The organism is Leucobacter sp. G161 (assembly GCF_001482305.1).
Taxonomy (GTDB): domain Bacteria; phylum Actinomycetota; class Actinomycetes; order Actinomycetales; family Microbacteriaceae; genus Leucobacter.
Genome location: NZ_LOHP01000043.1, coordinates 1 through 115,343 on the forward strand (window position 1 = coordinate 1; position 115,343 = coordinate 115,343).

Genomic DNA, 115,343 nt, shown 5'->3' on the forward strand with positions numbered 1-115,343 from the left:
TCAGAAACCGACCACACCATCGATGCCGCCCTCGGCGGGCCCACAGCAACCGATAACCTGGCATATTTGTGCCGCAGCCATCACGCGTTGAAAGGCAACTCGGACTGGACAGTGAAACAACTCCCAGGCGGGGTACTCGAATGGACGTCCCCGACGGGACGCATCTACATCGACCTGCCACCAGACCTCCTCCCAGAGCTACGGGCTTCACGGCCTACACCGAAACGCAAAGTGCAGTTCGAACCCGCGATCGAAGAACCCGCGATCGAAGAACCCGAACTCCATCCCTTCTAACTCGAGGCTTCGCGCCTGATGGCGGCGCGGCAGCATTAGGAGCTGATTGCGTCCTGGCGGGTCTTTCGCCGGCCCCGGGACGCCGACGTCGCGCCAAAGCATCGTGCACTTCAGAGCTTGCCACAGTGGTCCAGTGCTCATCGCGATCCAGCATCTATTCCGCCAGCCGCTAGGCTCTCAATTGCGAAGCGCCCCTGTGCAGGCTCTTCACTTTTGAAAGCGTAGCGACTTCCGGCATGGGTGAGGAATCGTGATGGGCGTAGCATTGCCCCACTCGCTACAAAGCAAGAACCGCTAGGCCCGACGAACGCGCCTGGGGCGCCGCGAAACGCACACAACCCGGGCCCATCTGCCCTGCACGGCAAGGGCGCGCAGCGCCCGCGGCAGCCCCGCGGCCCCTGCCCTGAGCGGACCCCTCCGCCAAAGGCGCCGTATCGAAGCCTTCTCCTCTCCACGGCCACCACATTCTCAAAGCAAAGGTATCCCTAGCTTGAATCGCTCACGAGACCTTCCCTCAGCGAAGTGATGAGTAGTTTGCAGCAAAAGGCTCCTGATCTCGCTGAGGGCATGGCGTGTCAGCGTTCCTACTCGCTGAGATCTACACCTTCAATTGTGAAGAACCCCGTTGCAGTCGGCCAGAGCATCCCGGGACCGACAAGACGGCCAGTGGGCTCACGCAGCCGAGAGCGGGCCGGCACGCTCAGGCCCGAATCGCAAAAGCCCCGGTTCCCAAAATCAGGAACCGGGGCTCGCACGCCAAGACTAGTCGGTGCCGGAATCGAACGCGGCTGCGAGGCCGAGCTCGTCGCCTTCTTCGCTGATGCCGGTCACGGCCTCAGCGATTTCTGCTGCGCCGCCCTTCTCCAGCTCGCCGACGAGGTCAGCAACCGCGCCGCCAACCATGCCCATCTGCGCATACTGTTCGAGGCGCGAACGCGAATCTGCGATGTCGAGGTTGCGCATGGTGAGCTGACCGATGCGATCCTCGGGACCGAAGGCAGCGCCGACGGTGCGCTCCATCGAGAGCTTCTCGGGGTGGTACGAGAGGTTGGGGCCCTCGGTGTTGAGAATCGTGTAGTCGTCGCCGCGACGCAGGCGCAGCGTGACCTCGCCCGTGATCGCCGAGCCAACCCAGCGCTGCAGCGACTCGCGCAGCATGAGCGACTGCGGGTCGAGCCAGCGGCCCTCGTACATGAGGCGTCCGAGCTTGCGGCCGTCGTTGTGGTAGCTCGCGAGCGTGTCCTCGTTGTGGATCGCGTTCACGAGGCGCTCGTAGGTGATGTGCAGCAGCGCCATGCCCGGGGCTTCGTAGATGCCACGCGACTTCGCTTCGATGATGCGGTTTTCGATCTGGTCGGAGACTCCGAGACCGTGGCGGCCACCGATCTTGTTCGCTTCGAACACGAGCGCTACGGGATCGTCGTACTCGACGCCGTTGATTGCGACGGGACGGCCGGCCTCAAAACGCACCGACACCTCCTCGGTTGCGACCTCAACGTCGTCGCGCCATGCGGCGACGCCCATGATGGGCTGGACGACGTCGAGCCCGGCGTTCAGGAATTCGAGGGTCTTCGCCTCGTGGGTTGCGCCCCAGATGTTCGCGTCGGTCGAGTACGCCTTCTCGGCGGAGTCGCGGTACGGGTAGCCGTGCTCAACGAGCCACTCGCTCATTTCGTGGCGGCCGCCCAGCTCGGTGACGAAGTCTGCGTCGAGCCACGGCTTGTAGATCCGCAGCGACGGGTTCGCCATGAGCCCGTAGCGGTAGAACCGCTCAATGTCGTTGCCCTTGTAGGTGGAGCCGTCGCCCCAAATGTCGACGCCGTCTTCCTTCATTGCGCGAACGAGCAGCGTGCCGGTCACGGCACGGCCGAGCGGCGTCGTGTTGAAGTAAGTCTTTCCGCCCGAGCGCACGTTGAACGCACCGGTCTGGAGAGCTACGAAGCCCTCCTCCACGAGGGGTCGCTTTGCGTCGACGTGACGGGCGATCTCCGCACCGTACTCCTTCGCGCGGTCTGCGACGCCGTCGATATCGGGCTCGTCGTACTGACCGATATCTGCGGTGTAGGTGCAGGGGATCGCGCCCTTTTCGCGCATCCACGCGACAGCACAGGAGGTATCGAGACCGCCAGAGAAGGCAATGCCGACGCGCTCGCCAACGGGGAGAGAAGAAAGAACCTTGGACATGCTCTCTATCCTATGGTCTCGCACGCCTGCGGCAGAACGCTTACGCCCCCGGAATCAGCCCGAGGGCAGTGACCTGGTCCCGCTCATCGAGGAGTTCACGCACCGAGGCGTCGATACGCTCCCGCGAGAACTGATCAATCTCGAGCCCCTCGACGACCTGCCAGGATCCTGCTTCCGCTCGCACGGGCACCGAGGCGATGAGCCCCTCCGGGATCCCGTACGCGCCCGTCGACGGCAGCGCGACCGAGGTGCGCGTCCCGTTCGTCCCGGTGAACCAGTCGCGCACGTGGTCGATGGCGGCGTTCGCCGCTGAGGCGACGGAGGATCCCCCGCGCACCTCAATAATCTCCGCACCGCGGTTCGCGACCCGGTCGATGTAGGCGCCGCGTCCCCATTCCTCGCCGACGACGTCGAGGGCAGGGCGGCCGGCGATGGTTGCGTGGCTGAGGTCGGGGTACTGGGTCGCCGAGTGGTTCCCCCAGATCGTGACGCCATCGATCTCATCAACCCGCGCACCAGCGTGCTCGGCGAGCAGACCGACGGCGCGATTGTGGTCGAGCCGGGTGAGCGCGGTGAAGCGCTCAGCAGGCACATCGGGTGCGTGCTGCTGCGCGATGAACGCGTTCGTGTTCGCGGGGTTGCCGACCACGAGCACCCGCACGTCGTCTGCCGCGTGGTCGTTGATCGCGCGGCCCTGCGGCCCAAAGATTGCGCCGTTCGCTGCGAGCAGGTCGCCGCGCTCCATGCCGGCGGTGCGGGGGCGGGAACCGACGAGCAGCGCAACGTTGGCGCCCTCGAATCCAATCTCGGGAGTCGTCGCGATGTCGACACTCGCGAGCAACGGGAACGCGCAGTCCACGAGTTCAAGTGCCGCGCCCTCAGCCGCTTTCACGCCCTGCGGAATCTCGAGGAGTCTGAGCGCGACTGGCTGATCAACTCCGAACAGCGCACCCGACGCGATGCGGAACAGCGCGGCGTAGCCGATCTGGCCGCCCGCTCCCGTGATAGTGACGGTGATGGGACCTGGACGATCCCCTGGTGCACTCAATACGTTCACAGCAGCTCCATTCGTGAGGCGTAGCTCGCTCACTCAGGCTACCTCGGCGAGATGAGCGCCGCTAGGCCGCGGCACACTCCGCGAGCACAGCGTCGGAGAACACCGGCCATGCTTCTGCCGACCACTCGCCAAAATTACGGTCGGCAAGCCCGACGCAGGCGATGCCCGCGATCGGGTCCACCCACAAAAAGGTGCCCGCCTGCCCGAAGTGCCCGAAGGTCTCGGGGCTGTTGCGCGAGCCAGTCCAGTGCGGCGTCTTGCCATCTCGAATCTCAAAGCCGAGCCCCCAGTCGTTCGGACGTTGCCGGCCGAAGCCGGGCAGCACGCCGTCGATGCCCGGGAAGACGACCTGCGTCGCCTGCGCGACCGTGTCTGGGTGCAGAATCTTGGGGTTCTGGATCTCAGCTGCGAAGCGTGACAGGTCAGCGGCGGTCGACACTCCGCCCGCCGCGGGGCTCCCGAGGAGCTTGGTCGATGTCATGCCGAGCGGCGCAAGCAGCCCCTCCCGCAGGTAGTCCTCGAACGGCATCTCAGCCCGCTCGGCGAAGGTCTCCGCGAGGGTATCGATGCCGATGTTCGAGTAGATGCGGCGCTGGCCGGGCCGGCCGCGCACCACGTCCTCCGAGAAGTCGAGGCCCGAAGCGTGGGCGAGCAGGTGACGGATCGTCGAGCCTTCAGGCCCTGCCGGGTCGTCAAGCTCGATCGCGCCCTCTTCGATCGCGAGCAGGATCGCGCTCGCGCTCAACAACTTCGTCACTGACGCGAGGGCGAACTGCCGGTCTTGGTCCCCGCGAGTGCCGAGGACACGGCCGTCGCGGGCAATCACCGCAACAGCCGCGTTGTCGACGGGCCAGGAATCAATCAGCTTGAGGCTTTCCATGCCTCCACGCTAGCGCGCTTCGCTTGCACGGGGGCAGGGAAATCCGCGTTCGAACTACCGCACGTCCATCTCGTGCGGGTTCGAGCCGAAGTTCTGCTGCGCGTCGAGAGCGTCGATCGCTGCCATCTCGGCGTCCGTGAGTGCGAAGTCGAAGATCTGCGCGTTTTCGATCATGCGCTCCTTGCGCACCGTCTTCGGGAACACGATCCGGCCCTGCTGGGCGTGCCAGCGGAGGATCACCTGCGCCGGGGTCTTGCCGTGCGCGGCGGCGGGCTCGGTGAGCTCCGGGCGCTCGAACAGGTCGGACTTGCCCTGCGCGAGCGGGCCCCACGCCTCAACACGGATCCCCTTCGCGGTGCAGTACTCGACGAGCTCGCGGCGCTGGTGCAGCGGGTGCAGCTCGATCTGGTTCACGGTCGGCACGACGCCGGTCTCGGAGATGATCTCTTCGAGGTCGGAGATCTCGAAGTTTGAGACGCCGATCGACGTCGCGCGACCCGACTCGTGGATCTTGCTGAGCGAGCGCCACGCGGTGAGCGCCTCGCCGAACATGGGCTGCGGCCAGTGCACGAGGTACAGGTCGACGCGATCGAGCCCGAGCTTGTCGAGGCTCTCCTGGAAAGCCTCCTCGCCGCGGGTTTGGTCGCTGTTCCAGAGCTTCGTCGTGACGAACAATTCGTCACGGGCCACACCGCTCGCGGCGATAGCGGCCCCCACCTCGGCCTCGTTGCGGTAGATCGCAGCGGTGTCGATGTGGCGGTAGCCTGCGGCGAGCGCGTCCTCGACGACGCGCTGCGCTTCGCCCGGGTCGACCTTGAAGACGCCGAGCCCGAGCTGCGGGATCTCCGTGCCGTCATGGAGGGTGATGTTCGGGATAGTGAGCTTGCTCATGTGCACTCCTTTGGGTCGAATCGCTCACAGTCTATGACTCGCGCGATAATGGGTGTTGTTATGTCGAATCCCCCGAAGGCCGAGAGCCTCACTCCGCGCATTGAGTTCCCCGCTGAGCTCCCCGTTTCGCAGATGCGCGACGAGATTCAGGCCGCGATCCGCGACAACCAGGTCGTCATCGTTGCGGGTGAGACGGGTTCGGGTAAGACGACGCAGCTGCCAAAGATCGCGCTCGCACTCGGCCGGGAGCGTATCGCGCACACGCAGCCGCGCAGGATCGCCGCCCGCACCATCGCCGAGCGCATCGCGGAGGAGACGGGCACCGAGCTCGGCGGCCTCGTCGGCTACCAGGTGCGGTTCACGGATCAGGCGTCGAAGGACACGAAGATCCGCCTGATGACTGACGGGATCCTGCTGAACGCGATCCACCGCGACCGCGATCTGAAGGCCTACGACACGATCATCATCGATGAGGCGCACGAGCGCTCGTTGAACATCGACTTCCTGCTCGGGTACCTGCAGACGCTGCTGCCGCGCCGCCCCGATCTGAAGGTCATCATCACCTCGGCGACGATCGACCCTGAGTCGTTCGCGAAGCACTTCGCCGACCATAAGACGGGTAAGCCGGCGCCGATCATCGAGGTGTCGGGCCGTACGTTCCCCGTCGAGGTGCGCTACCGGCCGCTCGTCGAGGAGCGCGAGGTCATCGACCCGAAGACCAAGCAGCCGAAGATCCGCAAGATTGAGCGCGACATGTTCGACGCGATCGGCGACGCGGTCGACGAGCTCGCGAAGGAGTCGCGTGGCGACGTGCTCGTATTCCTGTCGGGCGAGGCTGAGATTCGCGACGCGGCGGATGCGCTCTCGGGCCGCGTTCAGCGCGGCGGCCCCGCGAACCGCACCGAGATCCTCCCGCTCTACGGCAGGCTCTCGTCCGCCGAGCAGCACCGCGTCTTCGAGCGGCGCACGGGCGCGAACGCCGGTGCCCGCAGGATCGTGCTCGCGACGAACGTCGCGGAGACCTCGCTCACGGTACCCGGGATCCGCTACGTGATCGACGCCGGCACCGCGCGCATCTCGCGCTACTCGGCGCGCTCGAAGGTGCAGCGCCTCCCGATCGAGGCGATCTCGCAGGCGAGCGCGAACCAGCGCTCGGGCCGCTCGGGGCGTACGAGCGACGGCATCGCGATCAGGCTGTACAGCGAGGAAGACTTCGCGTCGCGCCCCGAGTTCACCGAGCCGGAGATCAGGCGCACGGGGCTCGCGAGCGTCATTCTCCAGATGCTGTCGCTCGGTCTCGGCGACATCGCGGCGTTCCCGTTCCTCACTCCCCCGGATCAGCGCGGCATTCGCGACGGGATCGGGCTACTCGAGGAGCTCGGCGCGGTGCGCCCGGTGAAGCGGGGCAAGCGCGGCGAGCGCGGCGAGCGCGGCAGCGAACGCGAGAAGGAGCGCGGCGGCGAACGCGGCAGCGACGCGCCTGGCAGCGCCGACAAGGCCGCGACCGGCGCAACCCACACGATCACGAAAACGGGCCGCGAGCTCGCCCGTCTCCCGATCGAGCCTCGCTTTGCGCGGATGGTCATCGAGGCACGCAGGCACGAGGTCGTGCCCGAGGTGCTCGCGATCGTTGCGGGTCTCACGATCCAGGACGTGCGCGAGCGGCCCGTCGCCGAGCGCGCGAAGGCCGACCAGTTCCACGCGCGCTTCAACGACCCGCTCGGCGACCTGATGACGCTCTTGAACCTCTGGAATCACGTGCAGAAGCAGCAGCGCGAGCTCTCGTCGAGCGCGTTCCGCAGGCTCTGCAAGGCCGAGTTCTTGAACTTCCTGCGCGTGCGCGAGTGGATGGATCTCGTCAGGCAGCTGTCGAAGGCGGCCGGAGTCAAGGGCCAGGTGCAGGAGGTCACCGGTGGATCGGCCGAGCTGATCCACCGCTCGGTGCTCGCCGGCCTCCTCTCGCAGCTCGGCTCCCGCGACGACCGGCAGGATCGGCGCGAGCCTTCCCGCGGCCGCGACGTCGCGGGCGCTGTGAAGCGGAAGCCGGCGCAGGAGTACCTCGGCTCCCGCGGCACCCGCTTCGTGCTGTACCCGGGGTCGGTGCTCGCGAAGAAGCCGCCCGAGGTCGTGATGAGCGTCGAGCTCGTCGAGACGAGCCGGCTGTTTGCCAGGTCGAACGCGGTCGTGGATCCCGAGTGGGCCGAGGAGCTCGCCGGCCCCCTCGCGAAGCGGCAGCTGTCTGAGCCGCGCTGGGAGCGGAAGCAGGGCGCTGCGGTCGCGACCGAGCGCGTCACGCTCTACGGCGTGCCGATCGTGACGGATCGCCGCGTGCAGCTCTCCCGCTTCGACCCCGTTGAGGCGCGCGACCTCTTCATCAGGCACGCGCTCGTCGACGGCGACTGGGACTCGCCGCAGGCGTTCGATCGCGCCAACCACCAGCTCAGGCGCGAGCTCGCGCAGCTCGAGGAACGCACGCGCCGCCGCGACATCCTCGACGGCGACGAGGCGGTGTTCGAGTTCTACGACGCCCGCATTCCGAAGGACGTCGCGAGCACCCGCGACTTCGAGGGGTGGTGGCGCAAGAAGCGCTCGGACGACCCGCAATACCTGCACATGCGACGCGATGACCTGCTCGAGGAAGAGACCGTTGAGGTCGACGAGCAGGAGTATCCGAGGCAGTGGCAGCACGGCGACCAGTCGCTGAAGCTCAAGTACCGCTTCGACCCGACGAGCGAGGACGACGGTGTGACCGTGAACGTGCCGCTGCCGCTGCTCCCCCGGCTCGCCAAGGGCGACTTCGAGAAGCTCGTGCCCGGCATGCGCGAGGAGCTCGTGACGGCGCTCATCAAGACGCTGCCGAAGGCGATCCGCAAACACGTCGTGCCCGCGGCCGACTGGGCGCGCACGCTGCTCGGCGTCGTGGGACCCAAGCTTGACGGCGCTGAGGCAACAGGGACCGATGCGTCGCTCACCCAGCTGCTCGCCGACGAGATCCGTCGCCGCACGAGCCAGCAGGTGACCCCGGGCGACTTCGATCCAACGCGGCTCCCCCACCACCTCACGCCCACGTTCCGCGTGATCGACGCGCGCGGCCGCACGGTCGGCGCCGGCAAGGACCTCGCCGAACTGCAGTCGACGCACAAGGAGCAGGCAACGAAGGGTGTCGCCAAGGTCGCGCAGGCGTCGCTGCCGAAGAGTGAGCTCGAACGCACCGGGGCAACCACCTGGGGGTTCGGCGACCTCCCGAAGCACGTCGATTCGAGCTACGCGAAGGGCCGCTCGGGCAGCGCCGGCGTGGTGCGGGCATACCCTGCGATCCTCGATCGCCGCACGAGCGTCGACCTCGTGCTCGTCGCCGACGAGGCCGAGCAGCGGCGAGTGTCACGGCGCGGGATCCGCCGCCTGCTTGTCCTGTCGAGCCCATCGCCCGCGAGCTACGTGCGCGAGCACCTCTCGAACCAGGAGAAGCTGCTGCTCGGCGCTGGGCCCTACCGCTCGCTCGACACCGCGATCGCCGATGTCTCGCTCGCGGTCGCCGACCGCGTGATCCGCCGTCACGCTCCCGACGGGCTCGTGTGGTTCGCCGCAGACTTCGAGCAGATCGCGAATGACTACGCGCGCAGCCTCATCGACGAAATCTACGGCACAATCGCGCTCACCGCGAAGGTGCTCGACAAGGCGCGCCTCGCGAAGAAGGCCATCGACCAGGCGAAGTCACTGCAGGTGCTCGGCCAGGTCGCCGACGCCGCGAAACAGCTCGACGGGCTCGTGTTCGACGGCTTCGTCTCTCGCACCGGGGCTGCGCAGCTCGAACGCCTCCCCGTGTACCTCGAGGCCCTCGCACACCGGATGCGCTCGCTCACCGACAACCCGGGCCGCGATCGCGCCTGGCAGAACGACGTGGATCGCGCGCTCGTGTTGTTCTCCGAGTCTGGCGGCACGATCCCGCTGCCGGTCGATCCGCCCGACCACATCGAGCGCGCCCGCTGGCTCATCGAGGAACTCCGCGTGAGCCTCTTCGCGCAGCAGCTGCGCGCGGCCGAAGCCGTGTCCCTCAAACGCATTCAGAAGGTGCTTGAGGGGTAGCGGTTCCGACCTACCCGCCCTGACCGGGTCGCGCCATCGAGGCGATGCCCACGTCGTGTGCGGTGCAGAGCGCATAGAGATCACTGAGGGCCGCGTCGACGGCTTCGCCGCCGGCGGGGTGTGCGAGAGCGGCATCCTTCAAGGCGTTGAGCGGCCGGGAGAACTCCGGGTCTGGTTCCGATTCGACGCCTGCGCTCCCCACGAAATAGGCGTACCCCTCAATGACGCTCCGGGTGACCTCGGCGAGTTGCTCGGGCGTCAAATCCACGGCTGTGGCGTCCGCTTCCGCGCGACTCGAGATACCTTCCAACGCACTCAGGCCACCACACACCCACGTCGCGGTGCCATCGGCCGGGTTCTCGGGCGCGATCGTGTCAGTCGCCGCGGCATCACTGCCGGCAGCGTCGGGGGTACAGCCCGCGACGGCGAGGCCGAATCCAGCGGCGAGAAGGAGAATCGCGCCCCCACGAATTGTCATGCGCCTCATGTACTGCAGCCCCTTCGCAACAGAGTCAGTCTGGTGCCGCTCACCATAGCATCGCGGTACTCCCGCGCCCCGTTTCAGCACTAGACTCGCCTGATGGGCATTTACCGTGAGCTGGCTCGCAACGAGGGCGTTTTCCGTATCCTTTTCTCGCAGCTGACGGCCCGATTCCCGTTTGGGATGCTCTCGATTATTGTGCTGCTGCACATGCAGGAGCAGTTCGGCGAGTACACCGCGGCTGGGGTCGTGCTCGCGACGCAGAGCATCGGTCAGGCGATCTCGGGGCCACTCTCGAGCCGTCTGATGGGTAAGTTTGGGATGCGCCGTGTGCTGTGGATCACGTCGGTCCTCTGCACCGGCTTTATCGTCGTGATCGCGTTTGTTCACCTGCCGCTCGCAGTGACCGCGCTGATCTCCTTCGCGATCGGTCTCGCAACTCCCCCAATCACGCCAGCGGTGCGCACCCTGTACCCGCGGCTCGTGCCTGGCAAGCAGATCTCGGCGCTGTTCTCGCTCGACGCCGCTGCGCAGGAGCTCATCTGGGTACTCGGACCCGTCGTGGCCGTGTTCATCGCAGCGCAGTTCGGCACGGCGATCGGCCTGACCGTTGCCGCAGCGTTTATGCTCGGTGGCGGCGCATGGTTCATTCTCAGCCGCCCCGTCGGAGTCGTCAAGATCCCGCCGTCGCGCGGCAGTCTCGGGGCCGTACTCAAGCGTCCCACCGTCGTCATCGCGACGATTATCGGCTTCTTCTTCGTTGCGTCGTTCGCCGCAATCGAGGCAGGGGTCGTCCGCGCATTCGCACCAGCGGGCGATGGCGGGCACAGCAGCATCGAATCAGGCATCGTCCTCGCGATCTTCGCGGCTGGCTCACTCGTCGGCGGTCTCTTCGTCGGCGGTCGCCCCCTGCGTCCGTGGTCGCTTGCGATTCGCATCGGCATCGTGCTCGCGGGCACGCTTGCCTGCCTCGTGAGCCTGAACATTTGGTGGCTCTCTCTCGTGCTGTTCATCGGCGGCCTGGGCACCGCGCCCACATTCGCCGGCATCTCCAGCATGATCGGTTCGACGATCAAGTTCTCGGAGACGGCGGAGGCCTTCGGATGGATTGGCACCGGGCAGCTCGTCGGCGTCGCAACGGGCTCCGCTGTGGCCGGCATCGCCATTGATGCGATGGGTGCGCAGGGGGCAATCATCGTCTCAGCGGGACTCATCACCGTCGCCGGCGTCATCGCGGCCTTCACGACCAAGTGGGTCCCCGACCTCAAGGGGCGAGACATCGAGCAGCCTCCCGAGACCGGCACCATCACGTTGCCGCTCCCCTAGCGCCGCCGTAACGATTCCGTATATTCTCGGCGGGTGTGCACGCGTCACAAGTATCTTGAACGCATGTCACTCCGCCGTTTCCTCTCAGCAGTAGCCGCGGCGCTGGTCGCACTGACGATCGCCGGCTGCTCGGCGACCGCCCCGGACGACGGCGGCAGCACGGGGCTGGTCGAGATCGCCCCCGAGCCATTCCCGCCGGGGGCAGCACAGCTCGACGTTTCCCCCGAGATCGCAGACGACAATCTGTTCGAGCCGGATCGCGGCGCGGCGTTGCCGGGAGCGGCGCAGGGCCGCACCATCCTGCGAAGCGCGAGCATTGAGCTCACCGTCACGTCCGCGCGAACATCCGCGGCCGACGCGGCGCAGATCGCGCAGGATCTCGGCGGCACGGTGGAGTCGCAGTCACTCGCAAGCGAGGGCACGAGGGCAGAGTTCGCCGATCTCACGCTCCGCGTTCCCGCGGAGCGGCTCGACGAGGCCGTCGCCGAACTCGCCAGCCTGGGCGACGTGCGAACTGAGAGCCGATCAGCGGACGATGTGACCGAGGCCACCGTCGACCTCGAGGCGCGGGTCGAAGCGCTCGCGGCATCGGTCGCCCGCCTGACCGAGCTCATGGCGGGCGCGGACACGACGAGCGAACTCATCGAAGCCGAGAGTGCGCTCTCGCAACGACAGCAGGAGCTTGACGGCCTCAACGCGCAGCTCGACTCGCTCAAGGGACAGGCAGAAATGGCGAGCGTGTGGGTGTCCCTCCGTGAATCGAGCGCATTGCCAGGGGGCGGGCCGCAAACCTTCTGGGATGCAATTCTTCTGGGTTTCTCCTCGATCGGCTCCTTCGCCGTTGGCCTCACTATCGCGCTCGGCGTGGCGCTTCCCTGGCTCGTTCTGGTTGCGCTAATTGCGTTGGCGATCATCGTCCCGATCCTGCGACGGAAGCGACGCGCCCGGACCGATTCATCCCCTGAGAAACCACTGGGTAGAAAACCTACGGATTCAGTCGCCTCGGACGATAGGCCCTAAGGATTCACGCAGAGAGATCCCTGCATACTGCCTGAAAGCGCAGTGCGTGGGGCGCTAGTGATCCTCACAGAGTTGTGAAAGACTAGCCTGAACCAGACACCGACGAAGTCACTAAGGAGTGAGTCAATTATGGGCATCTTCGCCGTTATCAACCCGGCTACGGGCGAGACCGTTGCCGAGTACCCCGACGCGACAGCAGCTGATATTGAAACTGCAGTAGCGTCGGCACAGCAGACCTACCAGGAGTGGTCGCGCAAGACCACCGTCGCCGAGCGCGCAGCGCTCGCCAAGCGCGCAGCGGAGCTCTTCGACGAGCGCAAGGACGAGCTCGGCGCGATCATCAACCGCGAAATGGGCAAGCCCCTCGACCAGTCGATCGGCGAGGCAGAGTTCTCGGGTCAGATCACCGCTGCGTTCGCAGACAACGCCGAGAAGTGGCTTGCCGACGAGCCTCTCGAGGTTGAAGACGGCCTGAAGACCTTCTTCCGCTTCCAGGGCACCGGCGTGATCCTCGGCATCATGCCGTGGAACTACCCGTACTACCAGGTCGCGCGCTTCGCAGTGCCGAACCTCATCCTCGGTAACACCATCGTGCTCAAGCACGCTGCGCAGTGCCCCGAGTCGGCGCTCGCACTCGAGCAGCTGTTCCTTGACGCAGGCTTCCCGAAGGGCGCCTACGTCAACGTGTTCGCTTCGCACGACCAGATCAGCGACATCATTGCTGACGACCGCGTCCAGGGCGTCTCGCTCACCGGCTCCGAGCGCGCAGGCGCAATCGTCGCCGAGCAGGCCGGCCGTCACCTCAAGAAGTGCGTCCTCGAGCTCGGTGGCTCGGACGTGTTCCTCGTGCTCGACACCGCAGACCTCGACCACGCGGTCGAGCACGCAGTTGGCGGCCGCATGGAGAACACCGGCCAGGCGTGCAACGGTTCCAAGCGCATCGTCGTCATGGACAAGTACTTCGACGAGTTCTCGGAGAAGTTCAAGGCAGCTATCGCTGGCCAGTCGTACGAGGCAGGCGACTTCGGTCCCATGTCTTCTGAGGCGGCAACGAAGAACCTCGCATCGCAGGTACAGGGCGCCATCGATCAGGGCGCAGAGGTGCTCGTGGGCGACAACGCTCCCGAGGGCAACTTCTACACCCCGTCGGTGATCACCAACATCACCCCCGCAATGGACGTCTACAGCCAGGAGCTGGTCGGCCCGGTTGCGCCGCTCTACAAGGTTTCGAGCGACGAGGAAGCGATCAACCTCGCAAACTCCTCGCCGTACGGTCTCGGCTCCGTCATCATCTGTGACGACCTCGACCGCGCCGAGCAGGTGGGCAACCAGCTCGACGTCGGCATGGTCTTCATCGGCGGCGCAGGCCTCGAGGGCGCAGACGTGCCCTTCGGCGGCGTGAAGAAGTCGGGCTACGGGCGCGAGCTCGGCAAGGTCGGCATGCTCGAGTTCTCGAACAAGAAGCTCTTCCGCTACTACGGCAGCTAATCGCTTCCGCAAATAGCTGAGGGGCTCGGATCCGTAAGGATCCGAGCCCCTCAACTATTCACGCGTCTGATGGCTTGGGCCTGAGGCCGCGTCGGCGCTACCGCCCGTCGGCGCTACCGCCCGTCGGCGCTAGCGGTCGAGCAGCCGCAGCTGCAGCATGGCCGCGAACCGATCGTCAGCGTCGTCGAGATCGATGCCGCTGATCTCGACCGCGCGTCGCAGGCGATAGCGGAAGGTGTTCGGGTGCACGAACAGCGTCGCCGCTGCCTGACCGACATCGCCGAAGTGATCGAACCAGGCCCGCAGCGTATCCACGAGGTGACCCTTCTGCTTGCTATCGTGCGCGAGTAGCTTGGGGACGGGGCCGGTGAACTCGTCTCCGCGCACCACCATGAGGTCCTTGAGCTCACGCATCAGCACGGCAGCGTGGACGTCAGCGAGGCGCGCGACGCGTGAGAGTGGCTTCGCCGTTCCGCCCTGCCCCGGTTCAAGCAGCGCTCGCAGGACGCGTCGCGTCGAGCTTCGCGATCGCGCGATCCCAGCAATATCGTTGGCGGGCGGTCCCACCGCGATCACGGCAGACATCCTGCCACCCACGCGGTCAAGGAAGTCCTCCATCGTGCGGACCGCGTGAGCTCCGCCAGGGTCATGCGGCTCGGGCAGGATGCCATACGCAGTATCGCCCAGCTGCGCGACAGCGGATCCCGGGCGCATCGCAGACAGGTGCACCGCGAGCGCGTCAGTGAACCGCTCGCGCTCTGCCATCAGCGCCTGGTCAGCGCCCTCCGTCGCAGCGTGGTCGGTGCCAGTGAGCACCGCCGCGACCACACACACCGACTGGCCAGCAAGGTTGAGCCTGGAGAGCGCCTCGCTCGCGCCCGAACCGCCCTCGAGTGCAGTGCTGAGCAGCTCGGCGCGCAGCCGCCGTTGCACGTCAGCGCCGGCACGCAGCCGCAACAGGTGGAGCGCGACAAGCTTGGCTGCGTCACGCAGGGTAACGGTGCGCTCGTGCGTGAGCGGCCCGTCCATGGCTGCCCAAATGGATCCCAGCACCTCGTCGCCAGCTCGGATCCCAATCGCGACGCGCTGCGTCGACCCGTCGTTTGCAGACACGACCGAATCAATAACACCCGAATCAATCACGACAGGGTCATCGCTCCGGTACAGGTGCCGAAACACGCCGCGTTCGGTGAGTCGTTCCGTGTAGCGTTCCGGGACCCGGCGACCGATGATCGTTTCCGCTCGCGCGCTATCCGCTTCTTCTTGCCTCCCTGAAAACGCAAGCACACGTGAGGATCGGTCCTCGATCGTGACAGGCGCATCGAGCAGCGAAGCAATCGCGTTCGCGACGGCGAAGAGATCACCCGAGGGGATCCCGCCGAGGGAGTCGACATGAGTGTCACCGACATCGTCTTCTGCGAGCAGCGTGCGGAGGAGGGCCGCGAGCTGCGTCCAGGTCGCACCGCGGGCGAGCCCGAGCACGACCACTCCGCGTTCGTCCGCTGCCTGGCGCACCTCGTCGGTTATTTCCACCGGCGAACGCACCACGACAGCTGCGACCGACTGATCCGGAAGCCCAGCAATGAGCTCAGCGAGCGCCTGGCTGCCGTGCACCCCAACCCCGAGCACGAAGGCGTGCTCGGGGTACAGGGGTTCATCGAACGGATCGAAGATCACGACTCCGCCAACGGGCTGCTGCTCGTCGGCACGGCCGTGCACCACCTCAAGGAGCGTGATCCCCAAATCGTCCAGGATTCGCGCGAAGCTGAACCGGGGAAAGCGGGGCTCGTGACGGTCACTCATGAAGGGAAGCATATCGCCCGCTCACTCGCTCTCCTCGGCTGCACGCGCCTAGACAGCAACCCACTCGACGCTCGTTGTGAACGCTTCGAGGAGTTCGGGAATCGGCGCGACGCCGAGCCCCGGACCCGTTGGAACCGTCAGGTGACCGTCTTCCATCACCCAGGGCTCGGTGATATCAGTCTCGTAGAACCGGCTGCTTGAAGAAACATCGCCTGGCAGCGTGAATCCGGGAAGCGAGGCGAGCGCAATGTTCGCTGCGCGGCCGATGCCGGATTCGAGCATGCCGCCACACCACACGGGCACGCCAGCGGCAACCGCGAGGTCGTGGATACGACGGGCCTCAAGGTAGCCGCCAACCCGGCCAGGCTTGATGTTGATGACGCTCGTTGCGCCGAGTCGGATCGCTGCGGCAGCAGTCTGCGCAGAGGTGATCGACTCGTCAAGACATATCGGAGTCTTCATCATTTTCGCGAGATCAGCGTGACCGACGATGTCCTCTTCTTCGAGGGGTTGCTCGATGAGCAACAGATCGAAGTCGTCGAGCTTCGCGAGATGGCGCGCATCGGCGAGCGTGTACGCGGTGTTCGCATCGACCTGCAGCTGGACATCGTCGCCAAAGCGCTCACGCACCGCACGCACAGGTTCGATATCCCACCCGGGTTCGATCTTCAGTTTGATTCTGACGTAGCCCTCGTCGATGTATCCGCCGACGGCGTCGAGCAGCTCGGGAATCGAGTCCATAATGCCGACCGAGACGCCGCAGGGCACGCGATCCTTCACCGATCCGAGTTCACGACCGAACGACCGCCCGCTCGCCCGCAGCTCTGCGTCGAGCACTGCGGTCTCGAGCGCCGCTTTTGCCATCGGGTGCCCCTTGAACGGGTGCAGGGCCTGTCCGACGCCAATCGCGTCACGCACACCCGAGATCGCGGAAATGAAGTAGCGTTTCATGATGTCGGCGGCGCCGTCGGTGTACTCGGGAGAGTAGAGCGGATCACCGAGAGTGACGCACTCCCCCCAGCCCTCTGCTTCGTCGGTCACGACTTTGACGAGCAAAATGTCCCGCTCAGTCTGCGTGCTGAACGATGTCCGGAATGGCGAGACGAGCGGCAACCCAACACGGCGCAGCTCAAAGCCCTCAATCTTCATCAGTCTTCTCCTCTGTTGATGCGTGTTCCAAGATGTAGCCGACTCCACGCTCGAACCCGATGATCCGTGCGCCGTCGTTGAGGACGTCAGTGAGCGTCTCACGCAGCTCGCCGCGCCACTGTTTTGCCCGTTCAGGATCGGAGACGCGGAGCGCCTCAATGTCGTCGGGGACGGCGATCGTATGTCCCCCCGCGTCGCTGGGCACAGGCTGCGCCCCCGCGGCCAAGGCCGACACGTGCGGATCGCGGAGGTACCAGCGCACGAGCAGGCGGTCGCTGAGATCGCCCGCGTTAATCGTGTCGGCCATCGCCCCGTAGAAGTTTTCGAGGTACTCGACGGGCAGCGCGCCAAGTTTCCTGATGTTGAACGCCGCGTTGCGCGACACGAGTGGATCGTACGTCCACTCAACGACGTCGATGCCCCGCTCGAGCGACCAGGCCCGCTGATGCAGCTTCAGCGCGTAGCCAATCGACCTCCCAACAGTGCCAGGCAGCACTCCGGCGATGTGGCTGTGCAGCGTGCGCCGCTCGGGGCTGGAGTGCACCCCGAGCGATGCTCCGACAAGTTCGCCGTCGATGAACGCGCCGCCAATGTAGTTCCCAGTCTTTCCGAGCACCCGCAGAAACTCCGTGGGGACGACCGGATTCTCCGCGGTGCGGCCCCAGATCACCGCCAGCAGCTCAGCCACTTGGGCTTCCTCATCGCGGCCGTGCATCTCGCGCACGGTCACCCCTGCGACGGCGGCCACCCGTGCCGCATCAGCGAGCGCCTGATGCACGTCTTCTCGTGAGATTTCAGTCATCACTCACCCGCTCCGGATTCAGTCAAGACGTCGGCCATGAGCGCGCCGAGCAGCCTGGTTCGTGGTTCGATCTCCTCGACGAGCACATGCTCAGTGTCAGCGTGTGCGCCGCCGCCGACCGCGCCGAGGCCGTCGAGCGTTGGTACGCCTATGCCGGCGGTAAAGTTGCCGTCGCTCGCGCCGCCGACGGCAACACCGGTGAGAGCCGCGAGGCCGAGGTGCGTCGCAATCGTCTGAGCCCGGGCGAACAGATCCGCGGAGGACTCGAGCTCAAGCACAGGACGATTCACCCCGCCGATCACTGCAAGCTCAGCCCCAGGCAGCACGGGCGTGAGTGCGCGCATTGCCTCGTCGACGCGGCGCTGCTCAGCACCGCTGCGGGCGCGCCCATCGACTTTGCAGGAGGCACGCGCCGGCACCGTGTTGCTCGTCGTACCGGAGATCGCGGCAGTCGGTGTCACCGTGGTGCCGAGCTCGGCGTTTCCGAGTGCGGCGATGGCGAGCAGCTGGTGAGCGAGTTCGACCGACGCGTTGACGCCCTTCTCCGGTTCGAGCCCGGCGTGCGCAGCGCGGCCGTGCACCACAAGTTCGTAGAGCGAGACGCCCTTGCGTTCGAGTTTCAAGGCGCCACCGTCTGCTGCTGCCTCGAGCACGAACGCGGCACGAGCTCCACGCGCGCTCTCCTCGATGAGCCCGCGCGAGGTGGGTGAGCCGAGTTCCTCGTCGCCCGTGACGATGAGGGTGACGCCGTCGCGGTCCTCGAGCGCAGCGATGGCGTGCATCGCCATCGCGAGCCCGGTCTTCATGTCGAAGCTGCCCGGCCCGGTCAGGACCCCGCCGCTGACTGCAAAGGGCAACCGTTCCAGTGTGCCGAGCGGCCACACCGTGTCGTGATGCGCGACCAGCAGCACGCGCGTGGTCGCCCCAAAGCTCCACCTCAGGTGGTTCACACCGTCAAGCACGATGCGCTCGGGAGCGACGCCCAGGAGCGATTCACCCACCTCCGCGACCAGATTCGCGGAGGCCGCGACCGCGGCATGATCGTCCGAGGGCGATTCGCATTCAACGAGGGTGTGTATCGTCGCGACGATGTCTGCGAGACGTGCGGTGTCCGGGGTCATAGCGACGGACCTTTCTTCATGAGTACCGGTGGAAAGTGTTGGCGAGGACGCGCGTGCTTGGGGTCGTTCATCGGAGCTGGCCTCGCAGGCCTCTGCCCGGGTAGGCGTCGAGGACAACGTCCTCGTCACGCACGACGAACTCCCCCGCAACGAGGACGTGTGCGATCCCGATCGAGGGGCGCGTGCTGTTGAGATAGGTGGCGCGGTCAGTGACCCGCTGCGGATCAATGACCACGATGTCGGCATCGGCGCCAACGGCGAGGTGGCCCTTCGCCCGAAACGCAGCGGTGGTCGAGTCCATCACCCGCGCGGGGAGGTAGCTGCAGCGTCGGAACGCCTCACCCCAGGTCCACACCTGCTGCTCCCGGACCATGAGGCGGAGCGAGCGCGCAAACGTTCCTGCGGTTCGCGGATGCGTGGTGCCCCCCGCTGGCAGCGGCCACTCGCGCGTATCGGTTGAGCGGTCCGGCCAGGTGACGTGCATCGCGTCAGACGCGACGATGCTGTCAGGGAACGCGAGCGAACGAGCAAGTAGTGCCTGATCATGCGCGTCAGTATCGTCGAGGAACTCCACGATGCATGCGGCGCCAGGGTCCGTGCTGCGGACCTGCCGCAGGTGGGCCTCGTCAACAATGCGCTCCCCCGACTCGACGAGCACAATATTGGCGGGGCCGATCCCCCACACGTGCAGCCGCTCGGGCGCGAGGAACGCCGCCCCGATCCCGGTACTACCTGCGCCGTATGGATACGTCTCGACGGTCATGTGTGCGCCGCCGGAACGAGCGCGCTCGATAACGCCGAGCGTCCGGTCGACGTGCCGCCGGGAAGTGCTGTTCACGTGACAGTGATGAACCTGTCCGCCAAACTCCATCGCTGCGCGCGCGGCCTCCTCGGTCCCGTCAATGGGGGTCCCGGGATCGGACTCGACGATCTCACGAACGTGAGTAAACGTTGGCACCCCAGCGCGGGCAGCCAGCTCGTTCACCGCGAGGTACTCCCGCGGGTCAGACTGCGGCGCGTACCCCTGCAACACCCCGATCCCGAGGGCACCATCGGCGAGCTCCTCCTCAAGCCTGCCGAGCCACGCGCCGAGCTGTGTTGGGGTGGAACTTGCCTGCCAAGCGGGGTCTCCCAGCATGGACAGCGCACCAACGAAGTTCGCGTCGGCCGGCCGGCCGGAAAGCACCTCGGCGCGCGCCATGCCCCAGGACGCGGAAAAGCCAAAGTTAATGGGCCTCCCCTGCTTCGCGGCTTCGGCGTAGGCGATTTCCACTGGCAGTAGTCCGGCCTCGAGTTCGAGTGCTGTTGTGACCCCGTCGCGCGCCTGCAGACGCTGCCCCGCGATCGAATTCACATGGCTGTGCAAGTCAACGAATCCGGGGCCAACGACCATTCCGGTGACATCGACTTCCGTGGCCTGTTCTGTCTGAAGTTCGAGCCCAACCGCAGCGATCTTGCCGTCTTCGATGAGGACATCGGCGATGCGATCCGATCCGGTTCCGGGATCAATGACACGCCCGCCACGCAACAGCACTCGAGGCATCAGGCGGCCGCTTCGGTGCTGTCCCGCTTACGCAGGCAACGAATGTCAGAGTACAAGCACGGGTGTCCGTCGACCTCGGTGAATGTGAGCTGAGCCCACGTCGTGAGTGTGTCGGGCCGGCCCGTAAAGCGGTTGGGCTTGTCTGTCGGGAACAGGTCGACCGTGATCGCTTGCCCTGGCTTCTCGGGGTCGAGACTCTGCGAGAGCTTTGCCTGGAGCGTGCCCTGCTCGGTCTTGACGATCTCGAAGGTGGTGATGAAGTCACCGTACGTTCCGAGCCACTCGTCCTGAATAACCACGTCGCGCGCCGGGCCCGCGGGCGCGACACTGGCCCCGGTCGTCGTACCGGCAAACTCCCGGGCAAACGCGCCAACGATTTCGGCACCTGCAGCGTTGGCGACGCCGCCGTTGCAGAAGACAACGATGACGACGCCATCGTCCGGAAGCACTTGGAACCACGCCTTGTTGCCGATCGTCGTGCCGCCGTGCCAGACGACACGGTGCCCATTCCAATCATCGAGGATCCACCCAAGCCCCCACTGCGGAGACAGGGCGTCAGCATCGCCGAGATCGACCTGTGGTTCGGACATGAGTCGCACGGATTCCGGGCTGAGCAGTGCGGTACCGGCCGAGCCGCGTCCCTCCCGCAAAAAGGAGCGTCCAAAGTCAAGCATGTCGTCAACGCTGCTGGTAATGATTCCCGCGGGGCCCACCGAACGCATGAGCCCGGTAACAGGTGCAGGTGACCATACCTTGCTGCCGAGCTCGCGGGTATGTCCGTGCTGGTAACGGTGGCTCATGATCTGCTCGGGCAGAGTGAGGAAGTGTGTGAGGTCGAGTCGGGCGCTGATGCGGGCTTGGACGGATGCGTCCCAGCTGCGACCATCCAGGAGCTCGATGATGCGGCCGAGCACGACGAAACCCGAGTTGCAGTACGACCAGCCGTTACCTGGCGAAAACAGTGGCTCTGCGTCTTTGAGTAACGCGACGTACTTCTCGATGCAATCGTCCCCGCGGCCGGTGTCGGTGAACACGTCGCCGTTGATTCCAGAGGTGTGGGTGAGCAGGTGCTGCACAGTGATGGAGCCGTCATCAGTCGTCGACAGCTTCGTGTCGGGGAGCAGGTCGGCAATGCGGGTGTCGAGGTCGAGCTTGCCCTCTTCGCGCAGCTGCATGATCATGGTCGACGTCACCACTTTGGTCACGGATCCGATCTGGCAGAGCGCGTCACGCGAGGTCTCGACTCCGGTGACGTTGTTCGTCACGCCTGTACTCGCGACGAACCGCTGCTCGACGCCACTGTCGGGGTCGATGCTGAGCACGCCGGCAACGATGCCGGGGACCTGGTGGCGGCGCGCGCTTTCAGCCAGGAACCGTTCCCATCGGACCGGGTCGAAGGCGTTCTGGCTGAGTGCGTTGGTCATATCGGTGACTCCTAAAATCTGGTGCGGTGAAGAGGGGTGCTGGGCGGTTGGGGCGCGCCGAGAGGTGGTCTCCCTGCCCGCCCCAACCGGAGCAGCTACTTAACGAGAATCAGGCTCGTGTAGAGTTCGTCGATCTCGTGTGAGGCAGTGCCCTGCGAGTAGGTCGACTCGAATGCCACAGCGAACGGAACGTAGTCGGCCGAGGCGTACATTTCTGCCTCTGCTACTTCCCACGCGTCGCATGCTTCCTGACCGGTGTGCGTGTTCGCCTCCGCAACGAGCTTGTCGAACTCGGGGTTCGAGAGCGCTGCGAAGTTGTTGCCCTTGTCTGGCGACGGGCCGGAGAAGTATGGCATCAGGGAGCTCGGCACCGGGAGGTTTGCCGCGAGCCAGATGACGTCGAGTTCGGAGGCAGCACCCGGGGTGCTGATTCGCTCGATGAATGCGCCGTACTCTGCCCCGAGGTGGTTCGTGCCGACCCCGATCTCAGCCCACTGCTCAGCCATCATCTCGGCGGTTGCTGCGATCTCTGCGCCGCGAGTCTGCCACGCGAACTCAAGCACGAGCGGCGTGCCATCCTTGGATCGTTTCCCGTCGGCACCCTTCACCCAGCCGGCAGCGTCGAGCAGTTTCTCGGCGGCAGCAATGTCAGTCTTGGGGAGGTTGGGTGTTGCCGCGTCATACTGGCACACCTGCGGCTTCGCGACAGCGAGTCGCGGTGCGCGTTCGCCCTTGCCAGCGGTGCTGACCTGCATGAGTTCGTCAAGGTTCAACGCCTTCGTGAGCGCGATGCGCACGTCCTTGTCAGTGGTTGGCTGCCCCTCAGCCTGGCTGTAGAGGATCCCGCCGCTGATGAGCGTGTTCTGTGACAGCAGGTCGACCTTGTCGGCGACTCGTTCTTCGTCGGGACCGGCGATTGCCGCGATGTTGAGCTCACCCGAGAGCAACAGGTTGGCTCGCGTGCTTTCGTTCTCGACGATCTTGACCACAACGTTCTTCGGGTAGCCGGGGGTTTCTCCGGTCGGTGCGCCCTTCGGTCCCCAGGTGTCGTCGTCGCGCCGCTCAAACGAGTAGTGGTCGCCCGTGACAGCCTCGGTCATCACGAACGGGCCCGTCCCGTTCGTGGAGGTGGCCACACTCTGCGGATCGTCAAGCGCTGCCTGACAGTAGATCGTCTGCGAGCCGACGGCCGTGATCATGAACGGGTTCGGCTTCTCAGTGGTGATCGTCACGCTCGTGTCGTCGTGCTCAATCGTCGCATCTGCCGGCACGACGGTGCCAAGAGCGGTTGAGCTATTCGCCGGGTCTGCGATCCATCGGAAGTTGTTCGCGATGGTCTCAGCGGTGAGCTTTGTTCCATCGGAGCACACGGCGTCATCGCGGACGACGAAGTGCAACGACGTTGGTGTTTCCTCCCACGACTCCGCGAGCCACCCCTGAGGCTGGCCGTCGGTATCGAAGTACACGAGCCGTTCGTAGGCCCAGGTGCTGACGGCACCGAGTGCCGAGCTCGGGTTGAGCGGCTGAAACAACAGGCCGGGGTCGCGGCTGATCGCGGCGGTGAGAGTTCCGTCAATCACGGGCTCCCCGCCGGTTTCGTTTGGAGTGCTGCCGCCGCCACAGGCGGTGAGCGCTAGCGCGCCGACAGCCGCCAGGCTGACAATCGTAAACGCCTTCATAGTGTGTTCCTTCGTGTTAAGGCTCAGGTCTTAATCATCTCGGCACAGCGCGCGAAGCACTTCGGCGTGCTCCACAATTCTCCGGACCGATATTGTCGCCCTGAACAATTGTTGGGCAAGAGGTGAGTAGTGGACAGGTGAGTTAGAGCGACGGCACTGCCGCGATCAGCTCGCGGGTGTAGTCATGCGTGGGCGCGGTCATCACGTCAACCGTGTCTCCGACCTCCACAAGGGCACCGCTACGCATCACCGCGACGCGATCGCAGACGATCCGCACGACCGCCAGATTGTGACTGATAAAGAGCATCGAGAACCCGAGTTCCCGCTGCAGCTCCTTGAGGAGATTGAGCACCGAGCCCTGCACGGAAACATCGAGCGCCGACGTAATCTCATCGGCGAGGATCACCGCGGGCTTGGCGGCAATCGCTCGCGCGACCGCGACGCGCTGGCGCTGACCGCCAGACAACTGTGCGGGCATGCGCAGCGCCGTCTCGGCAGGGAGCGCAACGGCGCGGAGGAGATTCGCAATCTCGTCCTTGCGTGCCCGCAGCTGCGGCGTCGATGTCCCCTCTCGACGGTGTGCGGCGATGAGCGCTTCGTCGAGCGACTGCCCGATGCTGCGTCGGGGGTTAAAGCACGACTGCGGATCCTGGAAGATCATCTGCACTCGGCGCCGCTCGCGGAGAACCGCTCCGCGTGCGTGCGAGATTTCGGTGTCCCCCAGCAGGATCCGCCCACCCGATGGCTCAGCAAGCCCCACCGCTGCGCGCGCAATCGTGGACTTGCCTGACCCGGATTCTCCGACCAGGCCGAGCACTTCGCCGGCTCGGAGGGTGAGGTCCACTCCGTCGACAGCGGTAAACGCGGACGCGCCATGCCCGTAGGTGATGCTGAGCGACTCGAAGGTGAGCTGGTTACTCATCGCGCTCCTCCTTCAAAATCAATCAGGCTAATAGCGCCGGTTGGTGGCAGCACGGCCTCAAGCACGCCGATTGGCGAGGTTCCCGTGAAGTCTGCGTCGTCTGGGATCGAAGCCATTGGTTCACCCCGCGGGCTCTCCATGGTCGGCACGGTCGCCATGAGCGCCCGCGTGTATGGATGCACCGCGTGACCAGCCCGCAACTCGTCGGCGGCAATGTCCTCGACGAGTCTCCCCCGATACATCACGAGCACTCGCGTGCACAGCGACGTGACCACCGCAATGTCGTGCGACACGAACATGATGGCGGTGCCGTCGACTTCGTTGATCCGCTTGAGCAGCTCGAGAATGCCCGCTTGCACGGTGACGTCGAGCGCAGTCGTTGGCTCGTCGGCAAGGATGAGCGACGGCTTCCCAATGAGGCCGGCAGCGATCATCGCGCGCTGCCGCATGCCGCCAGAGTATTCGTGTGGGTACTGCGAGTATCTGCGCTCTGCGTCCGGGATCCGCACGGCGTCAAGCCTGTCGATGGCGGCCTGCTTTGCTTCGCTGCGGTCCATGTCGAGGTGCAGCATGCCGGTCTCCGCGACCTGAGTGCCAACATGCAGCGCAGGGTTGAGCGACGACATGGGGTCCTGGAACACCATCGCCAGACGCGTTCCAAAATGGTGATCGAGCGATTTCGGGTGACCGTCCTCGCTGAGCACGAGATCCTCGCCGTCGAAGCTCGCCGAGCGAGCCGTGACGTGCAGCGGGGATTCAACGAGCCCAGCGATCGACATCAGCGTGAGGCTCTTGCCCGAGCCGGACTCACCAACGACGCCGACGATCTCGCCGCGCGCAATATCGAATGAGACGCCGTCGACGAGCGGTCGCAGCTCTTCCTCGCCCTGCGGCGCGTACACCTTTAGCCCGCGCACCGAAAGCACGAGTTCGCTCGCTGCATCCGTGGCAATCTGGCCGGTAGCCGAAGCTGCCGCGTCGACCGCCGCCGAACGGGATCGCGCGAGTCGCTTCAGCATTCTGCTCGAGAGGGTGCGCTGTGCGCCGACGGCGAGCACCCGGTTGAGGACCTCACCGAGCAACATGAATGTCATCCCCGCAAGAATGATGGCGACACCGGGCACCAGCGCCGCAGCCGGCGTAATGAAGATGCGGCTCACGCCTTCATTCAGCATCCGCCCCCAGTCGTACTCCGGAACCTGAATGCCGAGGCCGAGGAACGACAGCCCCGCGAACGCGAGGAGTGTCCCGCCCGCGGTGAGCGCGGCATTCACGAGCAGTGGATCGCGAATGTTCGGCAGTACGTGCCGCAACACGATCTGCCGCTTCGGAACCCCCAGCACGAGCGCAGCCGACACGTAATCGCGCCCCCACACTGATGCGGCGAGGTTGTGCACGAGACGCGCATAGTTCGGCATCATCGCGATCGCAATCGCAAGGCTCGCCGCAAACCCACTCTGACCGAGGATCACCGAGAAGGCGATCGCCAGCAGGAGCCCAGGAAACGCGACACCGATATTAATGCCGGCCACCAACCAGCGCCCCGGTGTGCCGCCGAGCACGAGCGGGAGGAGACCGAGCAGCACTCCGCAGACGATCCCAACGGCCGTCGCGCTCAGCGCCATGACAACCGAGAGCCTCGTGGCGACGAGTGTACGCAGCAGAATGTCGCGACCGCTGCCATCGGTGCCGAAAATATGCTCCGCGCTCGACGGCTGCGAAATCATACTGGTGTTCGTGACAGCGGCTTGCTGCCCCCAGATGATGGGAGCGAAGATCGCGAGGAACGCGAGCGCGGCAAACGATACTGCCGCAACGATGCCGAGCGGTGAGCGCAGCGCGGCGAGAAAACGATGGGTCGTGGTCATGACTTATCCAATGCAGTGCGCGGGTCCAACAGAATGAGGACGATATCGATGACGAGGTTGATCAGCAGCACCACCGCTCCGTAGAAAATGATGATGGCTTGGACAAGCGGGTAGTCCTTCTCCTGGATCGACTGCACGATCACGCCCCCGAGTCCTGGCCACGCGAAGATGCTCTCGACGAGCACGGTTCCCGCGATCATTCCACCGAGCGCCATACCCGAGATCGTGAGGGTCGAGGTGAGCAGGTTCGGTAGGACGTGCTTGCCGTACAACCTGACTGCTGGCATTCGCCGCGACCGGGCGGTGCGCACGTAGTCCTGCTGCAGCACCGAAAGCGTTTCGGCCCGAACGATTCGCGTGAGTCCCGCAGCAGGCCCGAAGGACAGCGCGATGACCGGCAAGATGTACGACGAGAAGCCGCTCCTGCCGGCGACTGGCAGCAGGTCGAGCGTGACCGCAAACAGGTAGACCAGGAGAATTCCGGCGAGAAACTCTGGAATCAGTGCGAGCGCGGCAGTCACCGAGTTGAAGCCCGCGTCGACGCCTGGCCGCCGCCCTCCGTGGGTGAGTGCGCCGAACGTCAGCCCGAGGCAGACCGCGACAATCAGTGAGATTGCTACGGCTGCCCACGCGATTTCGAGCGTTGCAGGGGCGCGCTGCATAATGACGTCGATAACGGGCATCCGCGAGCTGATCGATTCACCGAGGTCTCCGGTAAACAGCCCCTTCCAGAACGACAGGTACTGCACAAATACCGGGCGATCGAGCCCGAGTTCCGCGCGCCGCGCTTCGACGGCCTCGGGCGAGGCGTTCTCGCCAACCGACACGCGCGCCGGATCGCCGGGAATGAGCTGCATGAGCAGAAACGCCACGGTGATAAGCACAAACATCGAAACTACGAAGTAACCGCCGCGCCGAATCAGATAGGCCACCCACGGTTTGCTGACGAGGAACGACTCCCGCTTCTGCTTCGTGATCGGTGGGTCGTCCACTTCGGGACTCGCAGAAATAGCTGGCATGCGCTCTCCTCGCCGTTGGGTCATAGCTGCCTACTCAGTATTGCGGAGAACCAAATCCCCCCGCATTGTCGGACACTCCAGGCAACCTCCGCAAAAACTGTCCGGTTGACCAACATCCCCTGTGGGTTTCCTTCTAGGCTTCGAAGTTGGAAGCCTACGGCTTCGCCGCGAACAGAGTGTTCCGCGGGGCTCACCCGGGAAAGGTCAACGCATGCGCGTCTATATTTCAATCGACATGGAGGGCGTCGCTGGTATCGCCACAATGGATCAGGTCGTGCGGGGCGGTCACGGCTATCCTCGCGCCCAGCACCTCATGACCGGCGAGGCGAACGCCGCGATCGCCGGGGCCTTCGCGGGCGGCGCGACAGCTGTCACGATCAATGACAGCCACGGCACCATGGACAACCTCATCCACGAGGATCTCGATCAGCGCGCTCGCGTCGTCTTCGGGAGCCCAAAGATGGATTGCATGGCCGAGGGCATCGACAAGGACCATGATGTCGCACTGTTCATCGGCTACCACGCGGCCGCCGGCGGACCGGGAGTCATCGCCCACACGTTCTCCTCGCTGTTCAACGAGGTGCGCGTCAACGGCCGAGCCGTGTCAGAGGCCGACGTCAACGCGCTGCAGGCAGCCGCTGTCGGCGTCCCGGTCGCGCTACTCACGGGAGACAACATCATCTGCGCCGACATTGCGGCGACGCTGCCTGGCATCGAAACGGTCACCGTGAAGGAGGCGCACGGCTACAACGCCGCCGATTCCATTTCCCCCACCGAATCACGCCGCCTCATCGGCGAGGCCGCTGCACGCGCGGTCGCTGGCGCACGCACGCTGCACGTGAGCGAGGTCCCCGAGCGCATGGAGATCGAGATCGATATGCCCAACATTTCGGCAGCCGAGCTCGCCCAGATGATCCCGACCTCCGAGCGCACCGCGATCCGCACCATCAAGGTCGTTGCGCACTCTCCGCGCGAGGCAGTGAACTTCATCACCGCGTGCTACCAGTTCGCGGCGAACTCGATGCGCGCGATGCTCCCGCTCATCAACCGCTAACGTCACCTCCCCGCAGTGGGCGCGCACAGACGCTCATGCCTCAGGCCTCCCTCACGGGAGGCCTGAGGCATGTCACAGGGCGCTGTTACGCCCGCACGTTGAGCGCGTCGGACAGCAGCCGCGCGACCGTGCCAATGACGCGGTCTGCCTTTGGATTGCGTGAGAGCAGCTCCGTGCTGCGCAGGAACACCGCAATGGCGTGCCGCCTGCCATCCGCAAACTCAACAACACCGATCTCGTTGCGCACGATACCGAGGGTGCCGGTCTTCCCGCTGATCTTGACATCGTCCTGCGGAAAGCCGGAGCTCAGACGGTGCGGCCACACCTGCAAGCCAAGAATTCTGCGCGCCTCCGCGCATGCCGCCGGCGTCGCCGCGGCATCCGTCCAGAGCAGTTCGAGGAGGCGTGTCGCCTCGCGCGGAGTCGAGCGGTTGGTCTTCGCTGGCGTGCTCGCCGCAAACTCCGAGGCTGTGGCGACATCGTTGAGCGTCAGCTCTTCAGTGAGCGAGAGACCAGCCGCCTGCAGATCATCAGCGATGCTCGCAAAGAGCGTCGCACAGTCGCCCACAAGCTGCGTCCCTGGCAGCCCGAGTTCCGCCATCGTCGCGTTCACGCGGTCAACACCGACGAGTTCGACGACAATGTCGGTCGCCGCGTTGTCGCTGACCGTGATCATCGAAGTGGCGATATCGCGCAGCGACCATTCGGTCTCATCTGAGAACACGCTCAGTCCGGTTGGCCCACGCGTGACGCTCGCCGGCGACACGAGGATCCGCTGGGCGGGATCGAGTTCGCCCGCGGCGACCTGACGCACGTATTCGAGGAGCACGGGCACCTTAAACACCGACGCGGTCACCGTGGGCTCATCGAAGTGGTACCCAACTTCTGCGCCCGAGTCGAGGTCGCGCGCGTGCGCGAACACGCTCACGCCTGCCGCAGTTGCGGCCTCAGCGATGGCCTCGGAAACTGATTGTTGGTCGATCGTCTGCTGTGTCATAGTCGCAGACTAACGCTTCCGCGACGCACCAGCTTGGTTGACCAGGCCAAGAGCACCTCACCCGCATTGTCTCGCAACACAACAAACCGCCCGGAGCACTGCTCCGGGCGGTCAGTCGATGCGTCTGCAACCTATCGCGCGAGCATGCCCTCAACGACACGGTCTGCGGCGGCAACGGTGGTGATCCCCTGCTCATGCGCCTCGTCGAAGACGCGCGCGAGCGTGCCGCCGATCGCGTCGATTCGCGCGAGCCGAGCATCGAGGTCGCCCTCCGCGCCCAGGTAGAGCACCCCGCCGGCGTTCACGAGGTAGTCCGGCGCGTAGAGGATCCCGCGGCCGGCGAGCTGCTCGGCGCCGTTCGGCTGGGCGAGCTGGTTGTTCGCGGGGCCGACAACGGCGGCAGTATCGAGCTCGTCGATGACCTGCGGGGAGAGCATGCCGCCGACACCAGCGGGCATGAACACGTCTGCCGGCACGAGGTGCGCGGCTGCTGGCTCGGCCCACTCGGCCCCGAGCTCTGCGGCGAGCTCGCGCTTCGACTCGTTGATGTCCGAGAGTGTGAGCTGCGCACCCTCGTCGGCGAGACGGCGCGCGAGCGATGAGCCGACGTGCCCCAGGCCGACGATCGTGATCTTGCGGTCGCGTGCGTCTGCTGCCCCGTGCGTACGACGGAGCGCCTCGAGCAGCGCGGAGTGGACGCCGCGTGCGGTGAAGTCACCGGGATCGCCAAGCCCACCCTGGTCCTCGGGCAGCCCGACGGCGTGCGCGGTGCGCTCGGCAACGACGGCCATGTCCGCGGCTGTCGTGCCCACGTCCTCGGCAGTCATGTACGCGCCGCCCAGCGCCTCAACAGCATCCCCGAGATCCAGGAACGCGTCGCGACGCTGATCGCCCTCGAGCTTCTGGCCGGGAGCGAGGGCGATGACCGACTTGCCGCCACCTGCGGCGAGGCCCGCGAGGGCGTTCTTCGATGTCATGCCGCTCGACAGGCGGAGCGCGTCGGCGACTGCTTCGTCCCAGCTGCCGTAGTTCCAGACGCGGCAGCCACCGAGCGCCGGGCCAAGGACGGTGCTGTGCACGGCGATGATGATCGTCAGGCCCGAGCGCGGCCCGGTCGAGACGTTCAGGTGTTCGTGGGTGAAGCCGGTCAGGGACTGCGATGCCGCAGCTGTCGAATCAACCGAGGTCGCGAGCGTGGATGCAGGTGTCATGTCAAGAATTCAATCGGCAACTGGCAGTTCAAACAAGTGATCGTTGTCGCATTGATCGAAGTGACCGATACGTATCGCTTCTAATGACGCTATGTTGATCATTATGTATCTCCTCGACGCCACCGACCGGCGGATCCTCGCTGCCCTCGACGCAGACTCACGCGCGACCGTGCAGGCGATCGCGTACGAACTCGGTCTCGCACGCGGCACCGTACACACGAGACTTGATCGGCTGCAGCGCTCGGGCGCGCTCAAGGCGCACTCGCCGCGACTCCACCCGCCGGCGCTCGGCTGGCCGCTGCGGGCGCACATCACCGCCGAGGCGAACCAGGACAAGCTCGACCTCACGATCGCCGACCTCGAACAGATCCCAGAGATCATTGAGTGTGTCGCGGTGTCCGGGCAGAGCGACCTCTCGATCGAGATCGTTGCGCGCGACGCCGACGATGTCTACCGAATCACGCAGGCCATCATGAAGTGCCGCGGGGTACTCCGCACCGCGACGTCGATCATGCTGCGCGAACTCATCTCGCGGCGCCAACACCAGCTGCTCTAGCCGGCGGCGGCGCCGCGAGTCGTCTGCGCGTTAGCGCTCGAGGAGCGCCTGGCCGAGGAACTCGCCGAGCGCCTCCGGGGCGTCAAGCGGGAGGATCGCGGCGACGTACTGATCCGGCCGCACCACAACCACGACGCCGTCGCGGCTCAGCTCACGGATGTCGAAGATGTCCTCGCCGGGGTTCGCCGCGTAGATCTTCTCGTAGTCGGTCATACCAAGCGGCCCCGAGGCTGGGAGGAACAGCTTCGACAGCTCCTCGATGCGCACCTCGCGGTGCGGCTGCTGCATGACGGCTTTCACGTCGAAGAGCGAGTCGATGTCCTTGCCCTCCGGTGTGAAGCGGCGGATCGGCGACGCCTCGTTCTCGAGCATCCAATCAGCCCATCGCGCGAGCTGCTCGCCCGAGCGGTCGGCGAACGCGTACACGCGGTAGCGGCCGTCGGCGCGGTGGTGGTGACCGAGGTGGATCGGCACCGCGTCAGCGACGCGGGTCGTCTGGACCGACTTGAAGCGCTTGCCGATCGGGAACCCTGCGGCGAGCGTCTGGTGCTCGTGGTCGCTGGTGAGCATGGATTCGGTGTACTCGGTCATGAAACCCGCGGGGAACTCCGCGGTTTGCACGTAGAACTCTTCGAGCTCCGAGGGCGAGTCGAACTCCTCGGGCTTCTTCGCCATGAGCGTCGACCATTCCTTGTCGAAGTCGATGAGGTTCTTCGCGGTGACGCGCCGCTCCTCAGAGTAGGTGGCGAGCAGCGACTCGGGGCTGCGGCCTTCGAGCACGTAGCCGAGCTTCCAGCCGAGGTTCCAGCCGTCCTGCATCGAGACGTTCATGCCCTGACCGGCCTTCGCGCTGTGCGTGTGGCAGGCGTCTCCCATAAGGAACACGCGACCCTTCCCGTCCGGCGCGGTCTCCGCGTCGTCGAAGCGGTCGGTGAGGCGGTGCCCCACCTCGTAGACGCTGTGCCAGGGCACGTCACGCACGTCGAGCGTGTACGGGCTGAGGATCGCGTTCGCGCGGGCGATGATCTCCTCGAGCGGCGTGGTGCGCACCTTCTTGCCGTCCTCGGCCGCGACCTCGCCGAGGTCGACGTAGATCCGGCACAGGTGGTTCCCCTCGCGCGGGATGTGCAGGATGCTGCCGGCCTCCGAGTGAATGATGCACTTCTTGCGGATATCCGGGAAGTCAGTGACGGCGAGCACGTCCATGACGCCCCAGGCGTGCAGGGATGTGGATCCCGACAGCGATCCGCCGATCGCGCTGCGCACCCGCGAGCGTGCCCCGTCAGCTCCGATGACGTACTTCGCGCGCACGGTGCGCGTGCCGCCCTCGGTCGCCGAGTCCGCCTCGGCGGCGTTGATGCCGGCCCCGCGCTGCCCCGTGACTTCGCGGAGCGTCACGGTGACGGGGTACTCCCCCGTGCCGACCTCGAGGCCCTCGAATTCGTAGCCATAGTCGATGTCGCCGCGGGCCGGGGCGCGGCGCGCATACTCGGCGAAGTAGTCGATGACGCGGGCCTGGTTCACGATGAGGTGCGGGAACTCGCTGATGCCCGCAGGGTCGTCGTCGGTGACGGAGGTGCGCACGATCTGCGCGGGGTTGGCGGGGTCGGGAGTCCAGAAGTTCGTCTCGGTGATCTGGTAGGCCTCATCGGTGATCTGCTTGGCGAACCCGAAGGCCTGGAACGTCTCGACGCTGCGCGCCTGGATCCCGTCGGCCTGGCCAAGCACGAGCCGCGAGTCGCGGCGCTCGACGACGCGCGTGACGACGTTCGGGAACTGCGCGAGCTGCGCCGCAGCGACGATTCCCGCGGGGCCCGACCCGACGATGAGCACGTCGACTTCCTCCGGAAGCTCCTCGGGCCGATTGAGACCGACACCCTCGGCTGGCAGCACGCGCGGATCCGTGGAAACATAGCCGTGATGGTGGAACTGCATGGGTAATCCTCACTTCGTTGTGCCCTGAGAGCCTAGTGTTCAACTATTGAACACTGAATTCGAATACTGCACACTAGTTTATGCGGGCCAGCCCCGTCGCACAACACCGGACCCAACGATTAGGAGAGCCCATGGCCACCACCCCGACCGCAGGCTCACAGACACTCGCCCGCGGACTGCGCGCGCTCGAGGTCCTCGCCGAGGCCCGATCCCCCATCTCCATCGCCAGACTGTCCGAGGAACTCGGAGTCCACCGGTCGAACACCTACCGGCTCCTGCGCACCCTCGAAGAGCACCGCTTCGCGATCCGCGACGATGCCGGGCTGATCCGCCTCGGCCCGCGTATCGCCGCGCTCGCACACGGCGTCGCCCCGCAGCTCAACACCGCAGCGGCGCCAGCCCTCACCGAGCTCGCACACGGCCTCGGCATGACCGCGTTCCTCACCGTGCTCGACGCTGGCGACATCGTCACGCTCGCCTCGGTCGAGCCAGGCAACGTCGACGCGAGCATCGCGCGCAACCCGGGTGTCAGGCACCCCTGGGATCGCGGCGCCCCCGGCCACGCCATCGAGTCAGCCCTCTCACCGGCCGAACGCGAGGCAGCGTTCGGAGCAGCAGACCCGAGCCCTGCCGCGGTCGAGGCGCGCGAGCTCGGTTACGCGCTCAGCGAGAGCGAGGTCATCGAGGGCGTCACCTCCATCGCGGTGCCGCTCCGGATCCCTGGCGAGCCTCCCGCCGCGATCGCAATCGTCCACTTCCGTGTGCCCGATTCGCTCGACACAGTCACCGCCCGACTGCACCGGGCCGCGCGCGAGGTCCTTGCAAGCTACCGCTAGCCCGATCCGCTACACTACGAATTGTCCACCCGGGCTCCCCGGGTAAGGCACCCGAAAAAGGGGCGCTGCTGCGAGGCTTCGCGAGACATACACGGTCACCATTCACCGCTCGATCCAATGAAGGATTTCGCAGATGTCTCTCTCGCACCCAGTTTCGTCGACCCCGCAGACCCTCGCAGCAGCGACCGCCAAGGCGCTCGCTGAGCACGCCACACAGAGCTTCGGCCTCATGGGCAACGGCAACGCCCACCTCATCGACCACCTCGGGCACGCAGGCGTCGTCTACACCGCCGTGCGGCACGAGGCCGCGACAGTCGCAGCCGCCGACGCCTACACCCGGGTAAGCGGCAAGCTCGCCATCGCCACCACCACCTACGGTGCAGGATTCACGAACACGCTCACCGCACTCGCCGAAGCAGCGCAGGCACGCACCCCTATGCTCGTCGTCGTGGGCGATGCCCCCTCCAGCGGGCCGCGCCCCTGGGACGTCGACGAGGAAATGCTCAGCGCAGCGGTTGGCGTGCGACTCTTCACCCTCGGCGTTGCCAAGGTCGAGGAAACCGTCGATCGGGCCGCAGCATATGCCGTGCGAATGCGTCGCCCAGTCGTGCTCGGCCTGCCATACGACCTCGTGAACGCGCCCGTCGCCACCCCGGCGCCCGCCGTCACCGCTCCAGCCACGCCGGCCGGCATCGACCTCAACGACCCAGCCCTCATCGCCGAGCTCAGTTACTCCGCGGCAGACGACCACCAGGTCGCTCCAGTAGACCCCGCTCCCACGAGCATGTTGCCCGGCGCCATCGTGTCCGGTTCTACTGTGCCCGCCGCGCACCGTATCGAGGCCGCAGCCGAAGTGCTCGCCGGCGCCACGCGACCCATCATCATCGCTGGCCGCGGCGCACACCTCTCCGGTGCTGCGACCGAGCTCGGCGCACTCGCAGACCAGCTCGGCGCGCTCACCGCGACCACCGCGCTCGCACGCAACATCTTCCCCGAAGCGCACTACGACCTCGGTGTTGCCGGCGGCTTCGGACAGCTCAAAGCCATGGCCGTGATCGAGCAGGCAGATGTCGCGCTCGTCGTCGGAGCTGGCCTGAACCAGTTCACCATGCGCTTCGGCGAGCTCTTCGGGCCGGGAACCACCGTGATCCGCATCGACACCGAGCAGGTCGCTGCACCCAAGACCCAGCACCCGATCACTCACCAACTCTTGCAGGGCGACGCCCGTGCGACCCTCGAAGCCATCGCAACGGCGCTTCCCGCCGCGATTGCCGCGGCCGGTGGCGCACCTGCAGGCGCCGGCGGATGGCGGGCGGCTGTCTCTGGCCTCGAGCCTGGTGGCGCACTCCGTGCGCGCCCGACCGGCGACTCCGAGCTCTGCGCGGACGGCCTGCTCGATCCACGCGCCGCCGCAGCCCGCATCGGCGAACTTCTCCCCGAAGACCGGCACGTGACGAGCGACGGCGGACACTTCATTGCCTGGGCAAACATGTTCTGGCCGGTCGCCTCCCCCGAGCGCATGATCATGGTCGGGACCGCATACCAAACCATCGGACTCGGTTTCAGCACGGTGCCCGGCGTCGCCGCAGCTGCCCCAGACTCGACGATTGTGCTCACAACCGGCGACGGCGGCGGCCTCATGGGAATCGCGGACCTTGAGTCAGCGATCCGCACCGCGCGCAGCCAGGTCATCGTCGTCTGGAACGACAGCGCCTACAGCGCCGAGGTCCATCTCTATGGCGAGATGGGACTCGACCAGGGGCCGATGCTCATTCCGACCGTCAACTTCGCCGGTGTTGCGACGGCACTCGGGGCGGAGGGTGTCACCGTGCGCACACTCGCTGATCTTGCTGCGCTCGAGGCGTGGGTCGCCGCTGGCCGGCAGGGCACCATTGTTCTTGACCTGCGGGTGTCGGGCAGCGTTGTCGCCGATTACCAGCGCGAGGTGCAAAAGGTTAACGGCCTCGAGGTGCCGGAGGCCTAGCCTCTGGGCCTCAGCCCCCTGAGCCCCCTGAGCCCCCTGAGCCCCCTGAGCCCCGGGGCCCTGAGCCCCTGAGCCTCTGAGCCCCTGAGCGAGAGCGTCGCCCACAAGCCATTACCTCAGCGAGGTCATGAGCGTTCTACCGCAGGATGCTCCTGACCTCGCTGAGGTGATGGCTAGCCAGCACCGGAGCCTGAAGCACTTTCGCCGCTTGCAACCTGTTTCCACAGGTTGTCGGGTGACGCACCATCGAGATGCCAGGAGTGACACACTCCCAGCATGACTTTCTCCGGCCTTCTGGCAGAAGCAGCATCACATCTCTTACACCGCGACGATCTCGCGCGCGCCGGGATTGGCGCCCGTAAGATCACCGCAATGGAGCGCTCCGGAGAACTTGTACGCGTTCGTGCCGGAATCTTTGTTCCGCGCGCATATTGGGAGACAGCATTCCCGGAAGCCCGTCATGCGCTCGCGATACACACAGCACATCAGGCAGCACGGCGTCCTCCGGTGTTCTCCCACCGCAGCGCAGCCGTGTTACACGGCTTGCCTGCGTGGTCAGGCTCGTTGAACTCCACGGCGCAGGATCCCTTGCAGGTGCACACCACCGTAGCAAGGGGCTCGGACGCCACGTCCACACGCGTCACCCGCCGCCACATCGCGCACCTCTCCACTGACGATGTGACGCAGGTTGGCGAGTTTACAGCCACCAGCGCAGATCTCACGCTCGCCGACCTCGCACGAAGCGACTCGTTCGCGGTAGCGCTCGCCTGCGCGGATGCGCATCTCCACCGCAACATGGGGGCGCGTCATTCGTCCGCCACCCGTGGATGGGGAGATTGGCAGGATCGCTTCGAGCAGCGCTCGGCGTCGATGGCCGGGTACTCAGGAGTACGGGCAGTGCGGGCGCTCGCTGAACTGGCCGACCCGCGCGCTGAGTCGCCGCTGGAATCGCTCAGCAGACTGCGGTTTTTGCAACTCGGGCTCGTGCCTGAGTTACAGGTGTCTGTGCCTGCGAGGTCAGGAGGGCACCTGTATCTCGACTTCGCGCTCTCGGAGTTGGGGTTCTGGGGTGAGTGCGACGGAAAGTCAAAGTACACAAGTAGTGAGCTGCTGCGCGGCTCGTCGCCCGAAGAGATCGTCTACGCGGAGAAACGCAGACAGGAATGGATCGAGGGAACCACCGGGCTTCGGTGCATACGCTGGGGAGTGTCCGAGGTACGCACCCTCGAACGCTTTGCAGCCCATCTTCGAGCCCACGGAGTACCAGTTCCCGGGCACCCGAGCGAACTGGATACCCCGGCGACAGCACAGTTCCTCGCGGCCCTCCCCTGACTCGGCGTAGGGGGCTCGTCCGCCGCGCTCACCTCCCGCACCATCCAGACAGCATCGCTGAAACAGGATGACCTCAGCGAGGTCAGGAGCTTTTCGCTGCGAAAAAGTCCTGACCTCGCTGAGGTCATGTCATCTGAGCGCCCGTGGGTAGGGGTGCCAGGGGCACCAGGGGCACCAAGGGCAGCAGGGGCAGCACCCCGCGGTGAAGGGGCTAGACGGCCGCCTTCTCCCAGATAAAGTGGCCCTTCTGCTGCAGCTCTTCGTGCTCTGGGCCGAGCGGGATGTCCGTGCGGTCACGCAGCAGCAGCGTCGCGACAAAGGCAACCACCATGACGATCGCGATGTAGATCGCGACGGACGTTGAGGTGCCTGTCTGCGCGACGAGCCAGGTCGAGATCATGGGCGCGAATGCGCCGCCGATGATCGCACCGATCGCATACGTGATCGAGACGCCCGAGAAGCGGATCGACGCCGGGAAGAGCTCGGCAAAGTACGCCGCCTGCTGCCCGTAGGTGAGGCCGTTTCCGATCGCGAAGAGCGAGAGACCCAGGAAGAGGAGCCACACGTTTCCGGTGTTCACGAGCGGGAACAGGATAAACACGACGGCGAGGAAGGCGATCCAGCCGGCGATGTAGGTGTTCTTGCGGCCGATCTTGTCGGAGATCACGCCCGCGAGGAATGTCATGATGAGCCACACGACCGAAGCTGCAGCGACCGCAAGGAGCACGGGGGTGCGCTCCATACCCACATGGCCGCCGTCAGCGACGGGGGTGGTGGCATAGTTCTGGATGTATCCGCCCGTGGTCATGTACCCGGCAGCGTTATTGCCGGCGAAGGTGAGTGCGGCGAGGATGACGAGCAGCCAGTGCTTCTTGAAGAGCTGGACGACGGGAACCTTCGTCTGCTCCTTGCGCTCCGAGATCTCGGTGAACACGGGGCTCTCCTCGACCGAGCGGCGCACAACGAGGCCGACGATGATGAGCACGAAGCTCAGCAGGAACGGCACGCGCCAACCCCACTCGAGGAATGCCGCGCCCGGCGAGATAACGCCGGTCATGAGCGCGAGCATGCCCGAGGCGAGCAGCAGTCCGATTGGCACGCCGATCTGTGGGAAGGCACCCATCCGGCCACGCTGGCCTTCGGGTGAGTGCTCAACGGCCATGAGGACAGCGCCGCCCCATTCGCCGCCGGTCGACAGCCCCTGGAGGATACGCAGCAGCATGAGGAGGATCGGCGCGAGCATCCCGACCTGTTCATAGGTCGGGAGCACTCCGATGAGGGTTGTCGCGACACCCATAAGAATCAGGGTGACGACGAGGATCGCCTTGCGTCCGATGCGGTCACCGAAGTGGCCGGCGAGGAAGGCTCCGAGGGGACGGAACAGGAAGCTCACGCCGACGGTGGCGAAGGCAATGATGGTGCCCGCCTGGCCGCCTGCGGGCTTGAAGAACAGTTCAGCGAAGACGAGACCAGCCGCACTCGCATACAGGAAGAAGTCGTACCACTCGATGGTGGTGCCGATGACGGTGGCGGCCGCCACCCGCCGCAGTTCGCGCTGCGATGTGGGCGCAGCAGTTGGGGAGGACATACCCAGGAGACTCCTTTGTCGTTTAATGAACAGCGTGTGCGGTATTTGAACACCACAGCTCGGGAATCACAATACACGAAACACACGGTTTTCGCCGAGCTACAACAGAAAGTACGCAAAGTGAGTACCTACTTGCGTGGGGGCAACGCCCGGGTGCCGTGCCCGGGAGCGCTGCCCGCGCGCAGCGCTCCCGACTCAGCCCCGGGCCCCAGCGACGGTGCCGCACAGCGACTTGGCTTCCGAGCAATTCGATGTAGTCTGTGCGCATGATGGGGCAAAACCTAGCGGAGAGCCTCGGCGCGTTTCGAAACCAGGTGACGGACTCGTTCGTGCCGCTCGAGGTGACACGGGAGTACCGCGATCGCGGCGCGGCGTTCGGCGCGTGCATGACGTCGATTACGGCCGACGGCATCGCTTTCACCGAGGTCGACGCGGCCCCGCACATTGTGGAGCGTACGGAGGCGACGATCGCCGCCGGTGGCTCCGGTTACTACAAACTCAGCCTCATGCTCGCGGGCACCGGCCACCTCGTGCAGGACGGACGCGAGCTCCTGTTGCGGCCCGGCGACCTCGCCATCTACGACACTTCACGGCCGTACACACTGGGGTTTGACCAGGAGTTTCGCTCCCTTATCGTCATGTTCTCGAAGGACCGGCTCGATCTCCCCGTCCCCCTTACCGAACAACTGTCAGCGGCGTCCCTCAGTCACGAGCACGGTGGCCTCGCGCCGGTGATCGCAGGGTTCCTGTCGCAGTTCCCGGCCCAGCTCGATCCGCTCACCGCCGGCGTGCGCACGAAGCTCGCGCACACGAGCCTTGACCTCATCAGCACGCTGTGCGCCGAGGTGCTCGATGCCTCGGCCGCGCAGCGGGATCCGCACCAGCTGCTCCTGCAACGCATCTACGCCTACATCGAGGAGCATCTCGGCTCCCCCGAGCTCTCTCCCGGCAGCATCGCAGCTGCGCACTTCATCTCGAAACGGCATCTGCACGTGCTGTTCCGCGAGGCCGGCACGACCGTGTCGAGCCTCATCCGCGAGCGGCGGCTCGAACGATCCCGCGCAGACCTGCTCGACCCAGCACTGCACGGCCGCACCGCCGCGGCGATTGCCGCACGGTGGGGCTTTAGTGATGCGGCGCACTTCAGCCGCGTGTTCAAGGCAACCTACGGGGTCTCTCCGAGCGAGCTTCGCACCGCCTAACGACGCTTCGGTCACCGCGAGTCAACTCCGTTGCGCCCACGTGCAAGACCCAGCAGGGTGTGCCCTGCGATACTCAGCGTGGTTCACCATCTTTCAACGGCGACAAGGACGATTCAATGACGCACGTTCACGACTCTCACACCCCCGATGTCACGCACACGCACGGCAAGCGGGTCACGACCCCTGCCGAGGCGCGGCACCCGCTGGATCCCCTGACGGGTGAGGAAATTGCGGCCGCGCGGCGGATCCTTGCCGATGCCGGTCACGTTACGGAGCATACGCGAGTGCCGCGGATGCTCCCCGTCGACCCTCCGAAGGATGTGTTGGCCGCGTGGCGTGAGGGCGACGCGCTGGATCGCCGCATCCGGGTGACCTTGCTCGACCGCGACACCGGGGTGTCCTCGGAGGCGATCGTCTCGGTGAGCCGAGGAGAGATCGATGCGCTCACCGTGCTCGACACGGGATCGGCGCCCTACGGCCAGCCGCAGTACCTGTTCGAGGAGTACGACGCCGCGGCCCAGCTCGTGAAGGCCTCCCCCGAGTGGCAGGCTGCGATGCACCGTCGCGGGCTCGAGGAGCACATGGAGCTCGCGTTCTGTTCGCCGCTCGCCCCGGGCTTCTTCGACCGCGAGGACGAGGTCGGCAAGCGGATCATCCGCTCGCACACCTACCTCCGGTTCTCAGAGAGCGACAGCCCGTGGGCGCACCCGATCGAGGGGCTCGTCGCGCACGTCGACCTCACCGCGCGCCGAGTCTTCAAGCTCGACGACGAGGGCGATATTCCGGTCCCGCAGCAGCACGGCAACTACACGCTCGACGTGCAGGGACCAGCGCGCAGCTCGCTGAAACCCATCGAGATCACGCAGCCCGAGGGCCCGTCGTTCTCGGTCGATGGCAGCCTGGTGCAGTGGGAGAACTGGAAGTTCCGGGTCGGCTTCAACCAGCAGGAGGGCCTCGTCCTCAACCAGGTGACCTGGCGCGATGGCGACGAGGATCGCTCGGTCGCGACCCGCGCGAGCGTGCCAGAGATGGTGGTGCCGTATGGCGACACCTCGGTGAGCAGGCACTGGATCAGCTACTTCGACGCCGGCGAGTACCTCCTCGGCAAGAACGCGAACTCACTCGCGCTCGGCTGCGACTGCCTCGGCGTGATCCACTACTTCGACGCGTTCGTGCCCGACGACCACGGTAACCCCGTCGTCATCCCGCAGGCCGTGTGCATGCACGAGGAGGACTACGGCATCCTCTGGAAGCACACGGACCTGGCCGGCAATGCCGAGACCCGCCGCAGCCGCCGCCTCGTGGTGAGCTACTTCACGACGATCGGCAACTACGACTACGGCTTCTTCTGGTACTTCTACCTCGACGGCTCGATCCAGATGGAGGCGAAGGCGACAGGCATCGTGGTCGCGGGCGCCGGGATCCCGGGCAGTGAGGATCCGCACGGGCCCGAGATCGCGCCGGGCATCTTCACGCCCGTGCACCAGCACATTTTCTGCGCGCGCCTCGACGTCGCGATCGACGGCGAAGACAACACGCTGCACGAGATCGAGGCGGCGGGCATCCCGACCGGCCCCGAGAACCCCTACGGCAACGCGTTCACCTGGACGAACACGCAGCTCACGAGCGAGCTCGAGGCGCAGCGGATCGCGAACGGGCTGGCTTCGCGGGTGTGGGAGGTCCGCTCGGCGCACCGCACGAACTACGTCGGCAAGCCAACTGCGTACTGGCTCATTCCCGAGGGCAAAATGCTGCTCGCCGCGCAGCCCGAGTCGACCGTGCACGGCCGCGCGGCGTTTGCGACGAAGCACCTCTGGGGCACGCAGTACGACGCCGAGGAGCTGTACCCTGCGGGCTTCGCCCCGAACTCGCGGCAGCCGGGCGACGGCCTGCCGGCGTGGACGGCGGCCGACCGTTCGCTCGACGGCGAGGACATCGTGCTCTGGCACTCCTTCGGCCCGACGCACATTCCGCGCACCGAGGACTGGCCGATCATGCCCGTCGATTACTCGGGCTTTTGGTTCAAGCCGCACGGCTTCCTCGACCAGAACCCCGCGATGAATCTCCCTGCCGACGCCCGTGCGAGCGCCTCGTGCGCATCGGGCGACAGCACCGGCAACTGCTGCACGGCCGGCGGATGCGGCTGCTGCGCCGGAGACGCCTGCCGCTGCGGCAGCGCGAACTGCGGCTGCGGCACGCCGCGCGGTTGATCCGCCCGCACCCACAGCCACCTCACATCACCCACAGGTGCCCCGCCTAACCTGGGGCCGAACACGAATCCTTTCGAAGAGGAGCAGAACAATGAGCTACGAAACCCTACTCGCCGCAGTCACCGCACCGGCAGGCGCGTCCGGAGACCACACCCGCGAGGTCTGTGACCCCGCCACCGGCGAGCTCATCGGCATCGCCCCGGTGCAGGACGTCGCGGCGCTCGAGGCCGCCATCGACCGCGCCGAGGCCGCCCAGAAGGCGTGGGCGGCGCTGCCCGAGGCGAAGCGCTCGGAGTACCTGAACCTCGCCGCCGACGCTATCGAGGCGCACGCCGAGCCGCTCGCGGAGCTGCTGTCCCGCGAGCAGGGCAAGCCGCTCAACGGCCCGAACGCCCGCTTCGAGGTGGGCGGCTGCGTCGCCTGGACGCGCGCCGCGGCAGGCACCCCGCTCGCCCCCGAGGTCGTCGTCGACGACGAGTCGGGGTATGCCGAGATGCACTACCGCCCGATCGGTGTCGTCGGCGCGATCTCGCCGTGGAACTGGCCGATGATGATCTCGATCTGGCAGATCGCGCCGTCGCTGCGCATGGGCAACACGGTCGTCATCAAGCCCGCTGAGACGACAACCCTGTCGGTGCTCGCGCTCGTGCACGTCATGAACACGGTGCTCCCTGAGGGCGTACTGAACATCGTCCCGGGCCCCGGCCGCTCGGTGGGCGACGCGCTCGCCCGCAGCCCGAAGATCGGCAAGATCATGTTCACGGGATCGACGAAGGTCGGCAAGGGCATCGTCGAGGCATCCGCACCGAACCTCACCCGGCTCACGCTCGAGCTCGGCGGCAACGATGCGGGCATCGTGCTCCCCGACGCCGACCCGCAGGCGATTGCGGAGGATCTGTTCTGGGGCGCGTTCATCAACACCGGCCAGACATGCGCGGCGCTCAAGCGGCTGTACGTGCACGACTCCATCTACGACGCGGTTGTTGCGGAGCTCGCGAAGGTCGCCGAGGCCACCCCGATGGGTGTCGGGCTCGACGAGCAGAACCTGCTGGGCCCCCTGCAAAACCAGGCCCAGTTCGATGTGGTGGATCGTCTGGTTGAGTCGGCGAAGGCCTCGGGCGCGCGCGTCGTGACCGGCGGCACCCCCGACCGCGACGCCGTCGGTTTCTTCTACCCGGCGACCCTCATTGCCGACATCGACCCGCACCAGGAGCTCGTGCTCGAGGAGCAGTTCGGCCCGGCGCTGCCGATCATCCGCTACTCCGACGTCGACGAGGCGGTGCGGCTCGCAAACGAGGTCGAGGTCGGCCTCGGCTCGTCGGTGTGGTCGAGCGACCGGGCGAAGGCCCTCGAGGTCGCGGCGCGGCTCGAGGCCGGCACGACGTGGATCAACTCGCACGGCGGTCTGCACCCGATGATCCCGTTCGGCGGCATCAAGCAGTCGGGGTATGGCCGCGAGTTCGGCGTCGAGGGCCTGAAGGCGGTCGCGAACCCGCACGTCATTAGCGGTTAGCTCTCCCCAGCTGGTATCCGACTGCCCGGATCGCTCTCCTGCACACCCAACGGGAGCGACCCGGGCAGTTGGTCTTTATGCGGCCGGCTTCTCCCAGATGAAGTGACCGCGCCGCTGTTGCTCCTCGTGTTCGGGGCCGAGCGGAATGTCGGTGCGGTCGCGCAGCAGCATGGTCGCAACGAACGCGATGCACATCACACCCGCGATGTAGAAGGCGACCGAGGTCGAGGTTCCAGTGAACGTGACGAGGGCCTCGGAGATCATGGGCGCGAACGCGCCGCCGAGGATCGCGCCGATCGCGTACGCGATCGACACACCGGAGAAGCGGATCGAGGCGGGGAACAGCTCCGCAAAGTAGGCCGCCTGGGGGCCGTAGGTCAGGCCGTTGCCGATGGCAAACAGCGCGAGCCCGAGGAACAGCATCCAGACGCTCCCCGTGTTCACCATCGGGAAGAGCACGAAAATGACCGCGAGGAAGGCGATCCAGCCGGCAATATACGTGTTCTTTCGCCCGATCCTGTCGGAGATCACCCCGGCGAAGAACGTGATGGCCAGCCAAATCACGGATGCCCCAGCCACGGCCAGCAGCACCGGCGTACGCTCAAGCCCGACGTGCCCGCCCTCGGCGAGCGGTTTCGTCGCATAGCCCTGAATGTATCCGCCGGTCGTCATGTAGCCCGCCGCGTTGTTCCCTGCGAATGTGAGCGCTGCGAGCAGGACGAGCAGCCAGTGGTGTTTGAAGAGCTGCACGATCGGCACCTTGGTCTGCTGCTTCCGGGTCGCTATCTCGGTAAAGACCGGGCTCTCTTCGACGGCGCGGCGTACAACGACACCCACGATAATGAGCACGAAGCTCAGCAGGAACGGCACGCGCCAGCCCCATTCCAGGAACGCGTCACCCGGCGAGATCACACCAGTCATGAGCGCGAGCACGCCCGAGGCGAGGAGCAGCCCGATGGGCACACCGATCTGCGGGTAGGCCCCCATGAGTCCGCGTTTGCCTGCCGGAGCGTGTTCGACGGCCATGAGCACGGCCCCGCCCCATTCGCCGCCGGTCGACAGCCCCTGCAAGATACGCAGGAAGATGAGCAGGATCGGCGCGGCCAGGCCGATCTGCGAGTAGGTGGGGAGCACCCCGAGCAGCGTCGTCGCCGTGCCCATGAGCAGCAGCGTGATGACGAGCATTGCCTTGCGCCCGATGCGGTCACCGAAGTGCCCGGCGAGGAAAGCGCCGAGGGGCCGAAACAGGAAACTCACCCCGACGGTGGCGAAGGAAATGATTGTCGCGAACCGCGCGCCAGCTGGCGCGAAGAACAGCTCTGAAAACACGAGGCCGGCGGCACTCGCGTAGAGAAAGAAGTCGTACCACTCGACCGTGGTCCCGATGACCGTCGCAGCGGCGACCCGCCGTAACTCGCGTTGCGAGGTGGGCGGGTGCGCTGTAGTGGAAGACATTCGCGGTGGACTCCTGTGTCTGTTCGTGAACAACGTGCCCACTATTTATACACCAGACGAGACCAATACGCGACACCTATAGCGAACTTATCGCACACTAACGGGCATTAACTGACGCAGCAGGAACAGCACAGCGGCCCGGCGCGCACTGCACCGGACCGCTGTAGTGTTCAGCGAGGAGTCGAGGTTAGCCCGCGAGCTCAGCCTTCTTCCGCAACCGCAGCGCGTGCAGCAGCGGCTCGGTGTAGCCGTTGGGCTGTGTCGCGCCGTCGATGATGAGCCTGCGCGCAGCCTCGTATGCGGTGCCGGTGCCGCCCGTGAGGGATTCATACTCGGCGTCGCCGGCGTTCTGGCGATCCACGATCTCCGAGCACTTCGCGAGCGCGGCGTCGATCTCTGCCTCCGAGATCACGTCGTGCATGAGCCAGTTTGCGAGCAGCTGGCTCGAGATACGTAGGGTCGCACGGTCCTCCATCAGCCCGACATCGTGAATGTCGGGCACCTTCGAACAGCCGACGCCCTGATCCACCCAGCGCACGACGTAGCCGAGAATCGACTGCACATTGTTCTCCACCTCGGTCGCGACGACCTCCGGCGTGAGCGCACCCTCGGTTGCGAGCGGGATCGTGAGCAGCACGTCGAGGCTATCGGCGGCGAGCTCGGGCAGCCCGCGGCGGGCGGCGAACGCGTCGACCTGGTGGTAATGGAGCGCGTGCAGCGTCGCGGCGGTCGGCGACGGCACCCAGGCGGTCGAGGCGCCAGCGCGGACGTGGCCGATCTTCTGCTCGAGCATCGCAGCCATGAGATCGGGCATCGCCCACATGCCCTTGCCGATCTGTGCGCGACCGTCGAGGCCGCAGTCGACACCGATCGCGACGTTGCGAGCCTCGTAAATCGGCAGCCACGGCTGCTCACGGATAGCGCCCTTCGGGAGCATGGCCCCCGCGCGCATTGAGGTGTGGATCTCGTCGCCCGTACGGTCGAGGAACCCGGTGTTGATGAAGACGACGCGGTCGCTCGCAGCGTTGATGCACGCGGCGAGGTTGGCGGAGGTGCGGCGCTCCTCGTCCATGATCCCGATCTTCAGCGTGTTCGCCGGCAGACCGAGCAACGCCTCGACGCGCGCGAAGAGCGTCGCGGCGAAGGACACCTCAGCCGAACCGTGCATCTTCGGCTTCACGATGTACATCGATCCCTCGCGCGAGTTGCGCCCCTTGGCAGCGCCGCGGAGCTCGGCGAGCGAGCCGACCGCCGTCATGATCGCGTCGAGGATCCCCTCGAACACCTCGACACCGTTCGCGTCGTGCACCGCGGGGGTACGCATGAGGTGGCCGACGTTGCGGACGAACAGCAGCGAGCGACCCGGCACGACGAGCGCTTCGCCGCCGGGGGCCGTGTACTCGCGGTCCGGGTTCGCCGAACGGGTGAAGGTCTCGCCGCCCTTCGTGACGCGCTCCTCGAGCGTGCCGTCCATGAGGCCGCGCCAGTTGCGGTAGCCGAGCGCCTTGTCCTCGGCGTCGACCGCTGCGACCGAGTCCTCAAGGTCCATGATTGTCGTCAGCGCGGACTCGAGCTCGATGTCATTGATGCCCGCCGCGTCGGTGGCCCCATTGGTTCCCGCGCGGTCGATGACGATGTCGATGTGCAGTCCGTTGTGCGCGAGCAGCACGCGCTCAGGGGCGGCCTCGGCACCCCGGTACCCCACGAACCCTGCCTGATCCGCGAGCGTCGTCGAATCACCCTCGGCCAGCGCGACCACCAGCGCGCCGTCGACTACCGCATACCCGGTCGCCTCGGCGTGCGAGCCGCGGGCAAGCGGCACGTGCGCGTCAAGGATCCTGCGCCCCTCAGCGATAACCTCAGCCCCACGAGCCTGATTGTACCCCTTCCCCGGTGCGAGCTCGCCCTCGCGGGAGATCGCGTCGGTGCCGTACAGCGCGTCGTAGAGCGAGCCCCAGCGGGCATTCACGGCATTGAGCGCGAAGCGCGCGTTGAGCAGTGGAACGACGAGCTGCGGGCCTGCGAGGTGTGCAATCTCGGCGTCAACGCGATCAGAGGTCACGCTCACTGCGGCGGGCTCGGCCTCGAGGTACCCAATCTCCTCGAGGAACGCCCGGTAGTGCGCGGGATCGGGCTGGCCCGGCCGCTCAGAATGATAGGCATCGATCCGCGCCTGCAGCGCATCGCGCTGGGCGAGGAGGGCCTCATTCGCCGGGGTGAGGTCGCGCAGGATGTCCGCGACGCCCGCCCAGAATGCGCTGACGTCGCTCCCGTCTGCGGCGAGCGCCTCCTCGGCGAATTCGATGATGGGCTGGGCGACTGCGAGACCTGCGCGGTCTTCGATGTGGGTCATAGGAGGGGATCCTTCGCTCGGTGATTCGGGCAACCCGCTCAGGCAGGTCACAGGCTCAGCCTAGAGAATCCAACTGTATTTTGGAACAGCAATTCCGTATTATGGAATCATGAATGCAGCACCGAGCCCCACCGACGGCACCGTCCAGTCCGTCGCCCGCGCCTTCGCGATACTGGAAGAACTCGCGGCAGCCAGCGGCGAACTCCCACTCGCCGAGCTTGCTTCGGCCACCGGCCTCGCGCAGCCCACCGCGCACCGGCTCCTGAAGACCCTGCAGACGCTCGGCTACGCCCGCCAATCCGAAACACGCAGCTACGGTCTCGGGCCCGGGTTGATCGCGCTCGGCAACCGGGCCGCCCCGCAGCTCGCCGCGCGCGCCCAGCCGCTCCTCAACGAACTCGAGGAGCTGTCGCAGGAGACCGCCAACCTCGTCATGCTCGACGGCTCGATGGCCGTGTATGTCGCACAGCAACCCTCACGGCACCAGATGCGCATGTTCACCGAAGTGGGTAGGCGTGTACTCCCCCACTCCGCAGGAGCCGGCAAGGCGATGCTCGCCACCCTCAGCGAGGCGCGCGTGCGTGAGATCGTCGAACTGACAGGGCTCCCCAGATTCACGGACACGACCATCACCTCGTCCACACGCCTCCTCGCCGAGCTGCGCGAGACCAGGCGCCGTGGCTACGCACTCGACGAGGGCGAACGCGAGGTGGGCGTGCGCTGCATCGCCGTCGCGGTTCCAGGCGCGATGCCACCCGCGGCGCTTTCAGTGTCCGGGCCGGCAGCACGCATCACCGACGACATGACGCGCAGCATCGTCGAAGCGCTGCAGGGCGCCGCGGCTCGCCTCGCGGCCACCACGGACAGCTAGCTCGCTCCGCGCGCCCTCACCACCCGCTGCTAGTATCCCTCCCGAACGGCCAACGACGTCCGACGAGGAAGGTGCATCATGCGCACTCACCCCACCCACACGCTCGAGTTACTCTCCGCGAGCCTGCCGGCAGGATCCATCATCACTGATCCAGCCGCAATGGATGCGTATCGCTGGGACAGGGCGCGTGACTCGAACGCCGGGATCCCCCTGGCGGTCGCTCGCGTCACCTCCACCGCCGAAGCACAAACGGTTGTGCGCATCGCAGGCGCTGCTGGGGTACCGATTGTTCCACGCGGCGCGGGATCGGGCCTCTCCGGAGGCAGCACCGCCGTCGCAGGTGGGATCGTCCTCTCCCTGGACCGGATGCGCGACATCACGATCGATCCGCGCACCCGCACCGCGACGGCACAGCCAGGCGCGCTCAACGCCGAGGTGAAGGCCGCAGCGGCATCGCACGGCCTCTGGTATCCGCCCGACCCGTCCTCGTTCGAGTTCTGCTCGATCGGCGGAAACGTGGCAACTAACGCCGGCGGGCTGTGCTGCGTGAAGTACGGCGTCACTACCGACTATGTACTCGGCCTCACCGTGGTGCTCGCCGACGGCCGGGCCGTGCAACTCGGCGGGCCCCGCCTCAAGGACGTCGCTGGGCTGTCACTCACGAAACTCTTCGTCGGCAGCGAGGGCACGCTCGGCATCATCACCGAGGTGACACTCCGGCTCATCCCCGCCCAGGCTCCCTCGGTCACCCTCGTCGCGTTCTTTCCGGCGCTCCCCAGCGCGACCAACGCGGTGCCCAGCATCACCGCTGCGATGCGGCCCTCGATGCTCGAGTTCATGGACCACATGACCATCAACGCGGTCGAAGACGAGACCCGAATGGGACTCGACCGTGACGCTGCGGCGATGCTCGTCGTGCAGTGCGACGAACCAGGCGCGCACGCCGCCGAACAGATTGCCCACGCAGCGAAGATCTGCGTAGCTTCCGGCGCCACCGAGCAGTTCTCCACCACTGACCCTGACGACGGGGAAGCCTTCGTCACCGCACGCCGGATGGCGATCCCCGCAGTGGAACGGCGCGGCACCCTCCTCCTCGAAGACGTCGGGGTGCCACTGCCCCGCCTCGGGGATCTCGTCACGGGGATCGCCGAGATCTCGGAGCGCGCACGCGTACCCATCGCGGTGGTCGCGCACGCGGGCGACGGCAACACCCACCCATTGCTCGTCGTCGACCCGAATGACCCAGCACAACGAGAGCGCGCGGACCTGGCTTTCGGGGAAGTGATGGATCTGGCCACTCGGCTCGGCGGCACCATCACCGGCGAGCACGGGGTCGGGCGGCTCAAGCAGCCCTGGCTCGCCGGCTACCTCGGCGACGACGTCATGGAACTCAACGCGCGAGTGAAGGCAGCGTTGGATCCCGACAACCTGTTCAATCCAGGCGCCGTGTACGGGTGAGGCAAGCCACCACGGCGAGGCAAGCCACCACGCTGGAGACGAAAAGCGAGAAGGCCCCCACCCCTTTGCAGGGTTGGGGGCCTTCTCGCTAGACGCTGTGCGGTTCGCTACTGGTTACCAGCGGGGCTTACGCTTGCCGTCGGGGCGGTCGTTGCCGCCGCCATAGCCACCGCGGTCATCACGACCACGATCGTTGCCGCCGCGGTAGCCGCCACGGTCTTCGCCGCCACGGTATCCACCGCGATCGCCACCGCGCTCGTTGCCGCCGCCGTAACCACCACGTCCGCCGCCGGAGCCGCCGCCGTAACCGCCGCGATCTCCGCCGCCACTGTAGCCGCCACGGTCTCCGCCGCCGCTGTAACCACCACGGTCTCCACCGCGGTCGCTTCCGCCGCGGTAGCCGCCACGGTCGCCGCCGCGGTCACTGCCACCACGGTACCCACCGCGATCGCCACCACGGTCGTTGCCGCCGTACCCGCCGCGTCCGCCACGGTCACCACCGCGGTCGCCGCCGCGGTCGTAGCCGCCGCGACCTGCGCCGCCGCTGTCAGGCTTGAGCTCGATGAGCTTGCCGCTGATGCGGGTCGCTGCGAGCGCCGACATCGTCGACTCCGAGAGGCCCTTGGGCAGCTCGACGAGCGAGAAGTCGTCGCGCACCTGGATGCGCCCGAAGTCACCGCGGGTGAGTCCACCCTCATTCGCGATCGCTCCGATGATCTGGCCCGGCTGAATCTTCTGGCGACGCCCGACCTCGATGCGGTACATCTGCCGGTCACTGCGCTGCTCGCGGGGCTCACGCTTCTCGCGGCCACCGCGGTCGTCGCGCCCACCACGGTCACCGCTGTCCTCGAGGAAGCGGGTAGCCTGCTGGCGGTCACGAGCAAACTTCTGGTCGTCGGCCTCGTCAAGCAGCAGCGGGGTCTTGCCCTGCGAGACGACGGCGAGCGCAGCGGCGACGTCAGCTTCGGGAACATCATGGTGACGCACGTAGTGGTCGATGATGTCGCGGAAGCGCTCAATGCGCTTGGTCTCGCCGAGTGCTGCGGTGATCGCATCGTCGAAGCGGGTGAGGCGCGTTGCGTTCACCTCGTCGATGCGGGGCAGCTGCAGCTGGGTGAGCGTCTGCTTGGTCGCCTTCTCGATAGCGCCGAGCATGCGGCGCTCGCGCGGAGTCACGAAGCTGATCGCGTCGCCCGAGCGGCCGGCGCGGCCGGTACGGCCGATACGGTGCACGTACGATTCGGTATCGATCGGCAGGTCGTAGTTGACGACGTGGCTGATGCGCTCAACGTCGAGACCACGTGCGGCGACGTCGGTCGCGACGAGAATGTCGAGGGTGCCGTCCTTCAGGGCCTGCACGGTGCGCTCGCGCACGTTCTGCGGCACGTCGCCGTTGATCGCGGCTGCCGAGTAGCCACGAGCGCGCAGCTTCTCAGCGACCTGCTCGGAGTCACCGCGGGTGCGGGTGAAGACGATCATGCCGTCGAAGTCCTCGACCTCGAAGATGCGGGTCAGCGCATCGAGCTTCTGCATGTACGACACAACGAGGTAGCGCTGGGTGATGTTCGACGAGGTCTGCGTCTTACCCGCAATCTTCACCTCGCGGGGGTCGTTGAGGTACTGCTGCGAGATGCGGCGGATCTGGTTCGGCATGGTTGCCGAGAAGAGCGCGACCTGCTTCGACTTCGGGGTGTCGGCGAGGATCGTCTCGACGTCTTCAGCGAAGCCCATCTTCAGCATCTCGTCGGCCTCGTCAAGCACGAGGTACTTGATCTGCGTGAGGTCGAGCGAGCCCCGCTTGAGGTGATCCATGATGCGCCCGGGTGTGCCCACGACGATGTCAACGCCGCGGCGAAGCGCCGAGAGCTGCTGGCCGTATGCCTGGCCACCGTAGACGGGGAGGAGGTGCACCTCGGGAAGCTTCGAGGCGAAGCTCTCGAACGCCTCGCAGACCTGGAGCGCGAGCTCACGGGTCGGCGCGAGCACGAGTGCCTGCGGGACGCCCTGGCCCGGCACGATGCGCGAGAGGATCGGCAGCGCGAACGCCGCGGTCTTGCCGGTGCCGGTCTGCGCGAGGCCGACAACGTCGCGCCCTTCGAGCAGGGTCGGAATCGTCGCGGCCTGAATGGCGGACGGGGTCTCGAACCCAACGGCGGTGATCGCTTCGAGCACCTTAGGCGCGAGGCCCAGATCTGCGAACGTCACGCGGTCAGGGTCGGCCTCGGCCGCGGGAGCTGGCTTTTCTGCAGCGGGCTCAGCCACAACGGGCTCGGCTGCTGCGGGCTCGGTGGCAGCAGGCTCAACTGCTGCGGGCTCAGCCGGCGCGGCCTCGGCCGCGGGAGCTGAATCGTTAGATGAATCGGATGAAGTTTCAGGAGCAGTCACAGGAGCAGTCTCAGGAGTCGCTTCTGGCGTCTCGGTCTGCGCGTCAGCGGTTGCGGTCTCGGCAGCGATGGTTTCGTCTGCGGACTCGGGCGCGGGGTTCTCGGAAGAGGGCATCGTATCAGTCTACACCCTTGGGGTATACACCATGCGACATCCCCTATCTCTTGATCGAGAGCACTCAAACCCGCAGACTGGGAGTCCATATGGAGCCCCACGACGACTGCGACAGCTGCCTGCGCGTCACCCATCAGACGTTCACGGACCCCATAGCACCGGACCCCGTAGCACCCCAGGAAGGATCCGATGACTCCCAGTTCCAAGCCCGTGGTTCCCGGCGAGGCTTCCGGCCGAAAGGCCCGCGACCTCGGCATCCGAATGGGCTCATTACCCAACGGCCCACTCAATGCAATCACTGATGTCGCAGGAGTTCGCGTGGGGCACACCACGCTCATCGCTGGCGACGGCCCGCTGATCCGCGGCTCAGGCCCCATCCGCACCGGCGTCACGGTCGTTATTCCTGGGGAGACCCCGTGGAGGCGGCCACTGTTCGCAGCGCCACACCGCCTTAACGGGAATGGCGAGATGACCGGACTCGAACTCATCAGAGAGTCTGGCGAGCTCAGTTCTTACATCGGCCTCACGAATACCCACAGCGTCGGGGTCGTGCGGGACGCTCTCGTCGAGCACGAGGCAACCCTGCGCCCCGCGGGCGAGGAGTACTGGTCGCTCCCGGTCGTTGCAGAAACCTGGGACGGGGTCCTGAACGATCTCAACGGCTTCCATGTCACCCGGGAGCACGTGTTCGATGCAATCGCCAATGCCCACGGAGGCCACGTTGCTGAGGGGAACGTCGGGAGTGGAACCGGCATGATTACACACGGCTTCAAGGGAGGCATCGGCACCGCTTCTCGCGTCGTCGGTGAGGCCGATGGCGGCTACACGGTGGGAGTGCTCGTTCAAGCAAACCACGGCAGGCGGGAGCGGCTCATGATCGAGGGAACACTCGTGGGCCCGGAGATCATGCTCCCCGGCGACGGGGATTCGGCCCGCGAGGAACCGGATGCCAGGTTTGCCCAGCGACTCCCGGACGGCAGCGGCTCGATCATCGTGGTCATTGCGACCGACGCGCCGCTCCTCCCACACCAGTGCGCCCGGCTCGCGCAGCGCGCCACGCTCGGCATCGGCCGCCTGGGTGGGGCCGGCGAAAACGGAAGTGGGGACCTGGTTCTGTGCTTCTCGACCGGCAACACTGATATCCCCGGCGGCTTCGCCGGCACCGCGGCCCCACTCACCTACCCCGCCACCGTACTCAGCAACGAGCGCATCGATCCGCTCTTCTACGCGGTCATAGAGGCAACGGAGGAGGCCATCGTGAACTCCATGCTTGCCGCGGACACGATGGTCGGGATCAATGGCGTGACCCGCCACGCGCTCCCCCACGACCAGCTACTCACACTGTTGAACGCGGCCGGGTCACTACACTCCTAACTACCCGGAACAGCCGGCAACGCCCCAGTCCGCAGACACGCTAGCGCCCGCGCAGCCAGATCGTATACGATCTGCACTGTGTGCTCACGCATCACGCCCGGCCGCAGCGCCAGCGCGACAGGTCCGCGCACCGATCACCCAGTTTTACACCCCCAACGAAGCGGAGGCCACGTGCTCGACCCCTCTCAGATCGCATCCATCGCCGATGAGCTTGTTCAGGCGGATCGCGACCGCGCCGTGATCCCGAAGCTCACCTCGCGCTACCCGGACATGGTGATCGAGGATTCGTACGCGATCCAGAAGGAATGGTCCGACCGGCGTATCAAGGACGGCGCCCGGCTCGTCGGCCACAAGATCGGTCTCACGTCGAAGGTCATGCAGGTCGCTACCGGGATCTCCGAGCCCGATTACGGCGTGATCCACGACGACATGGTGCATGAATCGGGCGCGACGCTCGAATTCGATAGGTTCTCGAACGTCCGCGTCGAGGTCGAGTTGGCCTTCGTGCTCTCGAAGCCACTCGCTGGGCCAAACGTCAACATCTTCGACGTACTCGACGCGACCGCCTACGTCGTGCCCGCGCTCGAGATCCTCAACTCCCACCTCGAGCTCGAGGGCCGCACGATCGTCGATACGATCAGCGACAACGCCGCGATGGGTGCGATGGTGCTCGGCGGCCGCCCGGTCAAGGTCGATGAGGTCGACCTCAGCTGGGTCCCGGCGCTGCTGTACCGCAACCAGACGATCGAGGACTCTGGCGTCGCCGGAGCAATTCTCGGCCACCCCGCGCTCGGGGTCGCCTGGCTGGCGAACAAACTCGCCCAGCACGGGCAATCGCTCGAAGCTGGCGAGATCATCCTCGCGGGGTCGTTCACGAAGCCCATGTGGGTGGAACGTGGCGACACCATCCACGCTGACTACAACGAGCTGGGGTCAGTCACATGCCGATTCGTCTAGACCTTCCCCCGACGCTGCGGGACCGCCTCGGCGAAACCGACCGCGCACTCATCGGCCTGTGGGCCACGGCAGGCAGTGCGGTGAACGCTGAGATCGTTGCCGGCAGCGGCTGTGATTGGGTACTCCTCGACGCGGAGCACTCCCCCAACGGGCTCGAATCGCTGCTCGCACAGCTGCACGCCATGGCTGCCTACCCGGCCACGGTCGTGGTGCGCCCGCCATATGGCGACGCGGTCACCATCAAGCAGTACCTCGACCTGGGAGCCCAGAACCTGCTCATTCCGATGGTGGATTCGGCGGAGCAGGCGGCGGAGGTCGTTCGTTCCGCCCGCTACGCCCCAGAGGGAGTACGTGGTGTCGGGTCGGCGCTTGCCAGGTCGGCCCGATGGAACCGTGTCGAAAACTACCTTGCCCGCGCGAACGAAACCATCAGCATCACCGTTCAGATCGAGAGCGCTGCTGCCGTGAGCGATGTCGCGCGCATTCTTGCAGTTGACGGTGTTGACGCGATCTTCATCGGGCCGGCTGATTTGTCGGCCTCGATGGGCTTGCTCGGCCAGCAGTCACACCCCGCTGTCGTCGATGCCGTGTTGCACGCGATCTCGGCCGCACAGGCCGCGGGAAAGCCCGTCGGCGTGAACGCGTTCGCGCCCGAGCAGGCCGAGCGCTACATCGAGGCTGGCGCGGACTTCGTCGCGGTTGGGGCCGACGTGGCGATCCTGGCCCGCGCTACCGAGGCGCTCGTCGACCAGTTCATTCCCCAGCAGCCCACTGCTGGCGAGCCCTCGGCCACCCCTCGCGCAAGCTACTAGCCCGCGCACACTCCCCCGGCGCTCCCGCTGCCGCTGACCTGCCATGCCTTCAGCGAGGTCATGGCTCTTGTACCGCCGAGACGTCATGACCTCGCTGAGCAGCCATGACCTGAGCAGCCATGACCCGCTCGGGTCATGACCCGAGCAGCCATAACCTGAGCAGCTGGCGGGCACCGCTCCAGCACCACCTGAACACACACAGACACACTTCCCATCGCCCGATGGATCGTATACGATATGAAATACAAAGAAGAGACGAGGTAGTCATGACGTTCGGAATCGACACCCCCGGCAAGATCATTGCTGTCCACCTGAACTATCCCTCGCGGATCGCCCAGCGCGGCCGCACCCCGGAGTTCCCCTCCTACTTCTTCAAACCGGCCTCCTCGCTGGCACCGACCGGCGGCACCGTTGAGCGCCCGGCCGGCACCGCGCTCCTCGCGTTCGAAGGCGAGATCGCGCTCGTCATCGGCGAAGAGGCACGCTGGGTCTCCCCCGAAGACGGCTGGAACTTCGTCTCGCAGGTCACCGCAGCAAACGACCTCGGACTCTACGACCTCCGCGCGGCTGACAAAGGCTCGAACGTGCGCAACAAGGGCGGCGACGGCTTCACCCCGATCGGCCCGGCGACGATCCCGACCGAGGGCATCGGCGAGGGCGACTGGCGCGTGCGCACCTGGGTGAACGGCGAGCTCGTACAGGAGGACACGAGCGACACGCTCAAGTTCCCCTTCGGCCAGCTCGTCGCTGACCGCTCGCAGCACATGACGCTCGAGCCCGGCGACGTGATCCTCACCGGCACACCTGCCGGTTCCTCGGTCGTGCTCCCCGGCGACGTCGTCGAGGTCGAGGTCGACGCGCCAAACGTTCCTGGCGCACCGACCACCGGCCGCCTCGTCACGACGGTCACACAGGGCGAGACCGAGTTTGGTGACTACGGCAACACCCCGACGCTCAGCGAAGCGCAGCAGGTCGAGGCGTGGGGCAGCGAAGCGGATCTCGCCGCGGCACGCACGGCGGGCCATGCGACGGACCTCGCCGCAGAAACAGCAGCAGCGAGCACCGCCGGCCCGCTCACCGACGAAATCCGCGAGCAGCTCGCGGGCGTCGCAGTCGCGACCGTCTCAGCAGCACTGCGCAAGCGCGGGTACACGGAGATCTTCATCGACGGCGTCTACCCGAACCACGAGGGCGACGCGATCCTCGGCACCGCGAAGACGCTGCGGTTCATCCCGTTCCGTCCGGATCTCTTTAAGGAGCACGCGGGCGGCTTCAACGCGCAGAAGCGCGCCTTCGACACAGTGAATCCTGGCGAGGTACTCGTCGTCGAGGCACGCGGCGTCCCCTCAACCGGCACCGTCGGCGATGTGCTCGCGCTCCGGGCTCAGGTCCGTGGGGCTGCTGGCGTCGTCACCGACGGCGGCGTGCGCGACTTCGCCGCCGTGCAGCAGTTCGACATCCCCGTCTTCTCGCAGGGCGCGCACCCGAGCGTGCTCGGCCGCCGCCACGTGCCGTGGGAGACCGACGTCACGATCGCCTGCGGCGGCGCTGCAGTGCAGCCCGGCGACATCATCATGGGCGACCGCGACGGCGTCATCGTGATCCCGCCGTTCCTACTCGCTGAGATCGCGGCAGAAGCTGCCGCGCAGGAAGTCGAGGATGGCTGGGTTGCCGATCGTGTCGCCGAGGGCCACGCCGTCGACGGCCTGTTCCCGATGAACGCCGAGTGGCGCGCGCGCTACAACGCAGAAACCGGCAAGGCGTAACCGTGTCTGCCGAATCCAAGTCGGAGCGGGCGTACCGCCTCATCAGGGGGCGGATCAACGCCGGCCAGTACATGCCGGGCCACCGGCTCGTGCTCGCGCCGATCGCCACCGAGCTCGACATGTCGGTGGTGCCGGTGCGCGAGGCGATCCGCCGCCTCGAGGCGGAGCAGCTCGTCACCTTCGAGCGCAACGTCGGCGCCCAGGTCTCGCTCGTGAAGGAGACCGAGTATCTGCACACCATGCAGACGCTCGCGCTCGTCGAGGGCTCGGCGACGGGGCTCGCCGCCCCGTTCATCACGGCGGATCAGGTCGCGCGCGCACGCACAGTGAACGAGACGATGCGTGAATCGCTCACCGCGTTCGACCCGCAGCGCTTCACGGAGCTCAACCTCGAGTTCCACGCCGTGCTGTTCGAAACGTGCCCGAACCCGCACATCCTCGAACTTGTGCATCGCGGTTGGAGCCGCATGAACGTGCTCCGTAATTCATCGTTCAGCTTCGTCCCGGGCCGCGCAAGCGAATCGGTCGAGGAGCACGAGCGGATACTCCAGCTCATCGAGCAGGGCGCGTCCCCGCTCGACATCGAGCTCGCAGCCCGCGAGCACCGCACCAAGACGCTCGACGCCGTCATGGCCCGCGCGGACGAGCAGAAGCACCCGGCTTCGGCCGCGTAACTCAGCCCACAGCACCCCACATCATCCAGATTCAAGCACCCAGACCAACGGAGGCGACAGCATGACTCAGAACACACCCGCAGGGATTCCCGACAAGATCCGCCACTTCATCGACGGTAAGTTCGTCGATTCGGTCGGCGGCGAGGAGTTCGACGTCCTCGATCCCGTCACGAACGAGACCTATATTCGCGCGTCGGCAGGCCAGCAGGCCGATATTGACCTCGCGGTCGCGGCTGCGCGTCGCGCGTTCACCGACGGCCCGTGGCCGAAGATGGTGCCGCGGGAACGCTCACGCATCCTGCACAAGATCGCCGACATCGTCGAGTCGCGTGACGCGCAGCTCGCCGAGCTCGAGAGCTTCGACTCGGGCCTGCCCATCACGCAGGCCAAGGGCCAGGCACGCCGCGCCGCAGAGAACTTCCGGTTCTTCGCCGACCTCATCGTCGCCCAGCACGACGACACTTTCAAGGTGCCCGGCCGCCAGATCAACTACGTGAACCGCAAGCCGATCGGCGTCGCCGGGCTCATTACGCCGTGGAACACGCCGTTCATGCTCGAGTCGTGGAAGCTCGGCCCCGCGCTCGCGACCGGCAACACCGTCGTGCTCAAGCCCGCCGAGTTCACGCCACTGTCGGCGTCGCTCTGGGGCGAGATCTTCCGCGAGGCCGGCGTGCCCGACGGCGTCTTCAACCTCGTGAACGGATTCGGCGAGGAGGCTGGCGACGCGCTCGTCAAGCACCCCGAGGTGCCGCTCATCTCGTTCACGGGTGAGTCGAGCACCGGCTCGCTCATCTTCGGCAACGCTGCCCCCTATCTCAAGGGACTCTCGATGGAGCTCGGCGGGAAGAGCCCGGCTGTCGTGTTCGCAGATGCGGATCTCGAGTCGGCGCTCGACGCAACCGTGTTCGGTGTGTTCAGCCTGAACGGCGAGCGCTGCACCGCCGGCAGCCGCATCCTCGTCGAGCGTTCGATCTACGACGAGTTCGTCGAGCGCTACGCCGAGCGCGCGAAGAACGTGGTCGTCGGCCTGCCGTCGGACCCCGCAACTGAGGTTGGCGCGCTCGTGCACCCCGAGCACTACGAGAAGGTCATGAGCTACGTCGAGATCGGCAAGACCGAGGGCCGTCTCGTCGCCGGTGGCGGCCGCCCCGAGGGCTTCCCCGTCGGCAACTTCGTCTCCCCCACCGTGTTCGCTGATGTCTCCCCCGACGCGCGCATCTTCCAGGAGGAGATCTTCGGGCCGGTCGTCGCGATCACCCCGTTCGACACCGACGAGGAAGCACTCGAGCTCGCGAACAACACGAAGTACGGCCTCGCGGCCTACATCTGGACCTCGGATCTCAAGCGCGCCCACAACTTCTCGCAGTCCGTTGAGGCCGGCATGGTGTGGCTGAACTCGAACAACGTGCGCGACCTGCGCACCCCGTTCGGCGGCGTGAAGGCCTCGGGTCTCGGCCACGAGGGCGGCTACCGCTCGATCGATTTCTACACCGACCAGCAGGCCGTGCACATCACGCTGAACGAGGCACACTCGCCGAAGTTCGGCGCGGGCCCCAGCAAGTAACCACAGCCAAGATTCCGGTGTGCGCGCTCCGCTGCGAGCGCGCACACCACCACCCAGGAAGGACAACGCATGTCTGAGCTCAAGGGTCGCGAAAAGACCTCCTCCGGCTTCTACGTCACCAAGGAAGCCCCCATCGTGACCGACAACCCGGTCCCCACCCCCTCGGTTCCCGCGCCGGATATTCTCCGCTGCGCGTACATGGAGCTGGTCGTCACCGACCTCGCGAAGTCGCGCGAGTTCTACGTTGACGTGCTCGGCCTCACCGTCACCGAGGAATACGAGAACACGATCTACCTCCGTTCGCTCGAGGAGTTCATCCACCACAACCTCGTGCTCCGCAAGGGCGACGTCGCCGCGGTTGCCGCGTTCTCGTACCGCGTGCGCAGCCCCGAAGAGCTCGATAAGGCTGTCGCCTTCTACGAGGAGCTCGGCTGCCGTGTTGAGCGCCGCACAGAGGGCTTCACAAAGGGCATCGGCGACTCGGTGCGCGTTGAGGATCCGCTCGGCTTCCCCTACGAGTTCTTCTACGACGTCGAGCACGTCGAGCGGCTGTCGTGGCGCTACGACCTGCACACGCCTGGCGCGCTCGTGCGGCTCGACCACTTCAACCAGATCACGCCTGACGTGCCGCGCGCGGTGAAGTTCATGCAGGATCTCGGCTTCCGCGTCACCGAGGACATTCAGGACGAGGAGGGCACCGTCTACGCCGCGTGGATGCGCCGCAAGCCGACCGTGCACGACACCGCGATGACCGGCGGCGACGGCCCCCGCATGCACCACGTCGCGTTCTCGACCCACGAGAAGCACAACATCCTCGCGATCTGCGACAAGCTCGGAGCGCTCCGCATGTCCGACCGCATCGAGCGCGGCCCGGGCCGCCACGGCGTCTCGAACGCGTTCTACCTGTACATCCTCGATCCCGACGGCCACCGCGTCGAGATCTACACGCAGGATTACTACACGGGCGACCCCGACAACCCGGTCGTCACGTGGGACGTGCACGACAACCAGCGCCGCGACTGGTGGGGCAACCCCGTCGTGCCGTCGTGGTACACCGAGGGCTCGCTCGTGCTCGATCTCGACGGCAAGCCGCGCGAGGTCGTCGCCCGCACCGATGCCAGCGAGATGGCAGTGACCATCGGCGCTGACGGCTTCTCCTACACGCGTGACGAAGAGGGCGACAAGGGCTTCAAGCTCGGCAACACGCTCTAGCGTTCGCAGCGAGAATGGGCCGGTGCGCACGCGCGCACCGGCCCATTCCTGTATCCAGACGACGGGTTTGCAGGTGTAGCGATCAGTAGAAGTTGTGGGATACGGTGACAGGCGATCACGCGAGCATCGATCCAAGCATCAGTGACATCGCCCCCGCTTCCACGGCAGCGACCCGTCGTCCATCTCGGAGTGCGGCGAGTGCGACTCCCCCGAGCGCTACCACGAGCACGACGACGGCCGCTACCAGCCAGCCTGCGGGTAACGTTCCGCCGTGGTGGTGGACAACCTCGCCGATTTCTGGCTCGGCTCCCGCGTTCATGGCGGCGACACCCGAGGCGGCGATCTCAGCCCCACGAGTGAACTCTGGAGCCGCCCGAAGTAGCACGAGCGCCGCCATCGCCGGATACGCGATAGCGCACAGAATCCCCTGCGCACGGTCGCTCGAGATTTCCGGCCCGCCGGCCCCAGCACCAGTGTCGACCTGCGCCGGCCGCAACGATGACCCGACCAGCAGTCCTCCCCCGATGAGGAGTGCGGCCCAGATCACTGGGGATACGAGCAGGGTGATCGCATGATCAAGCATCGCAATGCACATCACCGACGCAGCGACAATCTGCAACGGGCTGCGCGACTGGGCGGCGCACCACACACACAGTGCGGCGGCCGCGACCATCACTGTCGCTGCGAGCATCATTCCACCCTACGGAGCTTGCCTGCAGATTCGATGCCGCGCGGGCGAGGCATGCGCTCAGAGACATGCACTATGCGCCCCCAGCAGAGTCACTGTCACGTGACCTGGGAAGTCTGCACTGCGAGTCATGGGCCGTGCGCTGGCTACACAGCCAAGGCCTACCTCCACGCTGTGCAGCTTCTTAGACTCTGTTTCGACGCGCTCAACGGGACCCCGAATGGCGCACCGGCAACGACGCCACGAGAGGACTCACGCACATGAGCGAAGCAACGCACTCCGCGCACCCGACAGACCCTGGCTTGAGCCGCCGCACGCTGGGGGCTCCCGCGATCACGTTCATGATCATCGCGGCATCTGCCCCGCTCACGGTCATCGCTGGCGGTGTCACCACATCCTTCGCGGTGACCGGCTCGCTCGGGGTGCCGCTCGGGTTCCTCGTGATCGCGGTGATTCTCACCGTGTTCGCGGTCGGATACACGGCGATGGGCCGCCACATCACGAACGCGGGCGCCTTCTACGCGTACATTTCGCAGGGCCTCGGTCGTGCGGCGGGAGTGGGCGCTGCGCTCATCGCGCTCGTTGCGTACAACGCGATGCAGATCGGCATCTTTGGGCTGTTCGGGTTTCAACTGTCGATGTTCCTCGAAACAAAGTTCGGTATCAGCACGCCGTGGTGGGCGTGGATCATCGGCGGCATTGCCCTCGTCGGCGTGCTCGGCATGAACAAGATCGACGTCTCAGCGAAGGTGCTCGGGGTGCTCGTCGCACTGGAGTTCCTCGTGGTCATCGTCTTTGATGTGTACGCGATTGCTGCCGCACCTGAGGGTGTGACGACGGCGACGCTGAATCCCGCGGAGCTCTTCGGCCCGTCGCTCGGCATCGTACTTGTCTTCGGTGTCGCCGCGTTCATGGGGTTCGAGGGCGCTGCGATCTACGGCGAGGAAGCGAAGGATCCGAAGCGCACCGTGCCGCGGGCAACCTACGCGGCGGTCGCGATCATCGGCCTGTTCTACGCCTTCAGCGCCTGGGCGTTCTCGGTTGGTGTCGGCCCCTCGAACATCGTCGCGGCCTCGCAGGAGTCCGGGCCCGACCTCATGTTCGTGTTCATGTCGGACCACGTGAGCGTGCTGTTCGTGGACATCATGAACATCCTGTTCCTCACGAGCCTGTTCGCTGCGCTCCAGTCGTTCCACAACGCTGTCGCGCGCTACTTCTTCTCGCTCGGGCGCGAGGGTGTGCTGCCGACCTGGTTCGCCCGCACTGGCCCCTCGGGGGCGCCCTGGGCTGGCTCGATCGCACAGACGATGATCGCACTCGTTGTGACCGTCGGTTTCGCCCTCGCCGGCGACGCATTCGGGGGCGCCGAGGCGCTCGGCGACCAAAGCTTCCTGTACCCGGTGCTCACAATGTTCACCTGGCTCACGAACACCGGAGCGATGGCGCTCGTGATGCTCATGGCGGTGATCGCGGCAGCCGTGATCGGGTTCTTTGCGAAGGATCGGCGCGGCCTCGGACTCTGGCCGACCCTCATTGCTCCCCTACTCTCTGGCCTCCTCCTCGCGTGGGTCTTCGTGATGATCATCGCGAACTTCCACGTGCAGATGGGCCAGGAGTCGCCGGAACCGAGCACCTACGTGCTGCCGATCATCGTCGCGCTCGCCGGGGTCGTCGGTGTGGTGTGGGGGCTCGTGCTCCGGGCGAAGCGGCCAGCAATCTACGAGCGGATCGGTCGCGGCACCGAGCCGGGCGCGTACGGCACGCAGCTCGTCGACGTCGTGGATTCCAGGGAGCTGTAGACGCGGCGACGAACCCCGCGTCCGGGGTCCCGGACACCCGCGAGCCGGGGAGCGTTGTGTCGCTCTCCGGCTCGCGGTGTGATGGAGTCACCTGATCGAAAGGACCCATCATGGCCCTCCCCGGTGCACGCCCCGTCCGCTCCCCTCGCGGCACGGAGATCTCAACGAAGAGCTGGCAGACCGAAGCCCCGCTACGCATGCTCATGAACAATCTCGACCCCGAGGTTGCAGAGCGACCGGACGACCTCGTCGTCTACGGCGGCACCGGCCGCGCCGCCCGCTCGTGGGATGCCTTTGACGCAATCATTGACACGCTCCGCGATCTCGAGGACGACGAGACGCTCCTCGTGCAGTCGGGCAAGCCCGTCGGCGTCTTCCGCACCAACACATGGGCACCGCGCGTGCTCCTCGCAAACTCGAACCTCGTCGGCGACTGGGCAACGTGGCCCGAGTTTCGTAAGCTCGAGGCCGAGGGCCTCATGATGTACGGCCAGATGACCGCGGGCTCGTGGATCTACATCGGCACGCAGGGCATTCTGCAGGGCACCTACGAGACCTTCGCCGCCGCGGGCAGGAAGCTCATCAGCCAGGGCCGCGCTGCAGCTGTCGAGGGCAAGGGATCCCTCGCTGGCACCATCACACTCACCGGCGGCTGCGGCGGCATGGGCGGTGCCCAGCCGCTCGCCGTCACCCTCAACGACGGCGCCTGCCTCGTCGTCGACGTCGACAAGACCCGGCTCGACCGCCGCGTCGGCAAGCGCTACCTCGACGAGGTCGCCACGAACCTCGACGACGCGCTCGCGACGCTGCAGCGCGCGAAGGACGAGCAGCGCGGCTGGTCCGTCGGCCTCGTCGGCAACGCCGCCGAGGTGTTCCCCGAGATCCTCCGCCGGCATCGCGCCGGCGAGATCACGGTGGATCTCGTGACCGACCAGACGAGCGCGCACGACCCCCTCTCGTACCTCCCGATCGGCTACGAGGCGAGCGAGCTGCTCGCGCGTGCCGAGGCGGACCCCGAGGGCTTCACCCGTGACGCGCAGGCGTCGATGGCGCAGCACGTGCGCGCGATGGTCGAGTTCCAAGACGCGGGGGCCGAGGTCTTCGACTACGGCAACTCGATCCGCGACGAGGCACGCACGGGCGGCTACGACCGCGCCTTCGACTTTCCCGGCTTCGTCCCGGCCTACATTCGCCCGCTGTTCTCCGAGGGGCTCGGGCCCTTCCGCTGGGCCGCGCTCTCGGGCGACCCCGAAGACATTCGAGTGACGGACGCCGCACTCAAGGACCTCTTCCCGGAGAACACCCACCTGCACAACTGGCTCGACGCCGCAGCAGAGCGGGTCGAGTTCGAGGGACTCCCCGCCCGCATCTGCTGGCTCGGATACGGCGAACGCCACCAGGCCGGGCTACTCTTCAACAGCCTCGTCGCCGAGGGCAAGGTGCAGGCCCCCATCGTCATCGGCCGCGACCACCTCGACGCAGGCTCCGTCGCCTCCCCCTACCGCGAGACCGAAGCGATGGCCGACGGCTCCGACGCGATCGCCGACTGGCCCCTGCTCAACGCCCTCACCGCGGCATCGTCTGGCGCGACCTGGGTGTCGATCCACCACGGCGGCGGCGTCGGCATCGGCCGCTCGATCCACACCGGCCAGGTATCCGTCGCCGACGGCTCCGAGCTCGCCGCCGAGAAACTCGAGCGGCTACTCACGAACGACCCGGGCATGGGCGTGATCCGGCACGTCGACGCGGGCTACCAGCGCGCGGCCGACGTCGCGAAGGAGCGCGGCGTGCGCGTGCCGATGGAGCCAACCATTCGCAACACCGAAACTGCCTGGTAGGAATAGATTCATGACGCGCACCCTCCTCATCGACAACATCGGCGAGCTCACCACCAACGATGAGTCGCTCGGCGACGGGCTCGGCGGCCGCCTCGCAGACGCCGCCGTCGTCTTCGAGGGCAACCGCGTGGCCTGGGTCGGCCCCGCTTCGCAGGCCCCCGCGGCCGACGACCGCTTCGACGCCGCGGGCCGCGCGGTGCTGCCGGGGTGGGTCGACTCGCACACCCACATGGTGTTCGCTGGCGACCGCACGGCCGAGTTCGAGGCGCGCATGGCCGGTGAGTCGTATGCCGCGGGTGGCATCAACGTCACTGTCGACGCCACCCGCGCCGCCACGGATGAGGCGCTGGCCGCGAACCTCGGGCGGCTCGTCGCTGAGGCGCGGCGCGACGGCACCACCACGATGGAAACGAAGACCGGGTACGGGCTCACCGTCGCCGATGAGGAGCGCTCAGCACGGGTCGCGGCGCTCCACGCCGACGCCGTCACATTCCTCGGCGCGCATGTGGTTCCGGCGGGGGCCGGCCCGGCCGACTACCTCGATCTCGTCACCGGCGAGATGCTCGACGCCGTTGCCCCGCTCGTGAGCGCGGTCGACGTGTTCTGCGAGACCGGCGCCTTCGATGAGGCGCAGACTCGCAGGATCCTCGAATCCGCGTCGGCGAAGGGGCTCGCGACGCGGGTGCACGGCAACCAGCTCGGACATGGGCCGGGCGCGCGGCTCGCGGTCGAACACGGCTCGCTCAGCGTCGACCACCTCGGGTTCCTCACCGACGCAGACATCGAAGCGCTCGCGGGATCGTGGGCGCACGGCGAGCGCGGCACCGTCGCGACCGTGCTCCCCGCGTGCGATCTCTCGACCCGGATGCCGCTCGCCCCGGCCAGGCAGCTCCTCGACGCTGGCGCGCAGCTCGCGATTGCTTCGAACTGCAACCCTGGTACGTCGTACACGAGTTCAATGGGGTTCTGTGTCGCGACCGCTGTACTGCAAATGGGGCTCACGGTGCAGGAGGCGGTCCGCGCGGCCACCCTGGGCGGCGCGACCGCGCTCGGAATGACCGAGGACGGCTGGGTCGACCCACGCGGTACCCGGCAGCCGCGCGTCGGCACGCTCGGCGTGGGCGCCCGCGCCGACCTCCAACTCCTCGACGCTCCCTCGGTCACCCACCTCGCCTACCGCCCCGGTATGCGGCTCACCGGGGCGGTTTGGCGGGCGGGCGAACGCCTCGTTTAGGCAGCGCCGCGGCGGTCGGCGACGATCCGGCCGCCGCGAATCGTGAGCACGTTGCGGGTCTGCCAGATCTCGCGCTCGTGCGCCGCGAACGGATCGCGGTCAGCGAGCGCAAGGTCGGCTGGACGGCCCGCTTCGATCACCCCGGCGAGCCTGGCGTGCCGAGCAGCCAGTGGGAGACACGCGTGTAGCCGTCGAGCGCGGCCGCGAGACTCAGTGCTTCGTCCGGCAACAGCTTCGGCGTTCCCGTCTCTCCAGGCGCCTGCCGGTTCACCGCGACGTGCAGCGCCTGCCAGGGATCCGGTGTCGACACCGGCCAGTCCGACCCAAAGGCGAGTGTCGCTCCGCTGCGGGCAAGTGAGCCGAATGGATACTGCCATGCGGCCCGCTCCTCACCGAGGATCGGCAGCGTCAGTTCCACCATTTGCTGCTCGAGCGCAGCCCACAGCGCCTGACAGTTTGCGACAACTCCGAGCTCCGCGAACCGCGGCACATCGGCAGGGTCGACGACCTGCAGGTGGGCGATGTGGTTGCGCACGCCCGCGCGATCGGCGGCGGGGACCGCCGCAACCGCGTCGAGCGCATACTTCGCCGCTCGATCACCGATCGCATGGAAGTGCGCGTTGAATCCCCGCGCGTTGAGCCGGGGGACGAGCGCGATGAGATCCTCCGCCGAGAAGTAGGCAAGCCCGCGCTCGACTTCTCCGCCACCGCACTCGCACACGTATGGATCGTTCATCGCGGCCGTGAGATTCTCGGCAACGCCGTCGACCATGATCTTCGCGGTGTCCGTGCGGAACCCAAGCTTCGCCGCTGCAGCCCGTCGACGCTCGAAGTCGGCGACGACGGCCTCGGCGTCGATCGGTGAGTCCGGATCGCCGAGATCGCGCGTCACCCACAGCGCACCCGAGACGTCGGCCTCGAGGGTGCCCGCCGACACTTCTGCTGTGTAGGCCTCGGTCGTGTCGGGATAGCCGGCGTACGCGCCGAGGATCGCCTCCTGCCACGCCGTCACTCCGTAGCCGAGCAGAATGTCCGCCGCACGCAGCAGGCCGGTGCGGCACTCGGCCATCGTTGTCGGCGGCAGCACGTGCGCGAAGAGCTCTTGTGCACCCTCGTGGATCGTGCCGCTCGGGGTGCCGTCGGGGTGCCGTTCGAAGCGTCCGTCAGCGGGGTCAGGGGTCGAAGCGTCGATCCCTGCGAGTTCGAAGGCGCGCGAGTTCGCCCAGGCACCGTGATGGTCGGCGTTGATGAGAAACACCGGGTGGTGTGGCGCGACCTCATCGAGGGCCTCCCGCGTGGGGGTACCGCCGGCGAAGTGTGCCATGCTCCACCCGCCGCCGACGATCCACTCCGCCGTGTGTGACGCAGCGTAGTCAGCGATCCGCGCGAGCGTCGCCTCGCCGCTGTCGCAGTCGCTGAGTTCGAGCCTGCCGAGTTCTACACCGGCGAACACCGCGTGGATGTGGGCGTCGGCGAAACTGCCGGTGAGGAGCCCACCGCGGGCCTCAATCGTTTCCGCCCCTGCGGCTTCTGGCAGCGCGGCGATCTCGCCGCTCGAGCCGATTGCGGCGATGCGTCCGTCGCGAATGAGCACCCCTCGGTCGCTGACGGGGGCTCCCCCGAGGAACGCGGTTGCGCTGGTAATCAGCAGGTCAGTCATTGTCAGCTCCAATCGTTGGACGGGTGGTGGGTGCTGCGTCCGCAGCCGCAGCGAGTGCGTCCGCAGCCGCAGCGTCTTCTGCCGCGCTGCGGTCGCGGTGGCGGGCGGCGAACATCGACGCGTAGACGATGAGCGCGCCTGTCACTGCCGCAAGCAGTGTCATCACGACTGCGAGCGTGCCGGTGCCGAAGCGCGACAGCCGCTGCGAAGCGACGAGGGGTCCGAGTGCAACGCCAACGATGTAGATGCCGTTCACGAGCACGCTCACGCCGCCGTCGCGTGACAGCGAGGCCGCGAGGCCAAAGATGAGCGGCAACATGGCGCCAAAGGCGAAGCCCCAGACGGCACTCGCGGTGGCGTACATGGCCGGGTTCTCGAGGAGCATCAGCCCGAGCTTCGCTGCAGCGCTCAGCCCGAGCAGGCCGACGAGTGCTGGCGATCGACCGAACCAGCGGTGCAGGAACGGGGCGACAAGCGCGCCGCCGAGGCCGCAGAACACGGAGAGCGCGAAGATCATCGAGACGTAGTTGTCGCCCACCGGCATCGAGCTCTCGCCGACGATGACGCTCACGACGCCGTAGATACCGTCGTCGGTGATTGACCAGACGCCGAAGCCGATCGCGAGCAGCCAACCGACGAGCCGCGTGCGCTTGTCGGCGTCACTCAGAGTGTGTGCCACACCGCTCGCGGTGCGCGCCTCGCGCACTCGCGCGGGGGCAGGCGGGGCCGCATCACCGGCTGAAGCGGCGGAAGCGGCGGTGCCGACGACCGAGACGACCGCGGTCTCCTCGGGCACCTGCGGCAACCACTTCGAGCCGATGAACCCAAGAATGCCGGGGACAGCGAGAATGAGGAAGAGCTCGCGTGTTCCACCGCCGATGAGCGGGATCATCAGGAACGCGACGGTGACAACCAGACGGTTCACGGTCATCACGATCGTGGTTGCCCGGTCGGGGTCTGGCGTCGCTGATACCGCAGACGTCGCAGCTGAGATCACCAGTCCGGAGCCAACACCGCCGACGATCAGGGCTGTCATGGTGACACCGGCGGCGGGCCACATCGCGCCAGCGGCAAACGCGGTCATCATAATGACCAGGCCGAGGCGCGCGATGCGCGTGCGGTTGCCTCGCTGCACCGCACGCCGGGAGCCGAGCACTGCAGCGGCATTTGCGAGGGTCATGCCGGTCGCAACGGCGCCTGCGACCGTGACGTCGACGCCGATCTCGTACACGAGCTTCTCGACAATTGAGGGAACCAGGTTGGCTGGCAGCAGCGCGAACACCCAGGTGGTGATCAGCGCGACCATTGTCGGTGCGCCAGCACGGGCGACACCGGTATGCGAACTCGTCATTGCGTTCTTTCTGTTGTGGGGAAGGGCGGGAGCGTCAGCCGTCTGCCGGGGAATCCCGCAGCAGCCCGGTGAGGATGTCGTCAAGGGTTCGACGGAGGTGGACTCTGCGGTCCGCGTCCTCTGGCAGGGTCGCGAGGGCGGCGGCGAGCCGCGGGTACTCCCCCGGATCGGCGTCTGCAGCCTGGAACGGGGGTGAGATCAGGTCGAATGCTGCTCCGAGGACGGTGCCGTCGATCGCCCCGATGAGTGAGAGCAGGCGGTCGTCGGTGACGCCGATGCTGTGCAGCGTTGCGGCGAGTTCCTCGTAGAACCAGGTGAGCTCCTCATCACGGAGCGGCTCGGTGACGAGCAGCGGCACGAGCGCTGGGATGCCGGAGGCGAACTCCCAGTAGGAGTGCACGATGCGGGAGAGCCGATCTCGCCCCGCGGTGTCACCCAGCTCGGCCCTGAGGTCAGCGATCCAGTCGCGCCGCAGCAGGTGCACGAGCGCAGCCTTCGACGGTACGTGGTGATAGATCGAGGAAACGCGCACGTCGAGTTCCCGAGCGAGCTGCGCGAGGGTGAAATCGCCGTCGAGCGCGAGGCGCCGAACGGCCTCGAGGATCCGTTTCTCGCTGAGGATAGGGGTGAGCGGTCGCGCCATTGCGGTCCAATCTGATCGGTTGGCCCACTGTAACCGGGCGACGCCATCGAACGCAAACCGAATGGCGTTCGGTTATTGGTTGCGGCCCCGGATCAGGCCGCACCTTCGCTACGCAGCCGGCTTCCGCCCGTGGATCCGCTGCGAGAGCGCGGCAGCGGCTTGCCGCACCTCGTGTGCGAGCGCGGCGTAGTCCTCTCCCCCGAATTGTGCGTCACGGAACGTCACCGCGATCGACGCGACCGGCCACCCGCGGTGATCAAGGACAGGCGCAGCAACCGATGAGAGGCCCTCCGTGACCGAGCCGCGCTCGAGCGCGAACCCGCGAGTCACCGTGTCGTCGAGCACGGTTCGCAGCTTCGAATACCGGTCGACCCCGTTCGGCTCGCTCAGGCGGTGCGCGAAGGCCTGCGCATTTGGGTAGAGGGCGCGCACCTGAGCGCGCGGCAACGCCGCCAGGATAGCTCGACCGCTCGCTGTGACGTGCATGGGCAGCCGCACGTCGACGTCGGTGACGAGGGGCGGGGATCCCGGGGCGCGCTCCTCGATGACGTACAGCACATCACTGCCGTTCGGCACCGCGAGGTGGCCGCTCTGCCCGAGCCGATCGACAAGACTCGCCAGCAGCGGCCGCCCGAGGCGCGCCAGCGGCTCCTGTCGTTCGTACGCCGAACTCAGCTCGACGGCAGCGATGCCAAGCCCGTACCGCTTCTCCTCAGGCAGGTGCATGACGAAACCGTGGTCTTGCAGCGTGGCGAGCAGTTGGTAGACCGTGGAGCGGGGAAGCTCGAGCTGAGCGGCGATGATGCTCGCGGGCACCGGCCCCCGCGAGCGCGCGAGCAGGCTGAGGATGCGCAGCGTCTGGTCGGCGGCGGGTGCCTTCGGCTCACTCATGTCGGCAGTGTATCCCGCTCCCCGGCAGCGCCGCGTTAGGCGAGGCTGGCGCCCAGGCCTTCCTCCGCCGCAGCGAGCACCTGGCCCCTCACGACGAAGCCGTGGGCCGCGTCGATGGTCGGCGACAGGAACGTGTCGGTCTCGGGCGCGGGGATCTCGGTGCGGAACAGCGCGTGCACCGCGGCCGTCGCGGGAGCGGGTGCGCCCGCCCCGTCGGCGGCCCGGAAGTCGAGGGCCCGCGTCGAGGTGAGCAGTTCTATAGACAGCACACGCGACAGCCCGTCGATCGCGCGCCGCAGCTTGAGCGCTGCCGCCCACCCCATCGAGACGTGATCCTCCTGCATCGCCGACGACGGAATCGAGTCGACCGACGCGGGAACGGCGAGGCGCTTGAGCTCCGAGACGATACCGGCGGCCGTGTACTGCGCGATCATCAGCCCCGAGTCGAGGCCGGCGTCAGCCGCGAGGAACGGCGGCAGGCCGTGGTTGCGGGCGACGTCGAGGAAGCGGTCGGTGCGGCGCTCGGAGATCGACGCCAGATCCGCGACCGCGATCGCGAGGAAGTCGAGCACGTACCCGATGGGTGCGCCGTGAAAGTTGCCGTTGGACTCCACGCGGCCGTCGGGCAGCACAACGGGGTTGTCGATCGCCGAGCCGAGCTCGACGGCGGCAACCCGCTCAGCGTGCGCCGCGGTGTCGCGGGCGGCACCGTGCACCTGGGGCGCGCAGCGCAGCGAGTACGCGTCCTGCACCCGGCTGAACTCGCCCTCGCGGGGTCGCTGCACGAGCTGCGAGTCGGCGAGCACCGCCGCCATGTTCGCGGCCGATACCCCCTGGCCAAGGTGCGGGCGGAGCGCGTGCAGCTCGGCCTGGAAGACGGCGTCGGTGCCGGTGAGCGCCTCGACGCTCGCGGCCGCTGCGAGGTCGGCGACCGTGAAGAGCTGCTCGAGGTCGGTGAGGGCGAGGCAGAGCATCCCGAGCATGCCGTCGGTGCCGTTGATGAGCGCGAGCCCCTCCTTCTCGGCGAGCACGACCGGCGAGATGCCGGCTGCGGCGAGCGCGCTGGCTGCGTCGATGGGTGCGGCGTGCGGATCCTCACCCACGCGCACGTTGCCCTCCCCCATGAGCGTGAGCGCGCAGTGCGCGAGCGGGCTGAGGTCACCCGAGCAGCCGAGCGAGCCGTACTCGTGCACGACGGGCGTGATGCCGGCGTTGAGGATCGCGGCGTAGGTTTCTGCGACGACCGGGCGCACGCCGGTGCGGCCGGTGGTGAGGGTCTGGAGGCGCAGCAGCATGAGCGCGCGCACGACCTCGCGGTCGACCTCGGTGCCGGTGCCGGCCGCGTGCGAGCGGATGAGACTGCGCTGGAGCTGCTGCCGTTTCTCGACGGGGATCTGCACCTTGGCGAGCGCGCCGAAGCCGGTGGAGACGCCGTAGTGGGGGCGGGTGTCGCTCGCGAGCTCGTCGATGACGGCGCGGCTCGCGGCGACGCGTTCGAGCGCTGCGGCGCTGATCTCGACGGTGGCGGTGTGGCGCGCGACGGCGACGACGTCGGCGCGGCTGAGCGGGGCGTCGCCGAGGGTGACGGTGAGGTTCGAAGTCATGCTTCGATCCCACCGCATCCGGGGCCCCGGCGGGGGCCGCCACCCAGCCCCAGTGTCCGGGATCCCGGACGTGGCCATCCGGCGTTCCCTGTCGCGCCGCGCCGACCGTTGCTACCGTGCAGGTATGAGCAACACGATCCCGCGACGCGCGCTTCCCACCGACCCGCTCTGGCCGCGCACGGGCGGATGGCAGGATCTCGCCGCCGCTGGGCCAGGTTCCATCGATCTCGCGGTGATCGGGATCCCCACCTCCCAGACCTCACTCTCCCCGACGAACGCACACGTCACCCCGGCAGCCGTGCGCGAGGCGTTGCGGAGGTATTCGAGTCACGTCGTCGCTGCCGGTGGGCCCGGCATGCCTGGCACGTTGGGGGGCCGGGGAACCGAGCCCGAACTCGTGCTCGACGAGGCGTTGCGGATCGTCGACGCCGGTGATGTGGCCGACCCCGACACCGAAGCGGGCGAGCTGCACGCGGCGACCGCCGTGCGCCAGCTCGCCGAACGCGCGGAGCTCGTGGTCGCGCTCGGCGGCGACAACGCCCTCACCGTGCCAGCCGCGGTCGGGGTTGCGGGCGACGCGCTGCCGCTCGCAGGCCTCATCACGCTCGACGCACACCACGACCTACGCGACGGGCGCTCGAACGGCTCGCCAGTGCGCCGGCTCGTCGAGGCGGGGCTCGACCCGAAGCGCATCGTGCAGATCGGCATCGCAGACTTCGCGAACTCGCGCGCCTACCGCGAGCGCGCCAAGGCGTGGGGCATCACGGTGATCCACCGCGACGAACTCTTCGAACGCCCGCTGCGGGAGATCGCGGCCGAGGCGCTCGCGATCGCGGGTGCAGGCGGCGGACCGATCCACGTGGATCTCGACGTCGACGTCTGCGACCGCTCGGTCGCGCCGGGCTGCCCAGCGTCGATTCCGGGCGGCATCCAGGCGCACGAGCTCAGGGCCTTCGCCCGGATGTTCGCGGCGGATCCCCGCGTACGCGGCATCGACATCGCCGAGGTCGATGCGACGGCGGACTCCCCCGACGGGCGCACCGTGCGGCTCGCGGCGCTCTGCGTGCTCGAGGCCGCGGCGGGCCTGGCTCAGCGACTCGGCCGCGACTGATCGCGGCGTACCGTCACTCGCGCGAGTTCGCCACCCCGCCCGCAGCGGCCGACTCCTAGCCGCCCATGCTGCGTGCGTACCCGGACCAGGCGAGAATGACCACGAGAAATACGAGCAGCGGTGCGGCCACGAGGATGCAGATCGCGGTCACCGCTGCGGCTCTGCGTTCCTTCCGCACAAACGAGGTAACCGCGAGCGAAATGCTGAGCACAGGGCCCGCGATCATGATGATCTGCCGCGCGATGTCTGCCGTCGCCCGAGTCGGGAACCCGTTCGAGGCGGTGAGCACGAACAGCACAATCGCACCGACCGACACCGCGAGTGCAGCTCGCCCAAACTTCGGGGTCACTCGGAGGGCTGGCGGCGGCGCAGCCTCGTTCATGCGGGCGAGCTGTTCCCAGCGCTGGTTCTGGTCCATAGCCTCAGTCTAAATTGTGCGCCATGCGTCGTCGGTCATCCCGCCCGGCGTCACGCACGCCAGTCGATCGGCGAAGCCCCCTGCACTGCGAGCGCTTCGTTGGCGCGGCTGAAGGGACGCGAGCCGAAGAAGCCGCGCGACGCCGAGAGGGGTGACGGGTGCACGCTCTCGATGCGCGGAGTGGCGCCGAGCAGCGGCGCGAGCGCGCGAGCGTCGTTGCCCCAGAGGATCGCTACGAGCGGCCCACCCCTGGCAACGAGTGCGCGGATCGCGAGTTCAGTCACCGTCTCCCAGCCGCGCCCGCGGTGGGACCCGGCCTCGCCGGCGCGCACCGTGAGCACACGGTTGAGCAGCAGCACGCCCGCGTCGGCCCACGCGGAGAGGTCTCCCGTGCGCTCGGGGGCGGCCCAGAAGTCCTCGCCAGACCAGTCCTCAGCTTCCAGGGCATCGTCGCCGCTGGCGGTGTCGGCACCGGCTTCGGTGCCCCGGGCAGCAGCGAGGTCAGCGTCGAGCTCCGTGAAGACATTCTTCAGGCTGCGGGGCAGCGGGCGCACATCAGCCGCGGTCGAGAACGACAGGCCGACGGCGTGGCCGGGCGTCGGGTACGGATCCTGACCGACGATGAGTACACGCACGGCCTCGAGCGGCCGTGCAAACGCGCGAAAGATCAGGTGCGGATCAGGCAGCACCTGCTCCCCCGCCGCGCGCTCCGCAGGGAGGAACTCGTCGAGCCCCGCGAGCGCCTCCTCCAGCCCGCCGGGGTGCTCAGAGGCCGCGTCGGCTGCGGCGAGCGCCTCGCCCCAGTCGGGGGCGATGCGACCGTCTGCGACGAGCTCCGCGAGCGACCAGGCGCCCACGCTAGCCCTTCGCCGTCAGCGGGCCACGGTGCGTGTGAAAGACACTCGACTGCGCGACAGGCCGCAGCACGATGAGGTCTTGGTTCACGTGCGGCGGCTGCTCGAATGCCCCGACGAGCACGCGCGCGACATCCTCGGCGGTGAGCGGGGTGACGTTCGCGTAGGGAACTGCGGCGGCCGCGGCGTCGCCGCGCAGCCGGTTCAGGGTGAACTCCTCCGTGTGCACGAGGCCGGGTGCGAGCTCCATGACGCGGATCGGCTCGCCGGCGAGCTCGAGCCGGAGCACCTCGGTGACGGCGTGCGCGGCGTACTTGGCGGCGTTGTAGCCGCCGCCTCCCGGGTAGGAAGCGAGCCCGGCGGTCGAGGTGAGGTTGAGGATCGACGCCCAGCCGTGCCCGGCGTCGACGCCGGTCGGACCGCCAGCGCCAGCGACCGCAGGCGCCGAAGCACCGCCGCCATCCCGGGTCGCCTCGCGCAGCACCGGCAGCAGCGCCGCGGTGACGTTGCGCAGCCCGATGACGTTCACCTCGAACATCCGCCGCCAGTCGTCGTTCAACGCGGTCTCGACCGGGTCAGCCCCGAGCGCCCCGCCGGCGTTGTTCACGAGCCCGGAAGCGCCGCCTGTGGCGCGCACCTCCTCAGCCATGAGCGCGACCTGTGCCTCGTCGGTGACGTCGCACTGAATGACGTGCGCGCCAGTCTCCTGCGCCAGCGCTTCAAGTTTGTCGAGACGCCTGGCGACCGCAACGGTCTCCCAGCCGAGCTCCGCGAAGCGGCGCACCGTTGCTGCCCCGATCCCTGAGCTCGCTCCCGTTACGACTACTCGTTTCGTCATCGTCACTCCTGTTCGTTCCGCCCGCCATGCGGTGCACTACCGGCGGCCCACGCTGGCCGCGCCCGCTTCGAGCCTAACGCGCAACATTACGGTTCGTGTCGGCCCCGATTGCGCGAAGCGGCCACACTTCCATACGCTCATATCAACACCACACCGAACTCACACCGAGCATCGACCACTGAACCTCCGGGAGCACACAATGACTGACAAGACCGCATGGGGCTTTGAGACCAAGCAGATCCACGCTGGCCAGGAGCCTGATCCGTCGACGGGATCGCGTGCGCTCCCGATCCATCAGACCACCGCGTACGTCTTCGAGAGCACCGAGCAGGCGGCGAACCGCTTCTCGCTCGCCGAGTTCGGCCCTATCTACACCCGCATCACGAACCCAACGCAGGGCGTCGCAGAGGATCGCCTCGCCGCCCTCGAGGGTGGCACCGCGGCCCTGCTCCTGTCGAGCGGCCAGGCGGCTTCGACGTTCGCCGTCCTCAACATCGCGAACGCGGGCGACCACATCGTCTCCTCTGCTGCGATCTACGGCGGCACCTACAACCTGTTCAAGTACTCGCTCGCGAAGCTCGGCATCGAGGTTACATTCGTTGAGGATCAGGATGACCCCGCAGCGTGGCAGCGCGCCGTTCGCCCGAACACGAAGCTGTTCTTCGCGGAATCCATCGCGAACCCACGCACGAAGATCCTCAACATTCGCGCGGTGGCCGATGTCGCACACGAGAACGACCTGCCGCTCATCATTGACAACACGGTCGCGAGCCCGTTCCTCATTCGTCCGTTCGAGCACGGTGCCGACATCATCGTGCACTCGGTCACGAAGTTCCTCGGCGGCCACGGCACCACCCTCGGCGGCGTCATCATCGACGGTGGCACGTTCCCCTGGTCGGAGCACGTCGATAAGTTCCCCGGACTCACCGAGCCCGATCCCTCATACAACGGCGTGAGCTACACGGGCGCCGTCGGCGACGGCATCGCCTACGTCATTAAGGCGCGCGTGCAGTTGCTCCGCGACCTCGGCTCGGCAATCGCACCGCAGAGCGCCTGGCAGCTGCTGCAGGGCGTCGAGACGCTCTCGCTGCGCATGGAGCGGCACACGCAGAACGCGCAGAGCGTCGCCGAGTGGCTCGACCAGCACACTGACGTCGCGAGCGTCTACTACGCGGGCCTCCCGACCGATCCGAGCTACGCTGCAGCAAACACCTACGCCCCGAAGGGCGTTGGCGCGGTGCTCTCGTTCGAGCTCAAGGGCGGCGTCGAGGCCGGCAAGGCGTTCGTGAACAGCCTCGAACTGTTCAGCCACGTCGCAAACATCGGTGACGTGCGCTCGCTCGTGATCCACCCCGCGTCGACCACGCACTCGCAGCTCACCCCCGAGCAGCAGCTCTCGGGCGGGGTCACCCCCGGCCTCGTGCGCCTCTCGATCGGCCTCGAGCACATCGACGACATCAAGGCTGACCTCGAGGTCGGCTTCGCAGCTGCTCGGAAGGTCGTTGCCGCGGCAGCGTAGCTTCTGCGTGTGGTGTGCAGCGCCGCCGGCCCGGATTTCCGGTTCGGCGGCGCTGTTGTGCGCGCACCCGGCGTTCACGGTGCGGCGTCCGTAACAATCGCACGCCGTGCGCGAAACCAGGCCACAATAGGGAGTTATGGATTGGCAGACTCCCGAGGACTCGTTCCCGACCGACTTCATCACTGACGCGCAGCTGCGCGCGCTCATGGGTCGGCCGCCGATCTCGGGCGGTTGGCGCGACGGGGATCCGGTTGGGAACCGCGAGTTCCTGTCGATTGGCGCGGTCACGACCGAGGCCGGCGAGGAGCTCCCGCACGTGCGGATCGCCTACGAGACGTTCGGTGAACTGAATGACAGGCGCGACAACGCGATCCTTGTCTTCCACGCGCTCACGGGCGACAGCCATCTCATGGGCGCTGCCGGCCCCGGGCATCCGACCGACGGCTGGTGGAGCGAGATCGTCGGCCCCGGCCGCCCGCTCGACACCGACAAGTACTGCATTATTGCGCCGAACATTCTGGGCGGGTGTCAGGGGACGACCGGGCCAGGCTCGCTCTCGCCTGAACACCGCGAGTGGGGCGCGAGCTTCCCCTACCTGACGATCCGCGACCAGGTCGCCGCGACGACCCGTTTCGCTGACGCGCTCGGAGTGGATCGCTTCGCGGCAGTCATCGGTGGATCGATGGGCGGCATGCACGCCCTCGAGTGGGGCATCACGAACCCAGACCGCACGTCACGCCTCGCGGTCATCGCGGCGCCGCCGGTGACGACGGCCGACCAGATCGGGCTGAATCTCGTGCAGCTCGAGGCGATCCGCTCGGATCCCGCATACCACGGTGGCGACTACTACGACTCCCCCGATGGCATCGGCCCGCACCACGGCCTCGCGACCGCGCGACGGCTCGCGCTGCTCAACTACCGCAGCAACACCGAGCTCGACGAGCGCTTCGGGCGCTCCTGGCAGTCGGCCGTGAGCCCGCTCGGCGGTGGCGGCCGCTTTGCCGTCGAGTCCTACCTCGACTTTCACGGCAACAAGTTCACGCGCCGCTTCGACGCGAACAGTTACGTCACGCTCGTGCAGGCGATGAACTCGCACGACGTCGGTCGCGGCCGCGGTGGCGTGCGCGCGGCGCTGCAGACCCTCGAGCTCCCGACGCTTGTGCTCGGCATTCCAAGCGACCGGCTCTTCACGATCGAAGGGCAAGACGAGATCGCGCAGCACACCCCTGGCAGCCTCGACGGCAGGCAGGCGACGCGCATTGAGTCGCCGTACGGCCACGACTCCTTCCTCATCGAGTTCGAGCTCGTCGGGGCGCAGCTCACGCGGCTGCTCGCCACCTAGGGGCCCAGCGGCGCCCCCTGGGAACTCGCGCAGAGCAGACACCACGAGCAACTCAGCACAACACCTGTGTGGTAAATTCTTGCAGATCGGTTTTCCAGCACGCACGAGGTGAGCGAGGTAGCTCCATGTCCCGACGACCCATCCGCCCCCTGTCCACGACCGCCGGAGCAGCTATCACGCTCGCCCTCGCGGTAGCCCTGGCAGGGTGCTCGAGCGACACAGCGGAACCGTCCGCCGACGAATCACCGCTCAACGACTACCTGTCGGCCATTTGGGGCGAGCAGGAGTGGGATGAGGATCGCGCCGAGGCCCAGCAGCTCGAGATCGAGGAACTCACAGCCGCCTGCATGCAGCGAGAGGGCTTCGAATACGTGCCGTACACCGGAAATGCCTCATTCACCATGGGCGACGAAGACGGGCCCGAGTGGGGTACCCGCGAGTTCGCAGAGCAGTACGGCTACGGGGCCGTCGATTCCCCCGGACGCACATCCGCTGAGGACGACGCGAGCACAGACCCGGATCCCAACGAGGCCTACGTCAACTCGCTGAGCGAGTCCGAGCAGCAAGCGTACTGGGAGACGCTGTATGGCCCCGAGCCCACCGACGAAGACATCGCCGCCATGGACGACGATTCCGACGCATCTGCCTGGCGCCCCTCGGGTTGCAACGGGGATGCAGCGCTCGAGGTGTACGAGGGTGAGGGCAGCATCGGGCAAATGGACGAGGATCCCGGGTTCGCCGATCTGTTCGTAGCCATGCAAGACATGTGGGATCGCCTGTACGGTGAGGATGAACGGCCCGAGGAGCTTCGGCAGCTCGAGGCGCGGTGGGCCGACTGTATGGGTGAGGCCGGGTTCGGAGACTTCGCGACTGTGCAGGGCGCGAGCACGAGCATCTTCGATGAGCTGAACACGCTGTGGGGTGCGGGGTCCGAAACGCCCGACGAGGAGCCGTCAGCACCCGACGACGCCGCACTCGCTGACCTGCGCGAGCGGGAGATCGCGCTTGCGACTGCGGATTTCACCTGCAGGGAGTCCATCGGCTACGACGCCGAGTTCGAACGGCTTCGTATCGCCACCGAGCGGGAGTTCGTCACCGAGCACCAGAGCACCCTCGACGCTCTGATTGCCAAGTACGAGGGGCAGGCGGAAAACGCGGGTTGAGCCTCCGTTTTGACCGCGGTTGCATCACAATGGTTACGACTCGCTGGTAAACCCCTCGGAAGAGACGGAGCCGGTTGGTTTGTGTGCTAACTTTCAAATTCATCACTGGCCCCCTGCCCCGTCTGATAGAGGTTCTCCAATGACCCGCAGAGCTCGCACAGCGCTCCTTCCCATTACTGCAATCGCCGCGGCGGTTGCGCTCACCCTTTCCGGCTGCTCGGCGTCGTCCGAGAAGGCTCCCGAGATGGAGGAAGGCCCGCTGGGCAAGTACCTCGCCGCGTTGTCAGAGGGCGAGGAGTGGAACGAAGAAGACGCAGAGGCGCAGAACCTCAAGGTCGAGGAGGCCGTTGCCGCCTGCATGCAGAAGGAGGGCTTCGAATACGAGCCCGACGTGCAGAGTATGAGCTTCAGCTCGGGTGAGGACGAGGAGGGGCCCCAGTGGGGCACCAAGGAGTTCGCAGAGCAGTACGGCTACGGCGTGACCGATTTCCCCGGTAGAGAAGCCATGGAGGAGTCCTCCTCCAGCCAGGAATACGTCAACGTCAACCAGGAGTACATCGACGCGCTGAGCGAGTCCGAGCGGAACGCGTTCTACGAGACGCTGCACGGGCCCCAGCCCACCGGGGAAGAGTGGGCGGAGATGGAGGAATCGGGTGAGGGCTACTCCCCCGATCCGTCCGAGCAGGGATGCTACGGCAACGCCTACCTGCAGGTGGCAGAGGAGGAGGGCGGCAGTCAAGCCGCTTGGAACGATCCTGAGTTTGCCGAGCTGTTCGAGGCAATGAGCAACGTGTGGGACCAGTCGGGGAGCGAGGACGTCCAGAAGCTCGACACCGAGTGGGCCAGCTGCATGGCAGACGCGGGATACCCCGACTTCAAGACGAGCGACGACGCTCAGAACTCGATCTACGAGGCGCAGAACGCTCTCTACAACTACGAGGAGCTCGCCGAGGATGAGATGCCAGAGGAGCCGAAGAAGGAAGACGTCGACAAGGTCAAGAAGCAGGAGATCGAGCTGGCCGTCACCGACTTCGAGTGCAAGCAGAAGGTGAAGTACGACGAAACGCTGGCCAAGGCTAGCCACGCCGCCGAGCAGAAGTTCGTCGACGAGCACAAGGCCGATCTCGACGCGTTGCTCGCGAAGTACGCCACCAAGTCAAAGGACAAGTAACCCGTGGCTTTCAGACGGCGACGCACAGGCGCCGATACCTCCGCGAGCGAACAGCCGGGCCTCGAGCAATCGGACGGAGACACGACACCGACGACCGTTGCAGAGACCCCCGACGACGAGCTTGACTCGCCATCGGGCTCCGGGTCCGCCGCGGATCCCACGAAAAAGGTGCGCGTTCCGTGGACGGGCAGGCGACTCGTCGCCCTCATCGCCGCGGTCGCTGTGGCATCGCTGCTGCTGGGCATCATCGTCATGCAGTTCATCGTGTCGCCCGCAACGCTCGCGGCCCGCACCGAAGCCCCTGAGCCGGGCCCGGTCACCGCGCCCGTCGAGAACAAGGTGCTCGAGAACACCGTCGTGCTCCGTGGCGAGGTCGGCTATGCCGACTCGGTTGCGGTCACCATTGACGCGGCAGGCGGTGAATCAAAGGCGGTCGTGACTGGCCAGGTTCCGGCTGTGGGCGCAGTCTTCAACGCGGGCAACGTCGCGCTCGAGGTTGCTGGCCGCCCCGTCATCGTCATGCCGGGAGAGCTTCCCGCGTACCGAAATCTGAGCATTGGCATGCGCGGCCCCGACGTCACCCAGCTCAAGCAGGCACTGTCGGCGCTGGGCTACGCCACTGGCGATTTGAACACGGACACCTTCGACTGGGACACCGCGGCCGGTCTCGGCGCGCTCTACGAACAGCTCGGTTACACCGCGGCGACGGGCGGCGCGGAAACTCAGGAGATGCTCCGCAGCGCCGAACGCGCCGTTCGCGACGCAAACGTATCTGCTGCTCAAGCGCAGGCAACCCTCGACGAAGCGCGCGCTGCGAAGTCCCCGAGCGTCGCAGGCGAGCAGGCCGCGGCAACCGCCGCATGGGAGGCCGTCAACGACGCCCAGGAGGCGCTTGGCGAGGCCCAGGCAGCAGTGCTGCCGACCCTGCCCGCCGGCGAAGCGCTCTTCCTGTCGGGTCTCCCCCGGCGTGTGGACGAGGTATCGGTGAAGCGCGGCGATGTGCTCTCTGGCTCCCCGATGAGCGTCTCCGGCGCGACGCTGTCGATCACGGGCACCGTCTCGAAGCAGGATGCAGATCTCCTCTCCGAGGGACTCGTCGCGCAGTTCTCATCGCCCGGCGGAGCGGATCTCACCGCAAAGGTGAAGGCGGTCACCGCGCCCAAGAGCGGCGGCGGCAACTCTGAAAACGGCGAGGGCGGTGGCGGCGACGCTGCTGGTGCGGCCCGCTACACCGTCGAGCTCGAACCCGTTGATCTCTCGAACGAGCAGATCGACGAGCTGCGCGGGGCGAACGTACGGCTGCGGATCCCAGTAGCGTCAACGGACGGCGAGGTCATCGCAGTGCCGATCGCCGCACTCTCCGCGGGTTCAGGCGGCGAAGACCGCGTCGAGCTGCTGATCGATGTGCGGGACGGCCACAATGCGGAGACCGAGACCATCGTTGTCGAGGCTGGTCTCGCCGCCGACGGGTTCGTAGAGATCACGAGCGACGACGAGCGGCTCACCGCCGGCGCAAAGGTCGTGGTCGGCAGGTGAGCAGCCTCGATGAACTCTTCCGGGAGGACCAGCCCGCACCCGACGTGACTGACAGCCCCGCCCCGGAGGGCGCGCCAGGCGACCCTGAGGAGGAGCCCACGCTCGCGGAGGCAGCGACGCCGCAGCGGCCCGACATCGGCGATCCCCTGTATCCGGGGCCCATCGCGGAGCTCACCAGCGTGACCCGGTTTTTTCCCGGGCCACCCCCGGTGAACGCGTTGCGCGGCATCGACCTCACGGTCGAGCGCGGGGACTACCTGGCGATCATCGGACCGTCGGGCTCGGGCAAGTCGACAATGCTCAACACGCTCGGACTCCTCGATCGACCAAGCACGGGAACGTTCCTCTTTGAGGGCATCGATGTTGCTGGGCTGAGCGAAGACGAGCGTGCGGGGCTGCGCGCCCGCGCCATCGGCTTCGTGTTCCAGTCCTTCCACCTCATGCCGACACGCACGGTGCTCGAGAACGTCATGCTCGCGGGCACCTACGCCGGGCTGAGCAGGGACGAGCGCGAACCGCTCGCACGACGCGCGCTCGAGCGCGTCGGTTTGTCCCACCGCATTGACTTCACACCGAACACGCTCTCGGGAGGTGAGCGGCAACGCGTCGCGATCGCCCGTGCGGTGTGCACGTCTCCGCGGCTGCTACTCGCCGACGAACCCACCGGCAACCTCGAGCGCGCAAATTCCGAGTCGGTCATGCGCCTCTTTGGCGAGCTGTCTGCCGACGGCCTCACGATTGTCATGATCACCCACGACGAGGCGGTCGCTCAGGCGGCCGGCCGACGGGTGCGGATCAACGACGGAGAGCTCACGGTGCTCGAATGACGTCCGATACGAAGCGGCCCTCGCGACGCTCCAGAAAACGCGAGACAGCTGCTGACGACGCCCCCAAGCAGCCTGGCAGGCTCCGCTCGTTCTTCACGCGAAAGCGGAAGGCCGACCCCTCCGGCCCGAAGGTCGCACCCGCAACGGTGTCGTGGCGCGATCTCTTCCGAGAGTCGCTCGAGGGTGTCGGGGCGCGCCCGTCGCGGCTACTCATCACGCTCGCGGGCACCGTCCTCGGTATCGCTTCGCTCGTCGCGACGATCGGCTTCGCCCAGACCGCTGGCGGGCAGATCGCGCAGCAGTTCGATGCGCTCGCGGCGACACGCGTCACGGTCGAGCCCGGCACGGCGAAGGCTGCTGGCGGCAAGGAACGCTCAACCTCTCGGCTGCCCTGGGACGCGGTGGATCGGGTGAGCACTCTTGCTGGCGTCGAGCACTCCGCCCTCTACGCAAAAGTGGAGAGCGTCAAGGACGTGACCACGGTGCAGGTCAATGATCCTTCCGCAGCGGCGAAGGCTCCCCCGCCCGTCGTGGCGGCCTCACCCGAGCTGCTCGACACCGTGGCTGGCACGATCGGCATGGGTCGGTTCTTCGACGCCGGACACGACGAACGGCGTGACCGTGTCGTCGTGCTCGGCAAGGAGGCCGCGGAGCGCCTCGGCGTGAACCGCGTCACCGGCCAGCCCGCGATCTTTATCGAGGATCGCGCGTACACCGTCATCGGCATCCTAGATAAGGTGGGCACCCGCAACACGCTGCTCGACTCCGTCATCGTTCCGGTGAGCACGGCGCGCGGCGAACTCGGGTTGACCGCTGCCACCAGTCTCGATATCCGTATTGCGGTCGGGGCCGGCGAGGTGGTTGCCAGGCAGGCGCCAATCGCGCTCGACCCGAACGCCCCAGACGCGTTCAAGGTCGCGGCGCCGTCGAACTCAAACTCGCTCCGCGAGGGCGTGGAGGCAGATGTCAACGTGCTGTTCCTCGCGATCGGTATTGTTGCGCTCATCGGCGGCGGCATTGGCATCGCCAGCGTGACCCTCATGTCGGTGAGTGAACGCAGGGGCGAAATCGGTCTCCGGAGAGCCCTCGGCGCGCGCACACGCGACATCGCGAGACAGTTCATGATCGAGTCCGTCGCGACCGGCGTGCTCGGCGGCCTCATGGGTGTTGTGGTCGGACTGTTTGCGCTCATCGGGGTGTGTCTCGTGCAGCAGTGGACGCCCGTGATCGCTCCATGGGCGGCACCGCTCGGTGTGGCCGTTGGCGCGCTCGTCGGCCTCGCCGCTGGCAGCTATCCCGCGGTGAAGGCGGCACGCATCGACCCGGTCGACGCGCTCCGCGACGCCTAGCTCCTCCCGCTCACCCGCCGAGCCAAGCCGGCACAACCGACTCGCAATTGAGGGTGTTCCGGCAACCCTGAAGAGCGCTCAGCAGACATGTCCTCAGCGAGGTCAGGATCGTTCGGCAGCGGAAACATCCTGACCTCGCCGAAAACATGTCTGTTCGGCGCTCGTGGTCGCTGAGGTCCACACCCTCAACTGCGAAGCGCCGTTACTCCCCGTAGCGCTGGCGTCGGGTCGCATCCTGAATCTCACCGACGAGTTCCTCGATGACGTCTTCCAGGAAGACGGCTCCGAGCTCGGTCCCTGCCCCGTCGACGATGCGTGCCATGTGGATCCCGCGCCGCTGCATGTGCGACAGCACGTCCTCGAGTTCCGAGTCGACGCGCATGGTCACCATTTCGCGCACCCGCTTGGGCGGAATCGGCTCGTCAATCCACCGCTCACTGATGCGCACCAGGTCCTTGATGTGCGCGTACCCAACGAGGCCGCCAGCGGCGTCCACAATCGGATAGCGCGAGAACCCGTGTCGCGCGACGGCGGCTTCGACATCCGCTGGCGTCGCCCCAGGCTGCAGCACCACGAGGCGGTCAACGGGCACGAGCACGTCACCGGCGCGCTTCGAGGTGAACTCGAACGCCGCGGTGAGTGCACCACTCCGATCCTCAAGCACACCCTCGCGGCGCGAGTGGTCGACGATGCTCGCGACCTCCTCGAGCGTGAAGGTGCTCGTGGTCTCTGATTTCGGCTCGACCTTGAACATGCGCAGCACGCCGTTCGCGATCGCATTCAGCGCCGTGATGATTGGGCGCAGCAGCCGCGAGATCGCGACGAGCGGCGGCGCGAGCAGCAGCACGGCACGATCGGGCAGCGTGAAGGCGGCGTTCTTCGGCACCATCTCGCCGAACACGACGTGCAGGTAGGTCACGATGAGCAGGGTGAGTGCGAAGGCGCTCACACTCGCTACTTCGACGCTCATGCCGGTCCATTCGAGTGGTCCGGCGAGCAGGTGGTGGATCGCGGGTTCGGAGACGTTCAGGATCACGAGCGAGCACACGGTGATGCCGAGCTGACAGGTCGCGAGCATCAGGGTCGCGTGTTCCATCGCGAACAGCGCGGTCTTCGCGCGCTTCGACCCCGCTTCGGCGCGTGGTTCGATCTGCGAGCGTCGCGCTGAGCTCACGGCGAACTCCGCAGCAACAAAGAAGGCGTTGGCTGCGAGCAGCAGCACGAGCCAGACAATTCCAAGCCAGTCGCTCACGAGCGTGCCCCCTCTCCGTTGTCGGCGGCGGTGTCGCCGTCGGGCTCGGGCGCCGCAAAGTAACGCAGCCGAGCGATTCGGCGTCCGTCCATGCGTTCGACCCTGAGCGTTGCGCCGTCGGGCAGCACCACTTCGTCACCTGGCTCTGGGATCTGGCCGAGCTCGAGCAGTACGTACCCGGCGGCGGTGTCATAGTCGTCGGCCTCCGGGATCTCGATCCCGGTCTGCTCACGAAGCTCGTCGGGACGAAGGTCTGCCGGGAACGTCATTTCGTTGGCGGTGCCGACGACCCCTGCGGCGGAGCGATCGTGTTCATCGGACACCTCGCCGATGATTTCCTCGACAAGGTCCTCGAGTGTGACGAGCCCTGCCGTACCGCCGTACTCGTCGACGACGATGGCGAGCTGGTAGCCGGAGGCGCGCAGCTGCTCGAGGAGCTGGTCGACGCGCAGCGTCTCGGGCACGCGGAGGGACTCCTCGGCGAGCGCGGCGACCGGGACGTCGGCCCGCTTGGAGCGTGGCACTGCGACGGCCTGCTTCACGTGCACGACGCCAACGACGTCGTCGCGGTCCTCGTCGATGACGGGAAAGCGGGAGAAGCCCGTACGTCCGGAGAGTTCGAGCACGGCCTGCGCGGATTCGAGCCGTTGGATGCTCTCCATGCGCAGTCGCGGGGTCATGACGTCGGCCGCGGTGAGCTCAGCGAAGTGGAGCGTGCGGTCGAGCAGCGTGGCCGTGTCGGCTTCAAGCAGACCTGCGCTCGCCGAGTGCCGTACGAGCGAGGAGAGCTCCTGAGCCGAGCGCGCCCCCGACAGTTCTTCCTTTGGTTCGATGCCGATCCAGCGGAGGATCCCGTTTGCGCTGCCGTTGAGCAGCTTCACCGCCGGGCGGAACACCGCGGTGAAGCCTGCCTGCAGCGGCATCACGAGCCGCGCAGTGGCGAGTGGCTTCGAGATCGCGAAGTTCTTGGGCACCAGCTCGCCGACGATCATCGAGAAGATCGTTGCGACGATCACCGCGAGCGGCACGCTGATCACGCGAAGCAGCTCGGGCGGGAGCCCCACAGCGCTGAGCGGCCCGGCGATCGCGCCGCTGATGACCGGTTCAAGCAGGTATCCGGCGAGCAGCGTCGTGAGGGTGATTCCGAGCTGCGCGCTCGACAGGTGCGTCGAGGTGTGCGAGAGACCGCGAATCACGCCGTCGAGTCCGCGCTCGCCATCGCCACGCCGGCGTTCGAGGTCTTGTCGGTCGAGCGCGACGAGCGAAAACTCCGCTGCAACGAACACGCCGGTACCGAAAGTTAAGAGAATTCCCAGGCCGAGTTGCATCCACTCGCTCATACGAGAACCGTATTACATAAGGAGAACCGCGCAAATGCGCGGCAAATACTCGGAGGGTCTGCGGGTCTTCGGGGGTCTGCTTCCATGATTGCTCCACTTTATCAGCGAGAATGCCGACTTCGGCGCGGGAAAGGCGTAGGCTTATACAGTGTGCGATGGCGAACCGTTATCCAGGGTCGCGCCGCCGGATACAGCGGCACTTCTTGCACGAGAAAACAACACTCACGGGAGAGGAAGTCGCTTTGTCAGAGCGCTCGGAAACCACCTCACAGGACGGTTCCGCAGAAGATTTTGGTGCGAATGCTTGGCTCGTCGATGAGATGTACAAACAGTACGTCGTCGACAAGAACTCGGTAGACCCGGCTTGGTGGCCGACTCTCGAGAAATTTGCAGCGTCGCAATCCGCAGTTCAATCGCAGACGGCTCCCGCGCCGCCGGCAGCCTCAGCGACATCGGCACCGCCGCCGACGGTCCCCGCTGCCCAGGCCGCACACGCCGCTCCGAGCACCGGGGCCGCGACGCAGCCCGCTCGGACCACGAACGTGGCTCCCCGCACCGCGCCCATCCCGGCCGATGCTCCTCGCAAGCCTTCGACGACCGCGGCTGCCGCGGAAGACGACACTGCGCAAGACCAGTTCACGGTCTTCAAGGGCATGGCTCGCACGCTGTCGAAGAACATGGACGCGAGCCTCACCGTGCCGACCGCCACCAGCGTGCGCACGGTCCCGGCGAAGCTCCTCATCGACAACCGAATCGTGATCAACAGCCACCTCCGGCGCAGCCGCGGCGGCAAGGTGTCGTTCACGCACCTCATCGGTTGGGCGCTCATCCAGGCGCTCAAGGCGCACCCGGCGCAGAACGTCGCATACACCGAGGTTGACGGCAAGCCCGGCGTCGTTGCTCCGGCGCACGTCGGTCTCGGTATCGCGATCGACCTGCCCAAGCCTGACGGTACCCGCTCGCTCATGGTGCCCTCGATCAAGTACGCGGAGACGCTCGATTTCAACGAGTACCTGGCCGCGTACGAAGACCTCGTGAAGCGTGCGCGTGACAACAAGCTCACCGCGACCGATTTCCAGGGAACGACGCTGTCGCTCACGAACCCCGGCGGCATCGGCACCGTGCACTCGGTGCCGCGCCTCATGAACGGCCAGGGCTCGATCATCGGCGCTGGCGCGCTCGAGTACCCGGCAGAGTTCCAGGGCGCATCCGAGGAAGTCCTGTCGAACCTCGGCATCTCGAAGACAATCACGCTCACCAGCACCTACGATCACCGCGTGATCCAGGGCGCTGGCTCGGGCGAGTTCCTGAAGGCTGTCCACGAGCGCCTCGCTGGTGGCCACAACTTCTACGAAGAGGTCTTCGCGGCGCTCCGTATCCCGTACAAGCCGATCCAGTGGGCGCAGGACATCCACGTTGACGTCTCGGGCGCGATTGGCAAGTCTGCCCGCGTGCAGGAGCTCATCAACGCGTTCCGCGTGCGCGGCCACCTCATGGCCGACGTCGATCCGCTCGAGTACGTGCAGCGTACGCATCCCGACCTCGAGATCGAAAGCCACGGGCTGACGTTCTGGGATCTCGACCGCGAGTTCGTCACGGGCGGCATCGGCGGCAAGCCGACGATGAAGCTCCGCGACATCCTCGGTGTGCTCCGCGACACGTACTGCCGCAAGATCGGCGTTGAGTACATGCACATCCAGGATCCCGAAGAGCGGATCTGGCTGCGCAACCAGCTTGAGGTGCCCTACGCGAAGCCGAGCTCCGAGGAGCAGGTCCGTATCCTGGAGAAGCTCAACGAGGCCGAGGCCTTTGAGACCTTCCTGCAGACGAAGTACGTCGGTCAGAAGCGCTTCAGCCTGGAGGGCGGCGAGTCCGTCATCCCGTTGCTCGACGCGATGCTCATCGATGCCGCAGAGGACGGCGTCGACTCCGTCGACATCGGCATGGCACACCGCGGCCGCCTGAACGTGCTCTCGAACATCGCGGGCAAGACCTACGGGCAGATCTTCCGCGAGTTCGAGGGAACCGCGCAGAAGACAGGCTCGGGCGACGTGAAGTACCACCTTGGCACCTCCGGAGTCTTCACCGCTCCGAACGGTACGCAGGTGCCGATCCACCTCGCAGCGAACCCGTCGCACCTGGAGACCGTCAACGGCGTCCTCGAGGGCATCGTGCGCGCGAAGCAGGATCTCAAGCCGATCGGCTCGTTCACCACGCTCCCGATCCTCATTCACGGCGACGCCGCGATGGCCGGCCAGGGTGTCGTCTACGAGACGCTGCAGATGTCGCAGCTGCGCGGCTACCGCACCGGCGGCACCGTGCACATCATCATCAACAACCAGGTCGGCTTCACGACGCTGCCGCTCGACTCGCGCACGGGTATCTACTCGACCGACGTCGGCAAGGTTGTGCAGGCACCGATCTTCCATGTGAACGGCGACGACCCCGAGTCGGTCGTGCGCGTGGCGCAGCTCGCATATGAGTTCCGCCAGAAGTTCCACAAGGACGTCATCGTCGATCTCATCTGCTACCGCCGTCGCGGTCACAATGAGGGCGACGACCCGTCGATGACCCAGCCGCTCATGACTGACCTCATCGAGGCGAAGCGCTCAACGCGTCGTCTGTACTCCGAGGGACTCGTCGGACGCGGTGACATCACGCAGGAGCAGTACGAGACCGCGAAGCAGGACTTCCAGAGCCGCCTCGAGCAGGCGTTCATGGAAACCCATGCCGCGCAGACCGGCTCGATCCCCGTGATCGACCAGTCGGGTATCGCCGAGCGCGAGGAGCCGGGCCAGATCTCTGGCGAGGTGCTCGACACGGCCGTGCCGACCGAGGTCATTCACCGCATCGGTGACGCGCACGCGAACACCCCTGAGGGCTTCACTGTGCACCGCAAGCTGCAGCAGCTGCTCGCGAAGCGTAAGGACATGAGCCGTTCCGGCGAGATCGACTGGGGCTTTGGCGAGCTGCTCGCACTCGGCTCGCTGCTGATGGAGGGCACTCCGGTGCGCTTCGCCGGCCAGGACGCTCGTCGCGGCACCTTCACCCAGCGCCACGCGGTCTTCCACGATCGCGAGAACGGTCAGGAATGGCTGCCACTGCTGAACCTCTCCGAGGATCAGGCACGCTTCTGGATCTACGATTCGCTGCTCAGCGAGTACGCGGCGCTCGCGTTCGAGTACGGTTACTCCCTGCAGCGGGAAGACGCGCTCGTGCTCTGGGAGGCGCAGTTCGGTGACTTCGTGAACACGGCACAGGCCGTGATCGACGAGTACATCGCCGCCGCCGAGCAGAAGTGGGGCCAGCAGGCGTCGCTCGTGATGCTGCTCCCCCACGGCTACGAGGGCCAGGGCCCCGACCACTCGTCGGGCCGCATTGAGCGCTTCCTGCAGCTGTGCGCGGAGGACAACATGATTGTCACTCGCCCGTCCACGCCGGCGAACTACTTCCATCTGCTCCGCCGCCAGGCGTACGCTCGCCCGCGCAAGCCGCTGGTGGTCTTCACGCCCAAGTCGATGCTCCGCCTGCGCGGCGCGACTTCGAGCGTCGAGGACTTCACGACCGGGCATTTCCAGCCCGTGATCGATGACCCGCATGTCACCGACCGGAACGCCGTGCAGCGTGTGATCCTCACCTCGGGGAAGGTCTACTACGACCTCGAGGGTGCCCTCACGAAGACGCCGGATCCCCGTGTCTCGGTGGTCCGCGTCGAGCAGTACTACCCGATGCCGGTCATCGACCTCACCCGCATCATCGCGAGCTACCCGAATGCGGAGCTCGTGTGGGTGCAGGACGAGCCTGAGAACCAGGGCGCATGGCCCTTCATCTCGCTCGTGCTGGCGAAGCACCTCGCGAACGACCGCATCCGTGTGGTTTCGCGTGCGGCTTCCGCGGCTCCGTCGACGGGTTCGGCGAAGGTACACGCAGTCGAGCAGGAAGCGCTCCTCGCAGAAGCGCTCCGCTTCGACTAATTCGGGACATAGAGGGGACCAGGAATGACCACATGGCGTATGCCAATCGAAGGCCAACCGCAGGAGCGGATCTGGCTTGCGTGGCCAACTGCTGGCTACACACTCGGTGATACCGAGGCAGAGGTAGAGAGCGCCCGCACCACGTGGGCCGCTGTCGCCAACGCCGCGAGCGAGTTCGAGAGCGTGACCGTGGTCGTGAACCCCGGCGACGAGGCGATCGCAGCCCGATACTTGTCGGGCCAGATCGATCGCCTTGTCGCTCCCCTGAACGACGCCTGGATGCGCGACATCGGGCCGAGTTTCGTGATCGGTGACGATGGCACCCTGGGCGCGGTGAACTTCAAGTTCAACGGCTGGGGCGGCCAGGATTGGGCCGAGTGGGACAAGGACGAGCACATCGGCCGGATCATCGCCGAGGCAGCTGGCGCCACGCTCGTCGACTCGGAAATGACGAACGAGGGCGGCGGGATCCAGGTCGACGGCACCGGCCGCGTCGTGCTCACGGAGACCGTGCAGCTGGATCCGGGCCGCAACCCGGGCTGGACGAAGCAGCAGGTTGAGCGGGAGCTTGCCCGCACCATCGGTACCGACCGCGCGATCTGGCTGCCGCGCGGGCTCACCCGCGATCACGACACGTTCGGTACGCGCGGACACTCAGATATCCTCGCCGCATTTACGACGCCCGACATGCTGCTCATGCACCGGCAGGATGCGCTCTCCCACCCCGACCACGAGATCGCACGCGCGAACCGCGAGGTCGTCGAGCGCTACAGGGACGATCATTCGGACCAGTTCGAGATCGTGGATCTCCCCGCGCCCGAGACACTCCGCGACGAGGAAGGCTTCGTCGATTACAGCTACATCAACCACCTGGTCGTGAACGGCGGCGTGCTCGCCTGCGCGTTCGATGACCCAGCGGATGATCGTGCACTCGGTGTGCTCCGCGAGGCATACCCGGGCCGCGAGGTTGTGGCGATCGACGCCCGCCCGCTGTTTGCGCGCGGCGGCGGCATCCACTGCATCACGCAGCAGCAACCCGCGCTGTAGTCGGGAGCAGCGCCCGGGTCTGTCCCGGGACACTCCCACCCCAACCCTGTACAATGTCACATGACGATTGATTGGCGCGCAGCGAAGCGAGCGCCGCGATCCACCACCACGCAAAGGAACGATAGATGACCGAGAGCACTCTCACCCCCGAGCTCGAAGCAGTGGTCGCCGGCGCAGCCGCCGCCGCGCCCGCATACGCAGCACTCACCCCGGCAGAGCGCGCACGCGTGCTCGTCGCACTCGGCGACGCGCTCGAGGCAGCGAAGCCGCGCCTCGTCGAGATCGCCATGCGCGAGACCGGCCTCACCGAGGCCCGCCTGAACGGCGAGGTCACCCGCACCGCCGTGCAGCTGCGCCTGTTCTCGGAGACCATCATGGACGGCTCCTACCTCGACGCGCGCATCGACTACGCTGACCCAGAGTTCGTGCTCGGCCCGCGCCCCGATATCCGTCGCACGCACATCCCGCTCGGCCCGGTCATCAACTTCTCCGCGTCGAACTTCCCGTTCGCGTTCTCCGTGCTCGGCGGCGATACCGCGTCGATCCTCGCGGCAGGTTGCCCTGTCATCGTGAAGGCACACTCGGGCCACCCCGAGCTCTCGGACGCGACCGCAGAGGTCGCGCGCGAAGCCCTCGCCTCGGTCGGCGCCCCCGAGGGTGTGTTCAGCCTCATCCACGGTCGCGAGGCTGGCGTCTCGGTACTCAAGGACCCCCGCATCAAGGCGGGCTCGTTCACCGGCTCGATCGGCGTCGGCCGCCTGCTCACCGACATCGCTGCGGCTCGCCCCACCCCGATCCCCTTCTACGGCGAGCTGGGCTCCGTGAACCCGGTGTTCATCACCGCAGACGCCATCGCCGAGCGCGCGAGCGACATCGCGTCGGGCCTCATCACCAGCGTCGCCGGCTCGGCGGGCCAGCTCTGCACGAAGCCCGGGTTCATCTTCGTCCCGGCCGGCTCCGCCCTCCCCGAGGCTATTGCTGCTGCTGCCGGCGAGCTCCCCGAGCACCGCCTGCTTGACCCCCGCATCGCGCAGAGCTTCAACGAGCGCCGCGACGCGATTCTCGGTACTGCCGGCGTGACCGCAGTCATCCCCGGCGGCGTGCGCTTCGACGACGCCGGCCAGGGCTGGGCATCGCCGACCGTCGTGAGCGTCTCACTCGAGAACTTCCGCGCGGGCCACGCCTCGCTCGTCGAGGAGGCCTTCGGTCCCCTCACGATCCTCGTCGAGACCCCCGAGGGCACCGACCTCGCAGCGCTCATGCCAGAGTTCTACGAGGGCAACCTCTCGGGCACGATCCACATTGGCGCTGACGAGGCAACCGGCACGACCGCGAACGCGGGCGAGCTACGTGCGCTCGTCACGGCGCTCAGCAAGCAGGTTGGCCGCGTGCTGTTCAACGGCTGGTCGACCGGCGTCGCGGTCACCCCCGCGCAGCAGCACGGCGGCCCGTGGCCCGCAACGAGCAACGACGCGAGCACCTCGGTCGGCACCTCGGCGATCAAGCGCTTCCTGCGCCCGGTCGCGTTCCAGAACGTTCCCGCAGCGTTCCTCCCCGAGGCGCTGCGCGACGACAACCCGCTCGGCCTGCCGCAGGCGATCTCGCCCGCGGGCCAGTCGGGCGACTGGGGCAGCCAGTACCGCGGCTAGTCTGCGGCGCTGCTCGTTTGCGCTGATCTCGCTTCACCACAGGCGGCCCACCCCTTTACGGGGTGGGCCGCCTGTGCGTTAGCGCTGTGCGGGGCCTGCCAGGGCGCTACACCCCTCCCCTTTTGCAGGTGCAGACCCTCAGCGAGTACAAACGCTGACCCGCCTCAATCTCAGCTAGCAGAAACGCCGACCTGCCATGACCTCAGCGAGGTCATGATTCTTGTGCTGCAAATCACTCCTGACTTCGCTGAGGTCATGTCTTGTGAGCGATTCAGGCTGGCGCCTCCTCGCCCTGGGCGTGTGCGGCCGCGGGGAGAAGGAGCCGTCCTGATTACAGTCAAGGTTCCGCCATTGACGCTATCTTGCGACGCATGGTAGCTTGTGACACATGCTAGATGATGTCACTACTCAGCTCCGCAGGGGCGTCGTCGGTATTGCGTCCTGGGCCTCCTCGCTACCGAGCCCATGTACGGCTGGCAGCTCGCCTCCGCGCTCACCGAGCGCGGACTCATCGCGAGCATCGGCACACTGTATCCACTCCTTGGCAGGCTACGCGACCGTGAACTCATTGTCGCGTTCGAGCAGCCGCACGACCCCGACACCGACACCCGCGCCGCGCCAGGCGCGGCTCCCGTTTCTACGCCTGCACCGAGCGGCGGCCCCACCCGCAAGTACTATCGCCTCACGCCCCTGGGCGAGAGGCACCTTGAGAGCTTTCGCGAGCAGTGGGGCCCCTTCACGGCGAACGTGAGCGAGATCATCGCGCGAGACACACCATGAGCGCCGTCTTCGCAGCCGACAGGCCTCCTTCCCCTTCCCAGCAAACCCCACGTAGTCGTCTCCCCGAAATGAGCGAACATGCACGATGACCTCCACCCAGCACCGGCGCTCACCGAGTACCTCGAGAAACTCGACGCGGCGGTGCAGCACCTCCCGCACGGCCTGGCGCGTGATCTCACAGCAGAGATCACCGCTCAGCTCAGCAACTTGGACGAGGAGGAGCTCGCGCAGCACATCGCACTCCTCGGGCCCCCGGAAACCGTCGCGCAGGCCGCCCTTGACGCCGCCGAGCAGACACTCCCTGCGGACCCCTTTGGAGCGCAGGCCGCACCCGCACCCGCCGCCAGCCCTCAACCACTCACCGCTACTCGGGGCTATGCGATCGCAGCGGTGATCATACTCGGGATCGGCGGCATTGTCCTGCCGTTCGTCGGCTGGTTCATCGGCGCCACCCTGGTCGGAACGAGCAAGCTCTGGCGCACCAAGGAAAAGCTCGTAGGCATCTTGGCGACACCCGCGATGGTGGTGTTGGTGTTGGTCGCGTTCCTCATCATCGGCGCGCTGCAGGGTGGCGAGCCCGCTGCTTCCGCGGCAGGCCTCTCCGGGACAGCCTTCCACGGGCCCAGCGATGAGGACTTTACGAAGAATCCGCTCCTGCCATCGGTGTATGACGGTCTCTGGTCGACGATGTTCCTCTGGATATTTGTCTTCGCTCCGCTCTCGGCGCTGTGGCTCTTCCTTCGGCTGCGTGGTCGCCGCACACCCTCAGACAACTCGCTGGTTTGATCGGAAGTAGATAGGTTACGCTGAGATTATGATGATCTCTCGCACCGCTCCTCGCAGCCTCAAGACCCGTGGCGCCACTGCCGCAGCCCTCCTCGGCGCGGCAGCGCTGCTCCTCACCGCGTGCTCCGGAACGGCTTCCGTCTCAGACACGAGCTGGGGTAAGCTCGACACCCGCGGGGAGGCGTCGATGACGTTCACCGCCGACGGCGCAGCGCACGGCTCCGACGGCTGCAACATTGTGAACGGCAAGTGGACCGAGGAGAAGGGCACCGTAAAGCTCGGCCAGCTCGCCTCCACCATGATGTTCTGTGAGGGCGTAGACACGTGGCTCACCGGCGCGGCGACCGCCGTCGCAGAGGGAGATACCCTCACCTTCAGCGACGAGGCTGGCAAGGAAATTGGCTCGCTCAAGAAGACCGAGTTCACGGCGCCGAAGTAGCGCACGAAAAACAGCGAAAGGGCGGGTGTGGATCACTGATCCACACCCGCCCTTCTGCGTGTGAGCCGGTCGGCTCGAAAGCCGGCCTAGCGCCGCAGGGTTACCAAGCGACCGCGAGCACCACGTTCAGCACAGAGAGGCCGAGGATCGCACCGAGCACGCCGCCCGACACGCTGGTCTTCTTCTTGTTCACGAGTGCGACGACGATGATCGCGACGAGCACGAGCGTCTTCACGCCGATCTTCATGTTGTTCGGCTCGCCGCCCATGGCGTACATCATGCCGACGAGGCCGAGACCGGTCGCGAGCATGAGCCAGGAGCTGTGCAGGATGCCGCCGGAGACCTTCGCGACACCGTCCTTCACCTTCGGCAGCTGCGCAATGGTCGCACCTGCGACGCCCGCGAAGCCGATGATATGCAGGATCAGCAGGATGTTTCGTACGATTTCCATGAGACTGTTCCCCCTTCAGTTAGTGATTCGATGTGGATGACCGGCTCCAGGCCGGAACGTATTGGGGCGATCCTAGTGGAAGAAGTGCCGCTCGCCCGTGAAGTACATGGTGACGCCCGCGGCCTCGGCCGCAGCGATGACCTCCTCGTCGCGCACCGATCCACCGGGCTGCACGACTGCGCGGACGCCTGCGTCGAGCAGCACCTGGAGGCCGTCGGCGAACGGGAAGAACGCGTCGGACGCAGCAACCGCGCCGGTCGCACGATCCCCCGCGCGTGACACCGCGAGGCGGCAGGAGTCCACCCGGTTGACCTGACCCATGCCAACCCCGACGGAAGCACCGCCCTGCGTCAGCAGGATGCCGTTCGACTTCACCGCGCGGCGCGCGCGCCATGCGAACTCGAGCTCGGCGAGCGTCTCTGCGTCAGCGGCCTCGCCCGCGGCGAGGGTCCACTCGGCTGCGGGGGCGAAGTGGCGATCCGCATCCTGGATGAGGAAGCCGCCGGAGACCTGCTTGAGCTCGACGGGGTTCTGCGCGTAGCCCTCGGGCAGCACGAGCAGGCGAACGTTCTTCTTCTGCGCGAGGATCGCGAGCGCCGCGGGCTCGAAGCCCGGCGCGATGATGACCTCAGTGAAGATCTCGGAGACGGTCTTCGCCATGCCCTCGGTGACGACGCGGTTCGCGGCGATCACTCCGCCGAACGCCGAGACCGGGTCGCAGGCGTGCGCGAGCTCGTGCGCGGCCGCGATGGGGTCAGCCGCGCCCTCGGGAGCCACCGCGACGCCGCACGGGTTCGCGTGCTTGATGATCGCGACGGCCGGGCGCTCGTGGTCGAACGCGGCACGGAGCGCGGCGTCGGCGTCAACGTAGTTGTTGTACGACATCTCCTTGCCGTGCAGCTGCTCGGCCTGCGCGATGCCGACACCCTCGTTCTCGCTGAAGAGCGCCGCACGCTGGTGGCTGTTCTCGCCGTAGCGCAGCACCGACTCGCGCAGCCCGAAGACCTCGTATCCGACGTAGCCCTCGCTCGTGGCGAAGATGCTGTCAATCTCGTCGGTGTCAACGAAGGGCTCGGCGGGGCCGTCTGCGGCCTCAGCCCAGCCGGCGTCCTGCTGGTCGAGGAACCAGTTCGCGACCGCACCGTCATACTGCGCGGTGTGCACAAAGGCGTCGGTGGCGAGCGTGCGGCGCAGCTCGAGCGTGGTGCCGCCAGCCTGGACCGCCGCGATGACCTCGTCGTACCGGCCTGGCGAGACGACGATCGCGGCGTTGGCGTGGTTCTTTGCGGTTGCGCGAACCATGGCGGGGCCGCCAATGTCGACGTTCTCAACGATGTCGGCAGCAGGCTTGCCTGCGGCGACCGTCTGCTCGAACGGGTAGAGGTTCACAACGACAAGCTCGAACGGCGAGAAGCCGAGCGCTTCGAGCTGCTCGCGGTGGTCAGCGAGGCGCAGGTCGGCGAGCAGGCCCGAGTGCACGGCGGGGTGCAGCGTCTTCACGCGACCGTCGAGGGCTTCAGCGAAGCCGGTGACCTCGGAGACGTCGGTCACCTGATGGCCTGCGTCACGGATCGTCGCCGCGGTCGAGCCGGTGGACACGATCTCGACGCCCGCGCCGGCGAGCGCTTCCGCGAGCTCGAGCAGCCCGGTCTTGTCGCTCACCGAGATGAGCGCGCGCTTCACCTCGATGAGGTCGCGGTGCTCGTACTTGCTCGGATCGTGGCTCTGGACTGCCATGGGGCTCCTTGGGGTTGCTCGGTGTAGCTGAAGTGCTCGGTATGAGGTGTGCGGATTCGTGGTGCCGGCGGCTGGTGCAGCCGGAAGTTCTAGTGGTGCGCGGCCGCGACGGCTGCGAGGTCGAGGGTTCCGTCTGCGATCGCGCGGACGGTGTCGATGAGCAGCGGCCGCTCCTCCTGCTTGATGCGCTCGTGGAGCTCGTCCTCTGCTTCACCCTCGCGCACGGCGACTACGGCCTGGCGCAGCACCGGCCCGGTGTCAACGCCCTCGTCGATGATGTGCACGGTGACACCGGTCTCGGTTGCGCCTGCGGCGAGCGCGTCACGAACAGCGTGAGCCCCGGGAAACAGCGGCAGCAATGCCGGGTGGGTGTTGATGAGCCGGGGCGAGAACTCGCCGACGAAGCCCGCGGGGAGGATTCGCATGAGGCCCGCGCTCACGACCAGGTCGACGTCGTGGTCGCGGATCGCAGCCGCGAGCGCCTCGCCCCAGTCGGCACGCGTCGCGAAATCAGCGGGGCGCACAACGAAGCTCGGGATCTGCGCTGCTGCCGCATGAGCGAGGCCGGGTGCAGCGGTGTCAGCACCAACGCACACGACTTCCGCGGGGAAATCGGGTTCCTTCGTCGCCTCTATGAGGGCTTTCAGGTTACTGCCGCCACCGGAGATAAGGACCGCGAGTTTCAACACCCATACAGTCTACCGGCTGCGGCTGGAGTCGTCGTCCCGCGCACACGCGGTCGAAACCTCTGGAATCGTCCATTCCAATGTTCGTTCCGGCGCTTTGGGGCATATCCTGCGTCGTTCCCAGATTTAGCGTTAGATGCCTGCCGCCGCTTCATACCCGCCGGGCCCGGGTGGGTAGCCCACATGCAGGATCTCGTTGACCCTGGCGAGCGGTTGTGCGCGAGCGAAGTGCACCGCCTCCTGTGCGGCCCAGGCGTCCCAGTGCGGGGCGAAGACGTCTCCGTCTCTGGCAAGGGCACGCGCTTTGCGGATGCGTGAGGGGCACTCGATCCACACCGCGTACGTCTCCCCCAGTTGGTGCGCCGCCGCGAGGGACTCCGCGGTGAGGGAGCCGCAGCCCTCGACGATGAGGGGGGTGCCTCGGTCGAGGGTGACCTCCGGGGCGAAGTCCTCCGCATACCAGTCGTAGCGCTGGTAGCTGCCAGAGCGCAGCATGTCAGCAACGGAGGCGCTGCCGGCCGCGAGACCATCCCATCCTGGGTACAGTTCGTCCATGCCAACGACGCGCGGTGGCGTGCAGCCCGCTGCCGTCATCCCGGCCGCGACCGCTTCAGCGAGCGTCGTCTTCCCGGATCCGGATCGGCCGTCGATAAAGATGACGCTCGGCCAGCCTCCGCTTCGCGACGATCGCAGGTGCACGCGTGCGGCCAGGCGGGATGCGAGCGCCATCGTCGTAGCTGTCACTCCCGCCCCAGCACCGACGAGCCCCGCATCGGAATCCCCGCTCACGAGTCAATTCTCCCGTCGCGCATGCGCAGCACCCGGTTCGCAATTGTCCCGGCTTCGCTCTCGTCGTGGGTGACGAGGATCGCGGTCGTCCCGGTGCCGCGCAGGAGTTCGGCGAGGTCGAGGGCGAGGCGGTCGCGCAGCTCGCGGTCGAGGGCCGAGAGTGGCTCGTCGAGCAGGAGCAGCCTCGGGCTCGGGGCGAGCGCACGCGCGAGGGCGACGCGCTGCCGCTGCCCGCCCGAGAGCTCGGTGACGGCGCGGGCCCCGTAGCCTGGCAGGCCGACGAGTTCGAGAAGTTCCGCGACCCGGGTCTCACGTTCGGCCCGGGCCATGCGCTGGACGCGGAGCCCGTAGGCGATGTTCTCGGCGACGGACCGGTGCGAGAACAGCTGCCCGTCTTGGAAGACGAGCCCGAACTCGCGCCGGTGTGGCGGCACCCGTGCGAGGTCTTCCCCGCCCCAGCTCACCGTGCCGCTGGCGAGCGGTTCGAGCCCGGCGATTGCGCGCAGCAGCGTCGATTTCCCGCAGCCAGAGGGCCCGAGGAGCGCAACGACGTCGCCGCGTGGCACCTCGAAGCTCGCGCCGCGCACGACGAACTCGTCCCTCCGATAGGCCACGCTTACGTCCGCGACGGTCAGGCCGTCCGCGGTCAGGCTATCCGCGGCATGCACGCCTGTTCCAGTTCCGTGTTCCACAGTCACCAGCTTCCCCCTACTCCGCCGTCGACACGCCAGCGTTCTGCCAAGACCATAATTCCGGCTGCGAGCGCCCCGAGCACAACCGACGCCGCGAGCGCGGCACCATAGCTTGCGGGGTCGGGGTGACCGACGAGCGCGGCGATTGCAACCGGAAGTGTTTGTGCGTCGGGCCGCACAAGAAACGCTGTGGCCCCAAACTCGCCCAGTGATACTGCGAACGCGAAACCAAGCGCGAGCCCGGCGGAGCGGCCGAGCAGCGCGAAGTCAATCGTGCGGAGTACCCGGAACGGCGAGGCGCCGAGCATCATCGCGGCCTCGCGAGTGCGCGGATCGATCGCGCGGAGCACGGGCGTGAGCGTACGCACGACGAGCGGCAGCGCGACGAGAGCCTGCGCGAGCGGGATGAGCACCACCGAGGTTCGCAGATCGAAACCGAAGCCGAGCGGTTTGTGCATCGTGAGCAGCAGGCCGAAGCCGAGCGTCACCGCAGAGATCCCGAGCGGCAGCATGATCGCGGCGTCGTAGAACGCGATCCCCCGCTGCAGGCCGCGCGAACGAGGCCTGCGCGACACGATGAGCGACACGAGCATGCCGAGTGCGACCGCGATCACGATCGCGATGCAGGCGATGCCGAACGAGAGCGCGGCGGCGTCGAACACTGAGCCGTGCAGTGGGGATGATGGCGGCGGATCGATGAGCGCCCGATAGTTATCGAGGGAGAATCCGGCACCACGGGTGCCCTGCAGCGAACGCCACACGAGCGCGCCGATGGGGAGCACGTGGAGCAGCAGTACGGTCACGCCGAACACGGTGAGGATCGGGGCGTCTGCCCTGCGCGGCCCCCGCACCTCATAGCTCACGGCCTGCGCCTGCTCGTTGTGCTTTCGCAGCAGCGCGGAGGCGAGCAGCGCCAGGGCGACGATCGCGAACTGCACGAGGGAGAGGACGGCTGCCGAGCGCAGGTCGAGGAACTGCACGGTGAGCCGGTAAATCTCGGTCTCGATGTTCGCGAAGTCGCGTCCGCCGAGAATGAGCACGACGCCGAACGAGGTCGCGCAGAACAGGAAGACGAGTGCCCCGGCTGACGCGAGCGCGGGTGCGAGGGCCGGAAGCGTCACCGTGCAGAACACCCGCACCGGCCCGGCGCCGAGCGTGCGCGCCGCCTGCCCCTGTCGCGTATCGCGCTGCGCCCAGTATCCCCCGACCGTGCGAGCGACGACAGTCACGTTGCAGAACGCGAGGGCGAGCACGACGACCGTGAGGGAGCGATCGAGGCCGAGCCAGTGGAGGGCGCCGCCCGGCCCGTACAGGGCGGTAAACGCGACGCCGACGACGACCGCGGGGAGCACGAACGGGACCGTGAGGAGTGCACGCAGCATCCCGCGCCCGCGGAACTGCAGCCGGTACAGCACGTACGCCGCGGGCACACCGAGCAGGATCGCCACGGCCGTCGCAAGGATCGCCTGAATGAGGGTGTTCCCGAGCACCTTCCAGCTGCGGTCGAGCGCGAGCACCTCCGGGATCCCACCGAGGTCGAGCTGGCCGTCGCTCGTGAGCCCGGTTGCGACGAGCGCGACGACGGGCCAGAGGAAGAAGAGTCCGACGAAGAGGACGGGGATGACCGCGGCGAGCGCCCAGGCAATCGGCCCGAGGGGGCGGCGGATCATCGCGCGCACCGTGGTCTCCTCTTCGTCGAACTAGCTCGGGGGCTACAGGCCGACGGCGTCGCCGAGGGTGCGGAGCCAACCGTCGAGACCGGCCTGGATCTCTGCGGAGCTCAGATCGTGCGACTGCCCGTCGGCGGGGAGGGGCGCGAAGCTCGCCCAGCTCGCCGGGAGCTCAACAGCCTCGTCGACCGGGTACATGTACATCTGGTCCGCGACCTCGGTCTGGAATTCCTCAGAGAGGAGGTACTCGACGACGGCCTGCGCACCTTCGGGGTTGGCGCTGCCCGCAAGCACGCCAGCGTACTCGGTCTGGCTCGAGCAGGTATCGAGGAGCGCGCGGGTGTTCGACGCGGTCTCGTCGTCATTCACCGTGAACGCGGGCGACGTCGAATACGATACGACGATCGGGCGAGTGCCAGCCTCATTCACGCCAGTGAACTCGGTGTTGTATGCCTCGGTCCAGCCCTGCACAATGCGGGCACCGTTCGTTTCAAGGCTCTTCCAGTAGTCGGTGAAGCCGTCCTCGCCGAAGGCCGCGATCGTGGCGATCATGAACGAGGCGCCGGTGCTCGACGCGGTCGGATCGAGCAGTACCGCGAGATCCTTGTACTTCGGATCCGCGAGATCCTCGAACGTTGCCGGTTCCGCGATCCCCTGCTCCGCAAACCAGGCGGTGTCGATGTTCACGCAGGTCGCGCCAATGTCGACCGGGACGAGCGGTACGTTGCCTGCTTCAGCCCCCGCGGGGTCGAGTTCGGTCGCGATCTTCAGAGCGCGCTCCGGCAGCTTGTCTGCAGGAACCGGATCGACAACATCGTTGTCGATGAGTCGTGAGGCGAACGTGTTATCGATTCCGAAGAATGCGTCAGCGATTGGGGCGCCCTTAGTGAGCACGAGCTTGTTGGCGAGTTCGCCGCCGTCGCCAGCGGTCATGACCTCGACGTCGTAGCCGGTGGCCGCGCTCGCCTGCTTGGCGAAGGCTTCACCGTCGACGAAGCTGTCGTGCACGACGATCGAGACCTTCTGCGAGTCTGCGTCTTCGGGCTTCGTGTCGTCGGCGCCTGTGCAGCCAGTGAGCGCGAGCGCACCTGCGAGTGGGAGCGCGAGAAGCGCGAATGAACGTGTGTGTGAGCGTGCGGATGTACGCATAACGAGAAGAGTCCTTCCTCCGCTGGCATGAACCAGATCAGGTTGAACGGTCAGAGCACGCGTGCTCCCTCTCAGCCCCGCGCGTCGGGACTCCCGTGGATTGCTCCCTCAGCCTAGCCCTTGCGGCGTGGCCAGCGCCAACCCTGGCGTTTTGGTTCCTCGACGGGCTCAGGGTCGAGCACTGCGTTGTCCCAGGAATAGGCTTCGACCAGGGATTCCGGGTCGAGCGGAATCTCAGGTTCGCGGGCGTGGACCTTGGCCGTGTCGGCGCCCTCGGCGGCTCCCCGGGCTGTCTTGCCCCGGTCGTCTGCCTCGTGCTGATCGAATAGCTCGGGTTCGGGGGCTGTGGGCAGCGGTGCGCTGGCCGGCGTCGCGTCGCCCCACTCGGCCGCCTCAAGCTCGTCAGTGTCGAAGTCGAGCGGTTCGGTGGGCTGGTCGTCAGGCACCTGCGCGCGAGGAACCCGCGAGTGAGCCGTCTCCAGACGCGGGCCCTGCGCCCCGGCGCGCCACGGCGTGGACTCCGGATCAGTGCGCGGCACGAACGGAGTGACGGGGGCCAGCCGTTCGGCTGACTCCTGGGCGGCGCTGGCCGTGCTGCCGGCTCCAACACCGGGCTCGCTCACTGCGTCACCGCCGACTTCAACGCCGGCTGCAATGCCAGCTGCAACACTAGCTGCAGCACCGGCACCGGTCTGGTCCTCGGCTCGATCCCCGGCCTGACTGCCCGTTTCGACATCGGTGTCGTCGCCGATCCCCAGACGGCTCGCTACGGCTGCGGGTGCTTCGACGACCCGCCGTGCAATATCGGCGCGTGCGGCGAGCGCGCCGAGGAAGCATCCGATCCCGAGTTCCGCGGCCGCAAGACCCGCAGCCGTCCACACGTGTGGCCCCACCTCTGCGAGCCGCCCCGGGCCCATCGATCCCCCTGACGCCCAGTTGAACAGCGCGATCGCCAACCCAGCGAGCAGGGTCGCGAGGAGCACCTGGATCGCAAGCCGTGCGAGCGTCTGACGTTTGGCGGTTTCGCCGAGTGCGATCCCGATCCCGATCCCCGCGAGCGCGAGCAGGAGCGGAGCCAATACCGCAGCGCTCCCCCACCCCTCAGGGGTCGCGGCGAGCACTGGAATGCCAGGCATCGGTCCGAGGAGCTGCCCAAACGGGGAGGCTGAGCTCCCGATGCCGACGGCGAAGCCGGCCCCGCTCAGCCACGCACCCGACCAGAGCAGCAGCACGGGGAGCAATGCGAGCTGCAGCACGAAGATGAGGATCGTGCCCCACAGGTCAAGCTGGAGTGCTTCTGAGGCCGCGATGATCACCGCGAACCGGGAGAAGAGCCCGATAGCGAGTGTGATTGCGGCGAGCCCGGTGTATGCGGCGAGGAGCATCGCGGCTAGCCGCAGTACCTGTCCGGCTCGATGCGGAAGGACGGCTGGGCGAGGCACCCTGAGTTTTGCGAGCCCACTCTCCAGTGCGGCGAGCACCGCTACCCACCAGCCGTGTTCGTCGCGCGCCGCTCGCACCAGGAACGCCACCCCGGAGCTCGCGCCGTACACGAGGGCCCCGATGCATGCGGTCGCAAACCAGCCGGGAATCGCCATGGGTACTGCCGAGTGCACGATCCCAGCGACAGCGCCGAAGCCGAGTGCGCCGCCGAGCACCGCGGCACCGCCGGGGCCGCCTCGGGCGGCAGCGCGCCACCCGGCCCGCAGCGCGAACCCAACGGTAACCAGTGTGATGCCGAGTGGGGCGAGTGACAGCCTGAAGTTCAGCGCATCTGACCCAAACCCGAAGAGTTGCATTGCCTCGGCCGGGATGTCAATCGAAAGCGGGATGAAGTGGGCCAGGAGCCACGCAGCTCCGGCGCCGGCGAACACCGCACTGGGCTCAGCCGCAAGGTCGAAGGCCAGCCACCAGACAAGGAACGCAAAGGCGGCCACAATGAGGAGCGAGGCCAGCGCGACCGCGATGGCCTCAATCGTTGCGACGACCCCGGTCAGTAATGCTCTCATCGCCCGAAAGTCTACCGGGCGATGCGTGCGAGCTACCAGGCGAGCTACCAGGCGAGCGCGACGGCGCGGTGCGCTTCGAACAGCGGAACCGTTGTCCCCTCGGGCGAGCGCCCAAAGCCGCACTCGGTCGCGACGCCAAAATCTCGCTGGACATGGACCTGCGCACCGGCGATCCGCCGTGCCGCTCCGGTCGCCCCGTCCTCGCGGTGGACCAGTCCGAGATAGAGCTCGCTGCGCTCGGGAAGTTTGAGGCCCGACAGCGGCGCAAAATACTCCGCGTCGTCGCGCTCGATCGGCACGGGAAGGTGCAGCCAGGTGAGCTCGCGTGCCGCCCTCGCAATGACTTCGTTCGCGAAGCGGACAAGGTTCGCAGTATCTGTCGGTTCGACGAAGTGTTTCTCACCGACGTCGCCGTAACACAGGTGCACCCCGACCTCGACGCCTACAGGGACACGGTCGATTTGCCTGGCGAGGCGCTCGCTCGTGCCTGCCCACACGTCGTCAAACCACTCGAAGCGCGCCTGCGCGGATCCGCCGACGCCCTCGAGAATCGCGAACTCGAGCGCCGCATCCCACTGAATCGCGAGCTCACTGTGCGGGATCGAAGCAAGAATCTGGTCGAGTTCCGCTGCAAGCGCTGCCTCGTAGACAGGCTCGAACGCGGCGCGGTCAGCCGCAAAGACCAGGCTCCCGACAACTCCGAGCGGTGTGGGGAGGGACACCTGGAATCGGGTGCCCGCCTCAACCACTCCCTCACGTTTCAGCTGGGAGAAGGTCTGCCAGGAGGCAAGTGCCGCCTCCGCATAGCCGAGCGCGGGGAGCGTAATCTCGGCCGCTGACACACCATCGGCAAGTTTGACGGGGCGAATGTCGAGCATGCGCAGCGGGATCGGGCTGTCGCCCACCCGGTCGATCCCTGCAGCCTGGCCGAGCCGATCAGCTTGGAAGAGGATCCAGTGGAAACGCTCGCCGACCTCCCCATCCGGGATGCGCCGCAGGTGCCCACCCAGGTGTGCCGCGGCCACCCGCATAGTGTTCTCTGCCTCATCGAAGTTGACGCTCCCCACGAGGTGGGCTCCCTGAATCTTCCGCTCGCTCATGCCTCTCAGTATCGCCGATGGCTCGGCTGCGGCCGGTGAGTGTTGCACTGTGTGACCGCCATTCACGCCTGGGTGGACACCGTCACCGGGGACGCGCCGCTGAGCATGCGGGAAACGGGGCATCGAGCGTGCGCCTCGGCTGCGAGGCGCTCTGATTCCGTGGCATCCTTGCCGGCAAAGCGGAGCTTCGCGTCGGCGCTGAATTCGAACCCGTTCCCATCGATCCGTCGGTGGAGTGACACGTGAGCCGTTGTCTCCACTGCAACCCCGGGACCCGCCACTACCCGCGCCGCCGCGTTGAGACATGTCGCCCAGGACAGCGCGAGGAGCTCCTCGGGGTTCGTCGCCCCGTGGCGGTCTTCTGCGGTGGGCGATTCGACACGCACTCGGAGCCCGTCCTCGACCCAGCTCTCGCCCGAGACACCGCTCGTGTTGTGGGCGACAGCGGTGAAGAGCGCAGGGCCGAGCCCGCGGTTGGCGCTCGCTGATGTTGTCACGGTGACTCCCTTGGTTGGTCTTTTCAACATCAGACTACTAAGTTAGACTGAGTCTAACAATTACAGATTGCAGTTCAGATCACCCGCTCAGTCGCACGAAAGTCAGGCTTGCTCAGAATGATTCCCCGATGACTCCCGCGATCGAGTTCCAGCAGGTGAGCCGCACCTTCCACGAAGGGACCCGGACCACCGTCGCACTGGATGACGTCTCGTTCAGCGTGCCGACCGGCGCAATCTTTGGCGTACTCGGCGAGAGCGGCGCGGGCAAGTCCACGCTGCTCCGCATGATGAACGGGCTCGACCACCCGACTGCGGGTCGCGTACTCGTCGACGGCACTGATCTCGCGACACTCTCGAAACGTGAGCTCAACGCCGCGCGGCACCGCATCGGGGTCGTCTTTCAATCCTTCAATCTCGTGGGCAACCTCACGGCTCGCCAAAACATCGCACTCCCACTCAAGCTACAGCGCAGACACACACCCCAGCGGGTCACCGAGATGCTCGACTTCGTCGGCCTCGGGCGACGCGACGACCACTATCCCGCCGAGCTATCCGGCGGCGAGAAACAGCGCGTGGCCATCGCGCGGGCGCTCGCGACCGATCCATCGCTGCTGCTGTGCGACGAACCCACTTCGGCGCTCGACACCCACACGACTGGCGAGATCCTCGCTCTCCTCCGCGCGACCCGCCAAGAATTCGGGACGACGATCGTGCTCGTCACCCACGAACTCGACGCGGTGAAGGCGACCTGCGACACCGCCGCCGTGTTTGAGGCCGGCGTGCTGCGGGACACCGTCGAGGTTACGACGGACCCTGGCAGCACAGGCCTGAGCGATCTCGAGCACGTCCGTGCGGAGCTCAGCCAGTGACCGGGATCCTGTCAGAGCTTGAGCGCGTGTTCGTTGGGCACGGCCCCGAGATCGCGAAGGCAATGGGCGAGACCGGCTACATGGTGCTCGCGTCAATCTTCTGCGCCGTCGTCATCGGCCTCCCCCTCGGCATCGTGATCACGCTCACCCGCGCTGGCGGAGTCATGGCGAACCGCAAGGTATGGCTCGTTGCCGATCTCTACGTCACGATCGTGCGGTCCTTTCCATTCCTGCTGTTCGTGGTGTTCATGATCCCCCTCACTCGACTGGTGTTCGGCACGAGCTTCGGCACCGTCGCTGCCACATTCCCGCTCGCCTTCGTAGCGGTCGCGATCTACGCGCGCCTTACCGAGCAGATCCTGCTCGAACTCCCGAGCGGGCTGCTCCAGGCCGCCGCTTCGATGGGCGCGACCGTGCCGCAAACGGTCTTCCGGTTCCTACTCGTCGACGGCAGGTCCGGGCTGGTCTACGCGCTCACGTCAGCCACGATCAGCTTCGTGTCCTACTCGACGGTGCTCGGAGTCGTCGGCGGAGGCGGGGTCGGCGACTTCGCGATGCGCTACGGCTATCAGCAGTACGACTTCACCCTCATGTACCTCACCATCCTCCTCATCGTCGCCTGCGTCGTGCTGCTGCAGGCAGTCGGCAACCGAATCTCCCGAGCGCTCGACAAACGATAGCGCCGCAAGCCACCCCAGTTCAGCCGCACCAAGCCCAGCCACACCCAGCTCAGCTACACCCAGCTCAGCCACACCCACTACAGAAAGCATGTGTCCCATGAAGCGTTCACCCCTCGCCCTGCTCGCCGGCACCGCCGCGATCCTCCTGCTCGTAGGCTGCTCTTCGACGCCAGCGGAACCCGCAGGCGATACCCCGGACTCTGGGGCGACCCAGGTGCTCAAAGTCGCCGCAACGACAACCCCGATGCCAGACGTCGTACGCGCGGCCGCCGAGGCAATCGAGGCACCGTACGAGATCGAGCTCGTCGAGGTCGCAGACTACGTGCAGCCCAACACCATGCTCGCCGCGGGCGAGCTCGACGCGAACTTTGTGCAGCATCCCCCGTTCATGGAGGATTTCAATGCGGGCAACAATGCCTCGCTCGTGGCCATCGAGCCCGTCTACCTCACCGTCGTTGGCACCTACTCGAGCAAGCACGACAGCATGGCAGACATCCCCGAGAAGGGGCACATTGTTGTCCCGCAGGACCTCTCAAACCAGTCACGCGCCCTGCAGATGTACGCAGAGGCCGGCCTCATCACCCTCGACCCGACGGTCGACAAGTGGGAGGTCACGGTCAAGGACATCACTGCGAACCCGAAGAACCTCGAGTTCACCGAGGTGGACCTCATGCAGCTCAACGCGGCGTATCCCGAGGCCGACGGGGTCTTCCTCCACGGCACTTTTGCCCGCCAGCTCGGGCTCGTTCCCGGCGACGACGCAATCGCCGTCGAGCAGGATCCGCAGTTCGCGGTCTCCCTCGTCAGCCGGAACGACAACCAGGACTCCCCCGAAGTGAAGGCACTCGCAAAGGCGTTTCACAGCGACGAGGTGCGCGCAGTGCTCGAAGAGTTTGAGGTGCCTGCGGCCTTCTAGCAGCGCCACGCGTTTGGGCGCCTGCAGCCTTCTCACAACAACGCACACGGCGAGCGCGGCCTCACACGCAGTGCGCTGCACGCCGCGCTCTCCGCAGCGCTCCGCCACGGCGGCCTATGGCTCTGGGTGGCCGTCGTAGGCGTGGATCTTGAACTCCGTCGTTTCGAGCGAGAGTCCGAGCTCACGCAACTGCAGGCGGATGCGATCTCGCTGCGCGTGCATCATCGCGCGCCGATCCGGGATCGTCGCATCGCCCTGTTCGACCAACGTGATGTAGCGACGCAGCTCACGCATCGGCATCCCCGACACCCGCATTCGGGAGAGAAAGTTCAGCCGGCGCAGCGCATCCGGGGAGTACTCGCGGTATCCGGCGGAGTTCCGCGCCGGCAGCACGAGGCCCTGTTGTTCGTAGTAGCGCAGCGTGTGCGCAGTGAGCCCGACGATGGCGGCAGCCTCGGCAATACCGACGGGGTTCCTCTCCGCCAGCCCGGGCTCGGGCTCAGGCCTGGGCTGGGGCTGCGACTCTGTCTCGGACCCGGGCCCTGGTGGTGCGGGTTCATCCGGTTCGCGTGTGCCCGCAAGCGGCTCAGACTCCGCAGGCGCTTCCACCACCGTCGACGTCATCATTCCCTCTTTCTCGCCGCGTGCTTCACTGCGTTTACGTGTGCTTCCGTGCGTTTCCGTGCGCTTCCGAGTGCTTCCGTGTGCTTACTCCGCAACAGGGAACGCGCGCGTACTTGCAGGTACTCCTACAAAGTCAGCGGATTCGGCGACGCTCGCCAAACGCTGGACGCGGTCCAGGCCACTCTTGTACGCGCGGCTGAGGTTGCGCACAGCTTCCGACCCGAGCGGTAACCGCAGGGGCATGTCCGGGGAGCCCAGCTGCTCGCGGATGATTTGTGCCGCTCGCGCCGGATCCCCCTACTGGAAGCCTTCCGCAGCCACCATGTCCGCCCGAACCGCGTTGAGGACGTTGTCGTATCCGGGCCGCTCCTCTGCCCACTGGAGCACGCCCGCGCTATTGAACTCTGTGCGGAACCGACTCGGTTCGACGATGAGCACCCGGATTCCAAATGGGGCAACCTCCCCTGCGAGGGCCTCAGACCAGCCTTCGAGCGCGAATTTCCCGGCAGAATAGCTTCCCACCCCGGGAAAGGACATGCGCCCACCCTGGCTACTCATCTGCACGATCGCACCCGCCGCCTGCCCGCGCATGACAGGGAGGACGGCGCGCACTAGCGCAGCAGGACCAAACAAGTGCTGATCAAGCATGGAACGCAGTTGGGCATCGGTAATCTCTTCAGCACCCCCGACCTGACCGGCGCCGGCATTGTTCACCAGCACGTCGACCCGGCCGTACACGGTCACTGCCTGTTCGACAACTTCGGCAGCGCTGCCAGTGTCGCTCACGTCATGCTCAACGACCAGCAGATTGTCGCCAAACTGCTCTTTCAGCGGCGCGAAGCGCTGGCTTCGCCGGGCTGTACCCACCACCCGCTCACCCGCTTCGAGGGCCGATTGAGCCAAGGCCAACCCAAGGCCGGATGAAGCGCCAGTAATAATCCAGGTCCTTGCCGTGTCGTTGCTCATGCAGCGACTCTAAATCTTTGAGTGCGCTCGAAGGCAAGCCTGATCGAGCCGTCCCGCTCTCGGGTGGGCTGATGTCAGTTGAGGCCGATGTGACTTGAGGCCGACGTCAGTTGAGGCCGATGTCAGTTGAGGATCGAGCCGGGGGGCTAGGCGTTGGCCTGAGTCGCCCGTCGTTCGCTCCGGCCGCTCCGGCCACTCCGGTCGCTCCCGCCGCTCGCGCCGCCTGGCACGGGGACTCGCCGAAACCGCACCCGGCTGGCGGGCTTATCGAAGTAGACGCGTCCCGTTGGGCTTGTCCATTTCATAACACCGTCTTCCTGCTGCTCGACGTTCCAGTCGGTGTGGTGCTTCAGCATATGGTGGCCGCGGCAGAGATGGGCAAGATTCGCTGTTGAGGTCGGTCCTCCGTGTGCCGCGTCCACTGTGTGGTCGATATCGCAGCGGTACGCGGCCACCCTGCACCCCATAGCCCGGCAATGCAGGTCACGGCCCGATAGCACCCGGCGTTGCTCGACAGTTGGCCGATATCGGTTGACTGTGAGAACTTCTCCACCAATACTCACTGTGACGCATTCCCACGCATCGGCATCGCCAGCGAGGCGTTGGGCGGTAGCTGCATCGATAGGCCCGTACCCGATGAGCTCGGCTGCACCGCCAACTGAATCCTCCGTTCCGTCACCGCCGTGCATGCCGACCATGTCCCCGGGGACCACGACCTGAACCTGAGCCTGAATTCGACTTGCAACCTCACGCAGCTTGCCCGGGCGCTCAAGCAAGAGGTCCCGAAACACATCGGCTCGAATCTCGTCTCGAGAGCGCTGGTCGCGGCCCCGCTCACTCCCGGCGACTTCAGCTAGTTCGAGCGGATCGCCCGCCGAGCTCCCTGCGGTGTCAGGCTCGAGCGCAGCAGTGGCAGCAGTCGCAGCAATTGCAGCCGTGTCCTTCGCCATCTTCGGGAGGCGGTGGTAAATCGCGTACGCCTCCTCAGCGGGCAGGTACGCAGTGAGGTCTGCCATGCCGTCATCCGCGTCGATCACGCGAATCGAGCGACACTTCACTGCGCGCTCATGCCGCTCAACCATGGTGGCCCCGTCGTGTGCGGCCGCGAGGCGACGAGCGATCGGCCGGAGACGGCTCGGCGTCTCCTCGCGCGCGACCTCAAGCACTTGCGCTTCGAAGGCAGCCAATCGCTCTCGGTCTTCCGCAGTCTGGCCTGCCGTGAGTGGCGCTCCCTCCCCCGTAATGACCTTGAGGTGCGCGAGCGTTACTTCGCCGTCGCGGAGGGCTTCCAGGGTAGATGCGAAGTGGGTCTTCGCGGAGTAGGCAGCTTCAAGAAGCACCTCCGCACAGTGCTCGCTCTGGCCAAGGACCATGGCGAGCTCCAGCCTGAGGGAACGATACCCGAGCTCACGGGCAGCGTTGATCGGGATATGCTCGCCGACGACGGCATCCATCGCCTCCGCGAGGCCGGTAAGCTGCTCTGCGTCCATACGTCTTCGCTGTTTTTCACGGTGCTCAACGCCTGTGAGCACGTCGTCGATAGTGGCCAGTTGTGCTTGAGTGAAATGTCCAGTGGAAGTCATGTGTGTATTAACTCATGGACTACCGACATTCAAGATTCGTGAACGCTCAGCCACTGTTTACACACGCAAAGGGGCCGGACACCTAGGTGTCCGGCCCCTTCAGCTCTGCACAGAGCTCAGCGGTTACAGTGCTGCGAACGCCGCGCGCAGCAGCTCAGCGGTCTCGGTCGGCGTCTTGCCAACCTTGACGCCAGCGGCCTCAAGCGCTTCCTTCTTGGCCTGCGCGGTTCCCGCCGAGCCAGAGACGATGGCGCCAGCGTGGCCCATGGTCTTGCCCTCGGGCGCCGTGAAGCCGGCAACGTATCCGACAACCGGCTTCGTCACGTTTGCCTTGATGTACTCAGCCGCACGCTCCTCAGCGTCGCCACCGATCTCACCAATCATGACGATTGCCTTGGTCTCGGGATCGTTCTCGAATGCTTCGAGTGCGTCGATGTGGGTGGTCCCGATGATGGGGTCGCCACCGATGCCGATTGCGCTCGAGAAGCCGAGATCACGGAGTTCGTACATCATCTGGTAGGTGAGGGTGCCCGACTTCGACACGAGCCCGATCGGGCCCTTGCCGGTGATCGTTGCCGGGGTAATGCCAGCAAGCGCCTCACCAGGGGTGATGATGCCGGGGCAGTTCGGCCCGATGATCCGGGTGTTGCCGCCGGTGGCCTTGGCGTGTGCCCACAGCTCGGCCGAATCCTTGACGGGAACGCCCTCGGTGATGATGACCAGGAGCCCGATGCTCGCATCGATAGCTTCGATCGCTGCATCCTTGGTGAATGCGGGCGGTACGAAGGCAACCGAAACGTCAGCTCCGGTCTCTGCCATTGCCTCAGCGACGGACGCGAAGACGGGGAGCTCGACGGTCGCGCCGTTAGCGTCGACGTGCGACACCGTGGTGCCAGCCTTGCGAGCGTTCACGCCACCGACGACCTGGGTGCCAGCTGCGAGCATCCGAGCGGTGTGCTTCCTGCCCTCGCCACCGGTGATGCCCTGGACGATGACCTTGGAATCCTTGTTCAGGAAGATCGACATAGTTCTATATTTCCTTTGAGTTCCAGGGGCGGTTAGCGTGCGTTGGCGAGCTCGGCGGCCTTGTCGGCGCCCTCGTCCATCGTGGCGGCCTGGGTGACGAGCGGGTGGTTCGCCTCGTTGAGGATGCGACGACCCTCCTCGACGTTGTTGCCATCGAGGCGAACAACGAGCGGCTTGTTCGCCGCGTCGCCGAGCTTCTCGAGGGCGCCAACGATGCCGTTTGCGACTGCGTCACACGCGGTGATGCCGCCGAAGACGTTCACGAACACGGACTTGACCTGCGGGTCACCGAGGATGACGTCGAGGCCAGCGGCCATGACCTCAGCCGATGCGCCGCCACCAATGTCCAGGAAGTTCGCGGGCTTCACGTTGCCGTGGTTCTCGCCGGCGTACGCAACGACGTCGAGCGTCGACATCACGAGGCCTGCACCGTTACCGATGACACCCACCTCGCCGTCGAGCTTCACGTAGTTGAGGTCCTGCTCCTTGGCCTTCGCCTCAAGCGGATCCTCGGCGGCCTTGTCCTCGAGCTCCGCGTGGCCCGGCTGGCGGAAGTCGGCGTTCTCGTCGAGCGAGACCTTGCCGTCAAGTGCGACGATGTCGCCCTCACCGGTGAGCACGAGCGGGTTCACCTCGACGAGGGTTGCGTCCTCGCCAACGTAGACCTCATAGAGCTTCTGGAAGACCGGAACGACCTTGCCAAAGAGCTCTTCGGGGAAACGAGCTGCACGAGCGATTTCCTCAGCCTTTGCCGCGTCGATGCCAGAGATCGGATCGATCTCGATGCGCGCGAGAGCCTCGGGCTTCTCGACTGCAAGCTCTTCGATGTCCATGCCGCCCTCAACGCTGCAGAGCGAGAGGCAGGAACGGTTCGCACGGTCGAGCAGCACGGAGAAGTAGTACTCCTCCTTGATGTCTGCGCCCGCGGCCACCATGACGCGATTCACAACATGGCCCTTGATGTCGAGGCCGAGAATCGACTTCGCTGCTTCGAACGCCTCTTCGGGGTTCTTGGCGACCTTCACGCCGCCAGCCTTGCCGCGACCTCCGACCTTTACCTGAGCCTTAACGACAACGACGCCGCCAAGCTTCTCAGCTGCTGCACGCACCTCCTCGGGTGTGTCAGCGACGATGCCGGGGAGAACCGGCACCCCGTATCGTTCGAAAAGATCGCGTGCCTGGTACTCGTACAGATCCACGTACTGTCCTTCTGCTTGGGATGTTGGGTTACCCGAGGCAAAAATGTCTCGATGTCGAGAGAAATGTCGACCGTTTGTCAGTCTAACACCGCTATGTCACAAGAATCCGACTGGGCTACCAGCCGCCTTCGAAGTCCAACAGGTGTGGCTGCAGTTACTCGCTGAGCTTCTCGATCGGCGCGAGCTTCACGAGCAGCTTCCGCTCCCCCACGGTGTCGAACGTAACGTGCGCGACGCGCTTTGAGCCCGCGCCGGTGACCGCGTTCACGCGCCCCTCACCATATTCGTCGTGGCGGATCCTGTCGCCGAGCGCGAGCTCGAGGTCGCCGTTGTCGCGAATGCTGCCGACGATGGTGTTGGGGAATCCCCCGCCGGCTGCCTGAGCTTCCTTGGCGAGGCGCTTGCGCTCGCGCCACTTGTCGAGCGCTGACTGCATGTTCCCACTCGCCGGCTCGGACACGGCGGCGGAGCTGCCACCACCCGTGCCGAAGGTCACCTGCGAATCCCGATTGCGCGACCACGACGCTTGGGCGGATCCGCCCGCGCCGGGAGCACGGCCCGCATTGAGCGCGCGGGACGCTGTGCCGCCGCGGCCGGTCACCTCACCGGGAGACTGCCGCCACTCGATCAGAGCTTCGGGGATCTCCTGCAGGAACCTCGACGGCATCGCGACCGCGATATCCCCGAAGGTCGCGCGGGTCGACGCGAGCGTGATGAACAGCTTTTCGCGCGCACGCGTGATGCCGACGTACATGAGCCGGCGCTCCTCGTTGATGCCGCCGAGTTCGTCGATCGACATCTGGTGCGGGATGAGGCCCTCCTCAACGCCTGTGATGAACACAGCGGGATACTCGAGGCCCTTCGCGGTGTGCAGCGTCATGAGCGAGACCGTGCCGCTCTGGTCGTCGAGATCGTCGGCTGCGGCCACGAGACTCACCTCAGTCAGGAACGCGAGCAGGCCAGCGCCGGGCTGCTGCGCGTCGAACTCGCGGGCGACCGCGAGGAGTTCTTCGAGGTTCTCTGCGCGCGCATCATCTTGCGGATCGCGCTTCGCGCGCAGCTTTTCGATCATCTCGGTCGAGTCGAGCACGAGCTTGAGCACGTCGGCGACAGGTGCCGGCTTCTTCTGCGACTCGGCTGCGTCGGC

General features: G+C 66.6%; 92 protein-coding genes and 1 riboswitch (1 of these 93 running past the window's edge). Of the genes, 42 read left to right on the top strand and 50 right to left on the bottom strand.

The features are described from left to right. A partial coding sequence (locus tag AUL38_RS17665; protein ID WP_235590586.1) for an HNH endonuclease occupies nucleotides 1-294 on the top strand: 294 nt, incomplete at its 5' end. Nucleotides 295-1,056: 762 nt separating this feature from the next. Here AUL38_RS17665 and argG read toward each other — a convergent pair. The 4 genes from argG to AUL38_RS03270 form a co-directional block, all read right to left on the bottom strand. Continuing rightward, entirely contained in the window at nucleotides 1,057-2,478 is a 1,422-nt protein-coding gene (gene argG / locus AUL38_RS03255; protein ID WP_059059267.1) for an argininosuccinate synthase, read from the bottom strand. Nucleotides 2,479-2,518: 40 nt separating this feature from the next. Then, nucleotides 2,519-3,535, bottom strand: a complete 1,017-nt coding sequence (locus AUL38_RS03260) for a malate dehydrogenase (RefSeq protein WP_235590587.1) — start codon at nucleotides 3,533-3,535, stop codon at nucleotides 2,519-2,521. A 61-nt stretch (nucleotides 3,536-3,596) separates the two neighbouring features. Then, nucleotides 3,597-4,415 (bottom strand): serine hydrolase, encoded by an 819-nt coding sequence (locus tag AUL38_RS03265; RefSeq protein ID WP_059059268.1) that lies wholly within the window; start codon nucleotides 4,413-4,415, stop codon nucleotides 3,597-3,599. Between the two features lie 54 nt (nucleotides 4,416-4,469). Then, nucleotides 4,470-5,306, bottom strand: a complete 837-nt coding sequence (locus AUL38_RS03270; RefSeq protein ID WP_059059269.1) for an aldo/keto reductase — start codon at nucleotides 5,304-5,306, stop codon at nucleotides 4,470-4,472. A 60-nt stretch (nucleotides 5,307-5,366) separates the two neighbouring features. Here AUL38_RS03270 and hrpA point away from each other — a divergent pair, with 60 nt between their 5' ends. Beyond that, nucleotides 5,367-9,392, top strand: a complete 4,026-nt coding sequence (hrpA, locus tag AUL38_RS03275; RefSeq protein WP_059059270.1) for an ATP-dependent RNA helicase HrpA — start codon at nucleotides 5,367-5,369, stop codon at nucleotides 9,390-9,392. A 10-nt stretch (nucleotides 9,393-9,402) separates the two neighbouring features. On the opposite strand, the gene AUL38_RS03280 is transcribed toward hrpA, so the two are convergent. Beyond that, on the bottom strand, nucleotides 9,403-9,870 hold the full coding sequence (locus AUL38_RS03280) for a hypothetical protein (RefSeq protein ID WP_059059271.1): 468 nt from the start codon (nucleotides 9,868-9,870) through the stop codon (nucleotides 9,403-9,405). A gap of 102 nt (nucleotides 9,871-9,972) precedes the next feature. Between AUL38_RS03280 and AUL38_RS03285 the strand changes: the two genes are divergently transcribed. From AUL38_RS03285 to AUL38_RS03295, 3 genes are all read left to right on the top strand, one after another. Continuing rightward, nucleotides 9,973-11,199 (top strand): MFS transporter, encoded by a 1,227-nt coding sequence (locus tag AUL38_RS03285; protein ID WP_059059272.1) that lies wholly within the window; start codon nucleotides 9,973-9,975, stop codon nucleotides 11,197-11,199. 63 nt (nucleotides 11,200-11,262) lie between these two features. Further along, a complete protein-coding gene (locus AUL38_RS03290) occupies nucleotides 11,263-12,219 on the top strand; it encodes a DUF4349 domain-containing protein (RefSeq protein WP_059059273.1) in 957 nt (318 codons plus the stop codon). A 129-nt stretch (nucleotides 12,220-12,348) separates the two neighbouring features. Further along, nucleotides 12,349-13,707 carry an NAD-dependent succinate-semialdehyde dehydrogenase gene (locus tag AUL38_RS03295; protein WP_059059274.1) on the top strand — a complete coding sequence of 453 codons (1,359 nt, stop codon included), beginning with the start codon at nucleotides 12,349-12,351 and terminating at the stop codon, nucleotides 13,705-13,707. A gap of 129 nt (nucleotides 13,708-13,836) precedes the next feature. On the opposite strand, the gene AUL38_RS03300 is transcribed toward AUL38_RS03295, so the two are convergent. The 10 genes from AUL38_RS03300 to AUL38_RS03345 all read right to left on the bottom strand — a co-directional run bounded on the left by AUL38_RS03300 (nucleotide 13,837) and on the right by AUL38_RS03345 (nucleotide 27,037). Continuing rightward, the gene (locus AUL38_RS03300; protein WP_059059356.1) at nucleotides 13,837-15,510 is read right to left on the bottom strand and encodes a helix-turn-helix domain-containing protein; all 1,674 of its coding nucleotides are present in this window, start codon (nucleotides 15,508-15,510) and stop codon (nucleotides 13,837-13,839) included. Nucleotides 15,511-15,558: 48 nt separating this feature from the next. Beyond that, entirely contained in the window at nucleotides 15,559-16,659 is a 1,101-nt protein-coding gene (gene menC, locus AUL38_RS03305; RefSeq protein ID WP_059059275.1) for an o-succinylbenzoate synthase, read from the bottom strand. Next, nucleotides 16,649-17,461 (bottom strand): hypothetical protein, encoded by an 813-nt coding sequence (locus tag AUL38_RS03310; protein ID WP_059059276.1) that lies wholly within the window; start codon nucleotides 17,459-17,461, stop codon nucleotides 16,649-16,651. Before AUL38_RS03310 ends, menC begins: the two co-directional genes overlap by 11 nt. Beyond that, on the bottom strand, nucleotides 17,461-18,582 hold the full coding sequence (locus AUL38_RS03315) for a M20 family metallopeptidase (protein WP_059059277.1): 1,122 nt from the start codon (nucleotides 18,580-18,582) through the stop codon (nucleotides 17,461-17,463). Before AUL38_RS03315 ends, AUL38_RS03310 begins: the two co-directional genes overlap by 1 nt. Before the next feature lie 67 nt (nucleotides 18,583-18,649). Continuing rightward, entirely contained in the window at nucleotides 18,650-20,125 is a 1,476-nt protein-coding gene (locus AUL38_RS03320) for an amidohydrolase family protein (protein WP_059059278.1), read from the bottom strand. After that, nucleotides 20,125-21,549, bottom strand: coding sequence for a serine hydrolase (locus AUL38_RS03325; protein WP_059059279.1), 1,425 nt, complete (start codon nucleotides 21,547-21,549; stop codon nucleotides 20,125-20,127). The genes AUL38_RS03320 and AUL38_RS03325 overlap by 1 nt, the downstream gene beginning before the upstream one ends. Nucleotides 21,550-21,644: 95 nt before the next feature. After that, the gene (locus tag AUL38_RS03330; RefSeq protein WP_059059280.1) at nucleotides 21,645-23,228 is read right to left on the bottom strand and encodes an ABC transporter substrate-binding protein; all 1,584 of its coding nucleotides are present in this window, start codon (nucleotides 23,226-23,228) and stop codon (nucleotides 21,645-21,647) included. Nucleotides 23,229-23,370: 142 nt separating this feature from the next. Then, entirely contained in the window at nucleotides 23,371-24,150 is a 780-nt protein-coding gene (locus tag AUL38_RS03335) for an ABC transporter ATP-binding protein (protein WP_059059281.1), read from the bottom strand. Then, nucleotides 24,147-26,018 carry a dipeptide/oligopeptide/nickel ABC transporter permease/ATP-binding protein gene (locus AUL38_RS03340; protein ID WP_059059282.1) on the bottom strand — a complete coding sequence of 624 codons (1,872 nt, stop codon included), beginning with the start codon at nucleotides 26,016-26,018 and terminating at the stop codon, nucleotides 24,147-24,149. Before AUL38_RS03340 ends, AUL38_RS03335 begins: the two co-directional genes overlap by 4 nt. Next, nucleotides 26,015-27,037, bottom strand: coding sequence for an ABC transporter permease (locus AUL38_RS03345; protein ID WP_083506548.1), 1,023 nt, complete (start codon nucleotides 27,035-27,037; stop codon nucleotides 26,015-26,017). Before AUL38_RS03345 ends, AUL38_RS03340 begins: the two co-directional genes overlap by 4 nt. Nucleotides 27,038-27,248: 211 nt before the next feature. On the opposite strand from AUL38_RS03345, the gene AUL38_RS03350 reads away from it, so the two are divergent. After that, nucleotides 27,249-28,091: a M55 family metallopeptidase gene (locus AUL38_RS03350; RefSeq protein WP_059059283.1), complete on the top strand. Its 843-nt coding sequence runs from the start codon at nucleotides 27,249-27,251 to the stop codon at nucleotides 28,089-28,091. An 85-nt stretch (nucleotides 28,092-28,176) separates the two neighbouring features. Here the strand turns inward: AUL38_RS03350 and AUL38_RS03355 are convergent, their stop codons facing one another. Beyond that, a complete protein-coding gene (locus AUL38_RS03355) occupies nucleotides 28,177-29,088 on the bottom strand; it encodes a serine hydrolase (protein ID WP_059059284.1) in 912 nt (303 codons plus the stop codon). Nucleotides 29,089-29,219: 131 nt separating this feature from the next. Then, nucleotides 29,220-30,299: a Glu/Leu/Phe/Val dehydrogenase family protein gene (locus tag AUL38_RS03360; protein WP_083506549.1), complete on the bottom strand. Its 1,080-nt coding sequence runs from the start codon at nucleotides 30,297-30,299 to the stop codon at nucleotides 29,220-29,222. A 91-nt stretch (nucleotides 30,300-30,390) separates the two neighbouring features. Between AUL38_RS03360 and AUL38_RS03365 the strand changes: the two genes are divergently transcribed. Then, entirely contained in the window at nucleotides 30,391-30,855 is a 465-nt protein-coding gene (locus AUL38_RS03365) for an Lrp/AsnC family transcriptional regulator (RefSeq protein ID WP_059059285.1), read from the top strand. Between the two features lie 30 nt (nucleotides 30,856-30,885). Here the strand turns inward: AUL38_RS03365 and AUL38_RS03370 are convergent, their stop codons facing one another. Continuing rightward, nucleotides 30,886-32,790, bottom strand: a complete 1,905-nt coding sequence (locus AUL38_RS03370; RefSeq protein WP_059059286.1) for an FAD-dependent monooxygenase — start codon at nucleotides 32,788-32,790, stop codon at nucleotides 30,886-30,888. 131 nt (nucleotides 32,791-32,921) lie between these two features. Here AUL38_RS03370 and AUL38_RS03375 point away from each other — a divergent pair, with 131 nt between their 5' ends. The 3 genes from AUL38_RS03375 (at nucleotide 32,922) to AUL38_RS03385 (ending at nucleotide 36,942) form a co-directional block, all read left to right on the top strand. Then, on the top strand, nucleotides 32,922-33,626 hold the full coding sequence (locus AUL38_RS03375) for an IclR family transcriptional regulator (protein WP_059059287.1): 705 nt from the start codon (nucleotides 32,922-32,924) through the stop codon (nucleotides 33,624-33,626). Between the two features lie 133 nt (nucleotides 33,627-33,759). Beyond that, nucleotides 33,760-35,610: a thiamine pyrophosphate-binding protein gene (locus AUL38_RS03380; RefSeq protein WP_059059288.1), complete on the top strand. Its 1,851-nt coding sequence runs from the start codon at nucleotides 33,760-33,762 to the stop codon at nucleotides 35,608-35,610. Between the two features lie 594 nt (nucleotides 35,611-36,204). Beyond that, nucleotides 36,205-36,942 (top strand): hypothetical protein, encoded by a 738-nt coding sequence (locus AUL38_RS03385; RefSeq protein WP_153006454.1) that lies wholly within the window; start codon nucleotides 36,205-36,207, stop codon nucleotides 36,940-36,942. Nucleotides 36,943-37,153: 211 nt separating this feature from the next. Here AUL38_RS03385 and AUL38_RS03390 read toward each other — a convergent pair whose 3' ends face one another. Continuing rightward, entirely contained in the window at nucleotides 37,154-38,530 is a 1,377-nt protein-coding gene (locus AUL38_RS03390; protein ID WP_059059290.1) for an MFS transporter, read from the bottom strand. A gap of 266 nt (nucleotides 38,531-38,796) precedes the next feature. Between AUL38_RS03390 and AUL38_RS03395 the strand changes: the two genes are divergently transcribed. From AUL38_RS03395 to AUL38_RS03405, 3 genes are all read left to right on the top strand, one after another. After that, entirely contained in the window at nucleotides 38,797-39,732 is a 936-nt protein-coding gene (locus AUL38_RS03395) for a helix-turn-helix domain-containing protein (protein WP_059059291.1), read from the top strand. 116 nt (nucleotides 39,733-39,848) lie between these two features. After that, complete coding sequence (locus AUL38_RS03400; protein ID WP_059059292.1) at nucleotides 39,849-41,942, top strand: primary-amine oxidase; 2,094 nt, start codon at nucleotides 39,849-39,851, stop codon at nucleotides 41,940-41,942. Between the two features lie 91 nt (nucleotides 41,943-42,033). After that, the gene (locus AUL38_RS03405) at nucleotides 42,034-43,455 is read left to right on the top strand and encodes an aldehyde dehydrogenase family protein (RefSeq protein ID WP_059059293.1); all 1,422 of its coding nucleotides are present in this window, start codon (nucleotides 42,034-42,036) and stop codon (nucleotides 43,453-43,455) included. Nucleotides 43,456-43,530: 75 nt separating this feature from the next. Here the strand turns inward: AUL38_RS03405 and AUL38_RS03410 are convergent, their stop codons facing one another. Both AUL38_RS03410 and AUL38_RS03415 read right to left on the bottom strand, forming a co-directional pair. After that, nucleotides 43,531-44,910, bottom strand: coding sequence for an MFS transporter (locus AUL38_RS03410; protein ID WP_059059294.1), 1,380 nt, complete (start codon nucleotides 44,908-44,910; stop codon nucleotides 43,531-43,533). Between the two features lie 187 nt (nucleotides 44,911-45,097). After that, nucleotides 45,098-47,263, bottom strand: coding sequence for a malate synthase G (locus AUL38_RS03415; protein ID WP_059059295.1), 2,166 nt, complete (start codon nucleotides 47,261-47,263; stop codon nucleotides 45,098-45,100). A 109-nt stretch (nucleotides 47,264-47,372) separates the two neighbouring features. Here AUL38_RS03415 and AUL38_RS03420 point away from each other — a divergent pair, with 109 nt between their 5' ends. Further along, nucleotides 47,373-48,134 (top strand): IclR family transcriptional regulator, encoded by a 762-nt coding sequence (locus AUL38_RS03420; RefSeq protein ID WP_059059296.1) that lies wholly within the window; start codon nucleotides 47,373-47,375, stop codon nucleotides 48,132-48,134. Nucleotides 48,135-48,212: 78 nt separating this feature from the next. Then, complete coding sequence (locus tag AUL38_RS03425; RefSeq protein ID WP_059059297.1) at nucleotides 48,213-49,592, top strand: FAD-binding oxidoreductase; 1,380 nt, start codon at nucleotides 48,213-48,215, stop codon at nucleotides 49,590-49,592. A 114-nt stretch (nucleotides 49,593-49,706) separates the two neighbouring features. Here AUL38_RS03425 and AUL38_RS03430 read toward each other — a convergent pair whose 3' ends face one another. Then, on the bottom strand, nucleotides 49,707-52,091 hold the full coding sequence (locus tag AUL38_RS03430; RefSeq protein ID WP_083506550.1) for a DEAD/DEAH box helicase: 2,385 nt from the start codon (nucleotides 52,089-52,091) through the stop codon (nucleotides 49,707-49,709). Between the two features lie 189 nt (nucleotides 52,092-52,280). Between AUL38_RS03430 and AUL38_RS03435 the strand changes: the two genes are divergently transcribed. The 7 genes from AUL38_RS03435 (at nucleotide 52,281) to hpaD (ending at nucleotide 60,450) form a co-directional block, all read left to right on the top strand. Next, nucleotides 52,281-53,465, top strand: a complete 1,185-nt coding sequence (locus AUL38_RS03435; protein ID WP_059059298.1) for a P1 family peptidase — start codon at nucleotides 52,281-52,283, stop codon at nucleotides 53,463-53,465. A gap of 171 nt (nucleotides 53,466-53,636) precedes the next feature. Next, entirely contained in the window at nucleotides 53,637-54,422 is a 786-nt protein-coding gene (locus AUL38_RS03440; protein WP_059059299.1) for a fumarylacetoacetate hydrolase family protein, read from the top strand. Next, the gene (locus tag AUL38_RS03445) at nucleotides 54,407-55,234 is read left to right on the top strand and encodes an HpcH/HpaI aldolase/citrate lyase family protein (RefSeq protein ID WP_059059300.1); all 828 of its coding nucleotides are present in this window, start codon (nucleotides 54,407-54,409) and stop codon (nucleotides 55,232-55,234) included. Before AUL38_RS03440 ends, AUL38_RS03445 begins: the two co-directional genes overlap by 16 nt. A 266-nt stretch (nucleotides 55,235-55,500) precedes the next feature. Next, nucleotides 55,501-57,000, top strand: coding sequence for a fumarylacetoacetate hydrolase family protein (locus tag AUL38_RS03450; RefSeq protein WP_059059301.1), 1,500 nt, complete (start codon nucleotides 55,501-55,503; stop codon nucleotides 56,998-57,000). A 2-nt stretch (nucleotides 57,001-57,002) separates the two neighbouring features. Then, a complete protein-coding gene (locus AUL38_RS03455; RefSeq protein ID WP_059059302.1) occupies nucleotides 57,003-57,674 on the top strand; it encodes a GntR family transcriptional regulator in 672 nt (223 codons plus the stop codon). A 61-nt stretch (nucleotides 57,675-57,735) separates the two neighbouring features. After that, nucleotides 57,736-59,238, top strand: coding sequence for a 5-carboxymethyl-2-hydroxymuconate semialdehyde dehydrogenase (hpaE, locus tag AUL38_RS03460; RefSeq protein ID WP_059059303.1), 1,503 nt, complete (start codon nucleotides 57,736-57,738; stop codon nucleotides 59,236-59,238). A 69-nt stretch (nucleotides 59,239-59,307) separates the two neighbouring features. Beyond that, nucleotides 59,308-60,450: a 3,4-dihydroxyphenylacetate 2,3-dioxygenase gene (hpaD, locus tag AUL38_RS03465; protein ID WP_059059304.1), complete on the top strand. Its 1,143-nt coding sequence runs from the start codon at nucleotides 59,308-59,310 to the stop codon at nucleotides 60,448-60,450. 115 nt (nucleotides 60,451-60,565) lie between these two features. On the opposite strand, the gene AUL38_RS03470 is transcribed toward hpaD, so the two are convergent. Continuing rightward, nucleotides 60,566-61,141 (bottom strand): hypothetical protein, encoded by a 576-nt coding sequence (locus tag AUL38_RS03470; RefSeq protein WP_161937400.1) that lies wholly within the window; start codon nucleotides 61,139-61,141, stop codon nucleotides 60,566-60,568. Between the two features lie 257 nt (nucleotides 61,142-61,398). Between AUL38_RS03470 and AUL38_RS03475 the strand changes: the two genes are divergently transcribed. From AUL38_RS03475 to hutI, 3 genes are all read left to right on the top strand, one after another. Next, nucleotides 61,399-62,937: an APC family permease gene (locus AUL38_RS03475; RefSeq protein WP_059059306.1), complete on the top strand. Its 1,539-nt coding sequence runs from the start codon at nucleotides 61,399-61,401 to the stop codon at nucleotides 62,935-62,937. A gap of 110 nt (nucleotides 62,938-63,047) precedes the next feature. Then, a complete protein-coding gene (gene hutU, locus AUL38_RS03480) occupies nucleotides 63,048-64,775 on the top strand; it encodes a urocanate hydratase (RefSeq protein ID WP_059059307.1) in 1,728 nt (575 codons plus the stop codon). A gap of 10 nt (nucleotides 64,776-64,785) precedes the next feature. Further along, a complete protein-coding gene (hutI, locus tag AUL38_RS03485; protein ID WP_059059308.1) occupies nucleotides 64,786-66,009 on the top strand; it encodes an imidazolonepropionase in 1,224 nt (407 codons plus the stop codon). On the opposite strand, the gene AUL38_RS17340 is transcribed toward hutI, so the two are convergent. The 6 genes from AUL38_RS17340 to hutH all read right to left on the bottom strand — a co-directional run bounded on the left by AUL38_RS17340 (nucleotide 66,006) and on the right by hutH (nucleotide 72,158). Continuing rightward, nucleotides 66,006-66,149, bottom strand: coding sequence for a hypothetical protein (locus AUL38_RS17340; RefSeq protein WP_161937401.1), 144 nt, complete (start codon nucleotides 66,147-66,149; stop codon nucleotides 66,006-66,008). The genes hutI and AUL38_RS17340 overlap by 4 nt on opposite strands. Continuing rightward, nucleotides 66,146-67,669 carry an amidohydrolase gene (locus AUL38_RS03490; RefSeq protein WP_059059309.1) on the bottom strand — a complete coding sequence of 508 codons (1,524 nt, stop codon included), beginning with the start codon at nucleotides 67,667-67,669 and terminating at the stop codon, nucleotides 66,146-66,148. The genes AUL38_RS17340 and AUL38_RS03490 overlap by 4 nt, the downstream gene beginning before the upstream one ends. Next, on the bottom strand, nucleotides 67,662-69,020 hold the full coding sequence (locus AUL38_RS03495; protein WP_059059310.1) for an MFS transporter: 1,359 nt from the start codon (nucleotides 69,018-69,020) through the stop codon (nucleotides 67,662-67,664). The genes AUL38_RS03490 and AUL38_RS03495 overlap by 8 nt, the downstream gene beginning before the upstream one ends. A 34-nt stretch (nucleotides 69,021-69,054) precedes the next feature. Then, complete coding sequence (locus AUL38_RS03500; RefSeq protein ID WP_059059311.1) at nucleotides 69,055-69,663, bottom strand: TetR/AcrR family transcriptional regulator; 609 nt, start codon at nucleotides 69,661-69,663, stop codon at nucleotides 69,055-69,057. Between the two features lie 108 nt (nucleotides 69,664-69,771). Beyond that, nucleotides 69,772-70,554, bottom strand: coding sequence for an IclR family transcriptional regulator (locus AUL38_RS03505; RefSeq protein WP_059059312.1), 783 nt, complete (start codon nucleotides 70,552-70,554; stop codon nucleotides 69,772-69,774). A gap of 35 nt (nucleotides 70,555-70,589) precedes the next feature. Then, entirely contained in the window at nucleotides 70,590-72,158 is a 1,569-nt protein-coding gene (gene hutH, locus AUL38_RS03510) for a histidine ammonia-lyase (RefSeq protein WP_059059313.1), read from the bottom strand. Between the two features lie 124 nt (nucleotides 72,159-72,282). Here hutH and AUL38_RS03515 point away from each other — a divergent pair, with 124 nt between their 5' ends. Next, entirely contained in the window at nucleotides 72,283-73,269 is a 987-nt protein-coding gene (locus tag AUL38_RS03515) for an arginase family protein (RefSeq protein WP_083506551.1), read from the top strand. A gap of 55 nt (nucleotides 73,270-73,324) precedes the next feature. Here the strand turns inward: AUL38_RS03515 and AUL38_RS03520 are convergent, their stop codons facing one another. The 3 genes from AUL38_RS03520 to AUL38_RS03530 are packed head-to-tail and all read right to left on the bottom strand — an operon-like array spanning nucleotide 73,325 to nucleotide 75,379. After that, nucleotides 73,325-73,687, bottom strand: a complete 363-nt coding sequence (locus tag AUL38_RS03520; protein ID WP_059059314.1) for a hypothetical protein — start codon at nucleotides 73,685-73,687, stop codon at nucleotides 73,325-73,327. Nucleotides 73,688-73,737: 50 nt separating this feature from the next. Next, nucleotides 73,738-74,544 carry a uracil-DNA glycosylase gene (locus AUL38_RS03525; RefSeq protein ID WP_059059315.1) on the bottom strand — a complete coding sequence of 269 codons (807 nt, stop codon included), beginning with the start codon at nucleotides 74,542-74,544 and terminating at the stop codon, nucleotides 73,738-73,740. A gap of 1 nt (nucleotide 74,545) precedes the next feature. After that, nucleotides 74,546-75,379 carry an SDR family oxidoreductase gene (locus AUL38_RS03530; protein ID WP_059059316.1) on the bottom strand — a complete coding sequence of 278 codons (834 nt, stop codon included), beginning with the start codon at nucleotides 75,377-75,379 and terminating at the stop codon, nucleotides 74,546-74,548. Between the two features lie 199 nt (nucleotides 75,380-75,578). Here AUL38_RS03530 and AUL38_RS03535 point away from each other — a divergent pair, with 199 nt between their 5' ends. The 7 genes from AUL38_RS03535 (at nucleotide 75,579) to AUL38_RS03565 (ending at nucleotide 84,286) form a co-directional block, all read left to right on the top strand. Then, entirely contained in the window at nucleotides 75,579-76,898 is a 1,320-nt protein-coding gene (locus AUL38_RS03535; protein ID WP_059059317.1) for a bifunctional o-acetylhomoserine/o-acetylserine sulfhydrylase, read from the top strand. A 136-nt stretch (nucleotides 76,899-77,034) separates the two neighbouring features. Then, nucleotides 77,035-78,240, top strand: a complete 1,206-nt coding sequence (locus AUL38_RS03540; protein ID WP_059059318.1) for a homoserine O-acetyltransferase — start codon at nucleotides 77,035-77,037, stop codon at nucleotides 78,238-78,240. 125 nt (nucleotides 78,241-78,365) lie between these two features. Beyond that, nucleotides 78,366-79,403 (top strand): hypothetical protein, encoded by a 1,038-nt coding sequence (locus tag AUL38_RS03545; protein ID WP_059059319.1) that lies wholly within the window; start codon nucleotides 78,366-78,368, stop codon nucleotides 79,401-79,403. 139 nt (nucleotides 79,404-79,542) lie between these two features. Then, nucleotides 79,543-80,574: a hypothetical protein gene (locus AUL38_RS03550; protein ID WP_059059320.1), complete on the top strand. Its 1,032-nt coding sequence runs from the start codon at nucleotides 79,543-79,545 to the stop codon at nucleotides 80,572-80,574. A 3-nt stretch (nucleotides 80,575-80,577) separates the two neighbouring features. Then, a complete protein-coding gene (locus AUL38_RS03555) occupies nucleotides 80,578-82,110 on the top strand; it encodes a peptidoglycan-binding protein (protein ID WP_235590588.1) in 1,533 nt (510 codons plus the stop codon). A 146-nt stretch (nucleotides 82,111-82,256) separates the two neighbouring features. Continuing rightward, nucleotides 82,257-82,937 carry an ABC transporter ATP-binding protein gene (locus AUL38_RS03560; protein WP_083506559.1) on the top strand — a complete coding sequence of 227 codons (681 nt, stop codon included), beginning with the start codon at nucleotides 82,257-82,259 and terminating at the stop codon, nucleotides 82,935-82,937. Next, nucleotides 82,934-84,286, top strand: a complete 1,353-nt coding sequence (locus AUL38_RS03565; protein ID WP_083506552.1) for an ABC transporter permease — start codon at nucleotides 82,934-82,936, stop codon at nucleotides 84,284-84,286. Before AUL38_RS03560 ends, AUL38_RS03565 begins: the two co-directional genes overlap by 4 nt. Nucleotides 84,287-84,488: 202 nt before the next feature. Here AUL38_RS03565 and AUL38_RS03570 read toward each other — a convergent pair whose 3' ends face one another. Both AUL38_RS03570 and AUL38_RS03575 read right to left on the bottom strand, forming a co-directional pair. Further along, entirely contained in the window at nucleotides 84,489-85,538 is a 1,050-nt protein-coding gene (locus AUL38_RS03570; protein WP_059059321.1) for a hemolysin family protein, read from the bottom strand. Continuing rightward, nucleotides 85,535-86,878, bottom strand: a complete 1,344-nt coding sequence (locus AUL38_RS03575; protein WP_059059322.1) for a hemolysin family protein — start codon at nucleotides 86,876-86,878, stop codon at nucleotides 85,535-85,537. Before AUL38_RS03575 ends, AUL38_RS03570 begins: the two co-directional genes overlap by 4 nt. A 242-nt stretch (nucleotides 86,879-87,120) precedes the next feature. Here AUL38_RS03575 and AUL38_RS03580 point away from each other — a divergent pair, with 242 nt between their 5' ends. The 6 genes from AUL38_RS03580 (at nucleotide 87,121) to AUL38_RS03605 (ending at nucleotide 95,553) form a co-directional block, all read left to right on the top strand. Then, on the top strand, nucleotides 87,121-90,852 hold the full coding sequence (locus AUL38_RS03580; RefSeq protein WP_059059323.1) for a multifunctional oxoglutarate decarboxylase/oxoglutarate dehydrogenase thiamine pyrophosphate-binding subunit/dihydrolipoyllysine-residue succinyltransferase subunit: 3,732 nt from the start codon (nucleotides 87,121-87,123) through the stop codon (nucleotides 90,850-90,852). Nucleotides 90,853-90,876: 24 nt separating this feature from the next. After that, nucleotides 90,877-91,899, top strand: coding sequence for an agmatine/peptidylarginine deiminase (locus AUL38_RS03585; RefSeq protein ID WP_059059324.1), 1,023 nt, complete (start codon nucleotides 90,877-90,879; stop codon nucleotides 91,897-91,899). A gap of 125 nt (nucleotides 91,900-92,024) precedes the next feature. Beyond that, nucleotides 92,025-93,548 carry an aldehyde dehydrogenase (NADP(+)) gene (locus AUL38_RS03590; RefSeq protein ID WP_059059325.1) on the top strand — a complete coding sequence of 508 codons (1,524 nt, stop codon included), beginning with the start codon at nucleotides 92,025-92,027 and terminating at the stop codon, nucleotides 93,546-93,548. 465 nt (nucleotides 93,549-94,013) lie between these two features. After that, nucleotides 94,014-94,328 (top strand): PadR family transcriptional regulator, encoded by a 315-nt coding sequence (locus AUL38_RS03595; protein WP_059059326.1) that lies wholly within the window; start codon nucleotides 94,014-94,016, stop codon nucleotides 94,326-94,328. 78 nt (nucleotides 94,329-94,406) lie between these two features. Next, complete coding sequence (locus AUL38_RS03600; RefSeq protein WP_059059327.1) at nucleotides 94,407-95,114, top strand: hypothetical protein; 708 nt, start codon at nucleotides 94,407-94,409, stop codon at nucleotides 95,112-95,114. A gap of 28 nt (nucleotides 95,115-95,142) precedes the next feature. After that, the gene (locus AUL38_RS03605; RefSeq protein ID WP_235590589.1) at nucleotides 95,143-95,553 is read left to right on the top strand and encodes an META domain-containing protein; all 411 of its coding nucleotides are present in this window, start codon (nucleotides 95,143-95,145) and stop codon (nucleotides 95,551-95,553) included. Nucleotides 95,554-95,653: 100 nt separating this feature from the next. Here AUL38_RS03605 and AUL38_RS03610 read toward each other — a convergent pair whose 3' ends face one another. From AUL38_RS03610 to AUL38_RS03655, 10 genes are all read right to left on the bottom strand, one after another. Continuing rightward, nucleotides 95,654-96,004 carry a hypothetical protein gene (locus AUL38_RS03610; RefSeq protein WP_059059328.1) on the bottom strand — a complete coding sequence of 117 codons (351 nt, stop codon included), beginning with the start codon at nucleotides 96,002-96,004 and terminating at the stop codon, nucleotides 95,654-95,656. Between the two features lie 72 nt (nucleotides 96,005-96,076). After that, nucleotides 96,077-97,741: a bifunctional phosphoribosylaminoimidazolecarboxamide formyltransferase/IMP cyclohydrolase gene (purH, locus tag AUL38_RS03615; protein WP_059059329.1), complete on the bottom strand. Its 1,665-nt coding sequence runs from the start codon at nucleotides 97,739-97,741 to the stop codon at nucleotides 96,077-96,079. 89 nt (nucleotides 97,742-97,830) lie between these two features. Further along, the gene (gene purN / locus AUL38_RS03620; RefSeq protein ID WP_059059330.1) at nucleotides 97,831-98,430 is read right to left on the bottom strand and encodes a phosphoribosylglycinamide formyltransferase; all 600 of its coding nucleotides are present in this window, start codon (nucleotides 98,428-98,430) and stop codon (nucleotides 97,831-97,833) included. Nucleotides 98,431-98,559: 129 nt separating this feature from the next. Next, on the bottom strand, nucleotides 98,560-99,216 hold the full coding sequence (locus AUL38_RS03625) for a hypothetical protein (RefSeq protein ID WP_059059331.1): 657 nt from the start codon (nucleotides 99,214-99,216) through the stop codon (nucleotides 98,560-98,562). Next, nucleotides 99,213-99,908 carry an ABC transporter ATP-binding protein gene (locus tag AUL38_RS03630; protein ID WP_369795292.1) on the bottom strand — a complete coding sequence of 232 codons (696 nt, stop codon included), beginning with the start codon at nucleotides 99,906-99,908 and terminating at the stop codon, nucleotides 99,213-99,215. Before AUL38_RS03630 ends, AUL38_RS03625 begins: the two co-directional genes overlap by 4 nt. A gap of 2 nt (nucleotides 99,909-99,910) precedes the next feature. Further along, complete coding sequence (locus tag AUL38_RS03635; RefSeq protein ID WP_059059365.1) at nucleotides 99,911-101,578, bottom strand: iron ABC transporter permease; 1,668 nt, start codon at nucleotides 101,576-101,578, stop codon at nucleotides 99,911-99,913. A 42-nt stretch (nucleotides 101,579-101,620) separates the two neighbouring features. After that, nucleotides 101,621-102,727, bottom strand: coding sequence for a thiamine ABC transporter substrate binding subunit (locus AUL38_RS03640; RefSeq protein WP_059059332.1), 1,107 nt, complete (start codon nucleotides 102,725-102,727; stop codon nucleotides 101,621-101,623). After that, nucleotides 102,725-102,834, bottom strand: a riboswitch (TPP riboswitch). It overlaps the preceding gene by 3 nt. Nucleotides 102,835-102,840: 6 nt before the next feature. Further along, nucleotides 102,841-104,736: a DUF6350 family protein gene (locus tag AUL38_RS03645; RefSeq protein WP_059059333.1), complete on the bottom strand. Its 1,896-nt coding sequence runs from the start codon at nucleotides 104,734-104,736 to the stop codon at nucleotides 102,841-102,843. A 44-nt stretch (nucleotides 104,737-104,780) separates the two neighbouring features. Next, nucleotides 104,781-105,836, bottom strand: a complete 1,056-nt coding sequence (locus AUL38_RS03650) for a hypothetical protein (protein ID WP_059059334.1) — start codon at nucleotides 105,834-105,836, stop codon at nucleotides 104,781-104,783. A gap of 62 nt (nucleotides 105,837-105,898) precedes the next feature. Further along, on the bottom strand, nucleotides 105,899-106,333 hold the full coding sequence (locus AUL38_RS03655) for an OsmC family protein (protein ID WP_059059335.1): 435 nt from the start codon (nucleotides 106,331-106,333) through the stop codon (nucleotides 105,899-105,901). A gap of 128 nt (nucleotides 106,334-106,461) precedes the next feature. On the opposite strand from AUL38_RS03655, the gene AUL38_RS03660 reads away from it, so the two are divergent. The 3 genes from AUL38_RS03660 to AUL38_RS03670 all read left to right on the top strand — a co-directional run bounded on the left by AUL38_RS03660 (nucleotide 106,462) and on the right by AUL38_RS03670 (nucleotide 108,798). Beyond that, nucleotides 106,462-107,202: a methionine ABC transporter ATP-binding protein gene (locus AUL38_RS03660; protein ID WP_059059336.1), complete on the top strand. Its 741-nt coding sequence runs from the start codon at nucleotides 106,462-106,464 to the stop codon at nucleotides 107,200-107,202. Continuing rightward, nucleotides 107,199-107,882, top strand: a complete 684-nt coding sequence (locus tag AUL38_RS03665; protein WP_235590590.1) for a methionine ABC transporter permease — start codon at nucleotides 107,199-107,201, stop codon at nucleotides 107,880-107,882. Before AUL38_RS03660 ends, AUL38_RS03665 begins: the two co-directional genes overlap by 4 nt. Nucleotides 107,883-107,979: 97 nt before the next feature. Continuing rightward, nucleotides 107,980-108,798: a MetQ/NlpA family ABC transporter substrate-binding protein gene (locus AUL38_RS03670; protein ID WP_059059337.1), complete on the top strand. Its 819-nt coding sequence runs from the start codon at nucleotides 107,980-107,982 to the stop codon at nucleotides 108,796-108,798. 114 nt (nucleotides 108,799-108,912) lie between these two features. On the opposite strand, the gene AUL38_RS03675 is transcribed toward AUL38_RS03670, so the two are convergent. The 6 genes from AUL38_RS03675 to AUL38_RS03700 all read right to left on the bottom strand — a co-directional run. Beyond that, complete coding sequence (locus AUL38_RS03675; protein WP_235590591.1) at nucleotides 108,913-109,425, bottom strand: MerR family transcriptional regulator; 513 nt, start codon at nucleotides 109,423-109,425, stop codon at nucleotides 108,913-108,915. Between the two features lie 294 nt (nucleotides 109,426-109,719). Beyond that, the gene (locus AUL38_RS03680) at nucleotides 109,720-110,388 is read right to left on the bottom strand and encodes an SDR family oxidoreductase (RefSeq protein WP_201023671.1); all 669 of its coding nucleotides are present in this window, start codon (nucleotides 110,386-110,388) and stop codon (nucleotides 109,720-109,722) included. A 146-nt stretch (nucleotides 110,389-110,534) separates the two neighbouring features. Continuing rightward, nucleotides 110,535-111,971 carry an HNH endonuclease signature motif containing protein gene (locus AUL38_RS03685; RefSeq protein ID WP_083506556.1) on the bottom strand — a complete coding sequence of 479 codons (1,437 nt, stop codon included), beginning with the start codon at nucleotides 111,969-111,971 and terminating at the stop codon, nucleotides 110,535-110,537. 123 nt (nucleotides 111,972-112,094) lie between these two features. Next, on the bottom strand, nucleotides 112,095-112,997 hold the full coding sequence (gene sucD / locus AUL38_RS03690) for a succinate--CoA ligase subunit alpha (protein ID WP_059059339.1): 903 nt from the start codon (nucleotides 112,995-112,997) through the stop codon (nucleotides 112,095-112,097). 32 nt (nucleotides 112,998-113,029) lie between these two features. Continuing rightward, nucleotides 113,030-114,196 carry an ADP-forming succinate--CoA ligase subunit beta gene (gene sucC, locus AUL38_RS03695; protein ID WP_059059340.1) on the bottom strand — a complete coding sequence of 389 codons (1,167 nt, stop codon included), beginning with the start codon at nucleotides 114,194-114,196 and terminating at the stop codon, nucleotides 113,030-113,032. Nucleotides 114,197-114,350: 154 nt separating this feature from the next. Continuing rightward, nucleotides 114,351-115,343 carry the final stretch of an ATP-dependent helicase gene (locus AUL38_RS03700; protein ID WP_059059341.1) on the bottom strand. The gene runs 1,635 nt beyond the window's last position, so 993 of the gene's 2,628 nt are visible here — the last part of the coding sequence; its start codon lies off the right edge, out of view; its stop codon occupies nucleotides 114,351-114,353.

Excerpts from the sequence above, each read along its gene's own strand:
- argG (WP_059059267.1), bottom strand. The coding sequence starts at position 2,478 with ATGTCCAAGGTTCTTTCTTCTCTCCCCGTTGGCGAGCGCGTCGGCATT.
- AUL38_RS03265 (WP_059059268.1), bottom strand. The coding sequence starts at position 4,415 with ATGGAAAGCCTCAAGCTGATTGATTCCTGGCCCGTCGACAACGCGGCT.
- AUL38_RS03270 (WP_059059269.1), bottom strand. The coding sequence starts at position 5,306 with ATGAGCAAGCTCACTATCCCGAACATCACCCTCCATGACGGCACGGAG.
- hrpA (WP_059059270.1), top strand. The coding sequence starts at position 5,367 with ATGTCGAATCCCCCGAAGGCCGAGAGCCTCACTCCGCGCATTGAGTTC.
- AUL38_RS03280 (WP_059059271.1), bottom strand. The coding sequence starts at position 9,870 with ATGACAATTCGTGGGGGCGCGATTCTCCTTCTCGCCGCTGGATTCGGC.
- AUL38_RS03285 (WP_059059272.1), top strand. The coding sequence starts at position 9,973 with ATGGGCATTTACCGTGAGCTGGCTCGCAACGAGGGCGTTTTCCGTATC.
- AUL38_RS03290 (WP_059059273.1), top strand. The coding sequence starts at position 11,263 with ATGTCACTCCGCCGTTTCCTCTCAGCAGTAGCCGCGGCGCTGGTCGCA.
- AUL38_RS03295 (WP_059059274.1), top strand. The coding sequence starts at position 12,349 with ATGGGCATCTTCGCCGTTATCAACCCGGCTACGGGCGAGACCGTTGCC.
- AUL38_RS03300 (WP_059059356.1), bottom strand. The coding sequence starts at position 15,510 with ATGAGTGACCGTCACGAGCCCCGCTTTCCCCGGTTCAGCTTCGCGCGA.
- menC (WP_059059275.1), bottom strand. The coding sequence starts at position 16,659 with ATGAAGATTGAGGGCTTTGAGCTGCGCCGTGTTGGGTTGCCGCTCGTC.
- AUL38_RS03310 (WP_059059276.1), bottom strand. The coding sequence starts at position 17,461 with ATGACTGAAATCTCACGAGAAGACGTGCATCAGGCGCTCGCTGATGCG.
- AUL38_RS03315 (WP_059059277.1), bottom strand. The coding sequence starts at position 18,582 with ATGACCCCGGACACCGCACGTCTCGCAGACATCGTCGCGACGATACAC.
- AUL38_RS03320 (WP_059059278.1), bottom strand. The coding sequence starts at position 20,125 with ATGCCTCGAGTGCTGTTGCGTGGCGGGCGTGTCATTGATCCCGGAACC.
- AUL38_RS03325 (WP_059059279.1), bottom strand. The coding sequence starts at position 21,549 with ATGACCAACGCACTCAGCCAGAACGCCTTCGACCCGGTCCGATGGGAA.
- AUL38_RS03330 (WP_059059280.1), bottom strand. The coding sequence starts at position 23,228 with ATGAAGGCGTTTACGATTGTCAGCCTGGCGGCTGTCGGCGCGCTAGCG.
- AUL38_RS03335 (WP_059059281.1), bottom strand. The coding sequence starts at position 24,150 with ATGAGTAACCAGCTCACCTTCGAGTCGCTCAGCATCACCTACGGGCAT.
- AUL38_RS03340 (WP_059059282.1), bottom strand. The coding sequence starts at position 26,018 with ATGACCACGACCCATCGTTTTCTCGCCGCGCTGCGCTCACCGCTCGGC.
- AUL38_RS03345 (WP_083506548.1), bottom strand. The coding sequence starts at position 27,037 with ATGCCAGCTATTTCTGCGAGTCCCGAAGTGGACGACCCACCGATCACG.
- AUL38_RS03350 (WP_059059283.1), top strand. The coding sequence starts at position 27,249 with ATGCGCGTCTATATTTCAATCGACATGGAGGGCGTCGCTGGTATCGCC.
- AUL38_RS03355 (WP_059059284.1), bottom strand. The coding sequence starts at position 29,088 with ATGACACAGCAGACGATCGACCAACAATCAGTTTCCGAGGCCATCGCT.
- AUL38_RS03360 (WP_083506549.1), bottom strand. The coding sequence starts at position 30,299 with ATGACACCTGCATCCACGCTCGCGACCTCGGTTGATTCGACAGCTGCG.
- AUL38_RS03365 (WP_059059285.1), top strand. The coding sequence starts at position 30,391 with ATGTTGATCATTATGTATCTCCTCGACGCCACCGACCGGCGGATCCTC.
- AUL38_RS03370 (WP_059059286.1), bottom strand. The coding sequence starts at position 32,790 with ATGCAGTTCCACCATCACGGCTATGTTTCCACGGATCCGCGCGTGCTG.
- AUL38_RS03375 (WP_059059287.1), top strand. The coding sequence starts at position 32,922 with ATGGCCACCACCCCGACCGCAGGCTCACAGACACTCGCCCGCGGACTG.
- AUL38_RS03380 (WP_059059288.1), top strand. The coding sequence starts at position 33,760 with ATGTCTCTCTCGCACCCAGTTTCGTCGACCCCGCAGACCCTCGCAGCA.
- AUL38_RS03390 (WP_059059290.1), bottom strand. The coding sequence starts at position 38,530 with ATGTCCTCCCCAACTGCTGCGCCCACATCGCAGCGCGAACTGCGGCGG.
- AUL38_RS03395 (WP_059059291.1), top strand. The coding sequence starts at position 38,797 with ATGATGGGGCAAAACCTAGCGGAGAGCCTCGGCGCGTTTCGAAACCAG.
- AUL38_RS03400 (WP_059059292.1), top strand. The coding sequence starts at position 39,849 with ATGACGCACGTTCACGACTCTCACACCCCCGATGTCACGCACACGCAC.
- AUL38_RS03405 (WP_059059293.1), top strand. The coding sequence starts at position 42,034 with ATGAGCTACGAAACCCTACTCGCCGCAGTCACCGCACCGGCAGGCGCG.
- AUL38_RS03410 (WP_059059294.1), bottom strand. The coding sequence starts at position 44,910 with ATGTCTTCCACTACAGCGCACCCGCCCACCTCGCAACGCGAGTTACGG.
- AUL38_RS03415 (WP_059059295.1), bottom strand. The coding sequence starts at position 47,263 with ATGACCCACATCGAAGACCGCGCAGGTCTCGCAGTCGCCCAGCCCATC.
- AUL38_RS03420 (WP_059059296.1), top strand. The coding sequence starts at position 47,373 with ATGAATGCAGCACCGAGCCCCACCGACGGCACCGTCCAGTCCGTCGCC.
- AUL38_RS03425 (WP_059059297.1), top strand. The coding sequence starts at position 48,213 with ATGCGCACTCACCCCACCCACACGCTCGAGTTACTCTCCGCGAGCCTG.
- AUL38_RS03430 (WP_083506550.1), bottom strand. The coding sequence starts at position 52,091 with ATGCCCTCTTCCGAGAACCCCGCGCCCGAGTCCGCAGACGAAACCATC.
- AUL38_RS03435 (WP_059059298.1), top strand. The coding sequence starts at position 52,281 with ATGACTCCCAGTTCCAAGCCCGTGGTTCCCGGCGAGGCTTCCGGCCGA.
- AUL38_RS03445 (WP_059059300.1), top strand. The coding sequence starts at position 54,407 with ATGCCGATTCGTCTAGACCTTCCCCCGACGCTGCGGGACCGCCTCGGC.
- AUL38_RS03450 (WP_059059301.1), top strand. The coding sequence starts at position 55,501 with ATGACGTTCGGAATCGACACCCCCGGCAAGATCATTGCTGTCCACCTG.
- hpaE (WP_059059303.1), top strand. The coding sequence starts at position 57,736 with ATGACTCAGAACACACCCGCAGGGATTCCCGACAAGATCCGCCACTTC.
- hpaD (WP_059059304.1), top strand. The coding sequence starts at position 59,308 with ATGTCTGAGCTCAAGGGTCGCGAAAAGACCTCCTCCGGCTTCTACGTC.
- AUL38_RS03470 (WP_161937400.1), bottom strand. The coding sequence starts at position 61,141 with ATGCTCGCAGCGACAGTGATGGTCGCGGCCGCCGCACTGTGTGTGTGG.
- AUL38_RS03475 (WP_059059306.1), top strand. The coding sequence starts at position 61,399 with ATGAGCGAAGCAACGCACTCCGCGCACCCGACAGACCCTGGCTTGAGC.
- hutU (WP_059059307.1), top strand. The coding sequence starts at position 63,048 with ATGGCCCTCCCCGGTGCACGCCCCGTCCGCTCCCCTCGCGGCACGGAG.
- hutI (WP_059059308.1), top strand. The coding sequence starts at position 64,786 with ATGACGCGCACCCTCCTCATCGACAACATCGGCGAGCTCACCACCAAC.
- AUL38_RS03490 (WP_059059309.1), bottom strand. The coding sequence starts at position 67,669 with ATGACTGACCTGCTGATTACCAGCGCAACCGCGTTCCTCGGGGGAGCC.
- AUL38_RS03495 (WP_059059310.1), bottom strand. The coding sequence starts at position 69,020 with ATGACGAGTTCGCATACCGGTGTCGCCCGTGCTGGCGCACCGACAATG.
- AUL38_RS03500 (WP_059059311.1), bottom strand. The coding sequence starts at position 69,663 with ATGGCGCGACCGCTCACCCCTATCCTCAGCGAGAAACGGATCCTCGAG.
- AUL38_RS03505 (WP_059059312.1), bottom strand. The coding sequence starts at position 70,554 with ATGAGTGAGCCGAAGGCACCCGCCGCCGACCAGACGCTGCGCATCCTC.
- hutH (WP_059059313.1), bottom strand. The coding sequence starts at position 72,158 with ATGACTTCGAACCTCACCGTCACCCTCGGCGACGCCCCGCTCAGCCGC.
- AUL38_RS03515 (WP_083506551.1), top strand. The coding sequence starts at position 72,283 with ATGAGCAACACGATCCCGCGACGCGCGCTTCCCACCGACCCGCTCTGG.
- AUL38_RS03520 (WP_059059314.1), bottom strand. The coding sequence starts at position 73,687 with ATGGACCAGAACCAGCGCTGGGAACAGCTCGCCCGCATGAACGAGGCT.
- AUL38_RS03530 (WP_059059316.1), bottom strand. The coding sequence starts at position 75,379 with ATGACGAAACGAGTAGTCGTAACGGGAGCGAGCTCAGGGATCGGGGCA.
- AUL38_RS03535 (WP_059059317.1), top strand. The coding sequence starts at position 75,579 with ATGACTGACAAGACCGCATGGGGCTTTGAGACCAAGCAGATCCACGCT.
- AUL38_RS03540 (WP_059059318.1), top strand. The coding sequence starts at position 77,035 with ATGGATTGGCAGACTCCCGAGGACTCGTTCCCGACCGACTTCATCACT.
- AUL38_RS03545 (WP_059059319.1), top strand. The coding sequence starts at position 78,366 with ATGTCCCGACGACCCATCCGCCCCCTGTCCACGACCGCCGGAGCAGCT.
- AUL38_RS03550 (WP_059059320.1), top strand. The coding sequence starts at position 79,543 with ATGACCCGCAGAGCTCGCACAGCGCTCCTTCCCATTACTGCAATCGCC.
- AUL38_RS03565 (WP_083506552.1), top strand. The coding sequence starts at position 82,934 with ATGACGTCCGATACGAAGCGGCCCTCGCGACGCTCCAGAAAACGCGAG.
- AUL38_RS03575 (WP_059059322.1), bottom strand. The coding sequence starts at position 86,878 with ATGAGCGAGTGGATGCAACTCGGCCTGGGAATTCTCTTAACTTTCGGT.
- AUL38_RS03585 (WP_059059324.1), top strand. The coding sequence starts at position 90,877 with ATGACCACATGGCGTATGCCAATCGAAGGCCAACCGCAGGAGCGGATC.
- AUL38_RS03590 (WP_059059325.1), top strand. The coding sequence starts at position 92,025 with ATGACCGAGAGCACTCTCACCCCCGAGCTCGAAGCAGTGGTCGCCGGC.
- AUL38_RS03595 (WP_059059326.1), top strand. The coding sequence starts at position 94,014 with ATGTACGGCTGGCAGCTCGCCTCCGCGCTCACCGAGCGCGGACTCATC.
- AUL38_RS03600 (WP_059059327.1), top strand. The coding sequence starts at position 94,407 with ATGCACGATGACCTCCACCCAGCACCGGCGCTCACCGAGTACCTCGAG.
- AUL38_RS03605 (WP_235590589.1), top strand. The coding sequence starts at position 95,143 with ATGATGATCTCTCGCACCGCTCCTCGCAGCCTCAAGACCCGTGGCGCC.
- AUL38_RS03610 (WP_059059328.1), bottom strand. The coding sequence starts at position 96,004 with ATGGAAATCGTACGAAACATCCTGCTGATCCTGCATATCATCGGCTTC.
- purH (WP_059059329.1), bottom strand. The coding sequence starts at position 97,741 with ATGGCAGTCCAGAGCCACGATCCGAGCAAGTACGAGCACCGCGACCTC.
- AUL38_RS03635 (WP_059059365.1), bottom strand. The coding sequence starts at position 101,578 with ATGATCCGCCGCCCCCTCGGGCCGATTGCCTGGGCGCTCGCCGCGGTC.
- AUL38_RS03640 (WP_059059332.1), bottom strand. The coding sequence starts at position 102,727 with ATGCGTACATCCGCACGCTCACACACACGTTCATTCGCGCTTCTCGCG.
- AUL38_RS03645 (WP_059059333.1), bottom strand. The coding sequence starts at position 104,736 with ATGAGAGCATTACTGACCGGGGTCGTCGCAACGATTGAGGCCATCGCG.
- AUL38_RS03650 (WP_059059334.1), bottom strand. The coding sequence starts at position 105,836 with ATGAGCGAGCGGAAGATTCAGGGAGCCCACCTCGTGGGGAGCGTCAAC.
- AUL38_RS03660 (WP_059059336.1), top strand. The coding sequence starts at position 106,462 with ATGACTCCCGCGATCGAGTTCCAGCAGGTGAGCCGCACCTTCCACGAA.
- AUL38_RS03670 (WP_059059337.1), top strand. The coding sequence starts at position 107,980 with ATGAAGCGTTCACCCCTCGCCCTGCTCGCCGGCACCGCCGCGATCCTC.
- AUL38_RS03675 (WP_235590591.1), bottom strand. The coding sequence starts at position 109,425 with ATGATGACGTCGACGGTGGTGGAAGCGCCTGCGGAGTCTGAGCCGCTT.
- AUL38_RS03680 (WP_201023671.1), bottom strand. The coding sequence starts at position 110,388 with ATGAGCAACGACACGGCAAGGACCTGGATTATTACTGGCGCTTCATCC.
- AUL38_RS03685 (WP_083506556.1), bottom strand. The coding sequence starts at position 111,971 with ATGACTTCCACTGGACATTTCACTCAAGCACAACTGGCCACTATCGAC.
- sucD (WP_059059339.1), bottom strand. The coding sequence starts at position 112,997 with ATGTCGATCTTCCTGAACAAGGATTCCAAGGTCATCGTCCAGGGCATC.